Annotated in this window: 85 protein-coding genes, 3 tRNA genes, 1 other RNA gene and 1 pseudogene; 38 read left to right on the top strand and 52 right to left on the bottom strand. The window is 27.1% G+C overall.

Annotated features, from left to right (window positions below):
• Positions 1 to 250 precede the first annotated feature (250 nt).
• From lon to JV175_RS02110, 10 genes and pseudogenes are all read right to left on the bottom strand, one after another.
• The gene (lon, locus tag JV175_RS02155; protein WP_205498878.1) at positions 251 to 2,710 is read right to left on the bottom strand and encodes an endopeptidase La; all 2,460 of its coding nucleotides are present in this window, start codon (positions 2,708 to 2,710) and stop codon (positions 251 to 253) included.
• Between the two features lie 129 nt (positions 2,711 to 2,839).
• Positions 2,840 to 3,463 carry a uracil phosphoribosyltransferase gene (gene upp / locus JV175_RS02150; protein ID WP_205498876.1) on the bottom strand — a complete coding sequence of 208 codons (624 nt, stop codon included), beginning with the start codon at positions 3,461 to 3,463 and terminating at the stop codon, positions 2,840 to 2,842.
• A gap of 17 nt (positions 3,464 to 3,480) precedes the next feature.
• Positions 3,481 to 4,128 (bottom strand): deoxyribose-phosphate aldolase, encoded by a 648-nt coding sequence (gene deoC, locus JV175_RS02145; protein WP_205498874.1) that lies wholly within the window; start codon positions 4,126 to 4,128, stop codon positions 3,481 to 3,483.
• A gap of 8 nt (positions 4,129 to 4,136) precedes the next feature.
• The gene (locus tag JV175_RS02140; RefSeq protein WP_205498872.1) at positions 4,137 to 5,432 is read right to left on the bottom strand and encodes a thymidine phosphorylase; all 1,296 of its coding nucleotides are present in this window, start codon (positions 5,430 to 5,432) and stop codon (positions 4,137 to 4,139) included.
• A 1-nt stretch (position 5,433) separates the two neighbouring features.
• Entirely contained in the window at positions 5,434 to 6,141 is a 708-nt protein-coding gene (gene deoD / locus JV175_RS02135; protein ID WP_205498870.1) for a purine-nucleoside phosphorylase, read from the bottom strand.
• 107 nt (positions 6,142 to 6,248) lie between these two features.
• Positions 6,249 to 7,178 carry an ABC transporter permease gene (locus tag JV175_RS02130; RefSeq protein ID WP_205498867.1) on the bottom strand — a complete coding sequence of 310 codons (930 nt, stop codon included), beginning with the start codon at positions 7,176 to 7,178 and terminating at the stop codon, positions 6,249 to 6,251.
• A complete protein-coding gene (locus tag JV175_RS04395) occupies positions 7,178 to 8,941 on the bottom strand; it encodes an ABC transporter permease (protein WP_205498865.1) in 1,764 nt (587 codons plus the stop codon). Before JV175_RS04395 ends, JV175_RS02130 begins: the two co-directional genes overlap by 1 nt.
• Entirely contained in the window at positions 8,931 to 10,490 is a 1,560-nt protein-coding gene (locus JV175_RS02120; protein WP_240337644.1) for an ABC transporter ATP-binding protein, read from the bottom strand. The genes JV175_RS04395 and JV175_RS02120 overlap by 11 nt, the downstream gene beginning before the upstream one ends.
• A gap of 5 nt (positions 10,491 to 10,495) precedes the next feature.
• Positions 10,496 to 11,956, bottom strand: a complete 1,461-nt coding sequence (locus tag JV175_RS02115) for a BMP family ABC transporter substrate-binding protein (protein ID WP_205498863.1) — start codon at positions 11,954 to 11,956, stop codon at positions 10,496 to 10,498.
• A gap of 266 nt (positions 11,957 to 12,222) precedes the next feature.
• Positions 12,223 to 12,819: pseudogene (locus JV175_RS02110) on the bottom strand (DNA-processing protein DprA); the annotation flags it as partial.
• Positions 12,820 to 12,908: 89 nt separating this feature from the next.
• Between JV175_RS02110 and JV175_RS02105 the strand changes: the two are divergent.
• The 17 genes from JV175_RS02105 to JV175_RS02025 all read left to right on the top strand — a co-directional run bounded on the left by JV175_RS02105 (position 12,909) and on the right by JV175_RS02025 (position 34,985).
• Positions 12,909 to 14,150 carry a hypothetical protein gene (locus JV175_RS02105; RefSeq protein ID WP_205498861.1) on the top strand — a complete coding sequence of 414 codons (1,242 nt, stop codon included), beginning with the start codon at positions 12,909 to 12,911 and terminating at the stop codon, positions 14,148 to 14,150.
• Positions 14,151 to 14,159: 9 nt separating this feature from the next.
• Positions 14,160 to 14,732 carry an Mbov_0392 family ICE element protein gene (locus JV175_RS02100; protein WP_205498859.1) on the top strand — a complete coding sequence of 191 codons (573 nt, stop codon included), beginning with the start codon at positions 14,160 to 14,162 and terminating at the stop codon, positions 14,730 to 14,732.
• Between the two features lie 8 nt (positions 14,733 to 14,740).
• Positions 14,741 to 15,298: a hypothetical protein gene (locus JV175_RS02095; RefSeq protein ID WP_205498857.1), complete on the top strand. Its 558-nt coding sequence runs from the start codon at positions 14,741 to 14,743 to the stop codon at positions 15,296 to 15,298.
• A gap of 27 nt (positions 15,299 to 15,325) precedes the next feature.
• Positions 15,326 to 15,832: a hypothetical protein gene (locus tag JV175_RS02090; RefSeq protein WP_205498855.1), complete on the top strand. Its 507-nt coding sequence runs from the start codon at positions 15,326 to 15,328 to the stop codon at positions 15,830 to 15,832.
• A gap of 18 nt (positions 15,833 to 15,850) precedes the next feature.
• Positions 15,851 to 16,771: a hypothetical protein gene (locus tag JV175_RS02085; RefSeq protein WP_205498853.1), complete on the top strand. Its 921-nt coding sequence runs from the start codon at positions 15,851 to 15,853 to the stop codon at positions 16,769 to 16,771.
• A gap of 10 nt (positions 16,772 to 16,781) precedes the next feature.
• Positions 16,782 to 17,099 carry a hypothetical protein gene (locus tag JV175_RS02080; protein ID WP_205498851.1) on the top strand — a complete coding sequence of 106 codons (318 nt, stop codon included), beginning with the start codon at positions 16,782 to 16,784 and terminating at the stop codon, positions 17,097 to 17,099.
• 237 nt (positions 17,100 to 17,336) lie between these two features.
• Positions 17,337 to 19,031 carry a type IV secretory system conjugative DNA transfer family protein gene (locus tag JV175_RS04390; RefSeq protein ID WP_205498849.1) on the top strand — a complete coding sequence of 565 codons (1,695 nt, stop codon included), beginning with the start codon at positions 17,337 to 17,339 and terminating at the stop codon, positions 19,029 to 19,031.
• Positions 19,032 to 19,051: 20 nt separating this feature from the next.
• Positions 19,052 to 19,735, top strand: coding sequence for a hypothetical protein (locus JV175_RS02070; protein WP_205498847.1), 684 nt, complete (start codon positions 19,052 to 19,054; stop codon positions 19,733 to 19,735).
• Between the two features lie 10 nt (positions 19,736 to 19,745).
• Positions 19,746 to 20,483, top strand: a complete 738-nt coding sequence (locus JV175_RS02065; protein WP_205498845.1) for a hypothetical protein — start codon at positions 19,746 to 19,748, stop codon at positions 20,481 to 20,483.
• Between the two features lie 28 nt (positions 20,484 to 20,511).
• The gene (locus tag JV175_RS02060; protein WP_205498843.1) at positions 20,512 to 21,666 is read left to right on the top strand and encodes a hypothetical protein; all 1,155 of its coding nucleotides are present in this window, start codon (positions 20,512 to 20,514) and stop codon (positions 21,664 to 21,666) included.
• Between the two features lie 43 nt (positions 21,667 to 21,709).
• Positions 21,710 to 22,039, top strand: a complete 330-nt coding sequence (locus JV175_RS02055) for a hypothetical protein (RefSeq protein WP_205498841.1) — start codon at positions 21,710 to 21,712, stop codon at positions 22,037 to 22,039.
• A gap of 2 nt (positions 22,040 to 22,041) precedes the next feature.
• On the top strand, positions 22,042 to 23,433 hold the full coding sequence (locus JV175_RS02050) for an Mbov_0396 family ICE element transmembrane protein (protein ID WP_205498839.1): 1,392 nt from the start codon (positions 22,042 to 22,044) through the stop codon (positions 23,431 to 23,433).
• Positions 23,415 to 24,047, top strand: a complete 633-nt coding sequence (locus JV175_RS02045) for a hypothetical protein (RefSeq protein ID WP_205498837.1) — start codon at positions 23,415 to 23,417, stop codon at positions 24,045 to 24,047. The genes JV175_RS02050 and JV175_RS02045 overlap by 19 nt, the downstream gene beginning before the upstream one ends.
• Positions 24,016 to 26,769: an Mbov_0397 family ICE element conjugal transfer ATPase gene (locus JV175_RS04385; RefSeq protein WP_205498835.1), complete on the top strand. Its 2,754-nt coding sequence runs from the start codon at positions 24,016 to 24,018 to the stop codon at positions 26,767 to 26,769. The genes JV175_RS02045 and JV175_RS04385 overlap by 32 nt, the downstream gene beginning before the upstream one ends.
• Positions 26,759 to 27,370, top strand: a complete 612-nt coding sequence (locus tag JV175_RS02035) for an Mbov_0398 family ICE element protein (protein WP_205498833.1) — start codon at positions 26,759 to 26,761, stop codon at positions 27,368 to 27,370. The genes JV175_RS04385 and JV175_RS02035 overlap by 11 nt, the downstream gene beginning before the upstream one ends.
• On the top strand, positions 27,363 to 31,634 hold the full coding sequence (locus JV175_RS02030; protein WP_205498831.1) for an Mbov_0399 family ICE element protein: 4,272 nt from the start codon (positions 27,363 to 27,365) through the stop codon (positions 31,632 to 31,634). Before JV175_RS02035 ends, JV175_RS02030 begins: the two co-directional genes overlap by 8 nt.
• Before the next feature lie 831 nt (positions 31,635 to 32,465).
• Positions 32,466 to 34,985 carry a coiled-coil domain-containing protein gene (locus JV175_RS02025; protein WP_205498829.1) on the top strand — a complete coding sequence of 840 codons (2,520 nt, stop codon included), beginning with the start codon at positions 32,466 to 32,468 and terminating at the stop codon, positions 34,983 to 34,985.
• A 77-nt stretch (positions 34,986 to 35,062) separates the two neighbouring features.
• On the opposite strand, the gene JV175_RS02020 is transcribed toward JV175_RS02025, so the two are convergent.
• The gene (locus tag JV175_RS02020) at positions 35,063 to 36,451 is read right to left on the bottom strand and encodes a hypothetical protein (protein WP_205498827.1); all 1,389 of its coding nucleotides are present in this window, start codon (positions 36,449 to 36,451) and stop codon (positions 35,063 to 35,065) included.
• 537 nt (positions 36,452 to 36,988) lie between these two features.
• On the opposite strand from JV175_RS02020, the gene JV175_RS02015 reads away from it, so the two are divergent.
• From JV175_RS02015 to JV175_RS02000, 4 genes are all read left to right on the top strand, one after another.
• On the top strand, positions 36,989 to 37,753 hold the full coding sequence (locus JV175_RS02015) for a ParA family protein (RefSeq protein ID WP_205498825.1): 765 nt from the start codon (positions 36,989 to 36,991) through the stop codon (positions 37,751 to 37,753).
• Between the two features lie 12 nt (positions 37,754 to 37,765).
• Positions 37,766 to 37,993 (top strand): hypothetical protein, encoded by a 228-nt coding sequence (locus JV175_RS02010; RefSeq protein WP_205498823.1) that lies wholly within the window; start codon positions 37,766 to 37,768, stop codon positions 37,991 to 37,993.
• A 471-nt stretch (positions 37,994 to 38,464) separates the two neighbouring features.
• Positions 38,465 to 39,490, top strand: a complete 1,026-nt coding sequence (locus JV175_RS02005) for an Mbov_0400 family ICE element protein (protein ID WP_205498820.1) — start codon at positions 38,465 to 38,467, stop codon at positions 39,488 to 39,490.
• A 68-nt stretch (positions 39,491 to 39,558) separates the two neighbouring features.
• On the top strand, positions 39,559 to 40,749 hold the full coding sequence (locus tag JV175_RS02000; protein WP_205498818.1) for an Mbov_0401 family ICE element transposase-like protein: 1,191 nt from the start codon (positions 39,559 to 39,561) through the stop codon (positions 40,747 to 40,749).
• Between the two features lie 1,216 nt (positions 40,750 to 41,965).
• On the opposite strand, the gene JV175_RS01995 is transcribed toward JV175_RS02000, so the two are convergent.
• The 15 genes from JV175_RS01995 to JV175_RS01925 form a co-directional block, all read right to left on the bottom strand.
• Positions 41,966 to 42,322 carry a FoF1 ATP synthase subunit delta/epsilon gene (locus JV175_RS01995; protein ID WP_205498816.1) on the bottom strand — a complete coding sequence of 119 codons (357 nt, stop codon included), beginning with the start codon at positions 42,320 to 42,322 and terminating at the stop codon, positions 41,966 to 41,968.
• Positions 42,322 to 43,740: a F0F1 ATP synthase subunit beta gene (gene atpD / locus JV175_RS01990; protein WP_205498814.1), complete on the bottom strand. Its 1,419-nt coding sequence runs from the start codon at positions 43,738 to 43,740 to the stop codon at positions 42,322 to 42,324. The genes JV175_RS01995 and atpD overlap by 1 nt, the downstream gene beginning before the upstream one ends.
• 12 nt (positions 43,741 to 43,752) lie before the next feature.
• Positions 43,753 to 44,607: an ATP synthase F1 subunit gamma gene (atpG, locus tag JV175_RS01985; protein ID WP_205498813.1), complete on the bottom strand. Its 855-nt coding sequence runs from the start codon at positions 44,605 to 44,607 to the stop codon at positions 43,753 to 43,755.
• A 2-nt stretch (positions 44,608 to 44,609) separates the two neighbouring features.
• A complete protein-coding gene (atpA, locus tag JV175_RS01980; RefSeq protein ID WP_205498811.1) occupies positions 44,610 to 46,172 on the bottom strand; it encodes a F0F1 ATP synthase subunit alpha in 1,563 nt (520 codons plus the stop codon).
• 9 nt (positions 46,173 to 46,181) lie between these two features.
• Positions 46,182 to 46,715 carry a F0F1 ATP synthase subunit delta gene (locus tag JV175_RS01975; protein ID WP_205498808.1) on the bottom strand — a complete coding sequence of 178 codons (534 nt, stop codon included), beginning with the start codon at positions 46,713 to 46,715 and terminating at the stop codon, positions 46,182 to 46,184.
• On the bottom strand, positions 46,715 to 47,254 hold the full coding sequence (locus JV175_RS01970; RefSeq protein WP_205498807.1) for a F0F1 ATP synthase subunit B: 540 nt from the start codon (positions 47,252 to 47,254) through the stop codon (positions 46,715 to 46,717). Before JV175_RS01970 ends, JV175_RS01975 begins: the two co-directional genes overlap by 1 nt.
• Position 47,255: 1 nt before the next feature.
• Positions 47,256 to 47,543, bottom strand: a complete 288-nt coding sequence (atpE, locus tag JV175_RS01965) for an ATP synthase F0 subunit C (protein WP_205498805.1) — start codon at positions 47,541 to 47,543, stop codon at positions 47,256 to 47,258.
• A 15-nt stretch (positions 47,544 to 47,558) separates the two neighbouring features.
• Positions 47,559 to 48,362: a F0F1 ATP synthase subunit A gene (locus JV175_RS01960; protein WP_205498803.1), complete on the bottom strand. Its 804-nt coding sequence runs from the start codon at positions 48,360 to 48,362 to the stop codon at positions 47,559 to 47,561.
• Between the two features lie 604 nt (positions 48,363 to 48,966).
• Complete coding sequence (locus JV175_RS01955; RefSeq protein WP_205498801.1) at positions 48,967 to 53,643, bottom strand: hypothetical protein; 4,677 nt, start codon at positions 53,641 to 53,643, stop codon at positions 48,967 to 48,969.
• A gap of 398 nt (positions 53,644 to 54,041) precedes the next feature.
• On the bottom strand, positions 54,042 to 54,305 hold the full coding sequence (gene rpmA, locus JV175_RS01950) for a 50S ribosomal protein L27 (RefSeq protein ID WP_205498799.1): 264 nt from the start codon (positions 54,303 to 54,305) through the stop codon (positions 54,042 to 54,044).
• Positions 54,306 to 54,311: 6 nt separating this feature from the next.
• Positions 54,312 to 54,611 (bottom strand): 50S ribosomal protein L21, encoded by a 300-nt coding sequence (rplU, locus tag JV175_RS01945; protein WP_205498796.1) that lies wholly within the window; start codon positions 54,609 to 54,611, stop codon positions 54,312 to 54,314.
• Positions 54,612 to 54,734: 123 nt separating this feature from the next.
• The gene (locus JV175_RS01940) at positions 54,735 to 55,430 is read right to left on the bottom strand and encodes a pseudouridine synthase (protein WP_205498794.1); all 696 of its coding nucleotides are present in this window, start codon (positions 55,428 to 55,430) and stop codon (positions 54,735 to 54,737) included.
• Entirely contained in the window at positions 55,430 to 56,212 is a 783-nt protein-coding gene (gene nadE, locus JV175_RS01935; RefSeq protein WP_205498792.1) for an NAD(+) synthase, read from the bottom strand. The genes JV175_RS01940 and nadE overlap by 1 nt, the downstream gene beginning before the upstream one ends.
• A gap of 63 nt (positions 56,213 to 56,275) precedes the next feature.
• Complete coding sequence (locus JV175_RS01930; RefSeq protein ID WP_205498791.1) at positions 56,276 to 60,079, bottom strand: hypothetical protein; 3,804 nt, start codon at positions 60,077 to 60,079, stop codon at positions 56,276 to 56,278.
• Between the two features lie 180 nt (positions 60,080 to 60,259).
• On the bottom strand, positions 60,260 to 61,039 hold the full coding sequence (locus tag JV175_RS01925) for a phosphatidylinositol-specific phospholipase C domain-containing protein (RefSeq protein ID WP_205498789.1): 780 nt from the start codon (positions 61,037 to 61,039) through the stop codon (positions 60,260 to 60,262).
• Between the two features lie 136 nt (positions 61,040 to 61,175).
• Here JV175_RS01925 and JV175_RS01920 point away from each other — a divergent pair, with 136 nt between their 5' ends.
• Positions 61,176 to 61,910 carry a YebC/PmpR family DNA-binding transcriptional regulator gene (locus tag JV175_RS01920; RefSeq protein WP_205498787.1) on the top strand — a complete coding sequence of 245 codons (735 nt, stop codon included), beginning with the start codon at positions 61,176 to 61,178 and terminating at the stop codon, positions 61,908 to 61,910.
• Between the two features lie 35 nt (positions 61,911 to 61,945).
• Here the strand turns inward: JV175_RS01920 and JV175_RS01915 are convergent, their stop codons facing one another.
• From JV175_RS01915 to tyrS, 4 genes are all read right to left on the bottom strand, one after another.
• Positions 61,946 to 62,782: a hypothetical protein gene (locus JV175_RS01915; protein WP_205498785.1), complete on the bottom strand. Its 837-nt coding sequence runs from the start codon at positions 62,780 to 62,782 to the stop codon at positions 61,946 to 61,948.
• A complete protein-coding gene (gene topA, locus JV175_RS01910) occupies positions 62,766 to 64,610 on the bottom strand; it encodes a type I DNA topoisomerase (protein WP_205498784.1) in 1,845 nt (614 codons plus the stop codon). The genes JV175_RS01915 and topA overlap by 17 nt, the downstream gene beginning before the upstream one ends.
• 100 nt (positions 64,611 to 64,710) lie before the next feature.
• The gene (locus JV175_RS01905) at positions 64,711 to 65,619 is read right to left on the bottom strand and encodes a hypothetical protein (protein ID WP_205498782.1); all 909 of its coding nucleotides are present in this window, start codon (positions 65,617 to 65,619) and stop codon (positions 64,711 to 64,713) included.
• Between the two features lie 77 nt (positions 65,620 to 65,696).
• Positions 65,697 to 66,926, bottom strand: coding sequence for a tyrosine--tRNA ligase (gene tyrS / locus JV175_RS01900; protein ID WP_205498780.1), 1,230 nt, complete (start codon positions 66,924 to 66,926; stop codon positions 65,697 to 65,699).
• Positions 66,927 to 67,014: 88 nt separating this feature from the next.
• On the opposite strand from tyrS, the gene JV175_RS01895 reads away from it, so the two are divergent.
• The 6 genes from JV175_RS01895 to JV175_RS01870 all read left to right on the top strand — a co-directional run bounded on the left by JV175_RS01895 (position 67,015) and on the right by JV175_RS01870 (position 75,079).
• Complete coding sequence (locus JV175_RS01895) at positions 67,015 to 67,896, top strand: DegV family protein (protein WP_205498778.1); 882 nt, start codon at positions 67,015 to 67,017, stop codon at positions 67,894 to 67,896.
• Between the two features lie 12 nt (positions 67,897 to 67,908).
• Positions 67,909 to 70,038 (top strand): Tex-like N-terminal domain-containing protein, encoded by a 2,130-nt coding sequence (locus JV175_RS01890; RefSeq protein WP_205498776.1) that lies wholly within the window; start codon positions 67,909 to 67,911, stop codon positions 70,036 to 70,038.
• An 82-nt stretch (positions 70,039 to 70,120) separates the two neighbouring features.
• A complete protein-coding gene (locus JV175_RS01885; protein ID WP_205498774.1) occupies positions 70,121 to 70,513 on the top strand; it encodes a type III restriction endonuclease subunit M in 393 nt (130 codons plus the stop codon).
• On the top strand, positions 70,450 to 71,898 hold the full coding sequence (locus JV175_RS01880) for a site-specific DNA-methyltransferase (RefSeq protein WP_205499123.1): 1,449 nt from the start codon (positions 70,450 to 70,452) through the stop codon (positions 71,896 to 71,898). The genes JV175_RS01885 and JV175_RS01880 overlap by 64 nt, the downstream gene beginning before the upstream one ends.
• Positions 71,885 to 74,353: a DEAD/DEAH box helicase gene (locus tag JV175_RS04380; RefSeq protein ID WP_205498772.1), complete on the top strand. Its 2,469-nt coding sequence runs from the start codon at positions 71,885 to 71,887 to the stop codon at positions 74,351 to 74,353. The genes JV175_RS01880 and JV175_RS04380 overlap by 14 nt, the downstream gene beginning before the upstream one ends.
• Positions 74,354 to 74,527: 174 nt before the next feature.
• Entirely contained in the window at positions 74,528 to 75,079 is a 552-nt protein-coding gene (locus tag JV175_RS01870) for a deoxycytidylate deaminase (RefSeq protein WP_308699421.1), read from the top strand.
• Between the two features lie 57 nt (positions 75,080 to 75,136).
• Here JV175_RS01870 and JV175_RS04110 read toward each other — a convergent pair whose 3' ends face one another.
• The 6 genes from JV175_RS04110 to JV175_RS04375 form a co-directional block, all read right to left on the bottom strand.
• Entirely contained in the window at positions 75,137 to 75,364 is a 228-nt protein-coding gene (locus tag JV175_RS04110) for a YneF family protein (RefSeq protein WP_205498770.1), read from the bottom strand.
• Between the two features lie 9 nt (positions 75,365 to 75,373).
• The gene (locus JV175_RS01860) at positions 75,374 to 76,336 is read right to left on the bottom strand and encodes an MSC_0882 family membrane protein (protein WP_205498768.1); all 963 of its coding nucleotides are present in this window, start codon (positions 76,334 to 76,336) and stop codon (positions 75,374 to 75,376) included.
• A 6-nt stretch (positions 76,337 to 76,342) separates the two neighbouring features.
• Positions 76,343 to 78,139, bottom strand: a complete 1,797-nt coding sequence (gene lepA, locus JV175_RS01855) for a translation elongation factor 4 (protein ID WP_205498766.1) — start codon at positions 78,137 to 78,139, stop codon at positions 76,343 to 76,345.
• 150 nt (positions 78,140 to 78,289) lie between these two features.
• Complete coding sequence (locus JV175_RS01850; RefSeq protein ID WP_205498764.1) at positions 78,290 to 79,618, bottom strand: C1 family peptidase; 1,329 nt, start codon at positions 79,616 to 79,618, stop codon at positions 78,290 to 78,292.
• A gap of 9 nt (positions 79,619 to 79,627) precedes the next feature.
• Positions 79,628 to 80,944 (bottom strand): C1 family peptidase, encoded by a 1,317-nt coding sequence (locus tag JV175_RS01845; protein WP_205498762.1) that lies wholly within the window; start codon positions 80,942 to 80,944, stop codon positions 79,628 to 79,630.
• Positions 80,944 to 82,557 carry an ABC-F family ATP-binding cassette domain-containing protein gene (locus tag JV175_RS04375; protein WP_205498760.1) on the bottom strand — a complete coding sequence of 538 codons (1,614 nt, stop codon included), beginning with the start codon at positions 82,555 to 82,557 and terminating at the stop codon, positions 80,944 to 80,946. The genes JV175_RS01845 and JV175_RS04375 overlap by 1 nt, the downstream gene beginning before the upstream one ends.
• A 223-nt stretch (positions 82,558 to 82,780) precedes the next feature.
• On the opposite strand from JV175_RS04375, the gene JV175_RS01835 reads away from it, so the two are divergent.
• Both JV175_RS01835 and lysS read left to right on the top strand, forming a co-directional pair.
• Positions 82,781 to 84,121: a PD-(D/E)XK nuclease family protein gene (locus JV175_RS01835; RefSeq protein WP_205498758.1), complete on the top strand. Its 1,341-nt coding sequence runs from the start codon at positions 82,781 to 82,783 to the stop codon at positions 84,119 to 84,121.
• 125 nt (positions 84,122 to 84,246) lie between these two features.
• On the top strand, positions 84,247 to 85,722 hold the full coding sequence (gene lysS, locus JV175_RS01830; RefSeq protein ID WP_205498756.1) for a lysine--tRNA ligase: 1,476 nt from the start codon (positions 84,247 to 84,249) through the stop codon (positions 85,720 to 85,722).
• Between the two features lie 1,146 nt (positions 85,723 to 86,868).
• On the opposite strand, the gene JV175_RS04370 is transcribed toward lysS, so the two are convergent.
• The 5 genes from JV175_RS04370 to JV175_RS04185 form a co-directional block, all read right to left on the bottom strand.
• Positions 86,869 to 89,163, bottom strand: a complete 2,295-nt coding sequence (locus JV175_RS04370; RefSeq protein WP_205498754.1) for an ATP-binding cassette domain-containing protein — start codon at positions 89,161 to 89,163, stop codon at positions 86,869 to 86,871.
• 221 nt (positions 89,164 to 89,384) lie between these two features.
• Positions 89,385 to 90,878 (bottom strand): hypothetical protein, encoded by a 1,494-nt coding sequence (locus JV175_RS01820; protein WP_205498752.1) that lies wholly within the window; start codon positions 90,876 to 90,878, stop codon positions 89,385 to 89,387.
• Between the two features lie 70 nt (positions 90,879 to 90,948).
• On the bottom strand, positions 90,949 to 91,824 hold the full coding sequence (locus JV175_RS01815; RefSeq protein ID WP_205498750.1) for an ECF transporter S component: 876 nt from the start codon (positions 91,822 to 91,824) through the stop codon (positions 90,949 to 90,951).
• A complete protein-coding gene (locus JV175_RS01810) occupies positions 91,814 to 93,169 on the bottom strand; it encodes a M17 family metallopeptidase (protein WP_205498748.1) in 1,356 nt (451 codons plus the stop codon). Before JV175_RS01810 ends, JV175_RS01815 begins: the two co-directional genes overlap by 11 nt.
• Positions 93,169 to 94,536, bottom strand: coding sequence for a M17 family metallopeptidase (locus JV175_RS04185; RefSeq protein WP_205498746.1), 1,368 nt, complete (start codon positions 94,534 to 94,536; stop codon positions 93,169 to 93,171). The genes JV175_RS01810 and JV175_RS04185 overlap by 1 nt, the downstream gene beginning before the upstream one ends.
• Before the next feature lie 323 nt (positions 94,537 to 94,859).
• Between JV175_RS04185 and asnA the strand changes: the two genes are divergently transcribed.
• The 3 genes from asnA (at position 94,860) to JV175_RS01790 (ending at position 96,611) form a co-directional block, all read left to right on the top strand.
• Complete coding sequence (asnA, locus tag JV175_RS01800; protein WP_205498744.1) at positions 94,860 to 95,849, top strand: aspartate--ammonia ligase; 990 nt, start codon at positions 94,860 to 94,862, stop codon at positions 95,847 to 95,849.
• 17 nt (positions 95,850 to 95,866) lie between these two features.
• Positions 95,867 to 95,963: signal recognition particle sRNA small type (gene ffs, locus JV175_RS01795), an RNA gene on the top strand.
• 9 nt (positions 95,964 to 95,972) lie between these two features.
• Entirely contained in the window at positions 95,973 to 96,611 is a 639-nt protein-coding gene (locus JV175_RS01790) for a hypothetical protein (RefSeq protein ID WP_205498742.1), read from the top strand.
• Positions 96,612 to 96,876: 265 nt separating this feature from the next.
• Here the strand turns inward: JV175_RS01790 and JV175_RS01785 are convergent.
• From JV175_RS01785 to JV175_RS01765, 5 genes are all read right to left on the bottom strand, one after another.
• Positions 96,877 to 96,953: transfer RNA gene (locus JV175_RS01785), tRNA-Arg, on the bottom strand.
• 108 nt (positions 96,954 to 97,061) lie between these two features.
• Complete coding sequence (locus JV175_RS04365; RefSeq protein WP_205498740.1) at positions 97,062 to 98,753, bottom strand: GIY-YIG nuclease family protein; 1,692 nt, start codon at positions 98,751 to 98,753, stop codon at positions 97,062 to 97,064.
• A 68-nt stretch (positions 98,754 to 98,821) separates the two neighbouring features.
• A complete protein-coding gene (locus JV175_RS01775; RefSeq protein ID WP_205498738.1) occupies positions 98,822 to 99,604 on the bottom strand; it encodes an MAG0110 family membrane protein in 783 nt (260 codons plus the stop codon).
• Between the two features lie 27 nt (positions 99,605 to 99,631).
• Positions 99,632 to 100,462 (bottom strand): DNA-binding protein WhiA, encoded by an 831-nt coding sequence (whiA, locus tag JV175_RS01770; RefSeq protein ID WP_205498736.1) that lies wholly within the window; start codon positions 100,460 to 100,462, stop codon positions 99,632 to 99,634.
• A gap of 59 nt (positions 100,463 to 100,521) precedes the next feature.
• Positions 100,522 to 100,612, bottom strand: a tRNA-Ser gene (locus tag JV175_RS01765).
• A 144-nt stretch (positions 100,613 to 100,756) separates the two neighbouring features.
• Here JV175_RS01765 and ychF point away from each other — a divergent pair.
• Together ychF and JV175_RS01755 are read left to right on the top strand one after the other, a co-directional pair.
• Positions 100,757 to 101,863, top strand: a complete 1,107-nt coding sequence (gene ychF / locus JV175_RS01760) for a redox-regulated ATPase YchF (RefSeq protein ID WP_205498734.1) — start codon at positions 100,757 to 100,759, stop codon at positions 101,861 to 101,863.
• 72 nt (positions 101,864 to 101,935) lie between these two features.
• Positions 101,936 to 102,009, top strand: a tRNA-Trp gene (locus JV175_RS01755).
• A gap of 103 nt (positions 102,010 to 102,112) precedes the next feature.
• Here the strand turns inward: JV175_RS01755 and JV175_RS01750 are convergent.
• Genes JV175_RS01750 through JV175_RS01735 form a run of 4 tightly spaced genes read right to left on the bottom strand, consistent with a single transcriptional unit; the run spans position 102,113 to position 110,329 of the window.
• Complete coding sequence (locus JV175_RS01750) at positions 102,113 to 103,792, bottom strand: hypothetical protein (RefSeq protein ID WP_205498732.1); 1,680 nt, start codon at positions 103,790 to 103,792, stop codon at positions 102,113 to 102,115.
• An 8-nt stretch (positions 103,793 to 103,800) separates the two neighbouring features.
• Positions 103,801 to 105,615: an ABC transporter ATP-binding protein gene (locus JV175_RS04360; RefSeq protein ID WP_205498730.1), complete on the bottom strand. Its 1,815-nt coding sequence runs from the start codon at positions 105,613 to 105,615 to the stop codon at positions 103,801 to 103,803.
• Entirely contained in the window at positions 105,615 to 107,465 is a 1,851-nt protein-coding gene (locus JV175_RS04355) for an ABC transporter ATP-binding protein (protein ID WP_205498728.1), read from the bottom strand. The genes JV175_RS04360 and JV175_RS04355 overlap by 1 nt, the downstream gene beginning before the upstream one ends.
• Before the next feature lie 17 nt (positions 107,466 to 107,482).
• Complete coding sequence (locus JV175_RS01735; RefSeq protein ID WP_205498726.1) at positions 107,483 to 110,329, bottom strand: cation-translocating P-type ATPase; 2,847 nt, start codon at positions 110,327 to 110,329, stop codon at positions 107,483 to 107,485.
• Between the two features lie 118 nt (positions 110,330 to 110,447).
• Between JV175_RS01735 and JV175_RS01730 the strand changes: the two genes are divergently transcribed.
• From JV175_RS01730 to JV175_RS01720, 3 genes are all read left to right on the top strand, one after another.
• Positions 110,448 to 111,281 (top strand): HAD family hydrolase, encoded by an 834-nt coding sequence (locus JV175_RS01730; RefSeq protein ID WP_205498724.1) that lies wholly within the window; start codon positions 110,448 to 110,450, stop codon positions 111,279 to 111,281.
• A gap of 86 nt (positions 111,282 to 111,367) precedes the next feature.
• Positions 111,368 to 112,351: a lipoate--protein ligase gene (gene lplA / locus JV175_RS01725; RefSeq protein WP_205498723.1), complete on the top strand. Its 984-nt coding sequence runs from the start codon at positions 111,368 to 111,370 to the stop codon at positions 112,349 to 112,351.
• Positions 112,341 to 113,138 (top strand): alpha/beta fold hydrolase, encoded by a 798-nt coding sequence (locus tag JV175_RS01720; protein WP_205498721.1) that lies wholly within the window; start codon positions 112,341 to 112,343, stop codon positions 113,136 to 113,138. The genes lplA and JV175_RS01720 overlap by 11 nt, the downstream gene beginning before the upstream one ends.
• 103 nt (positions 113,139 to 113,241) lie before the next feature.
• Here JV175_RS01720 and metK read toward each other — a convergent pair whose 3' ends face one another.
• Together metK and JV175_RS01710 are read right to left on the bottom strand one after the other, a co-directional pair.
• On the bottom strand, positions 113,242 to 114,369 hold the full coding sequence (gene metK / locus JV175_RS01715; protein WP_205498719.1) for a methionine adenosyltransferase: 1,128 nt from the start codon (positions 114,367 to 114,369) through the stop codon (positions 113,242 to 113,244).
• A 185-nt stretch (positions 114,370 to 114,554) separates the two neighbouring features.
• Positions 114,555 to 115,343, bottom strand: a 789-nt coding sequence (locus JV175_RS01710) for a restriction endonuclease subunit S (RefSeq protein WP_205498717.1), incomplete at its 5' end; no start/stop codon positions are given.

Here is a 115,343-nt window from a genome sequence, read left to right as displayed (position 1 = left end):
ATTTAAAAGAAAAATTATACAATATTTTTTGTTATTTTAATTTTTTTATATATTTTTTATTATTTTATTTTTTTAAATTATTTTTTTATTTAGTTTTTAAAAATAAAAAAATAAATGATATTTTTTCAAAAAATTATTTGCACAAAAAAATAATGATATTCGAATATTGAAATTTGGAATTTTGATAGCTTTTTATTAAAAGTTAAAAAATTAAAGAAAAAACCAATAACAAAACGTTATTGGTTAAAAATTATTTTTTGAAAATATAGTCATAAATTTGAGTATATTTATCAACTGGATGGAATTCTACAGCATCTTTAACTTCTTGTGGAATATTAACTAAATCTTTTTCATTTTGTTTTGGAATAAAGATTGTTTTAATTCCAAACTTCATCGCTGCCAATGATTTTTCTTTTAGTCCACCAATTGGTAAAACTTTTCCACGTAAAGTTATTTCTCCAGTCATTGCAATTGTATTCGATACAGGTCGATTTGAAAGTGCTGAAATAATTGCAGTTGTAAAAGTTACTCCCGCACTTGGTCCATCTTTTGGCACAGCTCCTTCTGGAACGTGAATGTGAATACTTATGTTTTCAAAATCAAAATCAATATTAAATTCTTTTGCATGTGAACGAACATAACCTAAAGCAATTTGTGCTGATTCTTGCATTACTTCTTTTAGTGAACCTGTTAATTTTAGTCCTTCTTTGCCTGGAAATGTGGTTACTTCGATTGCTAATGTTGAACCACCGTATGATGTTCAAGCAAGACCGTTAACGGAACCAATTTGTGGTTCACCATCATTTTCAGATTCTTCAAATTTGATTGGTCCTAAGAAATCTGTTACTTCTTTAGTGGTAATTACAAAATCATCAGCAACTTCTTTGCTTAAAATTTTTACAACAATTTTACGACCGATTTTATCTAGTAAACGGCTTAGTTCACGAACTCCGCTTTCACGGGTGTAATTTTTAATGATATAGTCTAAAACTTCATCACTAATTTGGAATTGTGAAGGTTTTAAAGAGTTTTGTTGCAAAATTTTTTCAATTAAATGACGTTTTGCAATTTGTAACTTTTCAAGGGATGTGTATGAATTAATTTCAATTAATTCCACACGATCAACTAAAGCTTCAGGAATACGATCAAAGTAGTTAGCTGTTGCAATGAATAAAACTTTTGAAAGATCATATTCAATATCTAAATAATGATCTTGGAAGTTAACATTTTGTTCAGGATCTAAAACTTCCAGTAAAGCCGAAGTTGGGTCACCACGAAAATCAGATGACATTTTATCAATTTCATCCAATAAAACCACAGGGTTTGATACGCCTGCTTTTTTAATTGCAGCAATAATTTTTCCAGGCATTGCCCCAACATATGTACGACGGTGTCCTCTAATTTCTGATTCATCTTTAACACCACCTAAGCTAATTTTTACGTAAGGGCGTTCTAAAGCTTCAGCAATTGAACGAACTAAAGTAGTTTTTCCTACCCCTGGTGGCCCAATTAAAGTTAAAATTGGCATTGGTTGAACCGCTTCGTTAACTCTTCCATCTTTTGAAACAAATAAGTTTTTATCAATTAAATGTTCTTTATCGTTAGGAATATTAACAAAATCGCGGTTATTTTCATCTTGTAGTTTTCGATGATTTAAAACAGAAATAAATTCAATAATTCTTTCTTTTGGTTCTTTGATCCCATAGTGGTGAGCATCAAGAATTTTTTTTGCATTAATAATATCAAGATTTTCACTTTTAACTTTTCTTCAAGGTAGAAGTTGTAAAAGTTCAATGTAATTTTTAGCAATATTTGCTTCAGGACTTGAAGGCATCATATTTTTTAATCTTGATTTTTCTTTAGCGATAGCTTTTTTAACTGATTCAGGAATTAGTAATTTTAATTCACTGCTTTCAATTGTTTTTTCATATTCTGTATCTTGTTCATCTTCTCCAAGTTGTTTTTGTAAGATACGCATTCTTTCACGAATTAAAAAATCTTTTTGTTGATCATCTAATTCATTACGTAAAGTTTTATCAACTTCTTTATCAATTTGATTTAAACGATGTAGTTTTAAAATACTATTGATTAATTTTTGAATTTTTTCAACATAGTCATTTTCAGCATAGATTTCATATCTACTTTCAAAATCTAAAATATCTAAGTTGCTAAAGAACATATCAAATGAATACATAACATTAACTTCATTAGATAAAATTAAATCATCCAGACCTTCCAGAGCGTCATTTTTTCCTAGGCTGTGATTTGCGAAGTTATTTAATGTTTCAGCTAATTTACGCATTAGTTTTGCTGCTAAATCAACATCAGAAACATATTCTTTAATTTCTTCTCATTCAGCTAAAGCATTGTTAATAATAATTGGATCACCATTTTCATCATTTCCGGCTTCAAAATTATGTAATGCAATTAATTTTACTTTTTTTCAACCTGCAAAATGAACGGTTTTTACCTTTTTTTCAGGATTTTTAATATTTTCAATTTTTGCAATAGTTGCATAAGGAAAATAATCGTCAAGAGTTAATTGACTTTTTGAAAAAGCATATGGTTTTAATGAAGCAACAACAATATTTTCTTGTTTGGATTCAGCATCAGCTAAAATTGTCAAACTATTTGCTTTACCAATTTTGAGATCTTTTAATGTTCCGGGAACAATAAGATCATTTCTTACTCCGATTATTAAATTTTTCATTTGTGTCCTTTCGATAATAATTAGTTTTGTTTGCGTTAATTATATCAAATTTTTAGCACTCCTATTAAAAAAGTGCTAAATTATTTCGCGCCTATAATAAAAGAAAGTTGAGCAGCGCTCAACTAAAAATTATTTTGTTCCAAAAAGTCGATCTCCTGCATCTCCTAATCCAGGGATGATATATTTTTTTTCATTTAAATAATCATCTTTACATGCTAAGAAAATATCAACTTCTGGGAAAGTTTCTTTGATCTTGTCAATTCCTTCTTGTACACCAACTAAACAAACAAGCTTAATATTTTTAAAACCGTCATCTTTTAGTTCTTTGATCGCATCATAAGCACTTGTTCCGGTAGCAAGCATTGGATCAACAACTAAAATTTCACTGTCTTTTGAAACATCAGGAATTTTATAAAAATACTTTTTAGCTTCAAAAGTTTTTTCATCACGATAAAGTCCGATGTGACCAACTCTGGCTTGTGGGACTAAACTTAAAATCCCTTCAACCATTCCTAGTCCAGCTCTTAAAATAGGGACGATTACGATTTCTCTATCTAAGGTATATCCTGTTGTTTTTGTATCGGTTGGTGTGATTACTTCAATTTCTTTTGGTTGGTAATCACGCATAATTTCAAAAACCATTAGTGATGCTATTTCATTTAAATTTTTTCGAAATACATCATGGCTTGTGTATTTATTACGCATTGTAGTTAGTTTTGTTTTAATAAGGGGGTGATCAAAGATTTTAATCATTTTGGCTTCTTTCTAAATTAATTTTTACTTTTAAAAACTTCAACTGATTTTGACATTCCAAAACGAGTTGCACCTAATTGATACATTTTTTCCATATCTTGATATGTCTTAATTCCACCAGCTGCTTTAATTTCTATTTTATCACCAACAACGCTCTTCATAATTTCAATATCTTCAAAATTTGCTCCACGGTAAGAAAAACCGGTCGAAGTCTTAACAAAATCTGCTCCTGATTGTAAAACGATTTCAGTTGCTTTTTGAATTTCTTGGTTGGTTAATAAAGCGGTTTCAATAATAACTTTTAAAACTTTGCCTTTGCATTCTTCTTTAATAGCTTTAATTTCATTTAAAACATAATCATATTGGCCTTGTTTAAAACGACCAATATTTATAACCATGTCAACTTCATCAGCACCGTGAGAAATTGCTAGTTTTGTTTCATGAACTTTAGCTTGAGTTACCATTGCTCCTAATGGGAATCCTACAACTGTGCAAACAATTGTGTTAGACCCAGCTAATTTTTCTTTGGCATGTTTAATTCATGTTGGATTAATGCAAACACTTTTAAAATCGTATTCAATTGCTTCAGAAATTAATTTATCAATATCTTTTTGAGTAGCCTCTGGTTTCAATAAGGTGTGGTCAACCATTCGATTGTAATTCATTTATTCTCCTAACGCATTTTCGCTAACACAATTGGATTTTCAATTGGTTCTGAATTAAATTTAAAGGTTTTTTCTAATTCTAAAATTACGCTTTGCTCAATTGGATTTGATGAAGTTAATGTAAATAAAGTTTCACCTTGTTTTACATATTCGTTAGTAATTTTATTTAGATAAATTCCGGCTTCGAAGTCAATTTTATCTTCTTTAGTTTTTCTTCCGGCTCCAAGTTTCATTGCTACAAGACCAAAATCAAGGGCACTAAGAATTTCTAAATATCCTTCTTGTTGTGATTTTAGTTCGTATGTGTATTTTGGTTTAAATCAGTCTTTTTGTTCTAATTCTGAAACATTTCCACCTTGAGCGGCGATTCATTCTTTAAATTTATCATAAGCTTTATTTGATTTTATTGTTTCATCTATCATTGCAAATGCTTCTTGTTCGTCTTTTGCTTTATTTGTTTCAACTAAAAATGCACTTGCTGATGAATATATTAACTTAGTAAAGTTTTCAGGTCCATGTCCTTTTAGGGTTTCAATAGCCTCTAAAACTTCGTTTTTGTTTCCGATTGCTCTACCTAAAGGTTGTTGCATGTTAGTTATTTCTACCATTACTTTACGACCTAAATTTTTTCCGATACTAATCATTTGTTTTGCAAGTTCTTGAGCTTGTTCAACATTTTTCATGAAAGCTCCTGAACCGCATTTAACATCTAATAAAATAACGTTTGATCCTGTTGCAAGTTTTTTTGACATGATACTTGAAGCAATTAAAGGAATTGATTGAACTGTTGCAGTAACATCACGTAAAGCATAGATTTTTTTGTCAGCAGGAACAAGTTTTTCATCTTGTCCTACTAAAGCGATTTTATTTTCTTTAACGTTGTGTTTGAATTCTTCATCGCTTAAATTTACTTTAAAACCAGAAATTGTTTCTAGTTTATCAATAGTTCCCCCAGTTTGAGCTAATCCACGACCGCTCATTTTAGCAACTGTTAGTCCTAATGAAGCTAAAAGAGGCATAAGCACTAGACTGGTTTTATCTCCAACACCTCCAGTTGAGTGTTTATCAACAATTTCGGTATTTAAATAACTTCAATCAAGAACTTTACCTGAGTGCATCATTGCTTCAGTTAAATAAGCAATTTCAGCATCTGACATTCCATTTAATCTAATCGCCATTAAGAAGCTAGACATTTGGTAGTCAGGAATATTATTATTTGTGTAGTTTTCGATAATAAATTGAATTTGTTCTTTTGTTAATTGATGGTTTGTTGCCTTTAATTCAATTAAATCAACCATTCTCATATTATTCTCCTGCTAATGAAAGAGCTAATTCCATCATTTTGTTGAATGCTTTTTCACGTTCTTCAGCTGTTGTATATTCATGTGTAACAAGGTTATCACTAATTGTTAAAATACATGCTGCTTTTTTATTTAATTTTTCAGCAACACTGAATAATCCGTAACTTTCCATTTCAACACAAACTCCACCTTGTGAACGTTGCATTCTTTCTTGAGCACTTTCGTTTGTATAGAAAGCATCTTCTGAATGAATGTGTTCTTCTCTTAATGGAATTTGAAGTTCATTTGCTTTTTTAACAATTAAATCGTTTAGAGATTTAGTTGGGTAAGCAATGTGTTCTTCTGAACCTGTAAAAGCTTTACGGAATGATGTATTTTCTCCGTAACAACTTTTCGCTAAAACTAAGTCATAAAGTTTTAGGTCTTCAACGTAAGCTCCACTTGAACCGATTCTTACGATTGTATCAACATTATAAAAATTAAATAATTCATATGCGTAAATCCCTATTGAAGGAATACCCATACCTGAGGCACAAACACTTACATCGTGTCCATGGTATTTACCTGTAAACATTAAAACATTTCTAACATCAGAAACCAAGCGTGGGTTTTCTAAATATTTTTCAGCGATATATTTAGCTCTTAATGGATCTCCTGGCATTAAAACTAATTTTGCAATATCACCATCTTTGGCGTTAATGTGTGGTGTCATCTTTTTCTCCTTTTATTGTAAATTTTCAGGTATCTTGTACCAGTTTAATTTTAACATTTAAAGACGTAAAAAATAATAAAAAAATAGGCCTAATTTTGGCCTACTTTTTAACGTTTTGATTTGTCATATGCAAATCCAGCCGCTGCCGGCGCAAAGCCTCTTCCCTTCATTAAAATCATCATTATAAATGTAATGAAATAAGGGATTGTATAGAATAAATCAGTGAATTTTCCTAGTGTATCTGGTTGGAAAACAGGTAGCACGAATGAAGCGGATCTTAATAATGAAAATACAACGGCGCTTAAAACGATTCATTGTACTATTCATTGACCCATAATCATAATTGCTAGAGCTAGATATCCTAAACCTTGTACTTCACCTTTGAATGATGTTGGCGAATATTGCACAAAGAACCCTCCGGCAATTCCTGCTAATAAACCACTAATAAATACACCTTGTCATTTATATGAGTTAACATTAACTCCAGCAACGTCTGCTGCTTGTGGGTTTTCCCCGATTGATTTTAATCTAAGTCCTCATCTTGTTCATTTTAATGCTACAAAAGCTAAAACAAGAATGATAACAGTAAGAATGTTTCTTAAAGATAAAAGATTTTTTCAAGATGATACTTCACTATCTAAAGCAACTTCTTTAACAAAGAAAGGTACGTTTTTAGCTGAACCACCACCATAAATAGTTAATAAAACTAAGGCAATCCCAAATGCAAGCATATTAATTGCGAACCCTGAAATTGTATGATCAGCTTTTAATTTGATTGTCGCAAAGGCGTGAATCAAAGAAAAGAGACCTCCACCAAGAGCAGAAACAAGAATTAAAATAAATTGCGCTACTATTGGTGGTTTTTGCCCGAAGTAACTACCGAAGATAACGTAAACTGTTGCTCCGATAATCATCATCCCGTTAATTCCGATATTAACAATTCCAACTCTTTCTGAAAACATCCCACCTACTGATGCAAGTGACAAAATACAAAATGAAAGTAAGAATAATTGAACTAATTGTAATGAAAGTGTCATTATTTATTCTCCTTTCGTTCTGTTGGAAAAATGTTAATTCAAACTAACATAATTAAAGCTAAAAGAATAATAATTAATCCAAAAATTGCTAACCCTGGTAAGGCTAATGTTGGAGTTGATAAAACAACTTTCCCAACTACAACAAAAACAAATCCAATTAATAATAATGAAGCTAGTGCAACATTTTTAAATATTTTTTTTGTTTTTGGACTAGTGTTTTTAATATCTAATCATAATTTGTGGTTTAAAACTTCATATCTTTTGTTTGAATATGTAAAGAACTCTTTACGTTTTGTTGAAAGAATTCCTTCTTTCATTAATTTTTGATTTTTGTATTCGAAGTACTGAATTTGTTCAACTTTTTGTTTGTAATCTCTATTTAAAGAGCTTAATCTTAAAAAGTATTCATTTTTTTGTTCACTTGAATAATTTTTAATATTTTGTTTTAATAATTCGTCAACTTCTTTTTTGTGTAGTTTAGTTAATTCTTTATATTGTTTTTTAACAGATTTTTTGTGTTTTTTAGCTTCTGCAATTTTTTGATTTGAAGAAGCAATTATTTCTTTACGGCTTATAACGTAATCTTTAAATGTTTGTCTTCATTCAGAATCTTTAATCAATAAGATTGTCTTTTTAACAAAATAAATTGGTTTAAAATGTAAGAATAGAACTGATAAAGCCGCAAATAGGATGATTAAACCAGTAACCATACTCATGTTTTCAGTGTTAACATTTACTGTTCATAGGTTGAATGAACCTTGTTTTAGCACTGCATAAAACATTGAAGTGAAAACAATTCCAACTGGTGCGTTTAATGCAAGTAATGAAATTGCGATTGTGTCAAATCCTAATGAAAGAGGGTTTGAATAGTCAACAACGTTACGGTTTAAGATAACGTAGTATAGGAAACCAGCAAGCCCTGCCAGTCCTCCTGAAATTGTTAAAATTGACATTGTTACAACTTTTTGGTTTGTACCAATGTATTCAGCATTTGTTTTTGACATCCCAACCATTTTAATTTTGTAACCCAATGAGGTTTTTGCAAAAATAAATCATAAAACTAAAACTGTTGCAATTCCAAATGCTAATGCAAAGTAGGTAAAGATTTCTTGTAATTCTTTAGCTAAACGAATTGTTTTAGTTCCATCATTGGTATCTAGTAAGAATTTTCTTGATTCTTCTAGGTTGTAAAAAACAGCATTATCAATTTTAAAAACATATGTTGTTACATAAATAACAATTCAGTTTAAAAGAATTGTTGAAATAACTTCATGAACACCAAAATAGGCTTTCATGAAACCGGCAAACATTCCTAAAAATGCTCCTACTAAAATTGAAAGTAGCATTAATCCAACAAGAAGTCCACCACTAATGTTTCTGAAATTCTTGGTCGCAATTAAGATACTAAATGAAGTTGTACCCGCAGCCAACATTTGACCAGGAATACCAATATTGAAGTAACCGGATTTAAATCCTAATCCAACTCCGAGTGAACCAATTAAAAATATTGAAAAATAAAGAATTAATTTATTTTTGTTATATTCTGCAAAAGCTCCATCGATTAAGGCTTTAAAAAATACTGAAGGATTTACCCCTAATGAAGCAATAAAAATTGAACTAATTGCAATCCCAAAAATAATTGCTCATATTGAAGAAGCAACTTTTCTTGCTGATGATTTAGTTTGCCCCATTTTAATAAATTCTGATGCTTTAGAAGAAAAAGAACGCATTGACTCAGTGGCTTTTTTAATACTATTTGTCATTTAATTCCTTTCCTTTTTGTTCAGTTGATACTGAATCAGACATGAACATACCAATTTCTTGTCTGGTTATTTTATCAGCTGGTGAAACGTTAATAATTTTTCCATTATTAATAACTGCGATTGTATCAGCTAATGATAATACTTCGTCTAATTCGTAAGAAATTAATAAAATTCCTTTACCTTTATTTTTTTCTTCGATTAATTTTTCATGAATGTTCTTGATTGCTCCAACATCAAGACCACGAGTAGGTTGCATAACGACGATTAATTCGTGATCATGCATAATTTCACGTCCAACGATAAATTTTTGTTGGTTTCCACCTGAAAGTGAACGTGATTGAGAAATTCCATTCCGAGCACCACGCACATCAAATTTTTCAATAATATCAAGAGTTTGCTTTTTAATAGCTTTATCTTTAAATACTAAAAATTTTGAATAAGTTTTGTCTCAAAGTCTTCTTAAAACAGTATTCATATTAATTGAATAGTCAAGAACTAAACCGTGTTTGTGACGGTCTGTAGGAATGTATGAGAGATTTAATTTTGAACGTTTTCCAACATTTAAGTTTGTAACATCCATCATTTCTAGATTATTTTGTTTATTACGAGCTTTCATAAGGATTTTACCTTTTTTAGCTTTTAATAAACCGCTGACTAAATACTCAACTTGAGTTTGCCCATTACCAGCTACTCCGGCAATTGCTAAAATTTCACCTTTGTGAACTTTTAAATTGATATCTGTAAGTGGTTTTTTACCACCTGTTGATACATTTTGAATATCTAAAACTAATTCTTCATCGAATGAGTGATTTGAATTTTGTGCCGCTACTAAGTTGTCACCAACCATAGCGTGTGCCATTTGTTCAATAGATGTTTCGGCAACATTACAGTTTAAAATTACTTTTCCATGTCTTAAAACGGTTGCTGTATCAGCTACTTCCTTAATTTCTTTTAGTTTGTGGGTAATAAAAATGATTGTTTTCCCTTGTTTTTTAAACAATTTCATTGTTTCTAATAAACCATGAATTTCTTCATCAGTTAAAACAGCAGTTGGTTCATCAAAAATTAGAATATCGTTGTCACGATATAACATCTTCATAATTTCAACTTTTTGTTGAACCGGAACTGAAGACTTACCACTTTTATCATTTAGATTAAACTTTAAATTAAATTGTTCTTGAATAGTTTTGATTTTTTCTGATGCTAAATCAAGGTCTAAGAACCCATGTTTAGAGAATTCAGAACCTAAAACTATATTTTGCAGATTAGAATAAATACCAACAAGTTTAAAGTGTTGGTGAACCATTCCAATTCCTAGGTCATTTGCGTGATTCGGATCTTTAATGTTAACATATTTTTCATTAATTTTTATTGCACCTCTTGTAGGTGAATAAAGTCCGAATAAAATAGACATAAGCGTAGATTTACCGGCACCATTTTCGCCAATTAAAGCATGGATAGTACCTTTTTTAACCTTAAAGCTTACGTCTTTATTTGCTATAATGCCTGGGAATTCTTTTGTTACGTTTTCGAATTCTACGGCGTACATTTTAATTATTTGTTAATTTCTTCAACTAGTTTGTTTAATCTTGTAACTATATCATTAATTACTTGTCCGTTTTCAAGTGCTTTATCAGAATTAATGTATCCAACTTTGTCTTCTGAAAATCCTTTGAATTCAGCAATATTTTTGTCTAAAATAGCTTGTGCTCTAGCTGTTTCGTCACCTGATAGATGTGCTTTTGCTAGTCCTGTTCATCCTTCTTTTAGACTACCTTTATGTGAAATTGATTTTGTTCCTAGTTGGAATCCATATAAGAATTGTGCATCGTTTGTGTATAGACCACGTAAAATATCATATAAAGCTTGTCCAATTTCTTTTGTAATTGATGTAAAGAATTTGTCTTTAGCTTGGATAACTGAGTTAACTTGGTCAACGTCAACCCCAATAATTAATTGTCTATCACGAACTTTTTCTGAAACATCTAATGTAGCAGGTCCAGCAACTGGAAGAATAACTAATGGTTTTGGATCTGTTGCAACTTCTTTTGTAACATTTGTTGCCATTTGGTTATCTCTATTGAATCCTGTTGATAAGTTAATTTTTGAAGCATCTGAGCTTACTTTGTGTTTTACTTTTTTGTCAGGATTTGCTTTATTTCAGTCATTAATACCTTTTAAATATCCTTCAATAAAATCAGTAACACCTGGGAAAGCTCCCCCACCAAATGAATTTAATAGACGTTTTGAAACTTCATTTGGTTCCATAACTGTAGAAACATATTCAGCAGCTGATTTACCAGCTACATATCCTGATTCTTTTGTATTGAATAATAAAGAAATAGCGTGTCCTTGTGGTAATCCTTGTACATCGTTGCTTAAAGGAGCTGATGCATCGTAATCAATTGCGATAATAACTTTATCACTATTGATTAATTTTTGTCTATTTTCTTCTTCGCTGAAGAATTCTTTAATAGGAGATTCGTGTTTAAATCCTACTGTAATTCAATATTTAACTTCATTTCTTTGTAATAAGTTTGAGTAGTATTTGTCATAATCAGATTCTGATGAAGGTTCAATTTTATAATTGTTGATTTCATTTTCAGCTACAGATGAATCTTTTGCAAATGTTTTTAGTCCTTCTCATGCTGATTGGTTAAATGATTTGTCATCAATGTGTCCAGCATCTGTAATAACGATAGCTTGTTTTGATTTTATCAATTCAGCTAGTGATGCATTAACTGGCATTCTCTTGTCAATTTTTGCAAGAAGTTCAGATGATGAATTTTGAGTACCTGAACTTGTAGTAGATGATGTATTACCACCTGTGGTTGTTGAATTACCACCTGTATTTGTTGTATTGCCACCTGTGGTTGAACCATCACTTCCACCGTTAACAGGAGTTTTTGGTTCTTCTTTATTTGTTTCGCCACAACTTGCTGCAACGAATGGGATAGCTAAAATTGGAGCACTTAGAATCCCTAAAGAAAGAAATAATCTTTGTTTTTTGCTCATGTTTTGTCCTTTTCTCTTTTTTTAATATGTATAAATAATTATAAATAAAAAACAAATATTTAAATATAACTATTTGTCCATTCACATATTATTTTAATATAAAAATTTTTATTATCAAAAAAAATACAAAACAACATAAAAAGGCTAAAAAAATAGTGTTTTACATCAAAAAAATAAGTTTTTGTTTTTGTACATTTTAAATATTGTAAATAAAGTACAAAAATAGTATTTTTTGCATTATTTTAATTTTTTTATTCTTGTTATTTTTAATAAAAATCAAAAGAGGTGACAATTTTAGCACCTTGATTTATTAAATTATTATTGTAATTATTAATATTATTGTCAATATTAGGAAATGCGTATATTTCTTTACCCTCATCTAAGAATAAATCAATTAAAGAATTGAAATGTTTAAATTTATCAACTGCGTAAAAAACTAATTTTTCACTTAAAGCGGATACGAGACGATTTTTTTGTAATAAAGTAAGGGGAGTGTTTTTAGTAACACTATTTGGAAATTCGCTAAGAATTAATACATTATTATTAAATTTATTGATTTTCATTTCTTTTTTAAGGGTTTCTATCCCAAATGAAGCAATAATAATTATTTTTAAGTTATTACGATTAAAAAAATCAAAAATTTGTTTTTCTATCTGACCTAAATAACTAATTACTAAACAAGTTTCATTTTTTAATAAATTAGGTGTTGTTTTATCAATGAGATTTTTAATAGTTAGATCATAGTAATTGCCAGTAAGAGTAATTTTGTTTTTGGTTTTCAAAAGATTTAAATCACCTTCAAAAAACACAAGAAATGGCGGCTGGTTAAGAGTTGAAAATTCTCGTGGATAGCATTCATCAAAAAGTGTAAAATAATGGAAGTGTGAAAATTAAGTGGGTTGACTAAAGCAGTTGCGAAAGCAATTGCTTTTTTGTTTCTTTTGGAGAATTTATGAAAGATAACAACTCGGTTTTTTTAAGTCTACATTATGGTTTTGGTTCAAAGGGTTTTAGAACGAAAGAAGTACAAGATATACATAATGCATCGTTTTATCAAAGTGGAAAATTCATTGATTACATAACAAGGGAAAATGCTGTTTTAGTCCAGAGCAAAAATGAAAATCTCGTAAACAAGATTAATGAACATAAAAATTTGAGTTCTAAAACAATTTGGTGAAATCAGCAAACTAAACGAAATAAATCTCCTAAGTTTAGTGGTTTGTGTAAATTGTTCTCAAATCAAATCAATGTTGATATATCAGAAGCAAAAAAACAAATGGAAAAAATAACGGATAAACAACATATTTGAGAAATGGTTATTAGTGCTGGAGAATTAGCTTTAAACAATAATTTTGTGGATACTAGACAATATCAAAATTTAGTTAATTCCGGAATGCAAAAACTTCTTAAAAGTAACGGAATAAATTTCGAAAGCATTAAAGGTTTTTGAGCAATTCACGCAAACACAAATCAGCCGCACTTACATTTAGCTTTTTGAGAAGAAGAAAAAACATTTGATAATGGAACGAGTTTTCGCAAAAAAGGTAATTTCGATAAAGAAACAATGAAAAAGTTTCGTGAATACTTTTATGAAAATATTTCTAACAATGATGAATATTTAAAGCTAAATGATGACAAAGCTAATGTTTGAAAACAAAAAAATATTGTAAAACAATCTTTAATAAATGCTTTGCAAAATAATAAAAGCAAAATAATCATAGATACACAATCCAAATTAATTTGAAAAGAATTAAAAGGTAAAAAAGATATCAGTTACCAAAGACAAAGTGATGAAATTAAAAAAATGACAAGCGATATCTTTTTAGCTTTATCTTCTACAAATGAAAAACTTAAAGAAGATTTTTCGGACTATATAAAATTCGGTAATGAATTGGAAATTAAACCAAGAGATAGTAATAACATAAAAACTCTTAAACAAGATGCTGTGGATAAAGAAGCTGATGAATTTGAAAGAGCAATTGGAAACACAATCTTAAAAGCAATCGTTGAACAAAATCAAGAAAATATAAATTCAAACGATGATGATGTAATCTTAAGTAATTATTGAATAGGTGGACTAGGAAATAATTTGCAAGACAAATTGATAAAGGAATTATTATGAATTCTTGAACTGGAAAACAAAAAAAATCAGTTTTTAAGAAATAAAAAAATAAGGACAAAAAAATTTAATTAAGGATGAAAAATGAAAAAATATGATGAATTAAATAAACAAACAATTGAAGAAATTAGCAAAATGAATAGAGAACAGAAAGAAGATTTATTCGATTGATTATTAAACGATGTAACTTATTTATCAGATGCTTATAAAGATTTTTATTACCAAGAAGATTGTACGGATTTAATTTTCGAACTAATCAAGTGTAAGGAATATTTAGATGATTATAATAAATTCAACGAAGAAATATTTGATGATGAAATAGAAGATTTTTTAAATGATGAAGACATATACACCGGTTCAGAACTTTATCAAAAAGCAGATGAAAACTTGCAAAGACACGGAATGGATGGAAACATTTACCTTGCTTATGCAATTAAAAATGATTTAAATTTTAGAAAAGATAATTTTTACCAAATTAACGGATATTGAAATGGTTTTGAAAAGATAGCTCACACAAACTTTGATTTGACATGATATTTAATTACAAATTATGTGAAAAATGATATTAAAAGAGTAACAAAACAGCAAGTAAAAGAAATTTTAGAAGAGCAAAAAGAAGAGCAAAAAGAAGAAAAGAAAGAAGTACTTAGTTTTTAAACAAAAAGATGAAAGAACTACAAAGAATGAATAAAGAAACTGTAGACTATATTGAAAATCTTAATAAACAAGAATACAAAACAGTTTTGGGATTGTTTACGTTTCTAAAAAACTTGGGTATAGATGACAAAAATTATGTTCAATTTCAAGAAGCTAACCTAAAAAATCCAAATTACAATTTTTATTTATTTATAAAATGTAATGAATATATAAATAATCAGAAAAAGTTTAACGAAGAAATTTATAATGGACAATTATGAGAATATTTGGAATTCAAAAATGCAATTTATAGTGGTGCACAATTAAAAGAAGTTGTTGAACAAGATGTTTTTGAAAAGTCTTTTGAAGCTGAAAATAGATTCTTATTCGCAAAAATCGTAAAAGATAAAAATTTTATTGATGAAAACTATTATCAAATTACAAAAAAAGGTAAAAGTTACTCGGAAATAGGAACATTTCAAGATTTATTTTGAATTCTATTAAAAGAAGATAGAAGTAAATTAGAAAAAATTCTCGATATTGCTTTGAGAGAAGTTGAAAAAATAGCAACTGAGAAACTGGAATAAAAATTAATAAACTGTTGATAATAAAAAATGTTTGAAATAAAAAGTAAAAAAGATGAGTTATATAACTCATTATTAAATATTCATAAAATAGAAAAAGAATTTATTGATGAACTTTTTGAAAAAGCATTTGAAGATAAAAATATTAGAAATGAAACTCCTATTATGAAATATCAGTCACTAGTTCATTGACTAGATATATGAAATACAAGTCCAAGAAAACTAGCAAGTGAAATAAGCGAACACGAAAACATTTTTAGATTTGATATAACAGATGCAAAAAAACAAATTTTTTTAGTCGATAAGTGAGATAAAGCATTAAATAATGAACTTTTAACATTTGGGATTAATACTAAATATTCAGATTTAATCACGGAATACTGAAAAATACGAACAAGAATTAAAGTACCAACAACTTTTTTAAGATACAAAAACAGTAAATTTCAAATAATTGATGAAGAATTACTAGGTTTTATGTATTTAACTAAAAAATATTTGATATTTTATCAAAAATATAAAGCGCAAAAGCAAGAATAATTACACAAAGAAGTAAGCATGGTAAAACAAAACGATTTTGTAGACATAAAGACTTATTTTAAAAAAACAAGTAATGAATTTAGGATTCAAAAGAAAACTGAAATACTAAAAAATGAATTAATTCAAAAAATTGTCAACGACTTAAACTTAAATGAAAATCAAATTGATGCTGGATTATCTCTGTTAATGAAATATAAAAATTTTGTAGAAATTCATAAAGAAAATCCTAAATGACAGTTGTTTGTTAATGGGAATGGTTTTTTAGATATTGATTTTAGTAATGAAGATTGATTTCGAAAAAGTTTAGTAAACAATAATTTTATATTGACAAGAATTAGTGTTTTTGATAAACAACTTCAAGATTTTTTAAGCGAAAAAAGTTTAGAAAAATCTTTAAAAATGAAAGATTTTAAAGAAGATATAATGTCTCTTTTTTTGGATAAAAAAGAAGAGAAAGAAATGGTTAAAAAAGTATTTAGAAACAATAAAAACATAAATCTTTTTATTAAAACGGATAAAGAATTTGAAGTACAAGGTTTCTGAAAATATATATCAGTTATTTATGCAAAGCAAAATAAAAAAGTTGCAGTTCTAAACTACAACGACTTATATAACTTTGTATATAATCATGGTTTTTCAAATTTTGATAATCAAAATATAGTCAAATTGCTTAATGATGTAGATTGCTTATTTATATTCAATTTCGCTTCTTACCCTAAGAGTAGTTGATTTATTGAAAAGTTTATTTATGAAGTACTGTATTTAAGAATTCAAAGTGAAAAAAACACATTCTTAAGTACAGATGTCGATTTTCTTAAAAATCAAAAGCTTAATATCGTTGCTGAATATAAACAAAATTTAAATAACACATACCATCAAAATTTGAACAAAAAAATAAAAAATATTATTTGTAAAAAGTTTACATATTTAGAAATTTAAGGAGCAAATTATGGGAGCAAGTAGTTTTAGTGATAAAGATATTATTATTTATTTAAATGATAAACAATACAAAGCTGGTTTAAAAAATGTCATTTTCGATGCACATGATTATTTTGGTTATAATGAAGAAAATGATGAATATGATTATGGTGATAATTTTATTTTAGATGATATTAATTCTTTAATTACAAAAGAAAATAATATTTTTAATAAAGAATATTTACCAAGTAAGCAAGCGATTAGACAAACTCAAAGAGAGTTACTAAATCTCTATGGTACAAGATATAGCTATGTTAATGCTTTAAAAGAATTTAGCTTTGATAGATAAGGAATAACAATTAAATTAAATCGAATATTCAAATATTTATTTTTTTTCTTATTTATACCAGTTTTTTTAGGATTCTTTTTTGCATTATTTTTACTAATAATTAAACAAAATAACATTATTACACTCTGGATATCACATAAAAGTAACTTTTGAAACGACATAATAAATTTCTATATTGCTTTGGACAAATACACTTTTATAGCTTTAGGAATTAATTTTTTAACAACAATCAGCTTGATGATTTGATTTTTTCATAAAGATTTTGAGAAATGATTTAAGAAAAAAGTTCACATTGATAAACAAAATGATGACAAGTATAATCGCTGATTGTGAAACGAAAAAACAAAAGAAGGTGAAAAAAACAAATTTAAAAAAGAATTTAATGGTGAAAATTCTAACAATTTTGTTTTAGAGTATTCAAGAATAGAAAATAAGTATATTTGTTCAAATATTAAAGATACTCATGGAATTATTTATGGAGATATCGGTAGTGGAAAAACGGAAAAAATTATTATTCCAAATATCCATCATGCAACATTATTAAGCGATAACCTTAAACCTTGTTTTGTTATAACTGATCCCAAAGGGGATATATTAAAAAGAACTGGACAAATGCTTGAAAATGCAAACTATGACATTCGTGTATTTAATTTAGATGATTATAAAAATTCATTTTTATGAAATCCACTAACTCACATTTGAAAAATTTTTCATAATGAAAAAACACAAAATAGCGATGGTACATATTCATTAAAAAACAGTGATTGAGATAGTGTGGATAACTCAATAGAAGAAATGGTTAACTCTATTTCGTGAGATGAAAATGAAAAAAGCAGTATATGAGTAAGTATGGGTAAAACGGTAATTAGAGTTATTTTAAAATTTCTAATTTACTATAGTGTTGAAGAAGAAACAACAATTAAAGAAGAATACTTTAATTTTCAAAATGTTTATAAGTTTATGACTAAAGAAACATTCAATAATTCAAATTCAATTGTGTATAACATAATCAAAGACAATCAGAGTAAAAATGGATATTGAAACAACTTAAGTACTGAATTTAAGGGATTGATTGATATTCCAAAAGAAACAATTGGTGGTATTTTAACAAACTCACAAAATGCATTAAGTTTATTCACTTCGAATTCAAACATTAATAAGCTAACAAAGAAAAGCAATATTGAACTGGAAAAAATATTTAACGATATGGAACAACAACCGTTTGCAATATTCATTCAATTTAACAACTCTAAAGTAGATAACAACTTATTAATAGGACTTTTGCTCAAGAGAATACACCAAGTAGCAATTGATTACGCAAGTACCATTAAGAAGCAAAAATTACCTAGAAAATTTTTCTGAATACTTGAAGAATTTTATTCAATACCAAAAATCGAAAACTTAGACAAGTGAATGAGTATTGATAGAAGTTATCAAATATTTTATTTAATCTGTCTACAATCTTTCAGTCAATTGACAATAAAGCACGGACAAGACAAAGCTAATGTAATTAAACAACAAGCAAAAATCATTTATTTCCTTTCTACAAATGATATGGATACAATTAAAAGCTTTAGCAATTTACTGGGTAAAAAAGAAACACAAAAGGTATCAATAACTGAAAATAAAAACAACGTTTCTAAAACAATTAATAGTCAAGAAGAACAATTTTTAAGCGAAAGTGAAATTTATTTCAAAGATAAAGATTTAATGATTGTTTTTCAAACTGGATATCGTCCCTTAGCTCTTTTACCACAATATGCATTTAAATATATTGAAACAGATGATGAATACAAATACAAAAAAGGTGAAGTTTACACCGAAGATAAAGCATTTTTACAAATAGAAACACTTGAAGAAATGCAAAACGAAAATATTAAAAGAGATTTCAAATACGAGTATGAAATCAATTTAGAAGATTTAAAAGATTAAAAATATAAAAAGGAAGATATATGAAAAAACAAATTAATTACGAACTAAAAAATTCTTATTTATTATCAAGAGAACTAAAAAATATTGAAAAAATAATTACAAAAGTAGAAGAAAGCAGACTAAATAACGACGAAAACGAATTTAAAAAACAAAGTTTTTTTATCGTTAATGCATTATCACAAGCACTAAAAGAAGTTGTACCAAGTTTTGCTGAATTCAGAAGAAAAACAATGCTTGATGCATTAACAAATTCTAAAAACACCTTTACTTCACCAAATCACTTTGAATTAAATTTTAAAGAAGAATTAAATTCTTATAAAGATACTGAATTAAAAATGTTGGAAGCAATTTATAGTGAAAATTCTACAACATATAAAAAATATCAAAAGGAATTTAAAGGGGACAATGAATTTAATTTTAAAGAAATGCTTTTAGAAAGTATGCTTGAAGAGATAAATTTCATAAATAAAAAATTTATTGAAGACAAAAACAATAATTTAACATTTACAGATTATTTAATCAAAGAATTAAAAAATGAAGACAAACTGTTGAAAGAAAAAATTAAAGAAACAAAAGAACAAAAAGAAATCAAAACTAAAACAGAAATACAAAAATGATTAGAAGAAAAGAAACAAACAGAAAAGAATGAACAAGATATGCAATCACATTTAGAAAAAGAACTAGATAAAGTATTCGAATTTTAAGGAGAACAATATGGATAAAACATTATTACAAGTTGACAATTATTTAAATGACATGTCTGATAGATTAGAGTTTTTCATAAGTGATTTATACGCTGTTATTTCTGCATTTAAAACGAAGAAAGACAATTATTTATCACAGACAAACACACAAAATGAACAAGAGCTATTAAAAATTCTTAATCTTATTAGAAAAAAAGGAATTAATTTATTACAAAATACTATTCCTAACTTAAACATTAGAAATAACGAAATCTTTTTAGAAAATATTTTATCATCTGACAGTAGAGAAGAATTTATGCAAAAACTGAAAACTGCTGTTAATGTAGAAGATGATGAATGAGAATTTAAGGATTTTATTTATTCAAATATTTCGCAAAATTATAAAGAAACAAAAAAAGTTTGTATGCAAGATATAAATAGAAGTGATTTCCATAATATTTATAATCAAATCTTATTTCAATTACAACTAAAAACATGAGAATATTGAATACAAAAGTTTTCTGCAAACATACTTAAAAAAGAATACGAAGATAAAAACTTTTTAGAATTCAAAAGCTATGTCATGTCAGAACTAAAAAGCTCTATTGAATATTCAAAAAAAGCAAATAGTGAAAAGTTTTGCTCATTGAAATTTAATAGAATGCAAAAATATAATCAATATAAAAAACAAATGTCTAAAAAAGAAAATCAAAAAGAATATGAAAGCGAAAATTTTTTGGAAGATAACGAAGACATTTTCCAACGGTAAAAAAAGAATAAAACATTTGAGTAAAAAAATGTTTTCAGTTTGTGTTTTATGTGCTGTTCCTTTTTCATTTTTATCTTGTGGTGTTGATACACAACAAGATAATAAAAACTCTTTAGTTGTCAAAGCACAAAAAAACAAAGTAAATCATAAAAAAGAGCAAATTTTATTAGAATTTAATGAACAAAAATATTTTTTAGATAACGAAGAAGTAAAAGATATTAGCATAATTGATTTATCAAAATATGTGAATAATAATTTTAGTTATTTAAAAAAGAAATTAGTTTACAAAACAGATTTTGAAAACATTGATAACATTTTAAATTATTTTAAAGTACCCTATTTAGGAGAAGTTTCAGAAATTATAAGAAGCTTAAGAATTGAAAATATTTTAAAATTTAAATCAAAAAAAGAAGAAATATTAAAACTTGTAAACTTTTTAAAAGATTGATTAAATGATGAAAATAAAGGTATTCTTAATTTAGTGGATACCCCCAAACATTTCAATCAATACAAATTGTTTCTTAAAGAAAATTTTAATAATTACTTTTTTAATGAAAATGAAAAAGACTTTAAATATTCCGATGATGATGAACAAAAACAAGAAATTCAAAAATTTAACTTAATAACTGATTCTTTTGTCAAAGAAAACTTTTTACAGTTAAATTCTGAAAATAAATATGATGAATTTTGATGAACTTTCAGAAATATTTATTTATCTTTAATTGTTACCTTGAAACAAGCTAAGCTATACAGTGAATATTTAAACTTTTTAACAGTGTTTTTACAATTAGAAAATTTTGATAACTGAGAAAAGAATAAACTTATTGTTTCAGAATTGCAAGTAATTAATCAGTTAAACAACGATTTTTTACACATTAACAATTTATTGGGTTTTATTAATCAAGAACAACAACAAAATAAACTATATTTATTCCCTAATGAAGCAATAAACGAAGTGTCACAAAATAATAAAAGTGATTTCGAAAGCACATATAACTGATGCATTAATTTAAATCTTGAAATCAAAACTCTTTTTTACGAAAAGAAGATTGATTTTGAACAAAATAGAAAAAACGACTATGATGATTTCATTAATGCTTATATCCAAAAAAAAGATTGAAAAATTACAAACTGAGAATACAACGAATTAATTGCTCAAATTGATTCTTTTTTTGCTGATTAAGATATTACTTAATCAGTTTTTTTACAAGATTTAAGGAGATACAATGAATAATTTTTTATTAATTAATTATGAAGATAATTCAGCACTTATTGATAACTTAAGAAGTGGTGCTAAACAGCTAAACACAATTCTCTGAGGTGTTATAGGGATATTTATACTATTTTTTGGTATTTGATGAGGTATTAAGCTTTTTCTTTCGTACAAAGATTGAGCTGACGCTAAGAAAAAAAATGATCCAGAAGATACAAAATCGAAATTAAAACACCTTTTACTTATCGCTATTGTTCCAGCAATAATTATTTTAATTGCTATCATGATACCACTTGCTCAAGGTGTTATTAACGGTGTCTGAAATTCACCACAACAAGGTTAACAGTGAAACTATTATTTAATTATTTATTCTACTCAGTATGAAGTGGAGCATTTAGTTTTTTAGTTGCACTACCACTAATTATTATCGATAAAATAATACGATTGTTTTATCTTATTATTTTTGGATTACCAAATTATTTAATGTTTGGTAGTTTAGAGTTCAAAAATTTTAGTGATATTAATGTACCTTGACTTTTCTTTAAATTGGTAACAATTTGTTTAGTTTTTACAATTATCACATTTATTATTGGTATCACAAGAGCAACAAGCACAAATAAAGATGTGTCTAAAAAACAAAGTGTAAAAAGTGTTTTAAAATACTCCTTTTTATTTGGTTTTATAATGCTGTGTTTACCTTTTCTTCTTTACTTTTTAAATGTATTTATAAATTTAATTTCAATAGCTATTTTTAGTGGTAACGAAATACAGTTGGGTAAAGACATTTGAATTTCTTTATATGATAAGGAATATTTATATGACAATTTTTCTTTAGAACACTGAAATGATTTATCAAACGATGGATACAAAGTTCCATTTAATGATTACTATTACAACACAAAAAGTGGTGGTAATTCTCTATTACTATTTAAGGGATTGTTCGTTTCGTGAGCGACTTTAATACCTTTATTAATCTCCTCAATGCTAATAATTACAAAACTTTTTCATCAATTTGTTTTATTTATAATTTCACCTTTAGTTTTCAGTACTGCTTCTGTTGACAACGGTGTAAGAATGAAAGAATGAATGAAAATGTATGTATCTAAATTAGTAGTTATTATTGGTTTCTTAATCGGAATACAAATATATGCTATTTTTGTTGGTAGAGCTATTAGCTGAGTAAATGTTCAAACAAATTTAAGTAGTATTGACAAATTTGTATTGATTTGTTTATTTTTAATCGGTGGTGCTTTAGGTAACATGACAGTTACTGAAATTTTCGCAAGTTTTATTGGTGAAAAAGCAAGTATTAGAGAAAGTATGGGTGAGATGAAAACATTATTTGGATTGGGTGCTGGAGTTCTTGCTGGAGCGAAAGCGACAAAATGAGGATTAGGACACTTATCGACTTCAAATCACCGTGAAAAACTAAAGAGATTAAGAAGAAATAAAGAAGATTGAAAACAAGGAAGACTAACAAGAGAACAATACAATAATAATATTTCGCAAATAAAACAAAAAGCAAGTGATAACTCTATTTATAGAAATAAAATAAAAACTCCGTTTGTTGAAAATGTAAAAAATCCACTGATGAATAAAGTGGAATATAAAAAGGTTCAATCAAGTCTGGAAAAATTGGAAAACGCTGACTTACAAGAAGCACTTAAAATGATGGAACAAAAATCACCATCTCCAACTTTACAAAAGGAGAACAGTAAATGATGAAAACAAAGATAATACAAATAAAATCTACGAAAGAACTTGAAAGAAAGATAAAAAAAATAAATAAACTAAATAATAAAAATAATGTGGATATTTGAGACTATTTTAATTTCTTACCACTTGTTTTGTTCTGATACAAAAGGAAAAAAGGAGTAAAAGAAATTGTTTGCATGTGAAACGATAACAAAATACGTTTGGGAATATCTGAAGATACAAAAACAATAAATGTTACTTATGATTTAGCAAAAATCTGGGGAGCAAACATTAATATTACGCAAAAAATAAAAAATACAACTTCTGGTTGAATGGATTTTAATATTAAGGTTTCTGGATTAGTTGAACAAAGCAAATACGATGAATACACCTTCACCTTTAATGGTTTAAACATGAGCGAGCCTTTTATTAAAAAAACGTTATCTACAAAAGAAGATTATGATTTGATATTAACACCAAGTGCTAAAAGTGGGACACTAACTGAAAATTTAGAAAAAATAACAAAGATTATTATTAAAGATTTTATACTTTTCCATCACACAAATTACATACAAAGAAAACAAACAAGCTATAGATTGTTTTGCAAAAAGATTGTAAAAAAAGATGAAACAAGCGAAAAACTTAAAACAGAATAAAATAATAATTTTTAGAGATTTTTCACTTTTAGACATATCAGTTAGTTTTGTTCTTTCTGTTCTTGCAATTTTGGTTGGTTTAATCTTACCTTTAAAAGGAATTTATAAATTATTTTCATTTATCGGTTTGGTAATAGCATTCAACTTATTATTAATAAAAAACTCAAAACACAACTGTAGATTATATGTTTTGGTGTTTAGACAATTTTTATACTTAATTTCCATTAAAACATACAAAAAAAACACAAAACAAGAAACTTATTTTCTTGTACCGTATAGTGGTTTTTCTAAAAACGGTAGTTTAATAGCAAACAACAAAGTAGTTGGTAAATCATATACAAAAATCATTAAATTTAGTGGTAAAAATATCTGGAATGAAGAAGAAACTGACATAAAAAGGTTTCTTGATAACATACAAAGAATAATCGAATTAGTAGATGGGAAAATCAGTTTTATTCGATTAAAACAAAAAAGTAACTATGATAAAAATTTCGATTTCATAGACAAAAATATTACTGAAAATAATAATTTTAAAAAATCAAAATATTCACAAAACTTCAAAGATTATTATGCTGAAACAATCAAAGATATTGGTTTTTTAAATAATGATTTACTCGTAGATAACTATTACATTTCATTAACAACATTAAAAGACAATAGAATTGACAATCAACTTGATTTAATTTCCTCTGAATTAAATAATGCTGGTTTAAGCAATGAGGTTCTTGACAAAAAAGCAACTCTAAAATTAATAAGTAAGTTAATTTATAAAGATTTAAGTGAAGAAGAAATTGAAGAATTATTAAAAGATGAAAACGAAGTTCAAAAACAAGTTAAAAGCAAAAATTTCAAACAAAGATTTATAAACTTTTGATTCAACAATAACGATTATGTATATGCTAATTCAAAATTTAAAAAGATATTTTCGTTTGATGAAGTTAAATTTTCAAAAAACTTTATTAAATGTGACGATAAATATTTATCAATTTTAAAGGTTAACGATGTTCCATCGACACTAAGCGAAAGTTATTTGGATACTTTGTTAAATAACGACAGTACATTTATTTTAAATTTAAGTAAAGTGAATTCTAATACTCAAGAAAAAATTATTGATACTGCATTAAAAAATTTAGAAATTAACGCAAGAGATACCAAAAGTCACTATAAGTCTAATTTATCTAATAACGAAATCGAAAATGTTGAATTTTTACTAGAGCAAGTACAAGAAAAAAGTGTCAATTTATTTAATGCGTCAATATATTTAATTTCTTGTGCTGAAAGCGAAAAAGAACTAAAAAAAATCAATGAAGATTTATATATCGAAAACAGAAAATATAATTTCTACTTAAATAATTATATTTTTAGACAGTTTGAAATATTCGGTAATATCTTTCTAAGATATAACAAAGTTTTTAATGATGATTTAATCATGACTTCAAAAAATATTGTATGAGGTTGAAGTTTCAACAATGATAAAGTAAATGATGGTAATTCACTATTTTTAGGTACAAGCTTAAGTACTGATGAAGAAATAATATTTAATCAATTTTACTTAAAGGACAAAAACAGAAGTAATCATAATATGTTTATAAACGGTTCATCTGGTAGTGGTAAAAGTACAGTTCTTAAAAAGATACTAGCAAACAATTTGGTAGAAAACAACAGAGTTTATTTATTAGATACCCAAAATGAATATGGAAAAATAAATAAATATTTTGGAGCTGATGAAATAAATTTTGGTGGTGGAACTACAAAACTTAATCCCCTACAAGTTGTTGTTAAATTGATTGATAAGCAACAAAAAAATAATTTGGAAATTATTTTTAACAAACACCGTGAATGATTAGAAAATTACTTCACTTTAGCAATAAGTGAATTAAGAGAAAATGAAATTAGAGCGTTAATTAAACTAATAAATGAGCTTTATTTACAAAAAGGTGTTTATAACTTACAAACAATTGAAGAATTAAAAACATTTGATTGAATGACTATCGATGATTTGATTCAATATATCAAAGAAAAGAAAGAAAAAGTTAATAAAAATGTATTTTTAGAAGAATACATAATGCTTGAAAAATTACAAGAAATATTAACTTATTTTTACGGTGAACACGGTAAATATCGATTACTTTACAACGGTAAAACAAATATAAATTTCGATAACTATTTTGTTTGTTTTAATACTTCTCAATTATTCAATAATTCAAATAATAGTAGTGAAAAGCTAGGTATATTCATTTTACTAAGCTTTTTACAAGACAAAATTTACGATAACTTTGTCAAAAACAAAGATAAAAAAACTCTCATTATTATTGATGAAGTGCACAGATATTTTAATAACGACATAACACTTCAAATGCTTTTTGACTTAACTAAAACAGTAAGAAAATTCAACACTGGTTTAATTTTAGCTACACAAAATACAAGTGATTTATTTATTAATAAAGATGGTGTCCAAAAAGCGATGGGTATATTCAACAACTGTCAATACTTATTATTCTTAGCTCTAAGACAAAATGACATAGAGCTAATCAGTCAAAACTTTAAAGCAAATGGAGGTTTAACACAGAGTGAAATTAGATTTTTAGCAAACGCTGAAATTGGAAATGGTATTTTTTCACTTAATACAAAACACAAAATACCATTAAAAATCTACTATAACGATTTAGAAAAAGAATTATTTTTCGATAAAGGAGAAATAGGTAAATATAATGAGCAATAGCAAAGAAGAAAGATTAACAATTCGTTTTTATAATGATGACAATAGAGAATATATCGAAAATATAAAAAGAAGTTTTAAAAGAAAAGGACAAAACTTAAATAATTATTTACAATCTGTTGTTCTAAGTCATTTTGAAGAACTGGATAAGCAAGCTGTTTTAAAGGATATAAAAAATGATATGTTTTATTCATTTAGAAAAGCATTTTTCAGCTCTTTAGCTCCATTTCAAGCAAATATTAATGCAGAAATTTTCAACAATCGTTTAGAACTTTTATTAATAAATAAAAAAATTGATGCAATTATTAACATTTTAATCAGTCAAAATAAAAACGAAAAAATTAACTATGATGATTTAAATCTACATTATGCAAATGAAATTTTACAAGAACAAAGCATTTTCGAACTTTTAAGAGAAAACATAAAAGTTTCGATTGACAAAGACATTAACGAACAAAATAACAAAGTTAAAAAAGCAATTCGAAGACAAGAAAATTTTGAAAAATATGACATTAAACAATTCTGAGATGCTACACAATCAATAACTGAAAAAAATATTGATGCAAAGATTAACGAAGAAAACAATGAAGAAAACAATGAATAAAACAAGCAAAGTCTTATGACTTTCCACACTACCTTTAATCACTATTCCATCAATGTTTTTAAGTTATGAAAGTGTTACTAATTTTAAAAAAACAAAATGACATACTTTAAATTTAAAGCTTTTTAGTCAAGAAGAATTGAATGCAAAATTACAAGAAGCTGACAAAAAAATCGAAGAATATTCAGGAACAACAATAACAAAAACTAATTCTATTTATCATTCATCAGAGTGATGAGAACTAGGTGGTGGTTATTGAGAAGAACAAGAATACTACGAAACGGTAGGTGTAAATAAAGCGCAATTAAAAATATGAAAAGAAAAAAAGAAAGAAATTGAAAATTTAATAAATATTAACAATCAAAATAGTAAATTTATTGGAGAATATAACAAATTTATATCAATTGTCAAGGAGTATTTAGAAAACGACAATACCTTGTCAATCCCTAGTGATATTGGCGGTGTTTTAACGTCAAATTCACTAAAAAATTACAAAAGCAATATTGACTATTTAGAAGAAAAAATAAAACAAATTAACAATTCGATAAATAATCCTTATTTCAAACTTAAATTTAGAGTTCAAGATGCATTAAATTACATAAATTTATACACTGAATTTAATTCTAGTGATGTTTTAGTAGCAGAAAACATTGCAATAAATTTGAAATTGAGTCAAAAATATTGAAATTTAGATTTAAGCAAAAGACTAAAAATTGAATATGGTTTATGGGTGGATGGGTACACTAATTCCACACTATTAATAAAAGACGTACCACAAGTTATTAAAAAAGACAAAGGTTTCGACAGTAATTTAAAACTGTGAGATGCTGGTGTTTATGAAGTTCATACTCCTTTAAGTGTAAGCTTTCACACAAGCGATTTAGAAAATGAAGCTTTGATTATTAATGGGAAAAAAATTGAAGTATTAAATCAAGAATTTAATGAAATTTTAACCGATAATCGAAACTTTAAACAAATAAAGGAAAACAGCGAAAACGAAAACAAAACTAATAAATATGTAATTGAAGTCAAAGTATTTAACGATACTTTCAAAAGTGATAATAATTTAAAATACACTTACAGAATAACTTTGATTATTAATCAATATCAAGCTGTTGAAGATTTTAAATATTATGCTTGAAATCCAGAAAATAACAAACAACAGAAGCTATTAATTACAGAATACAAACAAGATGAAAATGGTAATAACATAATTGACGAGAATGGTAAAAAGGTTAAAAACGAACTATATGATGCTGAATTAGATAAAAATACGGGTACTAAAAAGAAGATAGTTTGACTTGATTTTTCTACAAGAAACACAGCAAAAGAACTTGAGTGATACCAAGAAAAATATAAAAAAGAATATCCGTTAACAAAAGCAACAAAAATACCAGTATCTACTAATACTTTATTTTTACCTTTTGCAGAAAATGAAACTAAAAAACAAGGAATAGTTGCTGAAGCAATAAATCTAGGTAGTGGTGCGCTATTACAATTATTAAGCACAACTGATGAGTTTAAAGTTTTTAAAATTGATGCTGAAAGCGAAAATTTAAAAATAATACCGTTTGAAAACGGTGATTACTTTAAATTATTGCAAAACACTACAACTGATTTATCTTACTTTTCTAAGTCGGGACTTTATTTATTCTGTTCAAAAATAAATAAAAGTGTTGATAACTTTAAATTGGTTTATATAACAGACAAACAAAGTTCAATAAATAGCATTTTAGATACCTTACCTAGAAAATGATTTGGAGATATTTGAAAAAGCTATTACGGAGTGTTATTAAAAGAATATTTAACCAATGAAAGAAATTTAGATGAAAATCAAATTAATGAATTAAAGTACGAAGACATAGCAAATTACTGATATGACTATGTTAAAAGAGAACATATAAGAGAACATTATTGGAACATTAAAAACATTTCTCCTAAATTTGATTTTAGCAAGTTAAATAACACAAATTATAATGCATTTTTAAATAAATATAATAATGATTACACTAAATTTAAAGAAGATTTTTTGATAAAAGACAAATGAAGTTCGTACATTAAAATTTCAAAATTCGTTATAGACAAATTAGATAACACAATAAGAATTCTTGTTTCGCTTGATACAAATAGACAAGATTTAAAACTGGTTAATAATGACTTAATTTATAAAATAAATTTCAATACTCAAAATCAGTCGACAACAACTGAAATAAATATTGAATTAAACAAAGAGTTAATCTTAAAAATAGCTAAAGCAAGCAAAGAGAAGGATTTTTTCAAAAAAATAACAAAAATTAAAAAATCTGAACTTTTTAAAACTAAAAAAGAAAGTGATTTAGATTTGTTTAGCTATCGTTTAAGATACAGAAAAAATCTTTTAGATATTTTGTTAATCGGTGAAGATAGTGTGACAATTTTACCCACTAATTCTTATACTCTTTATTTAGAAAACTTTTTATCAAAGGAAACAGACACAAAAAATATTTTCGAAACAAATAATGAAGAAGAAAATAAAGAAAGTGAAACTGATACAAGTGATGTAAATAATGAAAAACTTGAAAATTCAAACAGTTTATTTTTATCAAAAGAAAGACAATTCAACATTAATGGTTTGAATGATGCTGAAGAAATCAAAAAATCTATTAAAAACTACTTAAGTCAAGAATTCAATAATTTAGTACTTAATCAAGATTATCAAATTAAAAATCTTGATGAAGTTGTTGAACAAAGAAAATTTATTCAAATTATTACCGACAATAACGAAAATAAAAAATACAGTATTTTAGTTTTAGAAGCATTAGGTAATAAATCTGGTAGAGCTTTTATAAAGGTTTATAACTATGCGAAAAGCTATGTGGATAAAGAGTTTGATTTAAATAATATTATTGGTAAAAAATTAGTTTTAAATTCAAAGTACTTACAAGAAATAAAACAAATGATTATCAATCACATTAATCAATTAATTGATAATGAAAACATACAACTTGATAGAGAAATAATTATCGAAAATTTTGATAAAAAAATTAATGAAATTGTTTTAAAAAGAGAAACAACTATTGTTGTTATTCCTAATAATGTCAAAGTAATTGGTAAACTGTCTTTTAATGTTGAAAACACTAATGCATCCGACATTATTGAGAACGTAAATACAAATTCAATTTTTAAAATTGATTTAAATTTAGTTAATGTTCCTACATTAACTTTTAGTGAAAAAAATAATAATAAACTAAGACAAAAAATTATTGATGAAGTTAGATATGTTTTAAATAAAAAAGGATTGAAAGAAAACAAACACTACGAAATCAATTCGGAAGAATTAGATAAGACAATGAACTTTTTGAATTATTCAAAGAAAGCTTTATTAATTGTTAATAATGGTTCAAAAAGCAAAAATAAATTAAAAATTAAAATTTTTAACGAAGTTGTTGCAAATGTTTTCAAACAAGATGCAAACAATGATGAAAATAACAGCTTTGACTTAAGCTTGATTAATAGTCAAAAACTAGTATATAAGCAAAATAAAGCTAGTGTTTTAAGACAACAAATTTATTTTGATATAAAAGATTTTTTATTAGAAAAATATCATTTAACTGAAAAAGAAAATTATGTTTTCGAAGAAGACATAAATTCTAAGGTAAAAAAACTGATTGCACAACAAGGTATAAATAATACAACAATTGTTATTAATAGTATAAAAAACAAAACTATTAATTCATATAGCTTTCAAATAGAGAATTTTATTGAAAATATAAATAATGTTATTGATGATTTAGAAGATATAGAGCTACAAAAAGAAGAAACTGATTTTTCTACAATCAAATTGGAAGATTTAACATTATCCGAAAATACTTATTCATCCATTTTTAACAAAATTGTTTTATATATTGAAGAAAATTTAGACAAATTAAAGTTAACAGATGGAATTCATTACTTAATAAAAAGGAATGAATTGGATAATGCGATTGATGAATTAACTTATAAATTAAGTTATTTAAATTCAACAACACTAAAAGTTCATTCTGTAAGGGGATTTTCAAAAGGTGTAATAACCTTAAAAATTCAAAACAAACTAAATTATAAATTTATTAACGACAAAACTGGTAATGAATCATTAGATGGTACTTTAATAAAAAATAAAAAATTCTTATTTAAACAAAAGCAAAACAAAATAATACTAATAACCGTTAGTGTTTTCTTGTTTTTTGGAATACCTTTAACAGTTTTACTTGTTGCTTTGTGGAAACGAAAAGTAGCGAGAAAGGTTTAAAAATGATGTTAATTTTTATAACAATATCAGTGCTTTTGTTGAACACATTGCTTTTAACAGTTTATTTAATTATGTCAATTAAACAGTTTAGGACAATAAAAGATAGTAAAGCAAAAATTATGTTTTTAGAAAAGAAAACATGCTTTGTAACAATTAACATAACAAGTGTTCTTTTAATGTCATATATTAATCTATTTGAAAATACATTGAACATAATTTTGTATATTTTTTGTTTTTTTCTATGGTTTGTATTTTTATTCATTAATGGACTAGATGCATTCGAACAAATAAATATTCAATATAATAAAACACAAAAAATTTGTCTTAAAAGTTTACTTCACATTGTGCAAATCACAACTTTTATTCTTATAATAATTTGCTTAATTACTAAAATTCATGCTCTATATTTTTATTAACAATTCATTTAATAATCATAATAACGGTGACTGATAATGAAAAAAAATTAAATACTAAAATAGTAATAATTTTCATTTTTAGTGTATCTATTAATTTTTCAATTATTAAATTGTAAAAATCTTTAATACTATTCGAAAAATTTTTAACAACAATACTTTCAAAAATATAAATAAGAATACAAAAAAATAATCAAAAAAGATTACAAATAATAAAGTTTTTTATTTTCTTTTTTAGAAGATTAAAAACTTTTTCTCAATAAAAATTAATTTTTTTAAGAAATATTGTTAAAAAAAACAAAAAAACAATTATTGTTAATGGGACTCAAAATGAAAGGGTAGAAACGACAAAAAATTGTGTTAATTTATACATAAAAAAAATTATAAAAATAAAAAAAAGAAAATACAAGGAGAAAATATGAAAAATAAAGAAAATAAACAAAAAGAAACAAAAAAAGCTAAAAAAATATTTTTAGGATTAACACTAGGAGCTGGTGTGACTTGCGCAGTTTTAATACCACTTTTGGTAAAAAACTGTCAAGCAAAAGAAAAATATATTTATAAAAACAGTTTACAATATACAAAAATTGTTGAATTGAAAAGTGAAAACGATAGTGTAACAGAAGCTTTATTAAAAACTCAAGACAACTTAACAAGACTACAATTAGAACATGAACAATTATTAAAAGCAAAAGCTGATGTTGATGAGGAATTAAGATTAGCATTAGAGCAAAATAATCGTGATGCTAAACTAATTGAAGAGTTAAGACAAAAACAAAAAGAATTAGAAGAAGAAATCCAAAAAGCACATGAAAATTACAATGCTTTACAAAACAAATACGATGATTTAAATGAACAAAAAAATTTATTAGAAAGTCGTGTTCAAGATTTAAGAATTCAATTAATTAGAGAATATAACGAACATAAAAAAATTCAAAATCAACTTGAACTTAAATTAGCTAATTTAACTAAGGATTATCAAAAAGCTTTAAACTTAATTAAAGAAAAAGAAGCTGAAATTAAACAAAAGCAAGATAGTATTAATAAACTAGAAAAAGATAATAAAGCAAAACAAAAAGAAATTGATTTATTAAATAATCAAAAAGCAGATTTAATTAATAAATATATTGAAAGAATTAAATATGAAATTCAATTAATGAACGATAAAGCAAATGATTTTAGTGTTTGAAAAAATATTGCATCAGCAACTGATGATGAAAAAATATATCCAGAATTAGAAAACAAAACTGAACAAAAGTGATTGTTAGAAAACATGGATAACGGTAATGTTCTTAACGAAAAACTAAGTATTGTTAATAATTACAAACAATTAACAGATGAAGAATTGATTGCAAAACTTTTTGATGAAAGCAAGAATTTAAACAATGAAGAAAACGAAAAATTATTAAATGTGTTTAATAACTTTAAAAATGCTAATAATGATGCAAATTCTTACAACAAAGATATTTTTGTAGAATTTATTGAAAAACTTAACCAAAATAATGACACAAAAGACAACACAATTCAGCAAGCAAAAGAAAAATTAATGCAATTGGTGGGTAGTGATGATATCGACTTCGTTTTTGGTGAAGATGGTAAAAATGCAAAAGAAGGTTCAATTGTTCAAAACTTATGAGAAAAAATTAGACAAAAGGATAACGAAATTGAAACTAAGGATAATCAAATAAGACAAAACGAAGAACAAATTGGTTCTTTAAATAGTGAATTAGAACAAAAACAAAGAGATTATCAAGAATTAAATACAAATTATGAACAATTAGATACCAACTTTAAACAAAAAGTTGAAGAAATCAAACAATTAGAAACACAAAAATCATCGTTAGAACAACAATTAAAAGAAACAAAAGAACAAAAAGCAACATTAGAACAACAATTAAGCGATGCTCAAAGAGAAAAAAGCAGCTTAGAAGCTGATTTAAGAAATAAAAATCAAGAAATAAGTAGTAAAGAAGCTGAAATTCAAAGATTAAAAAGAGAATTAGAAGAAGCTAAAAGAAATAATAAAGATAATGAACAATCAAAAAATGCAAGAATTCAACAATTACAAAGCATGTACGATGAAAAACAAAGAGAAGTAACAGAATTAAAAGAACAAGTTAAACAGTTACAAGAACAAAACTCGCAAAAAGATAATGAAATTGAAGAAAAAAATAGAGAAAATCAAAGATTAGAACAAGAAATTGACGAAAAAGAACAAACAATTAGTAGTTTAAATGAACAAATTAAATCTAAAGACAGTGAAATTAAAACTAAAGATGCTGAAATTGATAAATTAACCAAACAACTAAAATTAGCAAATGTTAATACCGGTAAAATAAAAACAGAATTAGAAAATGTAAAAGAATTTTCTGCAAAAATGAACGAAATGGATAATACTTTTGCTGAAAATATCATAAAATATCTAAAAAACTTATATGGACTTTCTAAATTTTCAAATGATGAGTGACTAAGAGTTTATAACAATAGTGATAATAATTTAATACAAAGTCCTTTTGAAACATTAAACAACGGTAATTCAAAAATGTTTAATGATAAAACTTTATCTTTCTTAAATAAAGATTTAGTAAATGAAAAAGTTTTAGCTAAATTTAATGAACTTTTAGGTAAAAATTTAGAATTAAATAAACTGCAAGAATTGGTTACAAATATTAAAAAAGCTTATAAAGAAATATTTTTATATGAAAACACAAGAGAAGATATAACAAAAGGTTATAAAATTACTTATAAACAAAAAGCACATTATAATTGAAACGATAATATAATACCGACAATAAAGGGTAATACAATATCATTAACAAACATTGACGGTGATTTTTGAAAATACACATTCAAGCACACCGATGCTACATCTGGTGGAATAAGTCACGCAAGTCATACTAAACGTCCAGAGCAAAATGTTTGAAGTTGAGAAAGATAAAACAAAATTTTTAGTACGGTTTAATAACCGTGCTTTTCTTTTAAATATTGTAAATAAAAATACCACATAAAGTGGTATTATTTTCTTTCAATTCTAGTTACATCACTTTTTCAGTAAAAATTGTGTAATTGCATTCATTGTGTTTTCGGTGCAAAAACACTTTCTTTAAAAGTCTGTTTATTTGTTTCATAAGAATTTCAATTATTGTTATCTTTTCAAATTCAATTATTATCTCAGTTGTCCATTCTATCTCCAAAAGTAGTGTCAACAACATAATCAACATCATTTTCTTTAATTGAAAAATTAATGTGTTCTAAATAACTGTTGTCTTTTACTTTGTAGTAGTGGTTATTTAAATAAATATCTTGATAACCTAAAATATCAAAAGCAATGTATAAAAATTCGCTAATACCTTGACAGTTAAATTCTGAAAATTCATTTTCTTTCATACCTAAAAAGTGGTAATTTTTTTTGTAATTTGTTGTATTGTAATTATTTTTAACCATTAAAAATTTTGACAATGCAAGTGCTTTTTGCTGAGTACTTCAGTTTTTGTTGATTAATTGTGGTATATATTTTTTAACAATATCATAATAAAGGTGCATATTAGCTTCGGTTTGTTTTAGTTCTTCATCTGTAAAATCTTGACGAAGTTCTTTATCAGTTATGTTTAAAACATTAGCTAATTTTTTGAACATATATTCATTTACATAGTCAAATTTGAAAATACCAAATTTATTTTTCTCAACTTCAATATAAGGGGTAATTTTGTTGTAGTTATCTGCATTAAAACTGTCTTTTGTATCAAACACTAGTCAACTATCACTTTTATAATCGTTTGTTCATTCAGTAATATCTTTATAAAAAGTTTTTATACTTTCTTTGTCGTTTCAATTGTTACTTCATGAAGAAACATCATTGGTTTGATTTACTTTATATTCAAAAAAACTATTTATATATTTTTCAATTTCTTCTGAAAATCTTTTGTAGTATTTTTTTAAGTCGTTATTAAGGAGTTTAGAATAGTGTTGTTCATAAAAGTCGCTAGTATCTACTATATCTTTTGAAAGGTTTACTAGTTGTTGGAATTTATCAGTTACATTTTTTACATTATTAGAAAAGTTAGTTATTTTTTGAAAGTTAAAATTACTAGATTTCGACTTCAATTCTTCGTTTTTCATTTCGTTTCAATCATTTACATAACTATCTATTTTTGACTTTAATTGTTCTAAATAACCTTTTAGCTTTTTGTTTTGTAGTTGTTGTTTGTTTTGTTCATAAAAAGAATTGTTTTCATTAAATGCTTGAACAACTTGTTTTTCTCAAAAACTAACAAACGATTTTTTATATTCTTGTTTTTCTTTTTCAGTATTCTTGCATGACATCGATACAAAAGGTAAAGATATACAAGAAACACCAGCTAAGAATAACATTGATTTAAATAAAAATTTGTGATTTTTTTTCATTTTTGTCCCTCACTAATACTTGCTATGTTTTAATTATATCACCTAAAAAGAAAAAAATACCAATTTAAAATTTTATTTATAAAATTTTATGTTATAATACATTTAGGTGTAAGTTACACCATAAACTTTTTAACAGTGTATTTAACTCAAATTTGAATGATTATTTTTATCGTTTTTAAATATCAAAATCCAAAAAAATTATTTGTCTATATTTTTAATTCCTTTATATACTGTTAGAATTTAAAAACTGTTGAGACTAATATTGTTTATATGTGCGTTTGTTTATAGCAAATGCACATTTTTTTATGTTTTACAATCACTTTAGCGCAAAAAAACATAATAAAACAAAACTTTCTTATGTATTTATTTAAGCAAAGATAAGCAAAGTAAATTATGATTTAAAATATCATAAAATATCATTAAATGATTGTTTATAATATTAAGGAATATAAAAAATACCTTATATATAGACATATTTTATTTTCTTTCTTATGATATATTATATTATAAAATGATATAACATGATATAATATGATTATGAAAACTAAAATTATTACTTATTTAAACAATAAGGGTGGTGTTTTAAAAACAACACTAGCAAGTAACCATGCAATATATTTATCGCAATTAGATTATAAAGTTTTAATAATCGATACCGATCCCCAAAATAACATTGCATTAGAATTTGATATAGAAGAAGCTAAATACACTTTAAATGATGTTTTATTTAAAAATATTAATTATAAAGAAGCAATTATTAATAAGGAAAACATTGATATTATTACATGTTCTAAAGAACTAGAATTTTTCGATGAAAAAGCATCAGAAAATCTTGAATTAAAAGTTCCTTTTTTAATTCCTTCAGAATTAATTCAACAAATAGTAAAAGATGAATACTATGATTACATTATTGTTGATACAGCTAATAAATTAAACAACTTACTATCAAGTGTATTATGAGCTACTGAGCATGTTATTATTCCCTTTTCATTTGGATGAACATCACTTTCTGGTATTAATAACACCATTAATTTCATTAAAGAAGCACAAAAAGTTAATAAAAATTTAAATATCAAAACACTAGTTCCCGTTTTTACAAACATGAAAACAAAACTGCACCAAGAATTAAGAAAACAAATACAGCAAAGATGAACAAACATAAAAGTATCAGACATTTTTATAAAGAATTCATCAATTCCAGAAAAGTTTAACACTTTATACTTTAAACCTTTTTTAGCATGTAAAAGAAATCACCCCTTAAAAGAAGATTTTATTAATTTATATAAATCTTTAAACATTTAAAAGGAGCATATTATGTCTAATATAAATACAAAACTACAAGAAAAATTATTGAGAACTTCTAGAGAGGAAGATAAAAATGAAAGTTTAAAATTTGAAGATGATAAAAAAGTTCAAATTTCTATTACTATTAGTCCACAAATGATTACCAAAATAAAACAAATCCAAGACAGCTTAAGTATAAAACTTAATCGTTCACAAATTATAGAATTAGTATTAAGAGAATACGAAATTAAAAAATAATTTTTTATATCAGAAAATATCATAAAATATTAGTTTATGATATTTAAAAAATAAAAAATAACTATTTTCCAGATATATTTTAAAAAACTGTATAATAGTTCATGATATAAACAATCATTTTATGATATATTTTTTTAAAAATAAACTTTTTTAAACCAATTTATGTTATAATATAGTTAACTATTAATAGTTAAATGGATAACCTTATCCGATAGGGTGGTGGAGTTCGTATAAGAAGTGTTCACTTTTATATAAAGTTTAAGAAATTAAACAAGTTCGAAGCGTTGATTAAACAACAACGGAACAGAATGATTTTATATAAAAGAAAAAGTTGATTACCCACCACATTTAAATTTTTATCATTAGATAATAATTTAATTTGCTTTTAGTCAAGAATTTTGTTCTTGACTTTTTTTATTTTTTTTAAAGTTTTATACTTAATATATGAGTATAAAAAAAGGAGACAATAAAATGAAAATTAAATGAGGTTTAACACCGTTTGCAAAAAAACAAAAAATATATTTAGTTTCGCATGATAATAAAGGGAAAATTATAGTTGGACATCAAAGTTATCACAATGTTCGACCAGTTATTGTATTTGTAAATGGTGATAATGTTTATTTTTTAAACTGTAGAAGTACAGTAAAAAAAGGTGTTAAAAGAAAAACACAAAAAAATGAAATTGAAATATGAAATTGAAAAACTAATAAGTCGAATTATGTTGATTTAAGTAATATTCAAGCGATGAATAAAAATGATTTTCAGAAAATTTTCAAAAATGATTCCGAAAATATAAGTGATTTAAAAACTGAAAATGGTATGCTTCTAATGGAAAAACTTTGTGAGCAAATTTTAGGTGACAATTTTTTAACTACATTACAAGAACTAAGATTAGTAAACGGTAAAATGATTACAAGTAATGTCATTTTTAGGGACACTGATTTAGTAAATAAAACAAAAAGCAAGGAACTTGATTTCTTGTTTAAGGGTGCTAAGGAATATCAACAGTTGAGTGATGTTGGTAAAAAATGATATGTAAATGATTTAAGTTTAGATAAGTTTTTTGAACAAATTTATACAAATGATTTACTTGATATACACGATGAAGTAAATAGTTCTCCAGAATTAAAAGATGAATTAGCTTTAATACTTTTAAATTCTAAAGAAAAAAACTACCATGGTTTTAATAAAAAAATATCCGATACATATAACACAAAAAATATATATGAAATTAATACTGAAATGCTTGAAAAGAACAATTATCAGCACGAAAAGATAATTGACTTAGTCATTTCGAATCCAGCTGATAAGGTTAAACAATACATAGATTTTTTATTTGAACTACAACAAGATAAAATGTACGAAAAATATTTAAAAGAAGAACTTGAAACAAAAATGATTGAACGAAATATACTAGAAAATTCCGAATCGAAACGAGAAATAAAACAAAACAAAGAAGCATTAGAAGAAGAAAATGAACAAATTTTTACACTATAAATAATGAAATCACACAAAAAAAGTGTGATTTTTTTGTACTTTTTTGTACTTAATTTTAAAATTTAAGTATGGAAACAAATGAAATTTATAGTAGAAAAAATCAGCTTTTTATCGAAGCATTAAATCAAAAAGAAGAATATTTTAGAATAATAACACGAAAATCTAATCCTACTTTTAGTCACTGAAAAGTTGAAAAAACAATGAAAAGAAATCTTATTCTTGAAGACGGTGTTTATCAATACAACATAACAATGTACTATTTTTTAGATAAAAATGGTAATAAACATCGTTTTATTTATTACCATGATGAATATCTAAAGAAGCTTAAAAGAAACAAGTTTAGTCTTGAAATTATGCAAATCGCAAAAGCTCAATATCTCGAAAATTCTTCTAAAATATCTCTTTTTTCTGGTTATTTTCCGACAATTCAAAACATTAAATATCATCTTAAAAAAGAGAAATTACAAGAAAAATTAGAAGAAAAAAACATTAAGGTATTAAATAATATTATCGGAAAATCATATGCAAAAATAGACATAATGACAGATGATTGTTTCGTTTCGTACAATCGAAAATCATGCAATTTTAATAAACAATTAATGATAAGATGTATTACTTTAATTTGCTATTCTGAAGATAATAAAATTGATAAAATAACTCTTCTTTTTACAAAGAAAAATAATGAAAATATAGTACTAAAATCAAGCAAAAAATTAAAGGAAATATTAAAGAAAATTCGTTATAATCAACTTCATTTATACGGTGACGGAGCGATATGAATTAAGAACTTAGCAAAAGAAATAAAAGCTAATTTTCACCTTGATAAGTTCCATCTTTTCCATAAATTTAATGATGCTTTCAAGAGAAAAAACGGTGGTAATTTAAAAGTTTTTAATACTTTTTATTGCGATGAAGATGGTGAATTGTGAAGCTCTAAAATTGAAAATATGCTCAAAAAAGGTAATGAACAAGAGTTTAAAAATACTTTCAATTTACTATTAAAAGATGAAAAATTCAAGCTTCTTCCAGCTGAAAAGCAAAAGAAAATCATCTCCTTTAAGAGATATGTAAACTCTCATAAATCTGGTATTTTTGAAAAGAATACTTTGAAAAAAGGTAGTTCATTAACGGAACATATAGTGTGTTTTGTGGTAAAAAGATTTATTAAAAAAGCATTTAGTAGATTTGGAATTGAACGGATAAAACTAATGATTTACCATCAAAATCTCTTAAATTCTACTAATTGTTTATTTTTTTAAAAAAAACTTGAATTGGACAAAAATATACGATTTAAAATAATTCTTCTTTATATACTAGTATATAAAGACTTTCTAAAAACTCTCTTTTTTGGACAGTAATTGTACAAATAAAAAAACAAGTCCAAAAAATGGACTATAAATTTTATAAATTCTTTATATATCATAGATATATAAAGCAAGATTAAAAGTCTTCTACGGTTAGTAGATTTTGGACTTTCTTATCTTGCCTTAAAAGGGGAAATACCTTAAAAAGCAGAAATCATAGTTCAAATATAAAAATTGTCCAAAAAATCAAAAATTTTTTTAGTTCTGATTTATTACTAAATTAGCCTTGTTCTCGTAAGAACCTTTTTTCTTTCTTTTAAATATATTTTTCTTTCTTTTTTGGAGATAACCTTTATGGTATGATACCTATACGGTATAAATTAAGAATTTAATTCATGTTATATTAACTTCACTTTACTATTCGTTAAAACTAAAAAAAACAAAAATATGTTTTTTGATTACTATAAACTGAAAATATTTAATTATTATGTTATTAGTAAACTGTATTTAAGAAATTTATTGTTTTGTTTAAATTGTTAATAATTTTTCTTAATTTTTTTTAAAATATTTATTTTTTGAAAAGTATTGAAAAAATACTTGATTTTTAACGGAAAGGTGTTAAAATATTAGTAAAGAAAACAAATTTTCGCAATTGACAATTTTGTTTTAACCCACCTTTATTTCACTCATTCAAAATAATTTAGTTTGTTTTGTGAAACTAATTTGGTTAAATCGCTTGTTTTGATCATACTTTGTTTTTCAAATTCTTCCTTTATTTTTATTCAATTACCATTGTGTTTCAAAACAAAATATAGTAAAAATAAATTCTTTTTTATCCTTTCTAATATTTAAAGTAATTTTTTCTATGGAAAATCAAAAAAAAAAAAAAAAATACAAAAAAAAAAAAAAAAAATAACTACAAAATGTAGTTATTTGTTGTTTCCTTGTGATAAAAGCACAACAATATCATAAATTTTGTTTAAACTTAATCCAAGGATAAAACCGCAAACTAAACTAAGAAAAAATGTTAGTAAAGATTCTCAATGAGCGTTTTGCGGTTTTAAGATTTTTTTTAAATCAATTTTGGAAATAATTAAATAACTAATTAAAACAGAGATTATGTAAATAAAAATTCCAAAAATATTATTAAGATAAAATATCTTATCAATCATTAAGATTTACTTAAAGCTTTCTTAATATTAAGCTCTTCGATGAAACAGTATTTTTTTACACTTTCATCGGGAACAAATGTTGGTTCAAGATTTAATGGTTGTTCAGAGATATCATTAACAATAATGTCAATTCTGTCACCCTTTGAATGAACAATACCTTGATTAACATAATAGATTTTTTGGTTATTATTTTGCGAATTTACGTAAAGTTTAGAACTAACAATCGCTGCCATAAATTCTAAACAATTTGCTTGAATACCAATGTAACCTTCAGTAGTTTTTAAAGTTACAACATCAGTTTTAGTTTCTAAAAAACTACCGTGTGGTGTTGTGATTGTTAAATATGCTTCTGTCATTATTTAATTTTATTTGCTTTTTCAACAGCTTCTTCGATTGTTCCAACATATAAGAAAGCATCTTCAGGTAGATTATCGTGTTTACCATCAAGAATTTCTCTAAATGAACGAATTGTGTCGCTTAATTTAATATATTTTCCAGCATAACCTGAGAATTTTTCAGCAACAAAGAATGGTTGTGATAAGAAGTTTCTAATTCTTCTTGCCCGCGCAACGACTTTTTTATCTTCTTCAGATAGTTCATCCATTCCTAGAATTGCAATAATGTCTTGTAATTCTTTGAATCTTTGTAAAATATTTTGAACTCCACGTGCAACATTATAGTGTTCAACACCAATAACTTTTGGATCAAGTAAACGAGATCCTGATGAAAGTGGGTCAATAGCAGGATAAATTCCCAATGCAGCAATATTACGATCAAGAACTGTTTTAGCATCTAGGTGAGTGAATGTTGTTGCAGGAGCAGGGTCAGTTAAGTCATCAGCGGGAACATAAACAGCTTGAACTGAAGTAATTGATCCCCGTTTAGTTGAAGTAATTCTTTCTTGTAATGAACCCATTTCGTTTGCTAGTGTTGGTTGATATCCAACAGCACTTGGCATACGTCCTAAAAGGGCACTAACTTCAGAACCAGCTTGTGTAAATCTAAAGATGTTATCAATAAATAATAAAACATCTTGATTTTCTTTGTCGCGGAAGTGTTCAGCCATTGTTAAAGCTGTGAACGCAACACGCATTCTGGCTCCAGGAGGCTCATTCATTTGTCCGAAGACTAAAGCTGTTTTGTCAAGAACACCACTTGCTTCCATTTCGTGGTAAAGATCATTTCCTTCACGAGTACGTTCTCCAACTCCAGCGAAAACTGAAATTCCCCCGTGTTGAGTTGCAATGTTGTTAATTAGTTCTTGAATTAAAACGGTTTTACCAACTCCAGCTCCACCAAATAGACCAATTTTTCCCCCTTTAACGTAAGGCATTAATAAGTCAATAACTTTAATTCCTGTTTCAAGAATTTCGATTGTTGTTTTTTGGTCTTCAAATGAAGGTGGTGTTGCATAAATTGGTGAATAGTTAATATCTGTTGTGTCAAATTCTTTTCCGTCAATTGGGTCTCCAAGAACGTTAAACATTCTTGAAAGAATTTTATCCCCAACAGGAACTGAAATTGGCCGCCCTGTATCAATAACTTCAAGCCCTCTTTTTAGACCGAAAGTAAGATCCATTGAAACAGCTCTAACAGTGTCATTTCCGATTTGTTGAGCAACTTCAAAAACGTATTTTTTTCCTTCAAAATTTAATACTAAAGCATTATTAATATAAGGAATTTGTCCTTCTGAAAATTGAACGTCAACAACCGGCCCAAGAATTTGGACAATTTTTCCAACATTTAGTTTTTCTTGTCCGTTTGAAATTTCCATAAAGTCTCCTTTCTATGATTGTGAACCACTGATGATTTCAGTAATTTCTTCAGTGATTTTTGCTTGTCTTGATCGGTTATAGTTTAGTTGTAGAGTATTAATTAATTCATCAGCGTTATCAGTTGCATTTTCCATTGCTGTCCGACGCGAAGACATTTCACTTAACTTTGCATTAGCCATTGCTAAAAACATACTTGCTTCAAAATAGATAATAAATGAATTAGCAAGAATTTTTGTTGCACTTGGTTCGTACATCGACAAGTCAACTGTGCCTTCATCTGATTTTTCAATATTATCAGCAACAATTGGAAAAATTTGTTTTGTTTTTACTTCAGTAGTAATTGAGTTAATGTATTCAGTATAAACAACATTTACAGTTGAAATATACACTTCTTGAATAACATCATAGATTTTTTTAGAAATTATTTGTGCTAATGAATATTCTAATTTATCACCAATTTTTGAGAATTTTTGAATTGTTTGTGAGTCGTAATTAGCTAATGATGCAACTAATTTTGAGCCCAAAACGATTAATAATGAGTTTTCGTCAATAGTTTCGCGAATGGTCTTAACTATATTTGCATTATAAGCTCCACAAAGACCTAAATCAGAACCAATTACGATATAAAGATTTTTAGGTTTTATGTTTTTGTCTGAATTACGGTTTAGAATGTATTCAACATCTTCAGAGTGTTTTAAAAGATTATTAAAAACACTTTTTACCCGATCATAATAGACTTTTATTTGATTAAAATCATTTTTAGTTTTTCCTAGTTTTGCAGTAGCAACTAATTCCATTGCTTTGGTTATTTTTTGGGTTGTTGATACAGATTCAATTCTGTGTCTAATTGCTAATAAATCTGCCATGACTATTCAGGAATACTTGGATAAGCATTAGAATCATAATTAGGAATTTTTTTCAAGAAAATATTATTAATAAAGTTTACTAATATATCTTTTAATTGTTTTGAATTTTCATCGTCAAAAGCTAATTTAGAACTTAAAGCAACACGAATTGAAATTGCTTCCTTATCTTGTTTTGAAAATGAAATCAATTCTTCTTTAAAGTCATCAATATATTCGACAGGAATTGGGTTAGTTAAACGTTTTTTGATTGCAAAAAGAATTAATGCTTGATCAATTTGATCAATTGGTGAGTATTGAGGTTGTTTTAAGAATTCATAAACTTTTGCTCCATGTTCAAGAATTAAACGAGTATTTTCGTCTAAATCTGAACCAAATTGTGCAAAAGCTAGCATTTCATTGTATTGTGCTAATTCAAGTTTTAAAGAACCTGACATTTGTTTAATTGCTTTAATTTGTGCACTCCCCCCTACCCGACTAACACTAAATCCCACGTCAACAGCAGGTCTTTGCCCTGAATTAAATAGTGATTCTTTAGTAAATATTTGTCCATCAGTAATTGAAATTACGTTAGTTGGAATGTAAGCTGAAATATCACCAGCTTGAGTTTCAACGATTGGTAGAGCAGTACATGATCCACCTCCGTTTTCTTTATTTAAACGCGCAGAACGTTCAAGTAATTGTGAGTGAAGATAGAAAACATCTCCAGGGTATGCTTCACGTCCAGGTGGACGACGTAAAAGAAGTGATAGTGTCCGATAAGCAACAGCATGTTTCGAAAGATCGTCATAAATGATTAAGACATCTTTACCACGTGCCATTCATTCTTCAGCAATAGTGATTCCAGTATATGGAGCAATGTATTGCAATGGGGCCGCTTCTGAAGCACTAGCGTTAATAATTGTTGTGTATTTTAACGCATCAAATGTTTTTAAAGTTTCAACAACTTGACTAACAGTTGAATTTTTTTGTCCAATTGCTACATAGATGCATAAAACATCTTTACCTTTTTGGTTAAGAATTGTATCAATAGCAATTGCAGTTTTACCTGTTTGACGGTCTCCAATAATTAATTCACGTTGTCCTTTTCCAATTGGAACCATTGAATCAATAGCAAGAATTCCGGTTTCAAGAGGTTGGTTAACTTCTTGACGCGTCATAATTCCTGGCGCAACTTTAAAGATTTCTGAGTAGTAATTTGCGCTTATTGGACCTTTTCCATCAATTGGATTAGCAAGAGCATCAACAACACGACCTAATAGTCCATTACCAACAGGAGTTGAGATAACTTTATTTGTTCTTTTAACTTCTGAACCTTCAGTGATTTTTTCATCATCACCCATGATAACAACTCCGACTAGTTCTTCTTCTAGATTAAGAACCATTCCGAATGTATTTTCGCTAAAAGAAACTAATTCTCCTAATTTGGCATTGTCCAAACCACTAACTAAAGCGATTCCGTCACCAACTGTAACAACTTCACCAATTTCTGATGTTTCTATTTGTTTTGAAAAATTTTGAATTTGATTCTTAATAATCGAACTCAAACTACTTGGTTTTAATGACATGTGCCTCCTTTATTTTAAAATTAATTCTTTCATTTTATTTAATTGCGAAGAAATTGAATTATCAATAACTTGGTCGTCAATGACAATTCTTAATCCACCAATTAATTTTGGATCAATTTTATTTGTTAAAACTAATTCCATATTGTATTTTTTTGAAAATACTTGCTCAAAATCATTAATTTCAAAATTAGTTAATGGTTTTGTTGAGTAAATATATCCATGTTTAATGTTTTTAAAAGCATAATAAAAAGATTCAAATTGCTCAAAAATTTTTTTTAGTTTTTTAATAACTTTGTTTTTTGTCATAACTTTTAAAAAGTTAAGAATTAGTGAATCTGCACCATTAAAAGTTTCATCAATAACTTGAAATTTTTGTGAATCCTCAATTGAGTATGCGTTAAGTATCTTTAAATATTGTGGGTTATCGATAATTGATTCTTCGATTAATTTAAAATCTACAAAACAAACATCGAGTTTATTATTTTCTTTTGCTAATTCGAAAATAGCTAAAGCATAATTATGAATAATTTCACTATTATTCATTATTTAGCCTCATCTAAAAGTTGTTGAATATATTTTTTGCTTTCTTCGTCTTTAATTTCACGACCGAGAATTTTTTTAGCTATTTCCACAGCATTTTCAACAATAATGGTTTTTTGTTGTTTTTCGAAATCTCTTCAACTTTTAGTTATTGAGTTATTCGCTTGTTCAATCATAGAGTGTGCTTTAATTTTTGCAACTTCTGTACTATCATCAATGATTTTTTCACTATCAACTCTAGCATCATTAAGCATTTTATCAACACGTTTGTATGTTTCTAGTAAAGATTCATTAGCTTTATTTTGAAGTTGTAAAGCATCTTCTTTAGCTTTTACTGTTTCGTCAATATTTTTTTGAATAAATTCTTGACGTTTAGCAAGCATTTTTTTCACAGGACGGTAAACTAAAAAAGTTAAAATAATAGTTATTATCGCTAGTGAAACAATAGTAACAATAAAATAAGGTCAAGATCAACTAAAGGCTTTAAATTGATTTCCTAATGTTACTGATACTGAATTTGCTTCGTTAATTAATGAGTTCATATTAAACGAAAATAATTAAGAAAGCGATAACAAGACAATAAATAGCACAAGTTTCAGTAAATGAAACCCCGATGAACATTGTTGTGTTTAATTTTGCACGTGCTTCTGGATTTCTTCCGATTGCTTCAACTGTTTTACCGATTAAATAACCTTGCCCAATTCCAGCTCCTCCGGCTCCGACCATTGAGATCCCTGCACCTACTAATGCAAGCCCATAAGCAACCCCTGAACCTTGAACGTTTTTATCAATGTTTGAGCTGTTAAATGCATTTGTCAAAATTTCTGTCATAGTTTTTTCTCCTTTTTAAATAATTTGTTTTTCTTTTGTAACCATATTTTTCATTTTTTGCATAATTTCTCTTTGTTTTTGTTTTTTAACTTCAACTTTTGCTGAAAACGATCAATAACTCATCGTTAAAATAACAAAAACAAAAGCCTGTAATAATGAATCAAAAATATCAAAGTATAAACTTAGTCAAGGTGTTATTAATACACTAATTAAATTTAAATCAGCTAAGGGGCTGTCATAATTTACACCAATAATTTTTGTTCAAATAAATGTAAATAATGCATGTATTAAAATGATGATTAATGAACCACCGGTAATGTTACCAAACATACGGAAGCTTAAACTTAGTAAAGGTGAAAATTTACCAGGTCAGTCCATAGGATTAATTCATTCTTTTCAGTAATTTCATTTTTGGAAAACAATTCCAACCAATACTGTACCTATTCAAGTTACAGAAGTAATACTTAAAACAAAAGTTAATGATGTAGCAAGCGGCGCAAAGCCAAAGATAGCCATAGCATTACCTATTGCAAGATAGGTAAATAAGCTGAAAAAATAAGGCGCTAATTTATCTAATTTAGATTCTGTCGATTGTGTTGTTAAATCATCAACAAATAAAACATATTGTTCAACAAGTATTACCATTTTTACCGGAGCAACATTTTCTTTTGAACGACGAACTAAAAAGAAAATTGTTAAAGCGAGACAAAAAATCATCACTACCAAAACAATCATTGATACAATCTGGTTTTCACCAAATTCTTTAGAACCTCAAGCTTCAGCATCCCTTACGCTAGAATGTCCAAGTAATTTGTCCATTAAACTCCTTTCTGTATTTTTTTATAATAGATAATCCCCGCTGCGATAGCTGCTATTGTTGTCGGCATAAAAGCTAAACAATAAAAAAATATATTAACAGGATATAGCATTCTATTAGCACCTACTCAATGCGATGAGTTTAAAAAATGGTTGATTAAAAAAATATAAGCTAGAAATAGTAGGCTTATTAGAATATCGACCCATGTTCATAAAACTATTTTTAAGGGTGTTGTTTTTCTTTTTTGAATAACTTTATATCAAAGAAAAATATGGTATGTGAGAATACACAAAAAATTTGTTAATCCAACAATATAACCTCATAAATATGTAAAACCGTCTTGTTTTATAAGAGAAAACATTATTAGACTAACAAAAATAAAGATGTGAAATATTAATAAAATTTTTCAAAATTTTTCAAAAAGTTTTTTGTCAATTTTTCGCATATTTTTTCTCTGTTTTTTAATCTTGATAATTATAACACTTTAATTTTTTTATTAACTAACTAATAAAAATAATTAAAGAGTACAACTTACAACCACTTTTAGATTAAAAATTTTGTTTAAAAAACAAAAAACAACCTCAAAAGAGGTTGTTTAATTATTTATTAGTTTTGAAGTGTTCTTTCATTTGAATCTTCTTCATGAGAAGCTGAGTTTTGGTGTCCTTGTGTAGCTGTTGCTAAGAAGGCTGCCATTTTTTCTACATTAGCTTGTTTAAATAGGTTAATGTATTTTTTATTTAATGTTAATGATTGAACATTTTCATTGATGATTGTGTAGTAGATTGCACGGAATGCTGAGATTTCTGACACTGTTGATTCAGGAAGAGTTTGATCTGATAAGTCAACGTTTCTTGTTGCATCTTGGTAAGCTAAGAAATCGTTAATTGTTTTATCTTCTGCTCCGAATAATTTAATATATCCATCACGTACTCATAGATTTTCTTGAGCTGTTGCGATTTGTTTTGATAATCATTGTGGATCATTTTCGTGTCCATTTAAATTATATGGAGATTCTGCTTTTAGAGCAATTAATGATTGGTAACCTGCTGGTTTTCCTTCCATGTCTGCTTTATATTCTGAATCACTATTTAGTTTTCCTGTGAAGTAGAATTCATCTGTTGAAACACCTAATAATTTTACTAATGGAGTTTCTGCTGTAACATCTGCAGGATTCATTTTGTATCATTCATTTACATAATCATTTAGACGTTTGAAGTTATCAAAGTTATTTGCGATGTAGTGATAATCTGATGTAACTCCGAATGCATAGAAGTCATTGTAAATGTCAACAACTTTTTGTAACATGTTTTGAGCAACGATTTGTCTTAGAGGATCGATATCTGTTTTTCCATATAATGGAGCATATTTATCATATAGAGGGTATACAACATCGTTTGCAAATGCCGAAATTTGACTTCTGTAATTTTCTGAGAATTGGTTTTCTGTCATGTAACGATTGTCAGCGTCATAGAATCTCTTAATTAAATCTTTTAGTTGTGAAATTGAAGTATATGCTTTAACAACTAAGTTTTCTTTAATATTATCTAATAATGCTTTTAATAATTTATCTTGTGATAGATAATTTTCGTTTTGGAAGTTTGCTTCGCCTTCAGTTATTTTATCTAATTGTGCTTGATAATCTGATTTTAAAACGTTTAAGTTTGTTTCATTTGGAAGACTTGCAATAAGTTTTTGAACTTCTGCTTTATCTTTGAAGTAAGCATCTTTAGCGTCTAATAATGCTTTATCTTGTTTAGCTTGTTCAACTGCAGCTTTAACAGCTTCTGTAGCTGCTGAAACTTGTTCTGGTGTAGATGTAGCACCTTCAGCAATTTGTGTTTGTGCTTTAACAGCTTCATCTAAAGTTTTTTTGATGTCTTTATATTTAGGATCTTTTAAATCATCTTTTGAGTAATTGTCAGCTACTGCTTTTTCTGTGTAGAAATCTTTTAATTTATTAGCTTCATCATAAGATTTTTGTAATTCTTTTGTTGCATCAATAACTGTTTGGAAATCTGTTGCTTCTTGTTCAGTAGGAGTAACTTTATCAGATGCTGTTTGTTTAGCTGTAGATAATTTTGCTTTTCCTGATGATTGTTCAGGTAATTGGCTAATTAAAGTGTCAACTTTTTCAACTAATGTATCATAGTCTTTTTTAGCTTTTTGATATTTAGCCTTAACAACAGCGGCATCTAAGTTAGTTTTTGCTGTTTTAAAATTTTCTTCTGTTTGATTTTCAACAGCTCTAACTGACTCATTTTCTTGTTGAATACTATTTTGCAATTCTGTAAGAATTGATTCATAAGGATTTTCAGCAGATTCTTGTCCTTCTTTTGGACTTAATTCTTGTGCTAGTTTTTTAGCTGCAATTAAAGAGCGTAGAAAGTCTTCATAAGCTTTTCTTGTTTTATATACAGGTAATAGAGCTTCAACTTCTGTAGTTTTAGCATTTATCTCATCAACTTTTGCAGAGTTTTCTTTTTGAGTATCTTTTAGAATTTTAACAACTTCTTGTTTTTTATCTTGTAATTCACTATTAATTCTTGCGATTAAAGTTTTGTATGTTTTTTCATCTGCAAGTGCGCCTTTATTTTGTTCTTCAGCTGCTGGAGCTGCTTCAGGTTCTGATGAACCATTTTCTTCGGTTGTTGCTGAACTTTCAGATGCAGCTGCAGGTTGTGCTTGTGGTTGTTCAGCTTCGCTGTCAGTTGATGCTGTATTTTCAGCTGATGTAGCAGGTTGTGTTGATTCTTCTGAAGAAGCTTTTTCTTCTTTAGCGTCAGCTAATGATGCTGTGTCTTCAGCAACATTTTCTGTGTTAAATGCTCATTTTGTAATTGCATTAACTTTTTCATTGTAAGCATTTAAAGCTTTTTCTAGATTTGCTTGGTCTAATGCTGTTTGTAAATCTTTTGTAGCTTGTTCAACTGCTTCTACTGTTGGTTTAGAAGCTTCTTGTTGTTCTTCTGCTGGTTCTGGGTGAACAATTAAGTTTAAAGCGTCAACTTTTGCTTTTAATGAATTTTTAACTTCTTGATCTGAGTTAAATTCATCATATTTTGCTTCAACTTCTGTTTTTTTAGCGTCGAATTTAGCTGTTGCTTCTTCTAATTTAGCAACTTCTAAAGCTTTAATCAAGGCTTCTGCTGCTGCTTTATAGTTAGCTGCAGTTTGTTTTTCTTCCTGATCTACTGTTTGTTCTTGAGCAGTTATTGCATCATTTAATTTAGTTTGAGCAGATTCATCTGTCATTGAATTTTTAAATGTTGTTGCTGCTTCTTTAGAAGCTTCGTAAAGTGATTTGTAAAGTTCTTTGTTAGCATCTTCAATAGCTTTAGCAATTTTATCTGCTGCTTCTTGAATATTTTCTGGTGTTGCTTCTTTATTGTATTCTGTATCATTATCTGCTGATGCAAAAATGTGATCTTCTAATGAAATTTGTTTTACTTTTTCTAGTAATGCACTTGCTTTTTCAGCTGGTGCTGTTGACATTCATTCTGATGCTTTAGCAACTGCTTCTGTATATGGTAAGAATTTAACATCTTCATTTGCTTTGTCTAATGCTGCTTGTAATTCTTTAGTTGCATCCTTGATTGCTTGTAATGATTCATTGAATTTTGATTTGTCAGTTGATTCATAAGCATCGTTAACTTTTTTATCAGTATTTGCTTTTTTATCTGAAAGTTCTTCGTTAATTGTTGCATATTTTGCATCTGAGTGTTCACTTACAAATTGGTCTACTGCAGCGGCAACTTTATCATAATCAGCTTGAACATCTTTACGTTTAGCTTGTTCCATATATTGGATTAATAATTCGATTGAGTGATCGATTGTGCTTGAGTTTGCATCTTTTGTTTCGTTAAATGATTCAGTAACTGTAATTCTTTCTTTTAATTGAGTTTTAGCAGTTTCTGTTTTTAGTCCAGTTTTAATTAATTCTTCAGCTTGCTCTTTAACAACTTGATATCTTGCTAAATTGTATTGTTTTTTAGCGTTTTCTAAATCTGCTAATAATGTTCTTGTTGCTTCTTCAATTTTTGAAGATGTTGTGTTTGCACTTTTTTGTGCTTCTGCTACTTTAGCATCTAAAGTTGTTTTAATTTCAGCGGCTTTTTCAGCAGCTTCTGTTTTTTTGCTTAATTCAGCTGAATAATCATTTGCGTTTTTAACAGCTTCATTTAAGTCAACCATTGCTCTATTAACATCAGCTGTTTTTAATGCTTCTTTTAATTTAGCTGTTTCACCGTTAATTTGAACTGATGTAGCATCTTGTGCTGATACAGCTTCTTTTGTTGATTGTAATGTAGCTTTTAAAGCGTTAACAACACTTTCATATTTTGCGTTGTTTTCATATTTTTCAATAAATACTTTAGCTAATTCTGCATTAGCTGTATATAAATCTTGTTCTTTAGCTTTATTTGCTTGTTCATCAATGTTTGCTTTTTCGGTTTTTGCTGTTTGTAGAGATTCTTTTAAAGATTCTGTAGCAGCTTTAACGTCATTTGTTTTAGATTCAACTTGTTTTAATGTATCAGCTTTAACATTTTTATCTTCTTTAGCTTGTTCTTCTGTAACAACTTTGATTCCAGCAACTACTGCTGATTGATCATCTGAAGCTTTTTGTAGTTTTGTAACTACTGCTGAATATTGACTTTGTGTTAAACCTTCAACATAACCTTTAACTTGTTCAACAACATTTGCGAATGATTTTTTAGCTAATTTAAAGTTTGCTAAAGAAATAGCGTATGTTAAGTCTTTTGATTTTTCTTCAAATGGATATGTTGCGTTTGAATCTGTTTTTTTAGCTTCTAAATAAGCTTTATATTCAGCGTCTTGAGCACTGTAAACTGAATTTAATTCATTTTTAACGTCTGCTGGAGTATCTTTAGAATCGATAATAGCTTTAGCTTGTTTTAATTTATCTGGATATTCTCCAACTAATTTTTGCGCTTCTTTTGCTAGAGCTTCTTTTGCTACTGTTGCTTTTGTAATAGCATCAGAAAGTTTAGCTGTTAAATCTTTGTATTCTTGTGCTGTTGCACCAGATTTTTCATTTAATTTAGAAGCTTCAGCGATTACTGCTGATAATGCATTGTATGCATTTTGGTCATCTTTAACATCTTGTAAAAGTGATCCTGCTTCGTTGTATTTTGCAACGAAAGCTTTTTGTTCAGGACTAGCTTTATCATCACAACTTGCTGCAACGAATGCCACTGAACCGGCAACTGCTGCTGTTGCTAAAAGACCAGTAATAACTGAAACTTTTTTACTTTTTTTCATAATTCTCCTTCTTAAATATAGGATTTAATTTTAAATTTTAGTACATCTTGTTAAATGTGCTATTTCTAATATAGTATTGTATTTTACAATATTTTGTAATTATAGTCTAAAAACTGGTTTTTCAAAACAAGTAATGCTTTTAATACATAGTTTTTTAAAAAAATCACGTAAAAGATTGTAAAAAAACTGACATTTTTTCAGATATACTGAGATTTAAAATATCGAAAAAACATTATAGGTTTGTGCTTGTAAAATACTACTATTTATTTTTTTCAGTTAAATTATAAACTTTTTGTGCTTGTTTTTAATAAAAAACAATTAAATATTGAGTAAAAACACAAAAAGATAAAAAAGATTTTTAAAAAAAATGTGCCTTTGCACATTTTTCAGTAAAGCTTTTAGTTGTTTTCTTTAACTTCGTACACAGAAGCGTATTTTCTGTTACGTCTTGTTTCGTATTTAACAATACCATCTACTAATGAATATAGAGTGTGGTCTTTACCCATTCCAACGTTGTGTCCGGCAAAGATTTTTGTTCCTCTTTGACGGTAGATAATTCCACCTGCTAATGTAAATTGTCCGTCTGCTAATTTAGCACCAAGTCTTCTACCAGCCGAATCACGACCGTTATGGGTAGATCCACCCGCTTTTGTATGTGCCATTCTTAATTACCCCTTAATCTCTTCGATTTTTACTCTTGTATATGGTTGACGGTGTCCTAATTTACGTTTGTGAGTAGATTTTGCATTGTGACGATATACAACGATTTTTTTAGCTTTACCTTGTTTTTCAATAACTCCAGTAACTAAAGCTCCTTTAACATATGGTGCTCCGATTTTGTCATCTAGAACAACAACTTTGTCAAAAGTAACTTTGTCACCAGCTTCTCCTTCAATTTTCTCAATGAAAATTGTTTCACCTGGTTTAACAATTAGTTGTTTTCCACCAGTTTCAATGATTGCGAACATTATAGTCCTCCTTAATTGATGGCTCGCCCTTAAGGTGCTATGCTTAAACCTTTTTGGAACGGTTACAACAAGTAACACAAAAATTATAACAAATTAAATTTTTTTTAAATGTCTTTTATTACTTTATAATGATGTTTTTTTTAAAATTTCAACTTCTTCAGTAGTTAATAATCGAAATTCACCAGGATTTAAATCACTAGGGAGTTTTAAATTACCAAATTTTGTTCTTTTTAAAAAAGTTACTTTTAAATCAAAAAACTCCATCATTCTTTTAACTTGGTGAAATTTACCTTCAGAAATTGTTAAAAAACCACTTTGCTTATCTTTAAAAACAAATTCAGCGGGAAGAGTGAGTTTTTTTTCACCGATGTCAATTCCGCTACTTATTTTTTCATTAATATCATCATTAATAGGTTTATTTACTTCAAGATAATAAGTCTTTTTAACATGTTTTTTTGGATTCAATAACTCATGAAGTAATTTACCATCGTTGCTTACAATCAGTAATCCTTCAGTGTCTTTGTCTAGTCTACCAAATGAAAAATATTTATTTTTATTTAAATTCATTAAATCAAAAATTGTTGGGTGTTTTGCATCTTCATTGGCACAGACAACACCTTGTGGTTTGTTAAGAATATAGTATTGAAATTCAGTATATTCAATAATTTCATCATTAACTTTTATTTCATCTTTTGCATTTACATTAACACTATTTTTAACATAAATACCATTGACTTGTACTTGCTTTTGGGAAATCATTTTTTTAATCTGGCTGCGACTTAACTGTAAACAGTCAGCAAGATATTTTTCTAAACGCATTATGATAATTTTGGCCCAATTGGAATTGGTGTAATTTTATGAGTGTTTTTATCAATTTGTTTTTGTATTTTTCTACCCAATTCTGAATCTACTGATTTTTTATCTTCATAATATGATTCAAAATCATCATAGCTAAAACCAAGTTCTTTTTCATCACTTTGGTCTTCTCATAGATCTGCGCTTGGTTGTTTAGTAATAACCTCTTGCGGAACACCTAAAATTTTAGCCATTATATAGATATCGCTCTTTTTAATTTGTGCGATTGGCAATAAATCACAACCGCCATCACCATATTTAGTAAAATAACCCAATGTATATTCATTTAAATTATCAGTACCAACAACAAGACAGTTATGTTGTTGTGCGCAAGCGTATAAAGAAGTCATTCTTAGACGTGCTTTAATATTTGCTTCGGTAAATTGTTGATCAATTTTTAAGGCTTTTTTTAATTCTTGGAAAGTTTTACCTAATTCAATATATTCAATTTTGTGACCTAGTTTTTTTTCAATTAATTTTGCATCATGAACAGATTTTGAAGGTTTATTTAAATCTTCTTGAATATTAATATTGTATAGATGCAAGTTTTCATTAACTGCTTTTTTACAGATAAAAGCCAGTGTTGCCGAATCAATTCCACCACTCACACCTAAAACAAGTCCTTTTGCATTAGCATTGGCAACTTGTTGTTTTAATCAGTTAACTAAATCTTCAATAAGTAAATTGTATTTGTTAATATCATATTTTTTCGAAAGTTCTTCAATTGTAATGTTTTGTATTTTCATAACCTTAATTTTAAAGACATTTTAAAAAAATAGAATCTAATTTTTGAAATTAGACTCTATTAATTATTTTTTAAATTTTTTAAAAATAAATACTCCTGCTGCTATGGCGATTGCAACAATTGGTAAAATAACCGCTAAGGCAACAATTAAAGATTTATTAACTTTTTTTGTTGGATTTTTCTCGTTAGTTGGAGTCGAAGGACTAGAAGGACTGGTGGGTCTTGATGGACTTTGTGCCGAGTTATCAACGACTGGAAAATTAATTTGATTCAGTTGTTCAAGTGTAAAGGCATTATTATATTGTTCAAGTAATTGGGCTTTTTGGTTTTCAGGAAGTGAATGAATTCTTTTATAGATAGGTTTAGCTACTTTAATAAATTCCTGAATTCGATTATTTTGTTCGATTATTTGTTCAATATTTCTGCTTTCTAAAATTTGTTGTTTGAATGTTTTTGCGTGAACAAAATCTAATTCATTGTCAATCAATTCAACAGCTTTTTGTTTTTGGTTTTGAAGTTTTTCAATTCCATTTAAGGAAGTAACAGCATTATTATATTTTTGAATTTCTTTTGAAAGTAAATCATTATCATCTAAATTAAATGATTTTAATTCTTCTAGAATATCTGAAACTTGAGTTTGAATACTTAAATCTGCATCTTGAAAATTTTGACTAATTTTTAATTGTTCAAAATCATTAACAAGATTTTTAACTTGAAGCATGTTTTGGTTTAATACTTTCATTTTTTGAATTAAGTCTTCATAGCTTGTTTTTTGAACTTCTTTTAATTTTGTTGTTAAAAGTTGTTTTTGGTGTTGCGAAAGTGCTTTAAGTGGTTCAAGACTATTATTAACTGTAAATCTTGGGTAATTATTAAAATATAAATCATTAAATTCTTTTAACTTGTCTTTATTATTAATGTTATTTAATTGTTGAAGTTGTTCTTCTTTATATCAGTTAAAAATTTGGTCATTATTCTTAATAATATTAATCAGTTGTTCTTTACACTCTTCAAAACTCATATTTTCATTAATTTCTTCTCTAATTTGAACTAATTTTTCATATGATGATGCTTGCTTTAATTTCTCAATAATTTGTTTTTTTAATTCTGGTGCAATTACTGAACCTTCTAATAAAAAGTTAATTTCATTATTAATTTTAACGATTTGTGCAATAGGGCTTTTTAAAGAATTTAGCTTTTCAATACTTTCAAGGGAATTAATAATTTGACTATATTCTAAGTTTAATTCAGACAAATTGTGAAATTTATTAACTTCAGATAATAATTGTTCTTTATTTTCACGTAATTCATTATCACCATCTAATTGTTGATAATACATTTGATATTTTTTAATCACAGATTTTAATTGATTTAAATCCAGTGATTCTGAAACAACAAACTCTTTTAATTCGTCATAAGAATTCTTAAAATTGTTTTTTATATTTTCATTACTATTTAAATAAAGTGATGATACAAAAATATTTGTATTTGAAAGTATTGTATTTGCTTCTTTATTTTTAATATTAAACTTTTTAAAAGTTGCTTTATTTTTTTGATACTCTTCTTCAGTTGCTGAATTTAAAAGTTTTTTAAGTGTTTCTTGTTTTTGGGTTGTACTAAAACTATCAAATGTCTTTATTCTATTATTAATAGCATCTTCTGCAATTAAACTCTCTAAAGTATTTTGAGCTTGTTTTAAGTTTTCTAAAGAATTTGAATCTTTAATTAAATTTTGAACTTCATTAATTTGAAAAATAGCTAAATTTGAAACTGTTTTCATTTTTGAATTTAATTGAACTAAAAAAACATTTAGTTCAATAACTGCCGTTTTAGCTTCTTGAACTTTATTATAAAGATCAGTCAAAATATCTAAATTTATTGCACTTTTAGAATCTTGAGTAAGGATATTTTTTATTTCTGTTATTAATTCATTATATTTTTTAATTTCTTGATATTTTGTAAGTTTTACATTTTGCCCCACAAAATCTTTTTCACCATAAAATTTTGAATTAATTTTTTCGCTTTGTTTAATAGCTTCTTTTAATTTAGAGTTTAACAAGGTAAGCTGACTAAATCTATCAATAAAATTTTGCTGTTGATTTGTATTTTTAGAAATTAAAAGACTTGACACTTGAGCGTATAAATACTCTTTTTGAGTCTCTAAAATATCTGAATTTTTAAAATGAGAGTTAATTTTTTGAATAAATGTGTTTGCCAAGTTTACGTCATTATCTATCAATATTTGTTGAGTAGTTAATCATTGAATAGAAGTGCTAATTTCATTATTTTGAGTTAAAGTTTTAATCTTTTTAACTTTATTTTGAAATTCTTGTTTTAATAAATTAAGTTTTTCTATATACTTGCTTAAATTTTGATTTCCATAAAAAATTGGATTAATTAAATCATTAAAATTTCAGTCTTTGCTCAGTAATGACTTGTTTATTTTAATTAAATTTATATCTTGTTTTAATTCTTTTATCTTTCTTATAAGGGAATTTAAAAAATCAAAACTTGTACCATTTTGAGTATTGGTTTGTGTTGCTTCTTGAAGTTGCTGAATTATATTTTTATATTCTGAAAGTATTGCATAATCATTAAATACTGCATTTTGATTTAAATAATCAGAATTTTGCTTCAGTATTTGTTTTATTTCTTCATTTAAAGAAATTAACTTACTAAAGTTTGCAATAAATAATTTTCCTTGCTGCAGGTCTTGTGAATTTAAAATCTTATTTAAGTTCAAAAAGAAATAATTGTTTTGGGTTTGTAAAATGTCGGCTTCTCTATATAGTTGATTAATTTGTTTTAAAAAGTTTATTGCAAATTCAATAGTTGCTTGAATTTCTGCTTTTTGTTTTTGCACTTGAGTAAGAATGTTTTCAATATCATGAACTGAATGTTGAGTTAAAACACTGTTTGAAGCAAGAATATAATCTTGTTTTTTTGCTTTGAATATTGAGTCAAAATCAGCCAATTTTTCATATCCAAAGAATAGTGAAGAAATTAATTCATTAAATTCATGATTATTTAGAATAAATTTTTGAATATTTGTTGAAATTAAATCAAGAATGTTTTTTTGCGTTTCTGAAATTTTTTGAAAAGCTTCTAAATCAATACTTTCTAGTTCTTCATTACTTAAAATTCGTTTAAAACGCTCAGCTAATATTTCGTTTTTTTGTAAAAACTTTTTGACATTTTGCTCTTCAAAAACTAAATTTTCTTGATTGAAAATTGATTTTTGTAATTCGAATTTACTTAAATTGTTTTGAAAGTCAATTAGGCTTGAAGACTGACTGTCATAAAATTTTTTAATTTTATTATATTCATTAACATTCGCTTCAGTTTTGACACCGTTTGTGATTAAAATATTAATTTTTTTAAGAAGTTTTTGATCAATAAAAGTTGTAATATCACCACTTAAATATGAAGTATTGTTGATTTGTTTCTTTAAATTTTCTAATTTTTGTTTTAAGTCATTTAAGTTATTAATATAGTTTCTGTCATGTTGAACTACTAATTGCTTTGTAATAACATTATATTTTCGACTTTGATAATAATTATTGGCTGGTGTCATTTTATAAAACTCTAATTTTACTTTTTGATTAAATAAAAACTTTTGCGATTTTAAAGTTGTAAAACTAGAATTTTTAATTGTTTGTGTTGAAATTTTTTTATTATCAATATAAATATCTAAGTATCAGTTATTTAAATTTTGATTAAAGTTAATTACGTTATCAAAATCATAGAGATTAGAAACTTTAATATCGTTAACAATGGGACCCAATAAACCTTTTTGAACTTGATAATCACTTATATAAAAATTCGTTCTAATAATTTCTTGAACTAATCCAATTCCTGGAAAATCCATGGCAACAACACCTAAATTGTTAAGATTTCTATTTCCTAAATGAGGATTATTCTCGTTTAAATAATTAAAAACAAAGCGATTAATACCTTTAGAGGTTTTCGAAGGTTGAACACCATCTGAATAACTTAAAAAATTAACATATAGACCTTTTTGACGATTTATATCATTTGAACGTGCGAATTATTGTTTGATTAAATTTATTTTATTTTGCTCGCCTCCAGGATTGTAATTATCTTGTGAAGTTTGGGAAAAAAATCATTTTAATGCACCATGTTTGGCACTTGTAGAAATGTTGTGGTGCATATTGTTAATAACAAAGATTTTTCCCCGTAAATTACGAACTGATAAATCTAATTTATCTCACCATAAACCTCCAGGATTTTGAAATAAATAGTTTTGGTATTTTTCGTTTGATAGTGTTTTTTCAAAGTGATTACCCCAGTCACGATGTCATTGTTCTTGATTCTTTCCAATGCTTTCCCCCTCATCTTTAATTCTAAAAATAAGAAATTCACTTGGATTTTGCTTTAAAAATTCTACACTTTGATTAAGAATTGTTTCGAAACTTAAGGCATCTCCTCAAACAGCACCATGTCTTACTTCCATGTTTGTACCAAAACGAAGATCCATGAACCTAATTCCCATTTGTAGTTGTTGAGTAATATTTTTTGACTGTGTTATTGCTCAAGCTCCACCAAAAGTACATGCAATTCCACGACAAGAAAACATCCCAGTGTCATGTGTACCTGGAATACTTAAATCAAAAATAGTTTTGTTATTATCTAAATTTTTCATCCAATTAATAAAATAAGTTGACTCTAAATTTTTAGAATCTGAGTATGCAAAATTAATGTTTTTTGTTCAATCTTGATAATTTGTTGTTGACAAAAAAGTTAAGAATGTAGGTACAGCTAAAGTTGATAATATCGCCGCTGAAATTAATTTGTTTTTCTTATTCATTTTACTCCTTAAATTAATTGTTATTTTTTATATTAATTTAATAATTTATTTCTGATAATATTTTGTAATATAAATTTTATAAAATTTCATATAATTATAGAGTATTTTACATTTAGTGTTAAAAAAGGAGAAAAATATGTCAGGACACTCAAAATGAGCTACAACAAAACACCATAAAGCAGCACAAGATGCTAAAAGAAGTAAAATTTTCCAAAAATTTTCTAAAGAAATCATGGTAGCAGCCGCTTTAGGTGGACCAGATCCAGATGCAAACCCTTCATTAAGAATGGCAGTGGCAAAAGCTAAAGCACGTTCAATGCCAAAATCAAACATCGAAAAAGCTATTCAAAAAGGTGCTGGTGGTTCAAAAGAAGGTTCTAACTTCAAATCATACATCTATACAGCTACAGCTTTTGGTGGAACAAACTTTATTGTAAGCTGTCTAACTGATAATTTTAACCGTCTTTCATCAAACATTCAATTTTATTTTAATAAAGCTAATGGACAAATGGGTAATGGTAAAATTCCTTACACCTTTGATGAACGTGGAGTTCTAGTTTTAGACAAAGCCGATAATTTAAATGAAGAAGATTTAATGATGTTTGCATTAGATAATAATGCTGTTGATTTCATTTCTGAAGATGATCAATATGTAATCTATTCAGAACCAGCTGATTTTATCAACTTAAAAAATGCTTTAGAAAAAAAATTTAATATCGAAAACTTTACAACAGCTGAAATCAGTTATGTTCCAAACATGGAAATTGATATACCTGAAGACAAAGTTGAAAAATTCGAAAACTTCTTAAATACTTTAGAAGATGATGATGATGTTCAAGAAGTTTACCACAACGCTAAATTCCCAGAATAATTAAAACAAAAATCCAGCGCTGCTGGATTTTTGTTTTAGCTTTTTGTGATTTTTCTTTCAAATCTTGAACCAAATGTTTTTTGGCTTTTATCTTTTGAAACAAAATAATAATCAATAACTAATAAGTTTCGTGAACCTTTTGTTGTATATGTTATCGCTGTCGAATTGTTTTCAGCGTCCAAAAATGGTTCTAAATCTCATTGATCAGTAGGAAATAAATTTGGTCTTGCTTGATTAACAATTGATTTAAATCAGTTAAAAATTGATTCTCTAAATTCAGAAGATGTATAATAATCGTTTTTATCAGTAGTTTTATTAATTATTTGCACTAAAGAATCATAATTATCAAAATAAAGTTTTTCTAATTTTGTGTTTTGACCAAAATTTAAAAAATCTTGTCAAATAAATACTTTAGTTTGATTAGATACTGGTTTAGTATTTAAATTTTCTTTAGGACTTAGGGTGTAATTAATAATTAAATAGTTACCATCATAATTTAAATCATCATAATTAATCTCAATATTTTGTTTTTGACGAATATTTCAATTTGGCTTTATAAATTTTGAAATATATTCATTTTTCGTTTGTTGAATCGAGTCTGTATTGGAATTTTTTAATTCAGATTCTGACAAAGTAATTAATTCTTGGTATTTTTGTGCGATTTCTTGAGCGTTCTGGCTATTTAAATAAGTATTAGATGAAAAACTAATTTTCTCTGAATCTTCTAAAAATTCAGAAACTTTATATTTTTTTTCATGAACTACTTTTGCATTGTAGTAAGTAAAATAAATTATTCCACTTAAAGCACCAAAAGATAAAATTCCGACTAAACTTCACAATGCAATAGAAAGTGATTTAGTTTGTTTCTTCATTTTTTGCTACTTTTTTACGGTATCAAGTTCTTGGTTTTGCATCAGGATCAGGTTTCACAAATTTACAGCTTGGGAAACCTTCACATCCTATGAATCTTTGTTTATTAGATTTATTGTAACGATAAAGTAATTCACGATCACAGTTTGGACATTTTTCATTAACGTATTGTTTATCAAGTGATGAAACTGTCATATTTTGTGAAGCTGTTTCAAAAACTCTTTGAAAATCAGTTCAGAAGTCATCCATAACTTTACGAAAATCTAAATCTCCTTCGGCAATTTTATCTAATTCCGCTTCAACTTCAGAAGTATATTCCTCATTGATAATTTCTTTAAAATTCTCAACCAATTTTTCATTAATAACTTTTCCAAATTCAGTAGGTACTAAACTATTTTTTTGTCTTTCAACAAAAAGACGTTTTTTAATAACACTAATAGTTGTTGCAAATGTTGAAGGGCGACCCACTTTAATTTCGTCAAGCATTTGGATTAATGATCCTTCTGTATATCTTGCTGGTGGTTGAGTTTGTTTCTTTTCGTGAATATATTTAAAGACTGGGATTTTTTGCCCGATTTCATAAACTGGGATTTTTTTAGAATCTTCTTCAGCTTTTTTAACTAATGAATAACCATCAAAAATAATCTTTGAAAAAGACATTTTATAACCATATCCACCATCAGCTAAATCATATTGATAAAATTCTCTAACTGGCGGTTTCATGATTGACATTAAAGTTTTGTTATAAATTAATTCATATATATAAGCGTGTTGAGCACTTAAATTATGTTCTGCACGAGCTTGTTGAGGACTTAAATCAAGTGAAGTTGGTCTGATGGCTTCGTGGGCGTCTTGTTGACCACTAAATCCTTTAACATTTTCAGCCACAAATTCTTTTCCATATTTATTAGCTACAAATTCTTTAGCTGTTTCAATAAAACGTTGCGACATTCTTGTTGAATCAGTTCTTGGATAAGTAATAAGTCCATATTCAAAAAGCTTTTGAGCAGCTTCTTGAACAATTTTTGAAGAATATTTTGCTTCCTTATATAGTACTGATTGTTTAAATGGTGTAATTTCAGAATCGCGTCTTTGTGAAACTTTAAAATCTTTTACTTCTAAAGTATTAGTTTTATTATCTAACACACTACTTGCTATTTCAGGAGTTAATCATGTATTTTTTTCAAGAACTGATGGCTTTAAGTAACAATCAGCTGTAATGTCTCCATCAATTTTAGCTTGGACAGTTTCATATTTAACCGGAATAAAAGCTTCAATTTCTTTTTCTTTATCACAAACTAATTTCAGTGCGATTGATTGTACCCTTCCTGCAGAAGGTATTGTTGGTGCATTTTTAGTAGTTTGTTTCATTAATTTTGATAATTTAAAACCGATAATACGATCAAGCATTCTTCTTGCTTTTTGAGCTGCAACTAAATCATTATCGATTTCTTGAGGATTAGCAATTGCTTCTTGAATTGCAGTTTTAGTAATTTCATTATATCTTACTCTTTTATATTTATCGGCAATGTCTAAATAATCGACAAGGTTTTGAGCTATGGCTTCTCCTTCTCGATCAGGGTCAGTTGCAATTAAAACTTCAGAAGCTTTCTTAGCTGCCTCTTTTAGTTTTTTAACAATTGCTTTTTTATTAGTTTCAATATTATATTTAGGTTCTCATGTTTCTAAATTTATTCCTAATTGTCCTTGTCCTGAGACTGATAATTTTAAAATATGACCGTTTGAAGCCATAACTTTATACTCTTCTCCTAAATATTTTTGAATTGTTTTTTCTTTATTTGGAGATTCGACGATTAATAATTTATACATATAAGCAATCTTATTACAAAATTGTTTTTTTTCAAACAATTATTTTTATTCTGCTTTTGAAAAAAACAAAAAAGAAGGTTTGTAACCCTCTTTTTTTAAATTATTCTGACAATAAATTTTCTAAATTATCAATGTGAATTCTTGAAGTATATTCTGCATCAGCAAGTAAAGGAGCATGACCTATTCTAAATAAGAAAGGAATATAACTTAAAATTAAATCATCACCTTCAACACTGTATTCAATATCTTGTCTTGCGTTAATTCATCTTCCGTTTTCAAAAGTTGGATTAATTGGATTAGCTAATTGATAATCTTGACTTGGTTGTTCAAAACCATCTTTAAATTTAATAACAAGATTATCTTCTGAATCTTTTTCATCTCTAGTTAGTTGGAATTCTTGTCCAACAACAATTCCACCTTTTCTATGATAGAAAACTAATTTTTTATTATTTTTAATAGCTTGAATCAAGCTATCTTTGTTCTCTTCGACAACAACAAGAGCATCTTTTGTTTGTTTGGCTCAAGCATTAACTAAATTCTTTAGAATAGATTCAGTATTTATTGATGATGAATATATATTTTTTGAAATATATGCTTTTTTGCTTTCGCTATCAAAAACTGCTTTATAAGAAATTGTGATTTGTTTTTTATTTTGTTCAACTGTTAGCTTGGTATTATCATCTCCTATTCCTAACAGACCAACAAAGAATTTATTTTCATCATTAAGTTGTAAATTAAAAACATATTTTTTGTCTTCGTTTTCTTTAAAATAAACTTTTTTAGCGTTGATGTCGTAATATAAATCTGGCATTTCCTTTTTAGAAAATAATACCATTAAGTTTTTATTTTCGCTTGCATCAGATACTAAAACATTATTAAGGTTTTTGTTCGCTCATTTATCTTGATCTTCTTTAAATGCTCCAAAGTTGTCACATGAAAGTACAATTAATGGTGTTGACGCCGCAACTAGCACAGGCAATGATATAAGTAATTTTTTAATTTTAAACATATTTTTCCCCTTTATTTTCTTGTTTTTAGTGTAATAAAAACCTGAGCAATCGAGCTTAGGTTTGTATATTATATAGGTTATTTTTTAATAAGCAAAATAAATTCTTTTTTACCTTTTTTAAGAAATGCATAAGATTGATTAAAGTGATTAAAAGAAATATATTGATTTTCATCTTCAATAGTTTGTGTGTCAACACTTAAGGCTTTATTATTTAAAAATTCACGAAACTCACGTCTTGAACCTACAATTTGATTATTAACCATTAAATCAATGATAGTTTCACCTTTATACTCAACAACTTTTAAGAAACCTGCTAATAATTTAATATCTTCATTTGTTAAATTTAAAATGTCGTTTTCAAAAAGTTTTTGTGAAATTTCACGACATTGTTTAGCAATTTCAGTTGAGTGAATAATTTCAACAGTGTGGAACGCTAATTCTTTTTGTGCAAGTCTTGATTTTTTATCATCTTGAGATTTGGCAACAATTTCTTTAATTTTATCTTGTTCTAGTAAAGTTAATCAATTTAACAGTTTTTCAACATCATCATCTCTTTGGTTAATTAAAAATTGGTATAAAGAATAGGGGCTTGTCATATTTGCATCAAGCCATAAACTTCCACCACCATATGATTTTCCAATTTTTTTACCGTTTGAATCAGTTAATAAATTACATGTTATTCCAATAGCTTTATGATCATCACCATGTAAAGTTTTAATTATTTCTAATCCTGTTGTAATATTTCCCCATTGATCACTTCCACCAAGTTGAACACAAACATTTTGATTTCTATAAAGTGTTTCGAAGTCATATCCTTGAATCAATTGATAACTAAACTCAGTAAATGACATTCCGTTTTTAAGTCTCTGTTTTACTGATTCCTTAGCCAACATATAATTAACATTAATGATTTTTCCATTGTTTTTTAAAAAATCTAAAAAACCAAGATTTTTATAAAAATCATAGTTGTCAATCACTTCTAAACCAAAGCTTTCTAGTTGATTTTTAATGTGTTGCTTATTAGTTAACAGTGTGTTGTTGCTCATTTCTTTTCTTTCATCATCGCGAAAAGAAGGGTCTCCCACCATTCCTGTTGCTCCTCCAACTAAAGCAATAGCACGATATCCAGCATTTTTAAAACGTAATAAGTTAACGATGTGAATATAGTTACCTAAGTGAAGTGATTGAGCTGTTGGATCAAAACCAGTATAAACAGCTGCAGTTTTATCTAAAATATCTAGTTTTTCAGTTTTGGAAATATCTTTTAGAATTCCGCGGTTTTTTAATTGTTCAATTATTTCTTTCATTGTTGTCTCACTTTAAATTATTTATATATAATATGATTATTATATTTTAACATAGTGAAATTACTAATTGATAATAAAGGAGTATAAAATGAAAATTGCTTATGTTGTGGACTCTAGCTGTGGGCTTACTAAAAAACAAGCCGAAGAGCTAGGATGATTTTATATTCCAATTCAAATTGAAATAGATAATAAAATATATCTAGATGGTGTAGATATTGATGCTCAAACAATTTGAAATATTCAAAATACCAACTCTAGTGTAAAAACATCAGCTTCACGCCCTCAAGATGTTATAGATGTTTTAAGCTCAATAGGGCCTGAATACGACAAGATTATTATTTATCCAATCAGTAAAAATCTTTCAAGTCAATATTCTTCGCTAAAAATGATTCTTGAAGAAATCCACCCTGACAAGCGCGCTTATGTAATTGAATCCAAAAAGATTTCACACGCAATTTGTCTGGATATCTTTAAATTCCAAAAAACGTTAGAACAAGGTCATGACTTTGTAAAAAGTCTGCAAATTTTTGACTTACCACAAGCAAAAACTTTATTAATTCCATTTACAAATGAGGCCCTTGTACGTGGTGGTAGATTAACTCCAGCAGCAGCTAGTGTTGCTAAATTACTAAAAATTGTTCCAATTATTGAATTTAGTGAAGAAGGAAAGCTAGAAAAATATTCGAAGGGACGTATTTTCGATAAATCGGTTGTAAAAAATGCAAAAGAAATTTTTAGCGACAATGGTGATGATTATTACTTTGTTTTTAACAATGCGGCAAACGATCAAATCGATAATTATATTAATAAAATTCTTGAAGAAACCAACCAATCCAAAGCTGTACTAATGCCACTTTGTCCAACTATTTCAATTCACACAGGAAAAGGAGCAATTGCTTTTAGTTACTTACAAGTTGAAAAACAAGAATTAGAAACTCTTAAAAAATTTTCAAGAATTTTTAAAAAATAACAAAGGAATAACATGAATTTAAGCATTGAATTTGTTGCAAAAAAAATGCAACTAAAAGAAGAACAAGTTGAAGTTGTTCTGAACTTTTTATCTGAAGGAGCAACTGTTCCTTTTATTAGCCGTTATCGTAAAAATGTAACCGGCGGACTTGATGAAGAACAAATTGAAGAAATTGACAAACTTTACAAATACAATACCGAATTAAATAAACGTAAAGATGCAATTATTGAAATTTTGACCGAAAAGCAACTTTTAACTGATGATATTAAACAAAAAATTCTTCTTGCTGAAACCAAACAAGAAGTTGAAAACATTTATGAGCCATTTAAAGTTGGTAAAAAAACTAAAGCTACCGAAGCAATTGCTCTTGGTTTAGAACCACTTGCGAAAGAAATTTTTGAACAGCAAAATCCTAAGTTTAATCCATATCAAGAAGCAAGAAAATATTTAAACGACAAAATTAGCAGCGAAGAATTTGCTATTGAACAAGCTAAATACATTATTTCGCAATGAATTAGTCAAGATATTGATACAAGAAATTATGTTAAAAATCAAATTTTAAATTTCGGTTTTATCGTTACAAAAATTAAGAAAAATGCAAAAGATGAAAAAGAAACATATAAAGATTTTTATGACTACAAAATTAAAGTTAGTTCAATTCAAAATCACCGAATTTTAGCAATTCAAAGAGCTGAAAACGAAAAAATTGTTTCTTACGATTTTGAATATAATCTTAAAAAGATTACATATGATTTAAATAATAAGTTTTTCAAAATCAAAACAACCGGAAAAATTATTTCTGAATCAATCCTTGATGCTCTTGACCGTTTAATTTTGCCTTCAATCGAAAGAGAAATTAAAAGTGATCTTTTTGATAAAGCTCAAAAAGCGGCAATTGAACTATTTTCAAAAAATCTCGAAGATATGCTTCTTGCTCCCGCTGTTAAAAACAAGACAATTCTTGCTTTAGATCCAGCTTACGTTAATGGATGCAAAATTGCGGTGATTTCAAAAACTGGTCAAGTTTTGGAAGTTCAAAAAATTTATCCTAACCCACCTAAAAATCAAATTAAGGAATCAGCTGACGTTGTTTTAAGATTAATTAACAAACACAGTGTTGATATTGTTGTTATTGGTAACGGTACTGCTTCACGTGAAACTGAAACATTTATTGCTAAATTAATTAAACAAGCTAAACTAGAAAACATTTACTGAGCAATTGTTTCTGAAGTTGGTGCTAGTGTTTATTCAGCATCAAAAGGAGCAATTAAAGAGTTCCCTGACTTAAGTGTTGAAGAGCGTAGCGCAATTAACATTGGTCGTAAGTTCCAAGATCCTTTAAATGAGTTAGTAAAGATTGATCCTAAATCTATTGGTGTGGGTCAATATCAACATGATGTAAATCAAAAAGAATTATCAGAAGCATTAACCTTTAAAGTTAACAAAGTTGTTAACCAAGTGGGTGTGGATATTAACACAGCCACTGAAGAAATCCTTACTTATGTCAGTGGTTTGAGCGCTAAAACTGCTGCAAACATTGTTTTACACCGTGAAGAAAACGGTAGATTTGTTGATCGTAAACAAATAAAAGATGTTAAGGGTTTAGGAGCAAAAACATACGAACAAGCAATTGGTTTCATGCGTATTCATGACTCAAAAAACTTTTATGATCGTACTCAAATTCACCCTGAAAGCTATAAACTAGCTGACAAAATTGTTAAAGAATTAAATATTGATTTAAATAATATTGATACTGAAAACTTAAAGAAAATTAACAAAGAAGAACTTGCGCAAAAATTAGACTCAAACAAATATGATATTGAGCTAATTTTAGAAGCTTTTATTAACCCTACAAAAGACATTCGTGACTCAAAAGAAGGTTTATTACTGCGTCAAGATGTTTTAGATATTAACCAAATTAAAAAGGGTGATGTTTTTGAAGGTAATGTTGAAAATATCACTGACTTTGGAGCGTTTGTTTATATCGGAATAAAACAATCAGCACTAGTTCATATCTCACAAATGTCTGATAAAAAAATCTTACACCCTTCTGAAGTTCTTTCAGTAGGTCAAAAAGTAAAAATTGAAATTTTAGACATTGATATTGAACGCTCAAGAATTTCAGCAAAGTTAATTTACTAATTTTAGATCTCGATTTTTTCGAGATTTTTTATTTTTTTATTTAGTATCTAATAAAATTTATATAGTTATAAACGGAGGATATATGAACACAAAAGACAAAACTTTAAGACAGTTGTACATTGATAAACTGGATGAGATTTCAAATTCAGTTTTTAATGAAGATCAAAAAACTTTAACAAGACACATTTTAAATTCAGTTGATGAACGTGAAGTGCAAAATGTTTATCAATTACTTTTACAAAGAGTAAAACTTGGTTTAAGATTTGACGTTTCACCAACACCAATCATAGATAACCAATATGTTACTTTATTAAAAAGAAACGAAAAACTTTCAATTGGAGACCAAACCAAACAAAGAAATAAAAATATGTTTATTATCGGAGAAAATTTCGATGTTTTAAATAATTTAATATTAGTAGAGAGAGAGAGAGAGAGAGAGAGAGAGAGAGATTCTTCGAATCTAAGTATGATGTAATCTATATCGATCCTCCCTATAATACTGAAAAATCTTCAGAAGAAGGTAATAGCAATAATTCTTTTTCTGATGAGAAGGAAACAAAGAATAATTCTGGAAAATTTGTTTATCGTGACAAATTCGCAAGAACTGGTTGACTTAACTTAATGAACGATAGACTTTTAAAGGCTAAAGAACTCCTAAAAGATGATGGGGTTATTTTTGTTAGTATCGATGACAATGAACAAGCTTATTTAAAAGTTCTGATGGATGAAATTTTTGGAGAAGAAAATTTTATAAGTAATATTTCTGTTATTAATAACTTAGGTGGTCGTTCTGATGAAATAAATTTCGCAACCGCTAATGAATATTTACTAGTTTATGCAAAAAATCATAATTATTTAAAAATTAATGGATTAGAAATTTCTGAAGATATTATAGATAAAGAGTATAAATATAACGATGAAAATGGTTTATATAAAAAAATTTCATTTATAAAAACAGGAAATGAGTCCAATAGAGAAAATAGACCTAATATGTTTTATCCTATCTTGGCTAAAAATAATAGTTTATTTTCTATCACTCAAGAAGAGTTTGATTCATTGTATATTGACGGAAAATTTAATGATTTGTTCTTAGAGACTTTAATTCAAAAATACGAAAGTCTAGATTACAAGGTTTTCTTGCCTAAAGATAAAAATGGTAATTTCAAAAGATGAAGATGAGGTTTTGAAACTTATAATAAAGAAATTTTAATGTATCCATCCAATATAATTCTTGATAATAATAGTGTCAAAACAAAAATTAGGGCAACTTTAGAAAATGGAAGCATAAAACAATTAAAAAATAAAACCGTTTGGTATAAGTCCACATATAGTACAAATTCTGGAACAACATTATTAAATACTATATTAAATAATAATAAATTTCCATTTCCAAAATCCTTAGATTTTTTGAAAGATTTGTTACTAATACACACAAATAAAAATGCGAAAATTTTAGACTTTTTTTCAGGTTCAGCAACCACAGCTCATGCGGTGTGAGAACTGAACAGACAAGACGGTGGAAACAGAACATTTACTATTGTTACAAATAATGAAAATAATATTGCTTTTGATACAACATATGAAAGATTACACCGTATTTCTAAGGGTGTTTCAACTGATGGAAAAAACGATTTTGATTGATTAAAGAAAAATGAACCTTACCATAAAGACTTTGAAGTTTATGAAACTCAACAATTTAAGGTAGATATCAATCAAAAAAATCTTGATGAGCCTTTAAATTTATTGGAAAAAGAACTTAGAGAACTGTCTTTAATGGAAGACTACACAAAAGAAGAATTATTAATAAAAATGAGAGATCTTTACTCATTTAAAAAGGAAGAAAAGGATGGAACTAACTAAAACACAATCAAACGCTGTTGAAAAAATTGTTTCAACATTTGATTTTTATAATAATAAAAAAACAGCTCTAACGTTTAAAGCTCCAACTGGTAGTGGTAAGACATTTATGATTGCAAATGTTATTGATAAAATGCTTTTAAGTAAGCCAATTGACCTAAAATTAGTTTTTGTTTATATGATTATTTCAGATGCGAGATTACCTTACCAAATTCTATATAGTTTTAATAAATATAAAAAATACTTAAATAATAACAATATTGAAATTAAATTAATTGAATCACCTTCAGTTAGTACTAATAAGGTAAAGGATTTTAGTGCTTCTATTAATGCAAAGGACGATAGTGTTCTAATTATGGGACTTAGTTCTTTTGGGGCTACAAGAATTTTTACTGAACAAGAGATTCTGGATTCTTTTTTAGAAGAATTAAAAACAAGAAGCGACTTAAAATTAGTGTACATTCGCGATGAAGCTCACAGAGCGAATTCAAGAGTAAACAAAGATGATGCAGAAAAGAAACTAAAAACTGACACAAAATTAAAAAATGCAGCAAGTTTTGTCATTGAAATGACAGCGACACCAAAAGAAATTAACGAAAATTTTGTTGAAATTACTGAAGAAGACTTAAAAAACGACGAAGTAAAACTTTTAAAAGAAAATCTTGTTTTTAATAGTGGTTTAAATGACAATTATGAACTATCTTCAATTGATAGTTTTGATTTTTTAGATGTTGCAATTCAAAAATTTAAACAAATCAAGGAAGAATACAAAGATCCTCATGATAAATGGGGACTAAAAAGAATAAATCCCGCAATGCTAATTCAATTTGACAATAAAACAAAGGGTAGAGAAAAAGAATTCGAAGATGCTAAAAATAAAATCATTAAAAAATTGCAAGATAATAAGCTAAGCTATGCAATTTATTTTTCAGATGAAAAAGTTAATTCAGATGAAAGGGATGTTGCAAATTTAGAAGATATTTCTAAATCCAATAGTAGTATTGATGTTATTCTTTTTAAAGTTGGACCAGCCGTTGGTTGAAATATTCCCCGTGCTTGTATGTTAGTACAATTAAGAAACGTCAATTCTGAATCTTTAAATATTCAAACAATTGGAAGAATTAAACGTAATCCTAATCCTGGTTTTAAAGAAAATTGAAACAATTCAAACCCTTCATATCACTACTACATTTATTCAAATAATCTTTTAAGTGAAAAATCATTTTTTAACTTTAAAGTCAAAAAAGAATACAAAAACATTTTATTCCCACAAGGAAATATTTCTAGAGAAACAATTTATAACTTTAAAGGTTCAATTGAATACAAGGAAGAAATTAAGAGTGTTTTATGAAAGAATGAAGCCAATATAATTCAACAAGCTAAGAAAATTTTGAGTGAATATGAAAACACTAACAAAATAATTGTTGAAGAAGAAAGTATTCAAAATTCAGAGAATAAATTAATTAAAAAAATTGTTACAAATGCTATTGAGCTTTATTTATACAACAATGAAATACAACTAAATTTTGAAAAAGTATACTGAAATAAAAATCTTTCGTTAGAATTAGATGGAGAAATTAATAAGTTTCAACTAAAACATAGCTTTTTAACCACAGGAATAATAAAATATGTTTTATTTAAACTTTACAGCGACAAATTAACAAAAGTTTATAAAAAATACATGTTAAATGGAGATAAAACTGATTTTTATAAAATTAATAAAAATTACGCACTCCCTGAGAGAATAACTGATATTTTAGATATACGAAATGCTTCACACAATCCTTTAAATACTTCTAAATATTTTGGTTTTTGTTGAAAAAATAATATTGTTTCTAAAAATAATGCATTTGAACCAGAGTATATACCTTTTATAAAAGAAGTTGAAGAAGTAACAAAGAAATATGATATTTTCATTGCTGAATCATTGCCTGAAAAAGAGTTTTTAGAAAATATTGGTATTGATAACTTTAAACAAATATTAACAAAAAACACAAAACTAGAAATCAGCAAAAAACAGACAAAGGAATATCAATGAGTGGAAAAATCAATACCGATTTTTAAAAACCCAGTTAAGATGGGAATTGGTTTTGATTATATTGATAGCAACTATCAAATTAGAAAATCTTTCCCTGATTTTGTTTTCGTTATTGGAAACCATTATTTATTTATTGAAGTTAAAAGTAAAAATGATTACGACAGTATGAAAACTCAAAAGATTCTTGAGTCTTACGAAAAATATATTTTAGCTAATAATCAAGCAAAAGAAAAATTGGACATAACATTTGTAATTTGTCAGTATGAAAATAAAAATAATGTTTGATTCACAAAATTACTTGGTTTTTCTAGTTCACAAAAAATTAACAATTCTTTAAATGAAAGCGAAGAAAACAAATATTCTAATTTAGAATCTTTAATAAATGACATTGTTATTCAACAAGGTTTAAAGTCCTTTTAAAGCTTTATTAGTAATTTTAAAGATTTTATGTTATAATAGTACTGATTCGGCTAGACAGCCTGGCTGGATTTATTTAATAAATGTCTTACCGAGGTTATATCCCTTATTTCACTGAATAATTAAAATCAGCATCTGCGGATGCTGTATTTTGCTATATATGGTAAAATTTTAACTATGACAGAAATAGAAATTAACGATATTTTTAATAAACGTGGCGACATTAAATGAGATTATTACTTTATGTCACTTGCAAAATTAAGCGCTTTACGTTCCAAAGATCCTACAACAAAAGTAGGTGCTTGTATTGTAAATAATGATAAATATGTTATCAGTTTAGGTTACAATGGAATGCCCACAAATTATGAAGGAAACAAAAGAAAGCAAAGTGATAATGATAAAATGTTTTCTTGAGAACGTCCACAAGAACAAAATGATGTTTTAAATTCAAAATACACTTATGTTGTTCACGCTGAACAAAACGCAATCATTAATGCCAATATTACTAATTCAAAAATTGAAAAAGGCTCAACAATTTATATTACTCACTCACCTTGTTTCAATTGCGCAAAACTAATTGTTCAATCAAAAATTAAAAGAGTTGTTTTCGCGCAAGCTTACCGTCCCGATAGTGATGAATATAAAGCTAGTGAATACATTCTTCGTTCAATGGGTGTTGAAGTAAAAATGCTTGAAGAAGATTTTGACTTAGAATTTATAAAAAAATAATAGTGAATTGAATTTTCACTATTATTTACAAAGTAACGACAAGCGTTACTTTTTTTATTATTTTGCTTGTTTCATTGAACGCATAACTTGTTTGATTTGTGCTTCTGATGGCTTTCTTCCCATTTGTAAGAACATTGCACGAATCATTTTTTCATTGATTGGGGGATTTTCATCAAGTTGTCTTTTAATTTTTTTCTGTGTGAAATAAACTCCAACGAACCCTCCAATTAGTATTCCTAATGTTGCACAAATTAATGCGATTGCAACTACTCAACCTGTTGACATTTAAACTCCTTATTTTTTTCTGATTACGATTCTTTTAGCAATAAAGTAAACAATAAATGGAATAACTAAAATCACTAAAATTGATAAGAAAAATATTTTTGCTAATAAACGATTTCTTGATTGTTTGTCTTGAGCTACTTGGTTATAATCTAATGAACCTGAACCCATAAAGCTTTGGATTGAAGAAAGTTTTGCTTTTCTCATAATAGTAAAGACAATATGAAGAACGACAATACATAAAATAATAACACAAAAAATAGTTACTCAGAAAACTGGATTTGGAAATGACTCTGAAATTCAACGTTTAAAATCTAAAAGATACACAGTTCCAGAACCATCTGTATACTGAACACCATCTTTTTTAATTCATTGTTGGTCTTTTAAAGCTCAAAAGATCAATGTAAATACTCCCAAGTAAAAGACTGTTGCAATTGTAATTCAGTTTTGAGTTACTTGGTTTAAAGAAAGTTTACGATATAACAATAATACAAAGGAAGGAACATCGTTTGTACCTTGTTCAATCGAATGACGATATTCACGAATTGACATTTTTAAACTATGTAATTCAATTGAATCATTAATTAATTTTCATAAAACTAAAGCATCAAAAATTGTTAATAAAATATATCAAATAATTGGCGCTTTTGTTACTTCTTTATTTATTAAACTTGGTTTTAGCACAAATAGTGTAAACAATATTGCTGAAGCAATCAAAAGTATTAATGTTGCGGTAATATTAAAGATTTTTACACGTTTTTGACTGCGAAAAACCTTCATAATTCCATTTGGAATTTTTCCTTCTTTATCAATTGTTTTTTGATTATATGAAACAAATGATTTTGTTTCGACTGTTTTTTGAACCGGAATTTCTAATGTTTGTGTTGCACCAGATGTTGATGTTTGAGTTATATTTACATCTTTATTTTCGACTGATTTTTCTTGATTTTTTTCATTAAAAAATGGTTTTAACATATTACCCTATTTCTTTGAAGTGTCAGTTTTTAAAATTGCAAGAAAGGCTTCTTGTGGAACTTCAACACTTCCAATTGCTTTCATCCGTTTTTTTCCCGCTTTTTGTTTTTTCAATAATTTTTGACGACGAGTAACGTCTCCACCATATAGCTTAGCTGTAACGTCTTTGCGATAGGCTTTAACAGTTTCTCTTGCTATTATTTTACCACCAATTGTAGCTTGGATTGGAACTTCAAAGTTTTGCCGTGGTATAACATCTTTTAATTTTTCACAAAGTTCGCGACTTCTTTCGTATGCTGAGTCTTTGTGGACAATCATCGCTAAAGCATCAATCTTTTCTGAGTTTAGAAGAATATCAACTTTAACTAAGTCACTTTCTCTCAGTCCGATGAATTCATATTCAAATGATGCATAACCTTTTGAATAAGATTTCATTAAATCAAAGAAATCAAAAATAATTTCATTTAGAGGCAATTCATATATTAAACGACGACGTGTATCATCAATATATTCAAGGTCAATGTATTTTCCCCGTTTATTTTGACATAGCTCCATAATCGGACCTAAATAATCTTGGGGTAAGAAAATACTTGCTTTGATGTATGGTTCTTCAATAGTCTCGATGTAGTTTCGATCAGGAAGCAATGAAGGGTTAGTAATATTTAAAGTTTCACCATCAGTTTTGGTAACATAGAATTCAACGCTGGGCGCTGTTGCAATGATATCAAGATTAAACTCGCGTTCTAATCTTTCTTGCAATATTTCCATATGAAGCATTCCTAAAAACCCAATTCTAAATCCAAATCCTAAAGCTTTTGAAGTTTCTGGCTGATAAGTAATACTTGAATCAGAAAGTGAAATTTTTTCTAAAGCATCCTTTAAATCATTAAAATCACGAGTGTCTACTGGGTAAAATCCAGTATAAACAACGGGTTTTAATTTTTTATAACCTGGTAATGGTGTTGCGGCTGGTTTTTTAGCTAATGTTACAGTATCCCCAACTTGAATATCCTTAGCATCACGAATTGATGCTGCAACTCAACCTACTTCTCCGGCTTGAAGTTGTTGTCTTTTGACTTCTTTTGGTGTTCTTATTCCTAATTCAGTAACAAAAAATCTTTTATCGTTATGCATTAGTAGAATTTCATCGCCTACATTTAAAACTCCGTTAAACAGTCTAACTAACAATACAACCCCACGATAGGGATCAAAGTAAGAATCAAATACTAAAGCAGTTAAATCTTTTGTTGTATCTGCTTCTTTAGGAGCGGGAATTCTATCAATGATTGCTTGAATAACATTTTCAATTCCTAATCCAGTTTTAGCTGAAACTAAAATTGCATTACTTGCGTCGATACCAATGACGTTTTCAATTTCTTTTTTTACCATTTCAGGATCGGCTGAAGGTAAATCAATTTTGTTAATAATTGGGATAATTTCTAGATTATGTTCTAAAGCTAAGTAAACATTTGCAAGAGTTTGTGCTTCAATTCCTTGTGTTGCATCAACAAGCAATAAAACCCCTTCACATGCAGCTAAAGAACGTGAAACTTCATATGTAAAGTCAACGTGTCCTGGTGTGTCAATTAAGTGAAAAATGTAATTTTTGTACTGAATTTGGACAGCATTTAACTTAATTGTTATTCCCCGTTCACGCTCTAAATCCATTGTATCTAGATGTTGTTCTTCTAAATCACGCTTTTCGATTGCTTCAGTAAATTCTAAAATCCGGTCTGCAAGTGTACTTTTACCGTGATCAATATGGGCAATAATTGCAAAATTTCTTATTTTTTCATTTGTCATATTAGTATTAATTATAAATGATATTTATGTTTTTAAAAATGGGAATTTTTATATTAGAAATATAAAAAACCAAGCGATATCAAAAATATGATTGCTTGGCTTTGAATGTATGTTTTTTTACATTATTTGAATTTTAAATTAGTTAAAAAATTAATGTAAATAAGCTAAAGGATCAGAAGGGTCTAACACAAATGGTTCTTCTTCTAGACCTTTTAAGTATTTTGGATCAATGTATTTTCTGTCAACAACACATTGGAAATTTCAGTCTTTAAATCATTGATTTGAAATTGAGAAAAATCCTTTATTCGCAATATCAGAACCTCATGAATTTTCCACTTTTCATTTTAGAATATTACCGTTTGAATCAATATCAACACCAGTAAAATTCATTAAGTGTGTAGGTAATGTAAGTTGATAATTTAAACGATCAGCTTTTGACATTTCAATATCATAAATTGTATTTTTATAATCGTAAAGTTCTGAATCCATGATTCCTATTTTACGGTCGTGGAAACGTGCTACATCACATGCAAAAGGAACCGCAACACCGTCAAGAATCGAATCTTTTGTTGCTTTAATTAATTCATCCATTGGAACGTTTAATTGACTATTTCCAACAGCTTCATAAACACTTCTGAAATAACGTGAAGTTAAAACTTTCCCAACTGGGTGTTCTGGACGTGGATCACTAACTAAACAAACTTTGCTTTTTAATGAATCACCAATTGCTAAATCAAAGAATTCTTTTGGTGTAACATCTAAGATTTGTTGAAATTTTTTGTCTTTATCATAATATTTAAAATCAAAAGTTTGTGGCGGAATACCTAAAGATTTTGCACAAAGTGAATAAACTTCATACATTGTTTCTTTTTTAATTTTTAATAAAGAATCTTTATTTTTGTATTCTTTTCAGTCAGCACGCATTTTTGCAGCTGCTTGTTTTAGTTTAAAGTTTAGTAATGTCATTAATGAAGCAGTGTTCGAAGCTTCAAATGTATCTGGCATGATTTGTTTTGGCACAATTCCATATTTAGTAATTAATCCTAAAAATCATTCTCAGAACCCACCATCATCAGCTGGTCCGTCCATTAATTTTAAGAATAGTGGATCATAAACATCAAGCTCTAAACCATATTCAATCATGTTTTGTAAAAATGTGTTAGATTTTTCAATCTTGTCATAGAAAAGTAAGTAACTTTGACTAAATTCAATATCTTCAATATTTAATTTTTTTGCAGCTTCAATTCTTTCCATATTTAAAGAAGCAAAAATTCAGCAACGACCTGAAGATTTTTGATTGGTAATAGCACCTGAAGAAATTTCATTTGAAAAAACATGATTGTGTTTTTTTAGAACTTCATTGCTAATTACTGAATTTTTAATTCCGTTTTTTGTAATTGCGTTGGTAAGAATTAAATTTTCTTTATTTGATTGAAATTTTTCTTTAAATTCTTTTAATAACTCGTTTGTAACTGTCATAATTGCCCCTTAAAACATTGGATCTCATGGTTCTAATAAAATTGGTTCTTCTTCTAAACCTTTTAAGTATTTTGAATCAATGTATTGTTTGTCGACAACTGCTTCAAAAACATAGTCTTCAAATCATTTATCTGACATTGAAAACATTCCTTTTTTACCTTTTTCATCACCTCATGAGTTTTCAACTTTTCAGTTAATAACTTGATTGTCTTTTAAATCAGCTCCAACAAAGTTCATGGCATGATTTAAAACAACAATACCTAATTCAACTTTTTGTTTTTTACTTAAATCAGAAATTTCTGAAGCAATATTGTCATAATCATAAAGTTTATCATCAAAAATTCCGGTTTTAATGTCTTTCATTTGACTAACATCGCTACCAAACCAAACCCCTTTATTATCTAAAAGTGATTTTAATGTAGCTTTTTTTAGTTCTTCCATTGGTACGTTTAAAGAATAATTTTTTCTTTCTTCATATACAGTATTGATATATTTGCTTTCAAGAACTTTTCCATAAGGATAAATTTCTCTAGGATCAGAAATTAAAGTGACTTTATTTTCTAATTCATCACCAATAAATTTTTCATAGAAACTTTGTGGAGTTTCATTTTCTAAACGGTGGAATTTTTTATCTTTGTCATAGTAAACAAAATCAAATTCTTTTGGCGGCATTCCTAAAGCTTTGACACATAGATCATAAATTTTGTAAAGTGTTTCTTCTTTGATTTGTTGTAATTTATTATCTTGATTATTTTTATGTGCTTTTCTTAGTTCTAAGGCCCCTTTTAAAGCTATTGTATTAAGAATATTATTTAATTGATCAGTAGCTTCTGAGTGAAAAGTTTCGGGCATTGCTTGTTTTGGCACAACCCCATATTTTTTTGCAAGAGTAATTCATCATTGATAGTATCCACCATCGCTAATTGGTTCTGATAAAAATGTTTGCATTAAACGATCACTATAATCTAGTTCTAAACCATGATTAATAATATTTTGTAAAAATGTATTTGCTTTTTCCATTTTTTCTCAGAATAAGTAGTAATTTTCACTGAATTCAAAATCTTCAATATTCATTTTTTCAATAGTTTTGATTCTTGCCATGTTTAAAGAAGCGAAAATTCAGCAACGTCCTGAAGATTTTTGGTTAGTAATTGAACCTGTTTTTACTTCATTACTGAAAACAAAATCATGTTTTCTTAAAACATCATTATTAAATGCTGTTTGATTGATTCCGTTTTTAGCAACAGAATTTTTAATAACATTTGCGACTTTATCGCTTTCAAAACGTTGTTTAAATTGTTGCAATAATTGATTATCTATTTTCATTAGTACCCCATTTCATTTTCATATTCTTCTAGTGTTCCGTAGAATAAGTAGCTTGAGTGATTTTTAACTTCTAAAATAACGTTTGCAGCTTCTTTAACTAACCCACGGTTATAAGTGGTAAAAATTACACCTGAACGATATTTTTGAATTGCTTCAATTAGTGAGTCAATGCTTTCTGAGTCTAAGTGGTCAGTAGGTTGATCAAAGATTAAAAAGTTTGATTCTTCAAGCATTAATTTTGAAAACATTAATCTAGCTTTTTCTCCCCCACTTGTAACTTTAACTTTTTTAAAGACAGTATCATTTGAAAATAACATTCTTCCTAAGTATGAACGCATTCTACTGTCAGAGTTATCTTTAGTTTCTTGTGTTGAGTTTGACAAAGGTCATTGACTAATTCAGTCAATAATTGTTAAATCGTTTTGGAAATATTGATCATTGTTATTTGGATAGTAATTTGGTTTTATAGTAATACCCCAGTTAACAGTTCCGCTGGTTGGTTTTACAATTCCCATAATAATTTCTAATAATTTTGTTTTTGCAAGGTCATCATCACCGATTATTGCTAATTTTTCACCCGGTTTTAAAGTGAAACTTACATTTTCAAATAATGTTTCACCTTTATCGTTTACATAAGTTAAATTTTCAACTTCTAAAATTTGCTTTCCTGGTGCGCGATTTAAATCAAAATTAATGAATGGATATTTTCTTGATGATGGTTTAATTTCATCAATAACGATTTTTTCTAAAGCTTTTTTACGACTTGTTGCTTGACGAGATTTTGAAGCATTGGCACTGAAACGCGCAATAAATTCCTTAAGTTTTGCAGCTTGTTCTTCTTTTTTAAGATTTGCTTGTTTTTGCATTTCCATAATTAATTGACTTGATTGTTTTCAGAAGCTGTAGTTTCCTGTAAATAATCTTGCTTCATTGAAATCAATGTCAACAATATGTGTACAAACAGCATCTAGGAAATCGTTGTCGTGACTTACAACAATAACAATATTTTCGTAATCAATCAAAAAGTTTTCAAGTCACTTGATTGTTTTAAGGTCAAGGTGGTTAGTTGGTTCATCCATTACCAAAATATCTGGATTACCAAACAGTGCTTTCGCAATTAAAACCTTAACTTTTTCGTTAGCTTTTAATTTTGACATTGGTAGGTTTCATTTTTCTTCTTCAATACCTAAACCTGAAAGCAGAGTTTGAGCATCATTTTCAGCGGTTCAACCACCCATTTCACCAAATTTTTCTTCAAGATGGCTTGCTCTTTCATAATCTTCCATACTTGCTTCTGGATTCATATAAATTGCATTCTTTTCTTCTTGAATTTTGTATAAATCTTGATTACCCATAATTACAACTTCAGTAACGTTCTTATCATCAAATTCATTTTGATTTTGGCTCAATACTGAAAGACGAGCTGTTTTAGGCTTAATAACTTGTCCCGAACTTTGTTCTTCTTGCCCTGAAATTATTTTTAAAAAGGTTGATTTTCCAACTCCGTTTGCTCCGATAATTCCATATGTATTTCCAGGTAAAAATTTCAAATTCACATTCTGAAAAAGCTTTTTATCACTGAAAATTTTGCTTAAATTTTGTACTTCTAACATTTTACTCCTTTAAAAATTTACATTTTGAAATTTATTATTATATAAATAATAAAAACATTTCAATTATAGCACAATCAAGACAGCCTTTTTAAAGAACATAAAGGCTTTTAAGATACATTATTGGCTTGATAATATAAAAAAATCATTTTCATTTTCAAAAAGCATTTTGCATAATTTTTATCAACAACTTAAAAAGATTATAATTTTTAAAAAAGGAGTAAAAATGAATAAAAAATGGTTGGCTTTTAAGACTTTTTCTGGAAGTTTTACCCAAGAAAATATTGGTATTGAGGTTATTAATGATTTTTTACCAAACAAGCTTATTGATAATAAATTCCCAATCTTTGTTCCTTCATGGGGGAATGTAGGAAACAAAAAATATAAAAATGATCCTTATAAAGATAATGAACAATATAACGACATTGAAAAAATTTTTGTTTTTGAAAAAACACTTTTTCCAAAAATTTATCAATTAAAAAATATCATAAATAATCCCGGAAAATTAAAAGATATCCAAGAATATAACACAAAAATTAAGATGTTTAAATATGGCCCTAAAAATATTGCACTTAAAGATATTAAATTTGAAAATAAAGAAGAAAAATCAGTCAGCTCCAATGCTTTATTAATTAGTTATTTAATAGAATCAAAAAACTATTTAGATTTTAGAAATGAAAATATTTTTGTTTGAATACCGAATCGTAAAGATGATAATAGCTTTGAACAGGATAAGGACTTTTTTTGTAAATCAATAAAACCTGATGAAAATGATAAAAAGTGTCAAGAGAGTGTTTCGAAATTTTCCGAAACTTTATTCGGTAGAAATAATCATATTGTAAATCTTGGTAAAGACTTTGTGAAATGATACGAAAGTAAAATCAGCAAAATCGAAAAAGAACGAGAAGTAAATGAATATAAGATGCTAAAGCTTAAAAATAGCCCTAAAATCAAAGGAAGAAATTATGAAAGTATAATTCAATTCGTGGAAAAAATGAATGATGAGTTGTTGTACACAAACTTTATTACAAAAATCCTTCAAAAAAATAATGATTTACTGTTAGAATTTACAAAGTTTATAGTTAGTATGATTAAGGAAGAAACTACTAACGAGATTTTAGGGGATTTAACAATTCAGAAAAATAAAAGCGTTTTTGTTGCAGAAAAAGAAAAAAAGGGTATTGCAGACATGGTAATTCAAGGGTCAAATATTGAAATTATCATTGAAAATAAAATCCTCAGTGGAATTAATGGTATCGACAAAAATAACAAAGAACAAACACAATTAGATATATACAAAAGACATCTCCAAAATTTTAATAATAAGAAGACTTTTTTGTTTATTTTGTGTCCTGAAAGTCAAAAATCTCATTTTTCTAAATACGAAAATGATAAGAAAGTTAATGCTGTTTTAAGTTACAAATGCATATTAGATTTCTTTGAACAAAATATTAAATTCATCGATAAAAAATTTAGAAAGGAATTTCTTTACATTCTTAAATTCCAAGCCTTAACAATTGAAGAAAAAAATAAGCAAAGGTTTTACGAAGTTTTAAACAAAAAATAATCTTTGCTTGTTTTTGGTGCATATTTTTATTTTTTTATATTTTAATAAAGTTATAATATTTAAGATTAAAAAAGAAATGTTTCTTTTTTTAATATTTTTATACAAAACATTTAGAAAGGTACAATATGGAAAGAAAATTTTCAGAACAAGAAATTGTAAGACGCGAAAAAATTGCTGAATTAGAAAAAATCAATAAAAAAGCTTTCAGTCTTGCTATTCCTGCTACACACACAGCTCAAGATATTCACAATGAATTTGAACAATTTAGTCGTGAAGAATTAGAGTCTCAAGCTAAGAAACTTTCAGTAAATGGTAGAATCATGGCAAAACGTGGACCTTTTTTAGTTCTACATGACCGTGAAAATTCTATTCAAATTTATATAGACAAAAAACAACTAGATGAAACTCAAGCAGAATTATTAAAACTACTAGATTTAGGAGACATTATTTTTGCTGAAGGATTTGTGTCTAAAACCCACACAGGAGAATTAATGGTTAAAGCTTCAAAATTTGAACTTTTAACAAAATCATTAAGACCTCTTCCTGACAAATTCCATGGTCTTGTTGACCAAGAAGAAAGATATCGTCGTCGTTACGTTGACTTAACAGTTAACAAAGACACAAAAAGAACATTTATGCTTCGTTCAAAAATTATTTCTTCAGTACGTCGTTACTTTGACTCTAATGGTTATTTAGAAGTTGATACACCTGTTTTACAACCAATTCTAGGTGGAGCAGCTGCTAAACCTTTCACAACATACTACAACGCTTTATCAAGTGACTTTTACTTAAGAATTGCAACTGAACTACCACTTAAAAAATGTTTAGTTGGTGGACTTGAAAGAGTTTATGAAATTGGTCGTATCTTCCGTAATGAAGGTGTTGACACAACTCACAACCCTGAATTTACTTCAATCGAATTTTATGAAGCTCATTCAAACATGGAAGGAATGATGCACCGTTGTGAAGAGCTATTCAATTTCCTAGCAAATGAATTAGGATTTGAAACAGTTAACTTTGCTGGACAAAACATTTCTTTCAAAGCTCCTTTCAAACGTATCAACATGATTGATGCAGTTAGCGAAGCAGTTGGTGTTGATGTTAGAACTTTAAATGATGAACAAGCAATTGAATTAGCTAAAAAACACGGTGTTAAAGTTGAAAAATACTTTAAACTAGGACACGTAATTAATGAATTATTCGAAAAATACATTGAAGAAACATTAATTCAACCAACTTTCGTTTGAGGACACCCAATTGAAATCAGTCCTTTAGCAGCAAAAATGCCAGAAGATCCTCGTTTCACATTAAGAGCTGAATTATTCATCAACAAAAAAGAATTTGCTAACATGTTTACCGAATTAACTGACCCTATTGATCAATTACAACGTTTCGAATCACAATTAGAAGAAAGAGAATCAGGAAACGATGAAGCAAATGAAATTGACTGAGATTTCGTTGAAGCCTTAGAATACGGAATGCCACCTGCAGGTGGATGTGGAATTGGAATTGACCGTTTAGTAATGTTATTAACTGAAAACGAATCAATTCGTGAAGTTCTATTATTCCCACAATTAAAAAATCTCCCTAATAGAGATTAATAAAAAGTTGACAATTAACTTGTCAACTTTTTTCTTTCTTTTTTAACTATATTGAGGTTTTGAACTAGCTTTTAAAAAAGCTAAACATTTGCTTAAAGTTATAAATTTAAACGCAACAAATAAATATGCTTTTATAAGTTTTTGTTCTTTTTTACTCTAAGTAAGGTTTAATAGATTTTAACATTGATATTAAGATATTTTTTATGAAACCATAGTACAAGAAAAACAAAACTAATAATGGAAATATTACTGTTGGAAAAAGAATTTCAGTATTAGTTCTTTTTGAATTTTTTTAAGTCTTAGTTATTATTATCAGCTAAATATCATATGAAGAAGAAAAAAGATAAAAAATACGACAAATGAGTAAAAAATACTGTTTGTAACTCTTCTGGAACTTAGTTTTTAAATTATTTTTTTATTTCTTAAGAAGTTTTAAACATTATTCATATCAGAATCTATTTATTTTTAGCTTCGTTATGCATCCATCAAATATTTTTTCTTATTTTTTATATGTGTTCAATCTAGTTTGAATCATTTATATTATAATAGGTCCGTCATTCTTAAAAGTTTATGTATATTTTTCTTTCTTTTAAAACGAATCATGTAAACATAAGATATTTATTTATGGCTGTCAAAATCTTTGTGCAGAGGCTTAAATCGATGATGTAATGTCGCTAATTCCAATCCAAGAACTGATGTCCTTTACCTTTTAAGCATTTGTAATTCATTCTTCAGAAAGCGCTTAGAAAGGAATGAAATTATTTGTGGATTTAAATATATTTCTTATCCTTTCTTTATATCTTGTTATTCTTGTTATATGTGCTTGAAAATTATCTTCTGAATATTTTCAGTGTCGATTTTTAATCTTTTTGCTTAAGATTAACTTAAGTTCAGATGAATATTTTTCTCTTTGTTACAAATAATTATAATATTCTTAATTATTATGTATAAAATAGTACACAAAAAATTGAGATTTAATTATAAACTTTTTATTTTGTCTTTTTGCTACCTTGAAATTTAGGCATTATTTTTAAAAAGTTTAAATATTGGTTTAAAGTTATAAATTTAAACGCAACAAATAAATATGCCGTTATTTTATATAAAAAAACCATATTTGTGTATTACGTTTCAGTCTTTTGTTGCTTTTTATAAAGTTATTATCTTGTCAAAGTTATATTGTTGTGGGTTAGTAATATGATGGGAAACCATAATTAAAGTTTTATTTTGTTTCAATATATTTTTTAGAATTTGTTCGCGGTGTTTTTGATCTATGTTACTGATAACTTCATCTAAAATGTAAATATCTTTATTTTTGTAAAAAGCATTTGCTAGCTTTAATCTTTGCATTTGCCCTTCAGAAATATTGTCTTGTTTTAAGTCAAAATCAATTAAAAATTCTTCTTTAATTAAGTTAAGTTTTTCAATATCTAAAATGTCGTCTTCAACAATCGCTTTGTCTATATCATCATTTAATTTGTTTATAGTTGTATTTTTAGAAACAAATTCAATCTGATTTTCTAGTGATAAACTCGAATTATATTCAATATTATTAATGCTTGCCTGCCCTTCGTATTCTTGATTGATATTCATGATTATATCAAGCAATGTCGACTTGCCTTTTCCAGATTCACCTCTAACTAAAATCATGTCTTTAGCATTAATTTCTAGATTGAAATCCTTAAATATTTGTTTTGAATCATCATATTTTAAATTAATGTTTTGAAGTTTTATGTTTGTAAAAGAATCAAGAGTTAATAATTCTTTATTTTGAAGACTATTCAAGAAATCATTAGTTTGTTTTGCCATATGTTTTACTTGTCCAAAACTTAAACTAATTTTTATTAATTGATCAACAAAAGATTGAATTTGCACGAAGTGAATTATTGAAAAAATAACAACAGCTAAGGTTAAAAAATTGTTTTTATAGAAAACAATTGAACAAATTAAAACAATTCCTAAAAATAATCAACTTGTAACATTTTTAATAAACGTATAAGTTGAATCATAATTTTTAAATTTATTTTCTAAGTGATAGTATTCTTTTAAACCTTTATTAAAATGTGTAATTAATAACTCTTTTTTATTAGCATAAACAAAGGTTGTTAAAACATTTAAAATTTCTTGGACTTTATTAAGCAATCTTGAATTATTCTTAGCTTGCCTAGAAAGTACTGAGCTATAAAAGATGTTATATACAAAACCTAAAAATACTTGAATGAGTGCAATACCGATAAAAACTAAAAGAATTTGTCATGATAGAAATGAATAAAGTATTATTACACCAATTAAAGTTGGAATTAAAGTAAAAAGTACTGAATACATTATTTGAAACTGTGCTAACATATTCCCGTTTTTTTCAAGAATACTGGTTATCTCAGCAGATGAAATATTTTTAAGACTTCTTGGATGTTTTTGTGATATTTCTTTAAAAATATCATTGCGAATATGTAAGTGTGAAAAGTAAATTATTTTCATATATAAAATATTATTTGCATAAAGTAAGACAATATCTAAAAGCATTAGACCAGCTAATATTGATGCATTGATAATAATGTTTTGAACTGATGAATCATTAAATTTTTCAATATTATTTTTTGTTTTATATGTGTCAATTATTAAATTAAAAGTTTGCTTTTGTAATTCTTTATCACTATTATGAATACTTTGATGACAAATTTGACATAAAGGAATTACATTAATTAAATTGTGAATTTTGTTCCAGTCCAAAATTTGACTTTTATCACTATTATAAAATTCTTTTTTGAAAAAACTTCTTGGTACAAAATGATGAAAATCAACAGGTACATTTAAATTTGTTCCCTTTAAATTTTCTCTTGTTTTTTGTCAATTCATTGATGTGCGACAGTTATTGGGATTAACTGAATGAATCGCGCAAGAAAAATTAAAATCACGTAAAAGTTTTTCTTTTACTCATAAAGGTATTGATGGATCACTCTTTTTTGTTTGTGATGATTCTGAAAAATTTAATAATAAATCATCAAAAATTTTTTCAGAACTGCTCTTATAGTTATAAAATAATTCTTCCGAAAAATCCTTGTCGTTTAAAGTTAAAAAAATGAATTTATTAGTTTCCGGACTGTTTTTTGTCTGAAAATTTTTATATTGAAATCCAGAATATTGCGAAAACATTTCTAAATCTTCATAGTTAAAATTTAAAAAACTATTCGATGAACCTAAACTATGACTATATTTTAAAAATCAATTACTTAACAAAATTATGTGTGTTATGTCTTTGTTAATATTTTTATAAGAAGAAACAAGGAATAAATCTTTAGTCCCTTCATTTACAGCAGATTTTAAGAATGCATCAGATCTTATTCTTACTCTATTTGGTTGAGTTTTTAAAGATAAAGATGTTACATTTGCTCTTAAATATTTAATATTATTTTCTTCGAGAAATTTATAAAAATTGCATTTCAAAAATTCTTTTGTATTAACTTTTTATTTTATCAATTTTTTAGTATAAATTGCATATAAGGTGTTTTCGTTAATTTTTTTTAACATAATATAAATTATGCTATAATTCGCAAAAAAAAGTTAAAAAAAATAAGGAAATTAATTCAATAATTAAAACAAAAATATTTTAATTTTTTAAATAGTTTCTCATTTTACACAATATTATAAAAACATAAAAAAACTGACTATTGGTCAGTCTTTTCGTTTTTTTTGTCAAGTTTTTCAAATTTTTTAATCATTTTGGTAAATCATCTTGGATAACCTGAAAAATTACTATCACCTAAATTTTGTGTTTTAATTTCTTTATATAAATTATATGCGTCATCCTTTAAATCGTTTTTTGATTTCAAGAATGTAAAAACAAAGATAAAAACAAATGCTAAAGCCAGAATAACTAAAATCGAAACAACTGAAACAATTTTTAAAGTTTTATACTCAGTGCCCCATTGAGCAAAAGTCCCAATTCCTTGAAAAATGGATGCAGCTGTACTAATGATAATTACAATTGTTGCTAGAAAAGTAAAAATTTGCATTCGATTTTGAGTAGCAATTCTAAAGAGTTGTTTTTTAAGATCAGTAACTCTTTTGCTTTCTTCAAATTCGGACTTAATTGAAATAAAAAGATTGTTTTGATCGTTAATTAGTTTTTCTATTTCTGATAAAGTTTTCTTAACTTTAAATTTTTTACAAATTGCTTCATAAAATTCTTGTTCCAAATCATCATCGGAAACAATATCAAAGTTTAATGAATAAATATTTGTTTTGGCTCTATTACTTTTTTCAATAAATTCTTGATAATTCTTGATTATTTTTTGCTCTGGATCTTCAGAAATTATTTCTTTATTTAAATTATTGTTATTATTTTTCTTGATAGATAGTATTTTTTTATTTTTGCGATAAGTATTATCTTGATTTTTATATTTACAAAATTCATTATATTGTGCAGTTATGTCACTGATTATGTTCAGCTCTTCAAGGTTTTGGTCATTTACTGTTTTTTGAATAAAAGCAAGCAATAAAATTGCGTAGTAATCACCTTGATATTTAAAATAAACATCCTTATAAAGTGAAAGAAAGGTGATTGTTTTTTCTCCGAATAAAAATTTGATATTTTTTGAATCAATTTGCAAAAGTTTTTCTTTGTTTCAATGTTGATTATAGTTGCTAATTGTTTTATTAATTGCCTGACTATATAATTGTTCAATTTTTTGTTCTTCGGAAACCTCTTCCCACAAATATAAATAATTAATTGCTTTTCGAGCTAAAAATTTCATTAAATCATTTGAAACAATATTAACATCAAATATTTCTTTTACAAGACTTTCGATGTTTTTTCAAGACATCTCGTGAAAGTCACAATCCTGTTTAAAATGTGATTCAACTTCTAAAAAAGTAACATTAAATTTAGTTTTAATAATCGAAAAGTCAACTAAATAATTAGTTGCAACATTATGATTTTCTTCCTTATAAGAATAAATATCTGAAAATAAACTCTTTTTGGAATTTAAATTAAATGAAAGTTTATTTGTGATTAAACTATTTTTAAGATAAAAAGTGCTTATATTAATTGGTTCAAATTTTGCATTATCAAAGTATTTGTGATTTAATCACTCTTTTTTAATAGGAATTAAAGTGCGATAACTTGCAATAAATTTCGTTTTTGAGTCATTATTTGTCATAAATAAATTCTATAATGAAACCATAAATAACCTAAAAACTTATCAAAAAAAAACAACCTTAAGCGGTTGTTTATTCAAATCTTCGCATTTTTGCTTGATTTTTAAAGTGTTTTTTCATTCATTCAATTGCATGTTTTAATGTAAATAAAATGATTGTATAGATTGGAATTTCAATTAAAGTTTTAAACATAATTGGAATCATAAAATAGAAATAATATTCATCATATGATCAAGGATTTGACTTTACAAAATAACGATTCATAAATGTTATATATGCAAAAGGTCCTCATAATCAACGATATAAAACAATAATTAGAAATACAGTAATTAAAATTACAAATAATGTTTTGGCTGAAGATTTTTTGTTAACATTCTTGTTAAAGAATCCAACAAAAAATGATCCTGTCGCGATTGTTCAAATAAATAAAATTGAAATAATCGAAACAATCATAACAATATTAATACTGATTAATTTTGGATTTTTTCTTTTCATTCCTGATTGAATATTGTTTTGTTGTGTTGCTAAAAAGGCAATAAAAACAATGGTTAAAACAAAAATAATTGCAAAACCTATTATTCACAATAACTTTTCATTTTTTAAATCTTTTAATTTAAAAATAGCTCAGGAAGTGATTGCGATTAAAACCGGAACAATTGCATAAGCAAACATATAGAATTGAATTCCATAAATTAGCTGCGTAAATAAGTCACATAAAAAAGCTAATATTGATCCTTTTATTGGGCCTAAAATAATTCCAAAAACAACAAATACTGCATAGGTAATTGAAATTTTTAAAGCATGTGGAAACACATATCTTTCAAATGTTTCGATAATAAAATAAAGAGCTAATAAAAGCCCAAAAACAGCAATATCGTAAATGCTTAATTTAAACTCTTTACGAAATCATTGCTTAATTCTGTTTGTTTTTGTTTGACTATTTTCCATTTAACATTTCTACCAATGTTGGAATCATCGGAACATTTGAATAATTATTTTTCTTAGCGACAGCTGCAATGTCTATATGAATTAAGTCAACGTCTTCCCTAAACTCGTTTAAAAACATTGCTGCTGTACATGATCCAGCATCACCTGATAAATCAGAATTATATAAATCGGCAATTTTTGATTTTTTAAGACCTAGTGAATATTGTTCATCCATTGGCATTCTTCAGATTAATTCAAAAGCATTTTTTGAAGCTTGTAGCATTTGGTTATAAAAGTTATCATCAGTCGCAAAAACACCACAATATGTGTCACCTAAAGCTGACTGAATTGCTCCTGTTAAGGTGGCAATATCAATTAATTTTGTTGCTTTTAAATTTCTAATCGCAAAAGTTAAACCATCAGCTAAAACTAAACGCCCTTCAGCATCGGTGTTATTAACTTCGACACTTTTTCCATTCATTGACACAAAAACACTGTCAGGAACAGTAGCTTTTGCATTAACACGGTTGTCAGTTAGCAATAAAACTGCACTAACGTTTTGTTTAGCTTTTATTTTCGCTAAAGCTTCGACACTAAATGCAGCAACAACACTACCTGTCATATCGTATTTCATGCCCGGCATACCTTTTTTTGTTTTAATTTGGTATCCACCCGCATCAAAAGTAATTCCTTTACCAACTAAGACAGTTCTGTTTTTGTCATTCGCATCATATGTGTAATCAATAACAACTAATCTAGCTTCATGATTAGAACCTTCATTTACACTTAAAAATAAATTCATTTTTAAGTCTTGAATTTGTTTTTTGTCGTAGACTGAAACTGTTACATTTTCAATGTTTTGTTCTGCGAAATTTTTTACAATTTCATTTGCTAAAAATTCAGAATTAGCAATATTTGGAGCCATTGCTTGGTAGTAGCGAGCTTTATTTTGTGCTAAAGCGATTTCAATTGATTTTTGAGCAACTGGCATTAATTCTTGTTTTTTAATTAATAACTTGTGGTTTAGAAGTTCATTTTGTTGTTCAGTTTTTAAACTAAATGTTTTATATAAACCATATTGGATTCCATAACTAAAAATCTTAGTTAAGTCTTCAAGATTAATATTTGAAGTTTTAAATGAAGCGACATCGATAATATATTCACGATTAGCAATAATTGGTAATGATTTAGCGAAGTTTAAATATTGTTCTGGTTTGATAGTTGATTGAGTTGGCAAGTATACATAAGCTATTTTCTTTTGAACGTCTTCACGAATATAAAAATCGACAAAAGGGTTTTTCTTAGGATAAAATTTTGCTTCTAAAGTTCAACTTTGTTTAGCAATACTATTAACAATTTCTAACATTAACGACCTACTTTCAATTTAATATATTCAACTAATGTATAAAGAAGTTCACCCTGCGGAACTAAATTACGATCAGCTGTTCCAGCAACATCACAGTGAATAAAATCCACATCTCCGGCAAATTCTTTTAAAAACATTGCAGCAGTATTACAATCACTTAACTCGTTGTTTGAATAATTATTTAAATCTGCAACTTTTGATTCTTTATTAAATTTATGAAAATCTTCATGCATTGGCATTCTTCAAACTTTTTCTTTTGATTTTTGTGAAGCTTGTTCAAAAAGTTCTCACTCTTTATCACTTGTCGAATAAATTCCACTATAAACACTTCCAAGAGCTTTAACAATTGTTCCTGTTAAAGTTGCAACGTCAATAATAGTACTTGATTTTAGTACATCTTTTGCATATGTGATTCCATCAGCTAAAACTAAACGTCCTTCAGCATCTGTATCAACAACTTCAACTGTTTTCCCTGACATTGATTTATAAACACTTTCAGGTAAAGACGGATCTCCGTTAGTACGATTATCAGTAATCATCATAATAGCACTAACATTAATATTCAATTTTTGTTGTGCGATTGTTTTTAAAACATAAGCAACAATTGCACTACCTGACATATCATATTTCATTCCTTCCATGAAATATCCTTTAGTGTTAACACCACCAGTGTCAAAAGTAATTCCTTTTCCTACTAATGTAATTCTTTTTTTATTGTTTTTCTTTGGAGTGTAATTAATTACAACTACACGAGGTTGATAAGTTGAACCACGATTAACGCTTGTCATTAATCCCATTCCATATTCATTAATTTCTTTACTTCCTAAAACATTAACTTCTAAGCAACGTAATGAACGGAAATCTTTTTCAATAAAATCAGCTAATCATTCGCTGTTGCAAACATTTGGTGGTGTAATTTGTAAATCACGAACCGCTGTAATGTTTTCCACTAAATTAACTAAATATTTTGAATATTTGCGATATTTAGTATCCTCGTGAAATAGTTTAATTTTTGGTAATTTTTCTTCGTCTTTTTCGCTTTTTTCATTATAAATTTTTGCGAATTTTAACGCGTATCTTAAGTGAAACGCTCTTAAAACATCCTCGAAAGTAATATAATCATTAATAAAGGATTGAATATCTACTTGAATTGATTCAACAATTTTATCTAATAATGAATCAACAGCAACTGTTAATTGATAATATGTTTTAATTTCATCAACATAAAAATATCTTTTATTATTTACTAAATCTTCAGTGATATGGTGTTTTTTTCTTACAACAAAATCTTCAACTTCTTGACCTTTATAAACGGCATAAAGAGTTGGTTGTTTTGTTGATTTGTAATTTGCATATTCTTTTAACATTTCATAACCCCCTTTTTTGGTTAATTTAAATATTAATTAATTTTACTATTTTTCTAAAAAAATACACAAAAATTTTTTAATATATTCAAAAACAAACCAAAAAAGGTTAATTTTTTAAATTTTTATACCATTTTAACTCCTTAAAATGCTAAAAAATGAAAAAAATCATTCAAAAAAAAGGTTTTTATATTTATTTTTTTGTATATTTATTTCAAAATAACAAAAAAAATAGTTTTTTTAGCTAAAAAACTATATAAATAGCTAATAAAATAAAAATTTTTTTATTTTTAAAAATAATAAAAAAACATTAAAATTTAATTATTATGAAAAATAAATATATTAATAAACTAGATTTAAAACAAACTCAATTCGCAATAGAAAAATTAAAAGAATTTTTTGCAACCGAACTTAAAAGACAACTTAACTTAACAAGAGTTTCTGCTCCTTTATTTTTAACAAAAGAAAGTGGGCTTAATGACAATCTTAACGGTGAAAGCGCCGTAAGCTTTATGGCAAGAGGTTTCGATAAAGAACTTGAAGTTGTTCACTCGCTTGCAAAATGAAAAAGATTTGCATTAAAAAAATATAATTTTTTACCTTGAGAAGGTATTTATACTGATATGAACGCCATAAGAAGAGAAGAAGATTTGGACAATACTCACTCTTTTTATGTTGATCAATGAGATTGAGAACTAATTATTGAAAAACAAGATAGAACTCTTGACACTTTAAAACAAATAGTTTTTAAAATTTACCAAGTTTTGAAGGATACTGAAAACGATATTAATAACTTATATCCACAACTTTCTAAAAAACTTGTTAATAATATTCATTTTATTAGTAGTTATGATTTATACCAACTTTATCCAAATCTAACTGCTAATGAAAGAGAAAATGAAATCGCCAAAAAATACAAATCAGTATTTATTTATCAAATTGGTGATATTTTACCAGATCAAAAACCTCATTCAGCGCGTGCAAAAGATTATGATGACTGAAATTTAAACGGTGATTTGATCGTTTGAGATGAAATTAATCAACATGCTTTAGAATTAAGCAGTATGGGAATTAGAGTCGATCGAGATGCTTTAATTAGACAATATAATCTAAAGCCAGAAGAAATTCAAAAAAATAGCCCCTTCCACAAACAATTGATTGACAATGAGCTTCCGTTTACCATCGGTGGTGGAATTGGTCAAAGTCGAATTTCAATGTTTTTATTAGAAAAAAGACACATTGGTGAAGTTCAAGTAAGTGTTTGAGACGAAAACAATAGCAAAATGGCTCAAGACGAGAATTTTACACTGCTTTAGTAGTTTTTATGCTATGATATTTATGCCATAAGAATGATAACCTTGTAACTTGGTCAGGATGGAAACATAGCAGCCATATCGAGAAGTGTCGTGTCTTGTGGTTTTTTGTTTAAGGAGACAAAAATGACAACAATAAATCGTGCATTAGTACCAATTTTTAATAAAAAAACTTCAAATCTTTTACTTTTTAAAAATCCTGAGTTTGTTATCTGAACTCAAATATATTCAAAAGAAGATTTTGAAAAAAACGACAATTTGGAACTTGAAGAATTAAATATTAATCCTACCGATTTTGATAAGCAAGTTTTTGGTGACGCTTTCATCGAAGACAAAATGTTTTTCATTAGTTCAACTAAAATATATGATCAAATTTTAAACCCTGGAGATACTTGAAATATGAAGGATGAAAAAAGTAATTTTGGGCATTCAAATGTCATTACATATTTACTTGAAAGATTTTCAACTCACTTAAATGAAAAACAACCACAGGCATGTTTTGTCTTAGTAGACATTGATCCTAAAACACCAAATTCTCTTCGCCCTTTCTATATTTGAGCTGACAAAAATATTGTTGAACAAGAATACCAAAATTCTTTAAATACAATGTCTGATGAATCACAAATTAAAATGACAAAATATATTAATGAAGTAGAATTGCCTAAAGCAAATAACATTTATTTAACTAATGAAGGTGTGAAAAATTATATAAAAAGAATAAAAATCTTTTCAGATCACTTCATTAGTGTTTCAAAAAAAGCTTAATTTTTAAAAATTTTTTCATTTTTTGAAATAAACAGAAGTTAACAATTTTGTTGTTAACTTTTTTTATATTTTTATGAGCAAAAATAATTACTTTTGCGATTTAAAAAATATTAATATTGGTGGATAAGCTAACTTTGTACATATCCAATTACATTTCTTTTATAAAAAAATACACATTCTTTTTTTAGAACGTTAACAAAAAAATTAATGACTTTTTTAGCCGAGGCCAAAGAGTAACTATTATCAAAAAAACGGTAAAAAAAAATGGCGATCGCGGCGGGACTCGAACCCACGACCACATGCTTAGAAGGCACGTACTCTATCCAGCTGAGCTACGCGACCATTTTGTTTATATTTTAACACAATAGCTTAAAATGTCCATGTTTTTAAGCGATGTAATTATATTTTAATATGTTTTTATAAAAATTGATGAAAAAATATAAACTTTTTTTACACACTAAATAAATTCTTAATTTTTTTCGCAATTTTTTCACTAACAACTTCCTTTAATTCTTCTTCGCTTGCATTATAAATTGCAGAATATGAACCAAACTTTTCTAGTAATTTTTCTTCTGTTTTAAACCCAATTCCATCAATCGAAACAAGGCTTGTTTCCAAACTTTTAGAAAGAGATTTTTTAGCTTGAAATCTTTTAGCATTTCGGTCAACTTCTTCTTGAATGTTTGCTAAAAAATTATATAAATCCTTATCTTTTATCGGAATTTTTTTGCCCTCGCTGTTAACGATATGATCAGTTTTATGGTTATCATTTTTTACAAGACCAATCAAATCTACATTTCAATCATGGACTCTCAAAATTCTTTTTACTTCGTTAATATGAGCTAAACCACCATCAATTATTATTAGACTAGGTTTTTTGTCTTTTTCTTGACTAATAAACTTAGTAACAGCTTGTTTCATATATTCAACATCTGCTTTACGGTCTTGTTTTACTTCAAGATTAAAGCGACGATTTTGAGATTTAAAAAGTTGCCCTTCTCAAATTCTTAACACTGCACAAACAGGGTTTGTATTCGAAAAATGTGAGTTATCAAAAATAACAATATCACTTGCATTATTAATATTTAATATATCTTCTAATTTTTTTATATTGGCGATTGTTTTGGTTTCAAAGTTATTTAGTTTTTGAATTTCAATGTCTTTTTTACTGTCAACATTTGTTTTAAGGGTTTGTAAAATATCAAAAAATTGACCTTTTGTTGGAAAGGATGTTTTAATTGTTGAAACAATATCAAAATGACTTTGACTCAATTCTTGATTCATAATAATCAATTTAGGAATTTCATTTTTTGAATAATAAATATTTAAGAAACTATTAATTGTTTCTTCAGCGCTAAAAACAATATTTATGGCTTGAGTTTGTGAATTTAGAAGTGTTCCAAAACGATAAGTTGCAATACCGCTTACAATGTAATCACCAAAAGTCTCAAAATAGAAAATATCAACATTTTCATAATTTTGCAGTTCAATTAGTTGTTTTTGTTGAATTTTACTTACTGTCTCAATAAGACGTTTATACATTAACGCTTCTTCAAATTGAAAGCTTTTTGCACTTAAATTCATTTGATTAGTTAACTCATTAATAAAATTTTTATCTTTAAAAAGTAAAATTTCTTTAATCTTTTCAAAAGATTTATTTCAATATTCTTGTGTTTCTTCTTCAATTAAAAAACCATCGCGATACAAAATTTTACTTTCTAAATATTTTTTTAAATCGGTGGCTCCATAGCCAACTGGAAGCGGTCCATAATAAATAGAATTAGCTTCTTTTTTATATTTTCAAACTCTTTGAATTGTAATTTTATTAGTAAGTGAAATTTTTAAGTAAGGATATTTTTTATCATCTAAAAGTAGAATATTATATTTAGGACGATGTTTTGCAATTGATAGTTGTTCGTAAATAAGAGCTTCTTTTTCATTATTGAATGTCACAAATTCAAAACTAAAAATCTCTTCGACTAATTTCGAAGTTTTATATGAATTTAAAGAGCCTAAAAAATATTGCTTCATCCGTTTTTTTAAGTTTTTAGCCTTACCAATGTATATAATTTCACCATTTTTGTCCAGTCAAAAATATACACCCGGTAGTTCTACAACAACATCTAAATCATTAATTGTCATATCTTGTCCTTTTAAATTTTACCAATGTTTTTAAAGATAATAAAAAAGCAACAGTGTTGCTTTTAATTTTAATCTTTTAAAATTGAAAATAATCTTAATAATTCCATTACTAAAGAATAGTAGTAAACATATAATGAAAAACCAAAATAAATTGAAAGATTTAATATTTCACGGTTATCTAGCTGTTGGATGTTATCAGAATAACTTTTAATTTGTCTAAATTGTACCCCAATAAAAATCAAACTTGCTAGTACAAATAAAGTTGCATATATTGAATACAACTTGTAGTCACGAAAAGTTGTAAACATCAAAATGATCATAAAAATTAATGATGCAAAAAATAAAATTGAACCTACTCAAAGATATTTTTCAAATTTAATAACACCCGTATAAGCTAAAATCCCTATAATAGCAATTGCTAATAATGGAATTAAGAAAGCAAGCATTACTTGATTTATATTTAAATTAGTATAAGCTTGTAATGAGAATGTAAAAAATGTCAATGTTATTGTGCTTACTACAATATAAAATCCATACATAACAGAATGAACTATCGGATTTAACTTGCGGGGTCCTTTTAATGGCATTAACATTGATAAAATGAATGAAATAATAATTTGAGAAACAACCGCTACAATGAATATTATGAATAATGTTGATGGGTCAAAAGCAAGAAATTTAGCCATTAAAGCTTTGCTTAAGGGTAAAAGTCCAGCAATTACAAAGCAAAACATTGCTCCTAATCCAAATCAAAACACTGAAAGACCAAGTAACTTGTTAAAAATTAGTGATTTTTCAGTTTTTTGAACATTGTATGAAACATTGTTAAAATCAGAATCATAATCGTACATTTTTGTCCTTTCTATTTAAAAATTATATTACTGTTGATTTTTTTTATAAACTTTTGACAATTTAGACAAGTAGTAATTTAATGTTGATTTAGATCTTACTAAATTTTCTTTACTTAATTTCTCCACTAATTCAGATAAGCTTAAATCAGGATTTTCCCGTTTTATTTTGAAAAAAAGTAATTGTTCGGCACTAAATTCGTGTTCAAGTTTATGTTCTAAGATAAAATCATATTCTTCAAAAAATTTCATATTTGAAATGGCAATTTTTTCTTGATTATAATAATCAAAATTTGTTAATCGATTAATTGAATTTGAAAAATCACGATTAATTTTTGTTTCTTCAAATTTCATATATGACTGAGGTGCTTTAATAGCTTTCAAGAAATCGCAGATATTTTCAACTTTTTTAATATATAAAATATAGTGGTTACGGCGTTTTAAAACTTTAAAATCTAAACCATAGCCATTAATGATATCCCTTATTTCATGTGCGTTTTGTTCATCTGAAAATTTGATTTCAAGATGATATGTTGTTGAATCAACATCAGAAATACTACCTGTTGTTAAAAATATTGCTCCAAAAAAATCACTTTGTTTTTTAAAAGGTTTTTTTAAAAATTCTTCATTTGCAAAAAAATGAATTTGATTTTTTTTAGGATTAGTAAATTGAATATTTTGATTTTGCAGAATATGAATAATAAAATCAAAAATTTCACTATTATGCACTGTTAATAAACACTCTTTTGAATCTTTTTGAGTGTATAAAAAACCATTGATAAAATTAATTGCCAATGAAGAAGTGATTTTTTGTTTAATTATTTCTTCTTTAATCTCCATGCTAAATGTTTTTTCACTCATAAAAACTCCGTCTTGTTTTTTTTATAATTATAAATAATTAATCAATGAATAATAAAAAATGGCCGGTAGTAAGGGATTTGAACCCTTGAACGCATTTTTTGCGTTATTTGTTTTCGAGACAAACCTCTTCAGCCACTCGAGCAACTACCGACTTGATATTAAATAATTATAATACATGTTTTTTATTTTTATGAAAACCACAAATTAAAATATAATTTAAAATGTTATTAGCTTATCTAATTAAGTTAATGTTGGAATATAAAAAGCTTATTATAAGCAGAATAGGAAGTAATAATGAGTTTAAAAGCCGGAATTGTCGGGTTGCCTAACGTAGGTAAAAGTACTTTATTTAATGCTTTGACTTTAAATGAAGCGGAAGCACAAAATTATGCTTTCACAACAATTGAGCCCAATATCGCAATTGTTAAATTAAATGATCCTCGTCTTGTTGAAATTGCCAAATTAGCAAAAACTACAAATATAATTCCTGCAACATTTACATTTGTTGATATTGCTGGTCTTGTAAAAGGAGCAAGTAAGGGAGAAGGATTAGGAAATAAATTCTTAGCTAATATCCGCGAAGTTGATGCTATTGTTCATGTTGTCAGATGTTTTGAAGATACTAATATAATGCATGTTAGCGGAAAAGTAGATCCAATTGATGATGTTAAAGTTATTAATTTAGAATTAATTCTTGCTGATTTGCAAACTGTAGAAAATGTAATTAATAGAATTGGCAAAAAAGCACAAAACTCAGGTGATAAAGATCTAAAAAAAGAGTTTGAAATTGCTAAAAAAATTAAGTCACACCTTGAAGAAGAAAAAAGTGCTCGTGAATTAGAACTTGATGAAGATGAAAAGAAAATCATTAAATCATGACAACTTTTAACCTTAAAACCAATCATCTACGTTGCTAATCTAAAACAAGATGAAATTGGAAATCTTGAAAATGCCCAACATTTTCAAGCATTAAAAGCACATTTAAATCTTACAAACGACCTTTTAATCCCAGTTTGTGTGTCATTAGAGTATGAAATTTCAAAATTTGAAGATCTTGATGATAAAAAAATGTTTTTATCAGAATATAATATAGATGAGAGTGGTTTAGACACTCTCGTTCAAAACACATTTTCGCTTCTTAAACAAAAAACATATTTCACTGCCGGTGAAATCGAAGCAAGAGCGTGGGTTTTCACTGATGGCCAAAATGCAGCTGAGTGTGCAGGGATAATACACACTGATTTCGAAAAGAAATTTGTTAAAGCTGAAGTAATTGCTTATGATGACTATATTGCTTATGGTGGTGAACAAAAAGCCAAAGAACAAGGTAAAATGCGTTTAGAAGGTAAAACCTATTTAATGCAAGACGGAGATGTGTGTTACTTTAAAATTGCTAAATAATTTTCTCCATATTTAGCATCCTTTCTTTAAACAGAATACAAAAAACATTAATTTTTAAATTGCTAAAAATTAAGAGGGTTAGTTTAGTGGCAAAACTAAGGACTCCAAACCCTTCGTCACAGGTTCGAATCCTGTACCCTCTGCCAAATCGTTTAGATTCGGCCTTAAAGATCTTAATTAACGATCTTGTATCAGTTATTTAAAATTATCAAAAAACGAACCGACTTGCTGACGGTTCGTTTATTTTTTTTATTCTTCTTCTAAATTTAAATCTTCAGAAGAATTTTGATGATCTTGATTTGCTAGAAATTTTGATTTTAAAATCATTGCTTTTGATGATTTTGTTTGTTTGTCTAAATTTTTGATTAAATTTTTGATAAATTTACGCACATTTTTCACATCATGCTTTTGTTTTTTAACAAGATTATAAACAACAATTTCATCATTAATTTTGTCAAATTTAATTCCGAGTCATTCATTGTTGTCAAAATAAATTTTATAAACATATTGGCTTTCAAATGAACGATATGTTGTCATTGGTTCATTATTATTAACAAAACGTCCTGAAATTTGTTTTAAATTTTGAATTATTTCTAAAAACTCTTTTAAATGTTGACGCGAAATTGGATAATGATAAATATCTAATTTTTCGTTACCATACAACTTATCTAAGTCACGTTTTACTTGTGAAAAAGTTTTTTTCTGAGTGTTAAAATAATTTAACATTTCTAAAATAATGACAAACGACATCAACCCATTATTTTGAATCATATAAGGTTTTTTGACAAAAAGACGCCCATCTTCATCAATATTCATGAAGTAACTTTTTTCAATACGATAATCGCGATCACTTAAAAATATGCGTTTGGTCATATTTTTAAAATATTTTTCATCAAGTTTAAATAAATTATTACGCGAAAATAAACTTAAAAAGATGTTTTCATAACGAAGATTTTTTTGGTTCATTTTCATCTCTTTACCAATAAATTCAAGATATGCCATGAATAGATCGTTATTATCGATTCGTTTATAGAAAGAACCAAAAGTTTTTTCGTAAACAACTAAATTTTTACCTTCTTCAGTAAATTCAAAAATATAATTTTGGGTTTTATCGTGTGAATGAATAAAAGCAAATTTTTTGAAAAATAATTTTTTATTGACTGAATGATTATTTTTTTTGATGAAACGATAGCTATAATCCATCTTCCCTAAAATTTTTTGAACAAAATAATTGGTTGAAGGGTTAGAAACAACGCTAACTTTTAATTTTTTATTGTCAAAAGAACGTACTTGTAATTTTAAAATTTCATCAACATATTCATAAACTAACATATCGATTTTTAAATAATTAAAATCGTCGCTTAATGTTCTTGTAAAGAAAATATTAACATCGTTTAAATATAGATTATAAATTGTATCGATTTTTTGGCTTGGTAAACGTTTAACTTTATTTTCATAAATATAAAGGGCTTTTTGTTCATGTGAGCGAGAAAAGTTACTAAAGTAAATAAGATTATCAATTTCTTCAACTTTTTGTAAAGCGAAAAAACAAAAATCATTAGTAACATTTACATTACGTTCAAATAAATAAACCTTAATATTTGAAGCCATTAATACTTCACCGAATTGAATCATGAAATTATTAAATTCTTTAGAAGAACCATCGGTTGCAATTAGCACTTTAACTTCGTGAAGGTTTTTGTGTAAGGTTTTTAAATAGAATACATAAGCTTGAGCTATTCCCCGCACTGTTGCTTCATTAAATTTATTGAATCCATAACCAACTTCAGCAACAAATGTCCCTTCATTTAGTTTAATATCTTGAAAAAATTCTGAATCAATTGTATCGGTTCTGTGTTTCTTGATTTCAAATAAAGCTTTTTTGTTTTTGGCAAAAAAATCTAATCATGAATTAAAATCTTTTTTCATTTTGCTTCCTAATCATTATCTTCAAAGTTTGAGTGGTACATTTTTTCATACATACCTTTTTGTGCTAACAATTCTTTATGTGAACCTTTTTCAATAATTTCACCATTATTAATTACTAAAATACATGTAGCATTAACAATTGTTGAAAGACGGTGAGCAATAACAAATGAAGTTTTACCTTGCATTAAATTCAACATAGCTTTTTGAATGTTTTGTTCAGTGTGAACATCGACATTAGATGTAGCCTCATCTAAAATTAAAATATCTTTGTTTGATAGTATTGCTCTTGCTATTGCAATTAATTGTCTTTCCCCTTGTGAAAGGATTGTACCATTTTGGTCGATTACTGTATCATAACCTTTTTCCAATTTCATAATAAATTCATCAGCATGAGCCATTTTTGAAGCATTAATAATCTGTTCTCTTGATGCTTCTAAATTTCCATATCTTAAATTTTCTAAAATAGTTCCTTTGAATAAGTATGTATCTTGTAAAACAACAGAAATTTTATCTCTTCATGAACTTTCACTAATTGTTGAAATGTCAATATCGTCAATTTTAATTGTTCCGCTTAATGGTTGATAGAATTTTGAAAGTAAGTTAACAATTGTGGTTTTACCCGCTCCAGTTGGGCCGACTATAGCAATACTTTGACCTTTTTTAGCTCAAAATGTTGCATGTTTTAGTTGTAAATTTTTAGGGTCGTCAGTATATGAAAAATCAACATTTTCAAATTTTACATCTCCCTTAATATTCCCTATGGTGTTTAATTTTGAATTGTCAATTATTGGTTTTAATTCAAGCAATTCTTGAACTCTTGAACTTGAAGCAATACCCATTTGAATGGTGGTAAAAATATTCATTGTTTGAATAAATTGACTGGTGAACATAACAAGATAGATTCTAATTACTGAAAGAGAACCAATTGTTAAATATCCATTACCTCCGTTAATTCCTTTTAAAACAAAAATTGAACCAATTGCAATAGCTATCATTTGAATTGCCATTGAAGCAAAGTTTGAATATGGGAAGGTAATTCCTGAATAAATCCCCGCTTTCATTGCTGGTTTTACTAAATCATCATTATATTGTTTAAATCTTAAATCGACATCTTCAATACGATTGAATGAATTAATAATATGTTGTCCTTTAATAATTTCTTCAACAAAACCATTAACAGCTGATAGGCTATCTTGTTGTTTACGAAACATTGGCATTGCTTTTTTAACGAAAATAATTAAAAATGAATAAAGAATAGGTAATAAACCTAATGTTATTAAACCTAAATAAGGTGAGTATATAAAGACAAAAATCAAACATAAAACTGTATAACAAAGTGTCAGCATTGTTTGCGAAATGAATGAAAGCAATCCATAAGCAACGTTGTCAATGTCATTACTTAATGTCGACATTAGTCTTCCACTATTTTTCTTTTCAAAATAACTAAGTGGCATTTTCATTAAAGAATCATAAGCTTTTTGACGCATTTGAGATGCTGTTCGAAAAGCCATTTTTACTGAAAATCAGTTTGTAATTAAAATAAATAATTGTCCTAATGCATAACAAATTACTAAGTAGATAAGCATCAGGATAAATCCTTTTTCATCAAAGTTTAATAATTTAGCTGGATGAAAGTAATTATCAAAGATATAACCAGTTAAATAGTTTGCGCCGATTACCGCTGAACATGAAATAAAACTAATAATAAAAATAAAGAAAATTTTGGTTTTTTTCGGATCAAAGAAATTAATTAATTTTTTTAATTCTTGTCAATAATTAATCTTTTTATCCGACTTATGATTGGATAAATGAAATTTGGGCATTATTGATCTCCTAACTGCGATTTAGCGACTTCTGAATAATATTTATTAGTTTTTAATAAGTTTTCGTGGCTATCAAAACCGGTTATTTTTCCATCCTCAATAACAAGGATCTTGTCACATTCGATAATTGAACTTAATTTTTGTGAAATGATAATTGTTGTTAAATTATTAAAATATTTTTTAATATTTGTTCTAACCAACTTATCAGTCTTGTTATCAAGTGCTGAAGTTGAGTCATCAAAGATTAAAATTTTAGGATCTTTTAATAAAGCTTGAGCAATAAAAAGTCTTTGACGTTGACCACCACTTAAGTTAGTAGCACCCTGACTAATTGGGTGGTCTAATTTATCACTAAATTTATAAACAAATTCATGAGCTCCTGCTATTTTTAATGCTTTTTCAATTTCTTCTTCGGTTGCTTCTGGATTAGCAAAAAGCATATTGCTTTTAATTGTTCCTGAAAGTAAGAAAGGCTTTTGATATACATAACTAATAGCTTTATTGATATTTTGTTGATTATATTCTTGAATATTTTGATTGTCAATTTCAATTGAACCTTGAATAATATCTCAGTCATGAGCAATAACATGAGCTATTGAGCTTTTTCCTGAACCAGTTGGTCCGATAATTCCAATTGTTTGACCATTTTGAATTTCAAAATTTAAATTTTGTAAAACATATTCGGGGGAATCATTAAAGTATTTAAAATAAACATCTTTAAAAATAATATTTCCACCTTGGATTTGTTTTTTATTGTCTGCGTTAGTTTTTAAATCATTTTCTAAATCCATAATTGCTCAGATACGTTTAGCTGAAACTTGACTTCTAAAGAAGAATACTGAAACGAAAATTGACATAATTAAACCGTTCGAAACAGTTCATAAATAACCAACAAAGGCATTAATTGATGTTAAATAATTTAAATAATTTTGTACTTCTTTTTCAAGTGCTTCTTGTCCAGCAAGAAAAGCAGCTTGAAAGTCAGGACGAATTGATTTAGAACCAGCAATTCCTAAAATTATTACAGTACATATTTGAATAATCAGTGTAACAACAGGAATAGCGATATTTTGAATTAGATTACCTTTGATTGAAATTCCCAATCAATAATCATTTGCTTTTAAAAATTTTTGTTTTTGATTAGCTTCAAGATTGAATGATTTAATAACTTTAATTCCATTAATATTTTCTTGGCTTTCAAGGTTAATTTGATCCAAACCTTGTTGTTGTTTTTTAAAGTATGGAATTCCTTTAATTGCCACAATTACTGCAACAGCAAGAAGCAGTGGCACCAATACACCCATTGAAATCGAAAATTTTAAGTTTGTCATTAAGGCAAAAATCAAACCACCAATAAAATAGATTGGCCCAAGAATCATGGTTCTTAAGGCTGTTAGAGAACCTTCTTGAATTCTTGCAATATCACTAGTAAATGAGGTTAATAATTTTGAATGTGAGATTTCATTAATTTTTTTAGCGTTTAATCTTTGAACATGATAGAACAAGTTTGCTCTTAAGTTTTTCGCTGCATTAACAGCAATAACGTTAGCAAGTGATGAAGCACCCACACCTAATAGCATTCCCACAAAAAGTGAGACTAAAAAGATGATTGAGACTGAAGTTATTGCTTGATATGGTGAATCATATTGAAGATAAACCACATGAATAATATCAACAGTTATTTTGACATCATGTCCTTCCGAAGCTGCATAAGCTCCAACTTGAGCAATAAGTTGCGCAATTAAGTTAGGGAATAAAAGAAAAATAATAACTTGTCCTATTGTCATTAAGACAGTTAATAGTGAAAGTCATTTATACTTTGTTGAAAGTATTTTTCAAACACGAAACATATTACTCCTTTCTATTTTTATTTTTTGAATTTAAACACTGGTTTTGGTCTTTTTATTAAAACAAAATCAGTAATTTGATTTTTTTGATTTTTTTGATTTTGAATATAGTTTGTAATTAATTTGTGAATAAAGTATATAGGTATAATTATTGCAATTAATCCATATGCATAACCATTTAGTGTTGAGTATTTAGCAAATTCTGGCAATAAATTAAATACAGTTGCGATTGGTGTTACATAAGTTACTAATAACAAGAAGAAAATTGAAAAGATTACCGAAGCATACACTTTTCAATAGTAAAGTGGGTTAGAAATAAATACTGACTTGGTTGACATTAAGTTCAAAGTATTAAATGTTGCACCGATTCCAATTACTAAGAAGGCAACTGTTGAACCTGCATTAACAAAACTTTGTGGTTGCATTCCTTCTACATTGCCATATAAAACTCAAGCTGCTCCAAGGTAGTAACCCACTAAAGATAATATTCCAATAAAAATTCCTTGTCAAAGAGTATTTCAACCCATTTGACGTGCAAAGATTGATTCAAATTTTGAATATGGTCTTTGATTCATGTAATTTTCTTTAGTTTCTTGTAAACCTAATGCGATTGCTGGAAAACCATGAGTAAATAAATTAATTCATAATAATTGAGTTGCTGAAAGAATGAAGAATTCAAAACTTGGATCAGCAGCTGAAATTTCATTTATTTTAGTGTTAAATATTGCTCTAAAAATTAAAATTCCAAAGAAAACTAGAACGATTTCTGCAATCGATGTAATCAGTAAGTTTTGAATTACGTTTCGAATTCTTTGATAAATTGATCTACCATTTTCAACAGCGTTAACAACAGTAGCAAAATTATCGTCAACTAAAATTAAATCAGCGGCTTGTTTTGAAACTTCAGTACCGGTAATGCCCATTGCACAACCAATATCACTCGCTTTTAGGGCAGGAGCATCATTAACACCATCTCCTGTCATAGCAACAACTTGATCTTTTTGTTGTCACATTTTAACAATTCGAATTTTATCCTTTGGTGCTACACGAGCAAAAACTGAATATCTTTCAATGTTTTCAAATAATTCATCATCACCTAGAGATTCTAAATCTTTACCAGTAATTGCTAAATCACCGTCTTTATAAATTCCTAAATCTTTTGCAATAGCAATTGCAGTGACAAGATTATCTCCTGTAATCATAACCGGTTTTATTCCTGCTTTTTTACATTTTGCAATTGCTTCTTTAGAACTTTGTCTTGGTGGATCTATCATTGCAACAAGACCTTTAAAATCAAGTGAGTGTTCTAAATTTTGTTCAGTTAACATATCCAGATTTTCAACTTCTTGATCAGTTAATCTTCTGGTTGCGAGTCCTAAAACTCTAAAACCATTTTGAGCTCACATGCTATTAATTTGTTCATACTCTTGAACGTTTTTATCATTAACAAGATTGAAAATCATTTCTGGTGCACCCTTGACAATTAAGAAGTGTTTACCTTCAATGATATTTATGGTTGACATTAATTTTCTGTCACTGTCAAATGGAAATGACTTAACTCTTTGATAATCGTTTTTTAGTTCACTTGCGTGACGTGAAGTAATGTTTTTAACAGCATATAATAAAGCTGTTTCAGTTGGATCACCAACCTCTTCAATTTGTCCATCTTCTTTGAAAGCTAAATTAGCATCAGTACATAAAGCAAACAATGTTGAAAGAATTTTAAACTTATCATTATTTTGGCTTTCAGTCATTTTGCTATTTGTGCTTGCGTCATAATAATCAACAACTGTCATTTTATTTTGAGTTAGTGTTCCGGTTTTATCAGAACAAATAACAGCAGTTGATCCTAATGTTTCAACAGCCATTAATGATTTAACAATTGCTTTTTGTTTTGCCATTGCTCTTACGCTTAAAGAAAGAATAATTGTTGTAAAAGCAACTAATCCTTCAGGAATTGCGGCAACAGCAAGTGAAATTGAGTTAACTAAACTTGAACTTCAAAATGAAGGTTCACTGAATCCACTTTTGTTAGCAATCGCTTGAAAAATGAATTGAATAATTAATGAAACCGCAAATAAGACAATTCCCCCAATTCCAAATATTTTTCCAAGTTTGTTGATTTTTAGTTGCAGTGGTGTTAATTGATTTTCTTGCTCACTCAACATTTTTGAAATCTTACCAATTTCGGTTTGGTTTCCAATTTGAGTTACTAAAACTACTCCCCGTCCATTTGAAACAGCTGAAGAAGAAAATACTTTAAAATCTTGATCAGCTATTGGCAATTCAAAATTGTGTTCAGCTCGGAAATCTTTAGCAGAAGCTACTGATTCACCCGTTAGTGATGATTCAATGCAGAAAAGATTTTGTGAATCTAATAATATTCCGTCTGCTCCCACAATATCACCTGATTCAATAATCATAATGTCGCCAACTACTAAATCCTCAGAATTAATATTTCGCAATTGACCATCACGAATTACTTTTGAAGTCAGGGGTGACATATTTTTTAAAGCCTCGACAGCTTTTTGGGATTTAATTTCTTGAATCATACCAACAATAGCATTTGTCATTACAACAAATAAGATGATGAAGGGTTCGATAAAAGAAACAGTTAAACTTGTGTTTCACACTCAACTTGTGTGAATACCTTCGTAAATAGCTAATCCGAAAGAAATTAAAGTCGCAACAAGCAATAAAATAACCATTAAATCTTTGAATTGTTCAAGGTAAATAACAAATCAACTTTTTGCTTTGGCTTCTTTTAATTTGTTTTTTCCCGCTTCATTTTGCCTAATTTTAACTTCTTCAGAACTTAACCCTTTTGACGAATCGGTGTTTAGTCAATTATCTGAATTATTACTCATATAACCTCCTTGTATATAATTATTTTTAATATTAATAATTAATATTTATATATTTATATTAATTAAAAAATATATTTAAATTTTAGCACTTATAGAAATAATGTAATAGAATAATTATATGAATTTAAAAAATCTAAAATACTTTATTTTTGACTTGGATGGAACATTATTAAACTCACAAAAACAAATAGATCCAAGAACTTTACAAACAATTATCAACTTAAAAAAACAAGGAAAAAAATTCTCAATTAACACTGGAAGAACACCATTTTTATCACTGCAATTTATGGACCAAATCAAACCTGATTTTCCATGTTCATTCTGTAATGGTGCTTTAATTTATGATTGAAAAACAAAAACTTTTATTTCTAAAAATCAAATTGGAATTGAAGATGCAAAAAAAGCTTTCAATGTTTTAATTGAACAAAAAGCAACCACTTTAGTTTATACACAAGACAAAATTTATTACAAAAAATTTATGGATGAAAGTAAATGAATTCAATTCATTCAGAGAACAAACGATTTACTAGAGCCACAATATCGTGGAGAAGTAAAAGAAATTGATCTAAATACTTTCAAATTAGAAGACCATGAAGTTTATAAAATTATCTGTATTACTGATGAAGTTGTTGGTGACTTATCAGTGATTAGAAAAGAACTTGACGCATTAAAAGACTGCTATCCACTGCAATCAAACTCAGCAATTTTAGATATCATTCCAAAAAACATTGATAAGGGTACAGGACTTCAATACTTAGTTGACAATGGCTATGTAAATCTTGATGAAACATGTGTTTTTGGTGATGAAAACAATGATGTGCCAATGTTTAAAGTTGCTAAATATTCAACAGCACTAGGACAAGCACGTGACATCATTAAAGAACAAGTAACATTCGTAACCGAATCAAACGATAACAACGGAATCGGATTGTTCTTAGAAAAAACTGTTTAATTTTTATTCACAACCTTTTTCAAATTCGGAAAAGGTTTTTATTTTGAGAATATAATTTAAATTATTAAAAATTTTTAGGAGAAACTATGAAAATATACTTAGCTAAAAAGCATTCACCTTTTTATACTTTAACAATGGAAGAAATGCTTGTTAAAGATCCAGAACAAACTGATGATATTGTTTATTTTTATCAACATGAAAATGCTGTTATTATTGGAAGAAATCAAAACGTTTATGAAGAAGTAAAAATTGATGAATTAGAAAAAAATAATGTGGAATTATACCGTCGTTTAAGTGGTGGTGGTGCTGTTTATCACGACTTAGGAAATATTAATTTCAGTTTCATCACTAAAAAATCAGAAGGACAAAATTACGAAAAATTCTTACAACCCATTTTAGAATTTTTAAAATCTTTAGGAGTTAATGCTTACTTTAAGGGACGTAATGATTTAGTTATTGATGATTTAAAATTCTCAGGTAATGCTCAATTTATTTGAAAAGATAAAATTGTTCATCACGGAACATTGCTCTTTGATGCAAACCTTGAAAAATTAGGTAATTACTTAATTCCTTCAAAATTAAAAATGCAATCAAAAGGTATTAAAAGTGCAAGACAAAGAGTAACAAACATCAACGATACACTGCCTAATAAAATGTCAGTTAATCATTTTATTAACGGTCTTATTGGTTTCTTTGAAAAAAAATATGATTCAAAATTAGAAGAATTGCCTTCAAAATATGATCAAGAAATCAAAAAACTTGCTGAATATAAAAAATCAAAAGACTGAATTTTTAAAAAACAATTCCCATTCTCAGTAACTAATGAAGCAAAATATGATTCAGGAATTTTAAAAGTTAAATATTCAGTTAAAGAAAATCGCTTTGAAAATATTGTATTTGAAGGAGATTTTTTAGCTTTAACTGATCATGATGTTGTAAGAGATGCTTTAATTGGTAGCGAATATGATAAAAAAGAAACTACTAAAATTCTTGAAAAATTTGAAAATTTAAAAGAAATGTTTGGTGGTTTAACAATAGGAGAAATTGTTTTAACAATTTATGGAGAATAGAAAAATATTTAATATTTTTGGTGAACAAATTTATGCTTATTATGAACAAAGCAATAATAAAAAGAAAGTTTTGTTTATTCATGGATTTAACTCAACGTGATTAATGTGACGCGACTTCATCAAATATCCAAGAGACTATGACATAGCAATGTTAGATTTACCTGGTTGCGGTAAATCTACACACCACTATCAAATTTCGATTGAGTACTATCAAAAAGTAGTCGCTGAGTTTGTAAAACAAATTGGTTACGAAGGTTGCTTGGTTGTTACTCATAGTTTAGGTGCAGCAAGTGGTTTATATCTTGTTAACGAAAATCTTGCCAAATATGCGATTTTAACATCACCATTTAACTATGTATCTGACTTTTTTTCAGCGGGATGGTTATATCACTTTATGTATGATGTCAAAAAACCTATTCCAATGCCTAGAATGAATTTAAAAGCAATGACACCTCAAGCTAAAAATATTTTGTTTGAAACTTGCCGCGTAATGCTTAAAAAATACCGTTTTACACACTTAGCCTTAGATCAAATTTTAAATTATGACTATACATCAACAACAATTAAAGAGCTTTATTTAAAGACAAATAAATACGAGATGTGATCTGGTTTAGATGATGCTTACATCATGATTGATGATTTAAGAAAAATTTCCAAAGATGAAAATATTAAACTAATTGAATTTGCAAATGTTAATCACGGTTTTTGAAGACAAATTGATGCTATGCAAATTCAGCTTTGTTTAAAATTAATTCAAGAAAAAGTTAATGAATTAACTTCAGAATAATTAACCTCGCTTCGGCGAGATTTTTTATTCTTTTTATACTTCATTAGAAAATAAAAAAAGTCAAATTATTACTCATTATCAGTAATAATTTGACTTTAAAGACTTATTTTAAATATTGTTTTAAGTCTTCAACTTTATCTAGTTTTTCTCAACTAAAATTCTGATCTTTACGTCCAAAATGACCAAATGTTGCACTAGGTTCGTACTTGGCATTTTTTAAATCTAAAGTTTTAATGATTCCGTTTGTGGATAAATCAAAATGTTTATTAATAATATTAACAAATTCTTCATCACTTAATTTTGAAGTATTAAAGGAATTAACAAAAATTGACTGAGGATGAGGAAGACCAATTGCAAAAGAAAGTTGCAATTCAAATTCTTTTGCTAATCCTGCGGCAACAATATTTTTGGCAACATATCTTGCCATGTAAGCTGCTGAACGATCAATTTTTGTGTAATCCTTTCCTGAAAAAGCTCCACCACCGTGATGAGCTTTTCCACCATATGTGTCCACAATAATTTTTCTTCCAGTTAACCCTGTATCTCCGATTGGACCACCGATTACAAAACGTCCTGTTGGATTAAATAAAAATTCATAGTCATTATTTAAGTTAAATTGACTTAAAACATAATCTACAACTTTTTCTTTAACATCTTTTTTAAATTTAATTAAGTCAGTATCTTCACGGTGTTGAATAGACATTAAAATTTTATCCACAGTAATTTTGTTATCTTCATAAACAACGGTAACTTGGCTTTTCATATCACTTTTTGCATGTTTTAATTTATTTTCACGACGTAGTAACTCAGCTCTCTTAACTAACTCATGAGCTAAAACAATACTTAAAGGCATATAAACATCTGTTTCATCACATGCATAACCAAAAATAATTCCTTGGTCTCCTGCCCCTATTAACTCTGAATCTTTTTTATCAACTCCCATTGAAATATCTGGACTTTGTGAGTTAATTGCACTAATAATTGAAAAATCATTTTCACTATAACCTAGTTTTTTAACAACTTTTCAGGCAATAGAAACTAAGTCCACATATGTCTTTGTTGTAATTTCTCCCCCAATAACAATTAAACGGTTGGTAGCAAATACTTCGCAAGCTACCCTTGCATCTTTATCTTTTGCTAAAATAGCATCTAAAACTGCATCAGAAATTTGGTCACACATCTTATCTGGATGTCCTGCACCAACACTTTCTGAAGTAAAATATCTTTTCATAAATAAAACTCTCCTAATTTGCATTAAGAGAGTTGCTTAAATAAGGAATAAACATGTTAGGTTTAAACCCCTAGCTATCCACCTTGCATTATGTAGGTTGGCATGCTTCTTAGCAGCTAAGCTCAGCAACTCTCTATGTTTGTGTATAAAAATATTATAAAACAAAGAGTTGAAAAGTTAAGCCTTTAAATAAACATTTTTTCAAGTAAAGCTTTTTTGATTGCTTCTTGCTTTTCTTTTTTTGATTCATAAAGCTGAATCAATCTATCAAGTTTTTGGAAGAATGAACCAATTTTTTGCTGCTCGGATAGCGAAGGGAATTTTATATCAATAAAGCAAAAATCTTTGTAGTATAAATGTGGTATTGTTGTCCCTAAAATAAATCGACTAAAATTTATTAATCCAATAATTTCTTTCAAGAAATAAATATCGGATTTTTTTGGTAATATCGCAATCATTGTTCCAAGTATATTAGTTTTTCCGGGTAATACTCTAGTTCTACCAGCTCCAGCACCATCTTTTATGAATGAAATATATTTTGTATCACTAATAGACGAATCATAAAATCCTATTTTTTCATTAGCATCATAAACAGGTACAGAAGATTTAAAAGAAAGTTTTTCTTTTATTAGTGTGGAAGACACATAAAAAGCATTTTCATCTATATTGCTTTTCTTTCATTCTTCATTAAATCCCTTAAATCTTATTTCTGGGATTTTTTTATTATTTTCAGGAAACATTTTTTTCAGTAAAAAATTCTTTACTGACCGCATTTTCTCAGTCTTTTGTTCAGTGTTTTTGAGTAAAATATCAATATTTTGAAATAGTGAACCAATTTTTTGTTGTTCTTTTTCAATTGGATAGAAAAATTTAAAATCTTTTATTTCTGACGAACTGGTTTTTTTACCTTGTCTTATTCCATAAGTTATTGATTTTAATGACTTAATAAAATCTTCACTCATAAAGAAATATTT

It is taken from the genome of [Mycoplasma] gypis (genome assembly GCF_016924775.1).
Taxonomy (GTDB): domain Bacteria; phylum Bacillota_I; class Bacilli_A; order Mycoplasmatales; family Metamycoplasmataceae; genus Metamycoplasma; species Metamycoplasma gypis.
The sequence above is the reverse complement of the archived record's forward strand: the minus strand, read 5'-3'. Positions and strand labels throughout refer to the sequence as shown.